This is a genomic window from Anaerocolumna xylanovorans DSM 12503 (genome assembly GCF_900143645.1).
In the GTDB taxonomy this organism is placed as follows: domain Bacteria; phylum Bacillota; class Clostridia; order Lachnospirales; family Lachnospiraceae; genus Anaerocolumna; species Anaerocolumna xylanovorans.
In genome coordinates, this window is the sequence record NZ_FRFD01000008.1 from 174,938 (window position 1) to 290,280 (window position 115,343).

At 40.6% G+C, this 115,343-nt stretch carries 91 protein-coding genes (2 of these 91 running past the window's edge); 73 read left to right on the forward strand and 18 right to left on the reverse strand.

Going from position 1 to position 115,343, the window contains the following annotated elements; genetic code table 11:
• Positions 1–65: the final stretch of an MFS transporter gene (locus tag BUF11_RS14415; protein WP_073589548.1), read on the forward strand. It extends 1,102 nt beyond the left edge of the window; the window shows 65 of its 1,167 coding nt (coding positions 1,103–1,167); the start codon falls outside the window, past its left edge; it ends in the stop codon at positions 63–65.
• A 198-nt stretch (positions 66–263) separates the two neighbouring features.
• Here the strand turns inward: BUF11_RS14415 and BUF11_RS14420 are convergent, their stop codons facing one another.
• Entirely contained in the window at positions 264–1,661 is a 1,398-nt protein-coding gene (locus tag BUF11_RS14420; RefSeq protein WP_073589549.1) for an MATE family efflux transporter, read from the reverse strand.
• 229 nt (positions 1,662–1,890) lie between these two features.
• Between BUF11_RS14420 and BUF11_RS14425 the strand changes: the two genes are divergently transcribed.
• The 13 genes from BUF11_RS14425 (at position 1,891) to BUF11_RS14485 (ending at position 21,229) form a co-directional block, all read left to right on the forward strand.
• The gene (locus BUF11_RS14425) at positions 1,891–3,330 is read left to right on the forward strand and encodes an amino acid permease (protein WP_073589550.1); all 1,440 of its coding nucleotides are present in this window, start codon (positions 1,891–1,893) and stop codon (positions 3,328–3,330) included.
• A gap of 169 nt (positions 3,331–3,499) precedes the next feature.
• Entirely contained in the window at positions 3,500–4,048 is a 549-nt protein-coding gene (locus BUF11_RS14430; protein WP_073589551.1) for a DUF5662 family protein, read from the forward strand.
• 226 nt (positions 4,049–4,274) lie between these two features.
• A complete protein-coding gene (locus BUF11_RS14435) occupies positions 4,275–5,201 on the forward strand; it encodes a Ppx/GppA phosphatase family protein (protein WP_084558671.1) in 927 nt (308 codons plus the stop codon).
• Positions 5,182–7,308: a polyphosphate kinase 1 gene (gene ppk1, locus BUF11_RS14440; RefSeq protein ID WP_073589552.1), complete on the forward strand. Its 2,127-nt coding sequence runs from the start codon at positions 5,182–5,184 to the stop codon at positions 7,306–7,308. Before BUF11_RS14435 ends, ppk1 begins: the two co-directional genes overlap by 20 nt.
• 180 nt (positions 7,309–7,488) lie before the next feature.
• On the forward strand, positions 7,489–8,466 hold the full coding sequence (locus BUF11_RS14445; protein WP_073589553.1) for a peptidyl-prolyl cis-trans isomerase: 978 nt from the start codon (positions 7,489–7,491) through the stop codon (positions 8,464–8,466).
• A gap of 19 nt (positions 8,467–8,485) precedes the next feature.
• Positions 8,486–9,439, forward strand: a complete 954-nt coding sequence (locus BUF11_RS14450) for an ABC transporter permease (protein ID WP_073589554.1) — start codon at positions 8,486–8,488, stop codon at positions 9,437–9,439.
• Between the two features lie 62 nt (positions 9,440–9,501).
• The gene (locus BUF11_RS14455) at positions 9,502–10,404 is read left to right on the forward strand and encodes a carbohydrate ABC transporter permease (RefSeq protein WP_073589676.1); all 903 of its coding nucleotides are present in this window, start codon (positions 9,502–9,504) and stop codon (positions 10,402–10,404) included.
• Between the two features lie 21 nt (positions 10,405–10,425).
• The gene (locus BUF11_RS14460; RefSeq protein ID WP_073589555.1) at positions 10,426–12,117 is read left to right on the forward strand and encodes a type 2 periplasmic-binding domain-containing protein; all 1,692 of its coding nucleotides are present in this window, start codon (positions 10,426–10,428) and stop codon (positions 12,115–12,117) included.
• Between the two features lie 170 nt (positions 12,118–12,287).
• Positions 12,288–14,072: a sensor histidine kinase gene (locus BUF11_RS14465; RefSeq protein ID WP_242952379.1), complete on the forward strand. Its 1,785-nt coding sequence runs from the start codon at positions 12,288–12,290 to the stop codon at positions 14,070–14,072.
• 115 nt (positions 14,073–14,187) lie between these two features.
• Entirely contained in the window at positions 14,188–15,636 is a 1,449-nt protein-coding gene (locus BUF11_RS14470; RefSeq protein WP_073589556.1) for a response regulator transcription factor, read from the forward strand.
• 65 nt (positions 15,637–15,701) lie between these two features.
• A complete protein-coding gene (locus BUF11_RS14475) occupies positions 15,702–17,804 on the forward strand; it encodes a methyl-accepting chemotaxis protein (protein ID WP_207665487.1) in 2,103 nt (700 codons plus the stop codon).
• 260 nt (positions 17,805–18,064) lie between these two features.
• Positions 18,065–20,770, forward strand: coding sequence for a GH36-type glycosyl hydrolase domain-containing protein (locus tag BUF11_RS14480; RefSeq protein ID WP_073589558.1), 2,706 nt, complete (start codon positions 18,065–18,067; stop codon positions 20,768–20,770).
• Positions 20,771–20,800: 30 nt separating this feature from the next.
• Positions 20,801–21,229: a hypothetical protein gene (locus tag BUF11_RS14485; RefSeq protein WP_073589678.1), complete on the forward strand. Its 429-nt coding sequence runs from the start codon at positions 20,801–20,803 to the stop codon at positions 21,227–21,229.
• Positions 21,230–21,383: 154 nt separating this feature from the next.
• On the opposite strand, the gene BUF11_RS14490 is transcribed toward BUF11_RS14485, so the two are convergent.
• Complete coding sequence (locus BUF11_RS14490; protein WP_242952380.1) at positions 21,384–21,932, reverse strand: hypothetical protein; 549 nt, start codon at positions 21,930–21,932, stop codon at positions 21,384–21,386.
• 344 nt (positions 21,933–22,276) lie between these two features.
• Here BUF11_RS14490 and BUF11_RS14495 point away from each other — a divergent pair, with 344 nt between their 5' ends.
• From BUF11_RS14495 to thpR, 12 genes are all read left to right on the forward strand, one after another.
• Positions 22,277–23,092 (forward strand): AraC family transcriptional regulator, encoded by an 816-nt coding sequence (locus BUF11_RS14495; protein ID WP_073589559.1) that lies wholly within the window; start codon positions 22,277–22,279, stop codon positions 23,090–23,092.
• A 129-nt stretch (positions 23,093–23,221) separates the two neighbouring features.
• Positions 23,222–24,190: a sugar phosphate isomerase/epimerase family protein gene (locus BUF11_RS14500; RefSeq protein ID WP_073589560.1), complete on the forward strand. Its 969-nt coding sequence runs from the start codon at positions 23,222–23,224 to the stop codon at positions 24,188–24,190.
• Positions 24,191–24,269: 79 nt separating this feature from the next.
• Positions 24,270–25,325, forward strand: a complete 1,056-nt coding sequence (locus BUF11_RS14505) for a Gfo/Idh/MocA family protein (RefSeq protein ID WP_073589561.1) — start codon at positions 24,270–24,272, stop codon at positions 25,323–25,325.
• Positions 25,326–25,407: 82 nt separating this feature from the next.
• On the forward strand, positions 25,408–26,487 hold the full coding sequence (locus BUF11_RS14510; protein ID WP_175562072.1) for a Gfo/Idh/MocA family protein: 1,080 nt from the start codon (positions 25,408–25,410) through the stop codon (positions 26,485–26,487).
• A 176-nt stretch (positions 26,488–26,663) separates the two neighbouring features.
• Positions 26,664–27,884, forward strand: a complete 1,221-nt coding sequence (locus tag BUF11_RS14515; protein WP_073589563.1) for a tetratricopeptide repeat protein — start codon at positions 26,664–26,666, stop codon at positions 27,882–27,884.
• Positions 27,885–27,900: 16 nt separating this feature from the next.
• Positions 27,901–29,145 (forward strand): GTPase HflX, encoded by a 1,245-nt coding sequence (gene hflX, locus BUF11_RS14520; RefSeq protein WP_073589564.1) that lies wholly within the window; start codon positions 27,901–27,903, stop codon positions 29,143–29,145.
• Between the two features lie 406 nt (positions 29,146–29,551).
• A complete protein-coding gene (locus tag BUF11_RS14525) occupies positions 29,552–31,930 on the forward strand; it encodes a ribonucleoside triphosphate reductase (RefSeq protein ID WP_073589565.1) in 2,379 nt (792 codons plus the stop codon).
• Positions 31,931–32,067: 137 nt separating this feature from the next.
• Positions 32,068–32,559, forward strand: a complete 492-nt coding sequence (locus BUF11_RS14530; RefSeq protein WP_073589566.1) for a dihydrofolate reductase — start codon at positions 32,068–32,070, stop codon at positions 32,557–32,559.
• Positions 32,560–32,671: 112 nt separating this feature from the next.
• Entirely contained in the window at positions 32,672–33,565 is an 894-nt protein-coding gene (locus tag BUF11_RS14535) for a DegV family protein (RefSeq protein WP_073589567.1), read from the forward strand.
• Between the two features lie 87 nt (positions 33,566–33,652).
• A complete protein-coding gene (locus BUF11_RS14540) occupies positions 33,653–34,720 on the forward strand; it encodes a branched-chain amino acid aminotransferase (RefSeq protein WP_073589568.1) in 1,068 nt (355 codons plus the stop codon).
• A 154-nt stretch (positions 34,721–34,874) separates the two neighbouring features.
• A complete protein-coding gene (locus BUF11_RS14545) occupies positions 34,875–35,564 on the forward strand; it encodes an MgtC/SapB family protein (RefSeq protein WP_073589679.1) in 690 nt (229 codons plus the stop codon).
• 95 nt (positions 35,565–35,659) lie between these two features.
• A complete protein-coding gene (gene thpR / locus BUF11_RS14550; protein WP_073589569.1) occupies positions 35,660–36,214 on the forward strand; it encodes an RNA 2',3'-cyclic phosphodiesterase in 555 nt (184 codons plus the stop codon).
• Here thpR and BUF11_RS14555 read toward each other — a convergent pair.
• Positions 36,211–36,771, reverse strand: a complete 561-nt coding sequence (locus BUF11_RS14555; protein ID WP_073589570.1) for a DUF3877 family protein — start codon at positions 36,769–36,771, stop codon at positions 36,211–36,213. The two genes, thpR and BUF11_RS14555, sit on opposite strands and share 4 nt — an antisense overlap.
• Before the next feature lie 89 nt (positions 36,772–36,860).
• The gene (locus BUF11_RS14560; RefSeq protein WP_073589571.1) at positions 36,861–39,389 is read right to left on the reverse strand and encodes a GH39 family glycosyl hydrolase; all 2,529 of its coding nucleotides are present in this window, start codon (positions 39,387–39,389) and stop codon (positions 36,861–36,863) included.
• A gap of 378 nt (positions 39,390–39,767) precedes the next feature.
• Here BUF11_RS14560 and BUF11_RS14565 point away from each other — a divergent pair, with 378 nt between their 5' ends.
• From BUF11_RS14565 to carB, 22 genes are all read left to right on the forward strand, one after another.
• On the forward strand, positions 39,768–41,663 hold the full coding sequence (locus tag BUF11_RS14565) for an ABC transporter substrate-binding protein (RefSeq protein ID WP_073589572.1): 1,896 nt from the start codon (positions 39,768–39,770) through the stop codon (positions 41,661–41,663).
• A gap of 72 nt (positions 41,664–41,735) precedes the next feature.
• Positions 41,736–42,740 (forward strand): ABC transporter permease, encoded by a 1,005-nt coding sequence (locus tag BUF11_RS14570; protein WP_073589573.1) that lies wholly within the window; start codon positions 41,736–41,738, stop codon positions 42,738–42,740.
• A 14-nt stretch (positions 42,741–42,754) separates the two neighbouring features.
• Positions 42,755–44,005 (forward strand): ABC transporter permease, encoded by a 1,251-nt coding sequence (locus BUF11_RS14575; protein WP_073589574.1) that lies wholly within the window; start codon positions 42,755–42,757, stop codon positions 44,003–44,005.
• A gap of 10 nt (positions 44,006–44,015) precedes the next feature.
• Positions 44,016–45,023 (forward strand): ABC transporter ATP-binding protein, encoded by a 1,008-nt coding sequence (locus BUF11_RS14580; RefSeq protein ID WP_073589575.1) that lies wholly within the window; start codon positions 44,016–44,018, stop codon positions 45,021–45,023.
• Positions 45,016–45,840, forward strand: a complete 825-nt coding sequence (locus tag BUF11_RS14585; protein WP_073589576.1) for an ABC transporter ATP-binding protein — start codon at positions 45,016–45,018, stop codon at positions 45,838–45,840. Before BUF11_RS14580 ends, BUF11_RS14585 begins: the two co-directional genes overlap by 8 nt.
• Positions 45,841–46,047: 207 nt before the next feature.
• On the forward strand, positions 46,048–47,322 hold the full coding sequence (locus tag BUF11_RS14590; RefSeq protein WP_073589577.1) for a peptidoglycan-binding protein: 1,275 nt from the start codon (positions 46,048–46,050) through the stop codon (positions 47,320–47,322).
• Between the two features lie 277 nt (positions 47,323–47,599).
• The gene (locus BUF11_RS14595; protein WP_073589578.1) at positions 47,600–49,036 is read left to right on the forward strand and encodes a radical SAM protein; all 1,437 of its coding nucleotides are present in this window, start codon (positions 47,600–47,602) and stop codon (positions 49,034–49,036) included.
• Between the two features lie 21 nt (positions 49,037–49,057).
• On the forward strand, positions 49,058–50,173 hold the full coding sequence (locus BUF11_RS14600) for a TIGR04066 family peptide maturation system protein (RefSeq protein WP_073589579.1): 1,116 nt from the start codon (positions 49,058–49,060) through the stop codon (positions 50,171–50,173).
• A gap of 25 nt (positions 50,174–50,198) precedes the next feature.
• The gene (locus tag BUF11_RS14605) at positions 50,199–50,468 is read left to right on the forward strand and encodes a hypothetical protein (RefSeq protein ID WP_073589580.1); all 270 of its coding nucleotides are present in this window, start codon (positions 50,199–50,201) and stop codon (positions 50,466–50,468) included.
• 88 nt (positions 50,469–50,556) lie between these two features.
• Positions 50,557–50,718, forward strand: a complete 162-nt coding sequence (locus BUF11_RS24410) for a hypothetical protein (RefSeq protein WP_175562073.1) — start codon at positions 50,557–50,559, stop codon at positions 50,716–50,718.
• Positions 50,719–50,798: 80 nt separating this feature from the next.
• On the forward strand, positions 50,799–52,124 hold the full coding sequence (locus BUF11_RS14610; RefSeq protein ID WP_073589581.1) for an ABC transporter substrate-binding protein: 1,326 nt from the start codon (positions 50,799–50,801) through the stop codon (positions 52,122–52,124).
• 111 nt (positions 52,125–52,235) lie between these two features.
• Positions 52,236–52,559 (forward strand): hypothetical protein, encoded by a 324-nt coding sequence (locus tag BUF11_RS24070; protein WP_175562074.1) that lies wholly within the window; start codon positions 52,236–52,238, stop codon positions 52,557–52,559.
• On the forward strand, positions 52,486–53,808 hold the full coding sequence (locus BUF11_RS14620) for an ABC transporter substrate-binding protein (RefSeq protein ID WP_073589583.1): 1,323 nt from the start codon (positions 52,486–52,488) through the stop codon (positions 53,806–53,808). The genes BUF11_RS24070 and BUF11_RS14620 overlap by 74 nt, the downstream gene beginning before the upstream one ends.
• Before the next feature lie 523 nt (positions 53,809–54,331).
• Positions 54,332–55,663: an ABC transporter substrate-binding protein gene (locus BUF11_RS14630; RefSeq protein ID WP_073589585.1), complete on the forward strand. Its 1,332-nt coding sequence runs from the start codon at positions 54,332–54,334 to the stop codon at positions 55,661–55,663.
• 58 nt (positions 55,664–55,721) lie between these two features.
• Positions 55,722–56,255, forward strand: coding sequence for a type 2 periplasmic-binding domain-containing protein (locus BUF11_RS14635; RefSeq protein ID WP_073589586.1), 534 nt, complete (start codon positions 55,722–55,724; stop codon positions 56,253–56,255).
• A 27-nt stretch (positions 56,256–56,282) separates the two neighbouring features.
• Positions 56,283–58,094 carry an ABC transporter ATP-binding protein gene (locus tag BUF11_RS14640; RefSeq protein ID WP_073589587.1) on the forward strand — a complete coding sequence of 604 codons (1,812 nt, stop codon included), beginning with the start codon at positions 56,283–56,285 and terminating at the stop codon, positions 58,092–58,094.
• Positions 58,095–58,096: 2 nt separating this feature from the next.
• Complete coding sequence (locus BUF11_RS14645; protein WP_073589588.1) at positions 58,097–58,960, forward strand: carbohydrate ABC transporter permease; 864 nt, start codon at positions 58,097–58,099, stop codon at positions 58,958–58,960.
• 45 nt (positions 58,961–59,005) lie between these two features.
• Positions 59,006–59,797: a carbohydrate ABC transporter permease gene (locus tag BUF11_RS14650; RefSeq protein ID WP_073589589.1), complete on the forward strand. Its 792-nt coding sequence runs from the start codon at positions 59,006–59,008 to the stop codon at positions 59,795–59,797.
• 53 nt (positions 59,798–59,850) lie between these two features.
• Positions 59,851–60,285 (forward strand): hypothetical protein, encoded by a 435-nt coding sequence (locus BUF11_RS14655; protein WP_073589590.1) that lies wholly within the window; start codon positions 59,851–59,853, stop codon positions 60,283–60,285.
• On the forward strand, positions 60,263–61,693 hold the full coding sequence (locus BUF11_RS14660) for a S8 family serine peptidase (RefSeq protein WP_073589591.1): 1,431 nt from the start codon (positions 60,263–60,265) through the stop codon (positions 61,691–61,693). Before BUF11_RS14655 ends, BUF11_RS14660 begins: the two co-directional genes overlap by 23 nt.
• A 329-nt stretch (positions 61,694–62,022) precedes the next feature.
• Positions 62,023–63,171 carry a carbamoyl phosphate synthase small subunit gene (locus BUF11_RS14665; RefSeq protein ID WP_073589592.1) on the forward strand — a complete coding sequence of 383 codons (1,149 nt, stop codon included), beginning with the start codon at positions 62,023–62,025 and terminating at the stop codon, positions 63,169–63,171.
• Positions 63,159–66,359, forward strand: a complete 3,201-nt coding sequence (carB, locus tag BUF11_RS14670) for a carbamoyl-phosphate synthase large subunit (RefSeq protein ID WP_073589593.1) — start codon at positions 63,159–63,161, stop codon at positions 66,357–66,359. Before BUF11_RS14665 ends, carB begins: the two co-directional genes overlap by 13 nt.
• 96 nt (positions 66,360–66,455) lie before the next feature.
• Here the strand turns inward: carB and BUF11_RS14675 are convergent, their stop codons facing one another.
• Complete coding sequence (locus BUF11_RS14675) at positions 66,456–68,177, reverse strand: S8 family peptidase (RefSeq protein ID WP_084558675.1); 1,722 nt, start codon at positions 68,175–68,177, stop codon at positions 66,456–66,458.
• Between the two features lie 189 nt (positions 68,178–68,366).
• Between BUF11_RS14675 and BUF11_RS14680 the strand changes: the two genes are divergently transcribed.
• Both BUF11_RS14680 and BUF11_RS14685 read left to right on the forward strand, forming a co-directional pair.
• Positions 68,367–70,985, forward strand: a complete 2,619-nt coding sequence (locus tag BUF11_RS14680) for a bifunctional diguanylate cyclase/phosphodiesterase (RefSeq protein WP_073589595.1) — start codon at positions 68,367–68,369, stop codon at positions 70,983–70,985.
• A gap of 216 nt (positions 70,986–71,201) precedes the next feature.
• A complete protein-coding gene (locus tag BUF11_RS14685; protein WP_073589596.1) occupies positions 71,202–75,671 on the forward strand; it encodes a family 16 glycosylhydrolase in 4,470 nt (1,489 codons plus the stop codon).
• A 79-nt stretch (positions 75,672–75,750) separates the two neighbouring features.
• Here the strand turns inward: BUF11_RS14685 and BUF11_RS14690 are convergent, their stop codons facing one another.
• From BUF11_RS14690 to BUF11_RS14700, 3 genes are all read right to left on the reverse strand, one after another.
• Positions 75,751–76,860, reverse strand: coding sequence for a peptidylprolyl isomerase (locus BUF11_RS14690; RefSeq protein ID WP_073589597.1), 1,110 nt, complete (start codon positions 76,858–76,860; stop codon positions 75,751–75,753).
• 120 nt (positions 76,861–76,980) lie between these two features.
• On the reverse strand, positions 76,981–77,916 hold the full coding sequence (locus tag BUF11_RS14695) for a M14 family metallopeptidase (RefSeq protein WP_073589598.1): 936 nt from the start codon (positions 77,914–77,916) through the stop codon (positions 76,981–76,983).
• Entirely contained in the window at positions 77,913–78,857 is a 945-nt protein-coding gene (locus BUF11_RS14700; protein ID WP_073589599.1) for a M14 family metallopeptidase, read from the reverse strand. The genes BUF11_RS14695 and BUF11_RS14700 overlap by 4 nt, the downstream gene beginning before the upstream one ends.
• A gap of 172 nt (positions 78,858–79,029) precedes the next feature.
• Between BUF11_RS14700 and BUF11_RS24075 the strand changes: the two genes are divergently transcribed.
• The gene (locus BUF11_RS24075) at positions 79,030–79,242 is read left to right on the forward strand and encodes a hypothetical protein (protein ID WP_139243419.1); all 213 of its coding nucleotides are present in this window, start codon (positions 79,030–79,032) and stop codon (positions 79,240–79,242) included.
• A 108-nt stretch (positions 79,243–79,350) separates the two neighbouring features.
• Here BUF11_RS24075 and BUF11_RS14710 read toward each other — a convergent pair whose 3' ends face one another.
• Genes BUF11_RS14710 through BUF11_RS14720 form a run of 3 tightly spaced genes read right to left on the reverse strand, consistent with a single transcriptional unit; the run spans position 79,351 to position 81,379 of the window.
• Positions 79,351–80,253 (reverse strand): LysR family transcriptional regulator, encoded by a 903-nt coding sequence (locus BUF11_RS14710; protein ID WP_073589601.1) that lies wholly within the window; start codon positions 80,251–80,253, stop codon positions 79,351–79,353.
• 17 nt (positions 80,254–80,270) lie between these two features.
• Complete coding sequence (locus BUF11_RS14715; RefSeq protein WP_073589602.1) at positions 80,271–80,639, reverse strand: VOC family protein; 369 nt, start codon at positions 80,637–80,639, stop codon at positions 80,271–80,273.
• Positions 80,636–81,379: an MBL fold metallo-hydrolase gene (locus BUF11_RS14720; RefSeq protein ID WP_073589603.1), complete on the reverse strand. Its 744-nt coding sequence runs from the start codon at positions 81,377–81,379 to the stop codon at positions 80,636–80,638. The genes BUF11_RS14715 and BUF11_RS14720 overlap by 4 nt, the downstream gene beginning before the upstream one ends.
• A 299-nt stretch (positions 81,380–81,678) precedes the next feature.
• On the opposite strand from BUF11_RS14720, the gene BUF11_RS14725 reads away from it, so the two are divergent.
• Positions 81,679–81,894, forward strand: coding sequence for a hypothetical protein (locus tag BUF11_RS14725; protein ID WP_073589604.1), 216 nt, complete (start codon positions 81,679–81,681; stop codon positions 81,892–81,894).
• A gap of 39 nt (positions 81,895–81,933) precedes the next feature.
• Here BUF11_RS14725 and BUF11_RS14730 read toward each other — a convergent pair whose 3' ends face one another.
• Positions 81,934–82,308: a helix-turn-helix domain-containing protein gene (locus tag BUF11_RS14730; RefSeq protein WP_073589605.1), complete on the reverse strand. Its 375-nt coding sequence runs from the start codon at positions 82,306–82,308 to the stop codon at positions 81,934–81,936.
• A gap of 157 nt (positions 82,309–82,465) precedes the next feature.
• Positions 82,466–82,840, reverse strand: coding sequence for a helix-turn-helix domain-containing protein (locus BUF11_RS14735; RefSeq protein WP_073589606.1), 375 nt, complete (start codon positions 82,838–82,840; stop codon positions 82,466–82,468).
• 396 nt (positions 82,841–83,236) lie between these two features.
• Here BUF11_RS14735 and BUF11_RS14740 point away from each other — a divergent pair, with 396 nt between their 5' ends.
• The 4 genes from BUF11_RS14740 to BUF11_RS14755 all read left to right on the forward strand — a co-directional run bounded on the left by BUF11_RS14740 (position 83,237) and on the right by BUF11_RS14755 (position 87,554).
• The gene (locus tag BUF11_RS14740; RefSeq protein ID WP_073589607.1) at positions 83,237–83,752 is read left to right on the forward strand and encodes a ferritin; all 516 of its coding nucleotides are present in this window, start codon (positions 83,237–83,239) and stop codon (positions 83,750–83,752) included.
• 464 nt (positions 83,753–84,216) lie between these two features.
• Positions 84,217–85,539: a discoidin domain-containing protein gene (locus tag BUF11_RS14745; RefSeq protein WP_073589608.1), complete on the forward strand. Its 1,323-nt coding sequence runs from the start codon at positions 84,217–84,219 to the stop codon at positions 85,537–85,539.
• 225 nt (positions 85,540–85,764) lie between these two features.
• Entirely contained in the window at positions 85,765–86,787 is a 1,023-nt protein-coding gene (locus BUF11_RS14750; protein WP_073589609.1) for a nucleotidyltransferase domain-containing protein, read from the forward strand.
• Positions 86,784–87,554 (forward strand): nucleotidyltransferase domain-containing protein, encoded by a 771-nt coding sequence (locus tag BUF11_RS14755; RefSeq protein ID WP_073589610.1) that lies wholly within the window; start codon positions 86,784–86,786, stop codon positions 87,552–87,554. The genes BUF11_RS14750 and BUF11_RS14755 overlap by 4 nt, the downstream gene beginning before the upstream one ends.
• A 50-nt stretch (positions 87,555–87,604) precedes the next feature.
• Here BUF11_RS14755 and BUF11_RS14760 read toward each other — a convergent pair whose 3' ends face one another.
• Entirely contained in the window at positions 87,605–88,963 is a 1,359-nt protein-coding gene (locus BUF11_RS14760; protein WP_073589611.1) for an MATE family efflux transporter, read from the reverse strand.
• A 735-nt stretch (positions 88,964–89,698) separates the two neighbouring features.
• Here BUF11_RS14760 and BUF11_RS14765 point away from each other — a divergent pair.
• The gene (locus tag BUF11_RS14765) at positions 89,699–91,912 is read left to right on the forward strand and encodes a glycosyl hydrolase family 18 protein (RefSeq protein WP_084558676.1); all 2,214 of its coding nucleotides are present in this window, start codon (positions 89,699–89,701) and stop codon (positions 91,910–91,912) included.
• Between the two features lie 133 nt (positions 91,913–92,045).
• Positions 92,046–93,701 carry a chitinase gene (locus BUF11_RS14780; RefSeq protein WP_073589612.1) on the forward strand — a complete coding sequence of 552 codons (1,656 nt, stop codon included), beginning with the start codon at positions 92,046–92,048 and terminating at the stop codon, positions 93,699–93,701.
• A 107-nt stretch (positions 93,702–93,808) separates the two neighbouring features.
• Here the strand turns inward: BUF11_RS14780 and BUF11_RS14785 are convergent, their stop codons facing one another.
• The 4 genes from BUF11_RS14785 to BUF11_RS14800 all read right to left on the reverse strand — a co-directional run bounded on the left by BUF11_RS14785 (position 93,809) and on the right by BUF11_RS14800 (position 98,933).
• Complete coding sequence (locus BUF11_RS14785) at positions 93,809–95,416, reverse strand: trypsin-like peptidase domain-containing protein (RefSeq protein WP_073589613.1); 1,608 nt, start codon at positions 95,414–95,416, stop codon at positions 93,809–93,811.
• A 40-nt stretch (positions 95,417–95,456) separates the two neighbouring features.
• Complete coding sequence (locus tag BUF11_RS14790) at positions 95,457–95,774, reverse strand: hypothetical protein (RefSeq protein ID WP_073589614.1); 318 nt, start codon at positions 95,772–95,774, stop codon at positions 95,457–95,459.
• 35 nt (positions 95,775–95,809) lie between these two features.
• Entirely contained in the window at positions 95,810–96,856 is a 1,047-nt protein-coding gene (gene cax / locus BUF11_RS14795) for a calcium/proton exchanger (protein WP_073589615.1), read from the reverse strand.
• Positions 96,857–97,100: 244 nt separating this feature from the next.
• Complete coding sequence (locus BUF11_RS14800) at positions 97,101–98,933, reverse strand: amino acid permease (protein WP_073589616.1); 1,833 nt, start codon at positions 98,931–98,933, stop codon at positions 97,101–97,103.
• A gap of 424 nt (positions 98,934–99,357) precedes the next feature.
• On the opposite strand from BUF11_RS14800, the gene BUF11_RS14805 reads away from it, so the two are divergent.
• From BUF11_RS14805 to gatB, 15 genes are all read left to right on the forward strand, one after another.
• The gene (locus BUF11_RS14805; protein ID WP_073589617.1) at positions 99,358–100,140 is read left to right on the forward strand and encodes a flagellar motor protein; all 783 of its coding nucleotides are present in this window, start codon (positions 99,358–99,360) and stop codon (positions 100,138–100,140) included.
• Entirely contained in the window at positions 100,103–100,927 is an 825-nt protein-coding gene (locus BUF11_RS14810; RefSeq protein ID WP_073589618.1) for an OmpA family protein, read from the forward strand. The genes BUF11_RS14805 and BUF11_RS14810 overlap by 38 nt, the downstream gene beginning before the upstream one ends.
• 189 nt (positions 100,928–101,116) lie before the next feature.
• Entirely contained in the window at positions 101,117–102,115 is a 999-nt protein-coding gene (locus BUF11_RS14815) for an ABC transporter substrate-binding protein (RefSeq protein WP_073589619.1), read from the forward strand.
• A gap of 106 nt (positions 102,116–102,221) precedes the next feature.
• Entirely contained in the window at positions 102,222–103,163 is a 942-nt protein-coding gene (locus BUF11_RS14820) for an ABC transporter permease (RefSeq protein ID WP_073589620.1), read from the forward strand.
• Entirely contained in the window at positions 103,163–103,957 is a 795-nt protein-coding gene (locus BUF11_RS14825; RefSeq protein ID WP_073589621.1) for an ABC transporter ATP-binding protein, read from the forward strand. The genes BUF11_RS14820 and BUF11_RS14825 overlap by 1 nt, the downstream gene beginning before the upstream one ends.
• A gap of 168 nt (positions 103,958–104,125) precedes the next feature.
• Positions 104,126–105,157, forward strand: coding sequence for an HD-GYP domain-containing protein (locus BUF11_RS14830; RefSeq protein WP_073589622.1), 1,032 nt, complete (start codon positions 104,126–104,128; stop codon positions 105,155–105,157).
• Between the two features lie 266 nt (positions 105,158–105,423).
• The gene (gene glnA, locus BUF11_RS14835) at positions 105,424–106,755 is read left to right on the forward strand and encodes a type I glutamate--ammonia ligase (RefSeq protein ID WP_073589623.1); all 1,332 of its coding nucleotides are present in this window, start codon (positions 105,424–105,426) and stop codon (positions 106,753–106,755) included.
• Between the two features lie 41 nt (positions 106,756–106,796).
• The gene (locus tag BUF11_RS14840; protein ID WP_073589624.1) at positions 106,797–107,339 is read left to right on the forward strand and encodes an ANTAR domain-containing response regulator; all 543 of its coding nucleotides are present in this window, start codon (positions 106,797–106,799) and stop codon (positions 107,337–107,339) included.
• A gap of 346 nt (positions 107,340–107,685) precedes the next feature.
• Positions 107,686–108,516: a diaminopimelate epimerase gene (gene dapF, locus BUF11_RS14845; protein ID WP_073589625.1), complete on the forward strand. Its 831-nt coding sequence runs from the start codon at positions 107,686–107,688 to the stop codon at positions 108,514–108,516.
• Between the two features lie 289 nt (positions 108,517–108,805).
• The gene (locus BUF11_RS14850; protein WP_073589626.1) at positions 108,806–110,020 is read left to right on the forward strand and encodes an LL-diaminopimelate aminotransferase; all 1,215 of its coding nucleotides are present in this window, start codon (positions 108,806–108,808) and stop codon (positions 110,018–110,020) included.
• Positions 110,017–111,078, forward strand: a complete 1,062-nt coding sequence (locus tag BUF11_RS14855) for a S66 family peptidase (protein ID WP_073589627.1) — start codon at positions 110,017–110,019, stop codon at positions 111,076–111,078. Before BUF11_RS14850 ends, BUF11_RS14855 begins: the two co-directional genes overlap by 4 nt.
• A gap of 502 nt (positions 111,079–111,580) precedes the next feature.
• Positions 111,581–112,921, forward strand: coding sequence for an aspartate--tRNA(Asn) ligase (gene aspS, locus BUF11_RS14860; RefSeq protein ID WP_073589628.1), 1,341 nt, complete (start codon positions 111,581–111,583; stop codon positions 112,919–112,921).
• Positions 112,922–113,018: 97 nt separating this feature from the next.
• On the forward strand, positions 113,019–113,306 hold the full coding sequence (gene gatC, locus BUF11_RS14865) for an Asp-tRNA(Asn)/Glu-tRNA(Gln) amidotransferase subunit GatC (RefSeq protein WP_073589629.1): 288 nt from the start codon (positions 113,019–113,021) through the stop codon (positions 113,304–113,306).
• 35 nt (positions 113,307–113,341) lie between these two features.
• Positions 113,342–114,793 carry an Asp-tRNA(Asn)/Glu-tRNA(Gln) amidotransferase subunit GatA gene (gatA, locus tag BUF11_RS14870; RefSeq protein ID WP_073589630.1) on the forward strand — a complete coding sequence of 484 codons (1,452 nt, stop codon included), beginning with the start codon at positions 113,342–113,344 and terminating at the stop codon, positions 114,791–114,793.
• Positions 114,790–115,343: the beginning of an Asp-tRNA(Asn)/Glu-tRNA(Gln) amidotransferase subunit GatB gene (gene gatB, locus BUF11_RS14875; protein WP_073589631.1), read on the forward strand. 877 nt of this gene lie beyond the right edge of the window; the window shows 554 of its 1,431 coding nt (coding positions 1–554); its start codon is at positions 114,790–114,792; the stop codon falls past the right edge of the window. Before gatA ends, gatB begins: the two co-directional genes overlap by 4 nt.

Sequence of the window (115,343 nt, forward strand, 5' to 3'; positions counted from 1 at the left end):
TTTTATTTCTTTGCATGATGGTCATTCTGTCTGAAAGAAGCACACATGCCGTTACAGAGGGTTGATTATGTTGTAGGCAGAAGATTTATTTGAAATATGGAGTGATTATGAGGTTATCAAATATACTTATTTGACTCAAATTCAGAATCTTGATGAATGCAACAAAAGAATAGAAATGCTGTTAAGCCATACGGATACTAATTTTATCAATAACTTTATCGTCCCTCTCTTTTTTAATTGTAAGATCAGCAGGAATTGCCTATTTAGGATAGGGTCTTTTCCTTCTCTTTTAATTCTTTTAATACAACGCTTAACATGGTAAGAAAGCAGGCACTTCCTCCGATAAAATTGGAAACAGGCTCTGCCCAAAATACGCCGCTGGTGCCGGAATGAAAAAGGTACGGCAGTAAAAGGGTAAGCGGAACAACAATTACAATCTTTCTTAAGATGGAGAAAAATACCGCATATTTGGCTTTCCCCAAAGCTACAAAAACAGACTGCCCGGCAAATTGCAGGGACATCATAAAGAAGCCGAAGAAGTAAATTCTTACGGCAGGCATGGCAGCCTGAACCAAAGCAGCATTGTGGTTGAATATACGGATAAAGAAGTGCGGAAACAGATGCAGTATCCCCCAGGCAGCAAGAGTATAGGAAATACAGGTAATGGATATGAATTTAATTGCTTTTCGGACTCTGTTATAGGAACCGGCACCGTAATTATATCCTATAACAGGCTGTGAGCCGTTGGTTAAGCCGGATACTGGCATAGATATAATCTCCCGGATAGAATTCAATACGGTCATAACACCTACATATAAGTCTCCGCCATAGAACTGAAGGCTTTTATTGCACACTATCTGGACGATACTGTTTGTGATTGCCATCATAAAGCCGGAAAGACCCAGGGCGGAAATCTTTTTCACCATCAAAAACTGCAGACGTATATTGCAAGGCCTTAATCGGATTAAGGCTTTTTTGCTGATTAAAAAATAAAATACCCAAAGAGCAGAGAGAAGTTGGGAGATTACGGAGGAAAGTGCCGCACCCCTAACGCCCATATGAAATACAAAAATAAATATAGGGTCAAGTATAATGTTGGTAATGGCACCAAGCAAAACCGTAGCCATACCGATACCGGAAAAACCCTGGGAATTGATAAAGCTGTTCATGCCAAGGCTTACCATAACAAAAAGGTTTCCCAGAAGATAGATGCTGATGAAAGCATTTGCATAGGGAAAGGTTTCATCACTTGCACCAAAGAGGTATAACAGGGGCTTTTTAAATAGGAGCCCCAGGATGGTAAGAATTACGGAAAATAGTAGAAGCAGGGCAAAGGAATTGCCCATTATTTTTTCTGCTTCTTCCTTTTCTCCTCTGCCTCTGGCGATAGAGCAAAGAGGAGCACCTCCCATGCCAAAGAGATTAGCAAAAGCTATTACAATTGTGGTGATGGGAAGAGTAAGACCGATTCCGGTCATGGAGAGAGTAGCATTTCTTGGAATAAGTCCGATATATATCCGGTCTATTACACTATATAAGACATTGATTAACTGTGCGAGGGTCATGGGAAGTGCAAGTCTTAAGATGGTTTCAATTATGCTTCCCTTTGTAAAATCATTTTGCGGTTGTTCTTTTTTCCTTCTGCCTATAAGATTTTTCAAACTACCCCTCCTGCATATCGCAAGTTTACTTGCGATGCTGCTTAAATAAAAATTTGAAAAATGTCTTCTATTTTTCAAATTTTTATTTCTTTTTTTCACTGACTTTTATAATATTTGTTCATTGTAACATACGGATAAAAAAACTTAAAGTAGAGACACTATATTAAGTGATAAAAAGCATTTCGTACCCTGATTTGAGGCAGTTTAAAATTTATACATGGAGGTTGGTATGGAAGAAAAACATGAAAAAGGATTATCGGCCTGGCAGCTGACAATGATGGCGGTAGGATCAGTAATTGGAGGGTCCTTCTTTTTAGGTTCCGCGGTTGCTATCCATTCAGCCGGGCCGTCCATCATCATTTCTTATATATTAGGAGGAATTTTAGTTTATTTTATTCTATTTGCCCTGTCCGAGATGACAGTCAATAATCCGGGAGTAGGGTCTTTTAGAGGCTTTGCTGCGGAAGCTTACGGTCCGGGTGCAGGGTTTATTACCGGATGGGTTTATTGGACAGGAATGGTACTTGCTATGTCCAGTGAGGCAACGGCAATCTCCATTCTGGTCAAAAGTTGGTTTCCGGGCGTTTCTACAACGATTCTTGGAAGTTCTATTATTGTTGGTGTTACACTTATAAATCTGCTGGGAGCCAGTAAGCTTAGCAAGCTGGAAAGCAGCCTTGCAGCGGTTAAAATGATTACGATAGTTGCCTTCATTGTAGCAGGAGTGCTATTAATACTTGGCGTAATAAGAGGAGTCGGCGGAAATGGAAATATAGTTTATGGAAGACCGGCCTTTTTTACGGAGCCCTTTTTTGCAGAAGGTTTTAGAGGCCTGGCGGGCAGCATGCTGATTATTATGTTTGCCTATGCGGGATTTGAGATTATCGGTCTGGCCGCATCGGAGGCAAGACAGCCAAGAGTAACTGTTCCCAAAGCAATTCATAAAACAGTTGTGTTGCTGCTAAGTCTTTATATCTTATCCGTTGGAGTTCTGCTTTTCCTTATTCCGACAAGTGATATTAGCGGGAATGCAAGCCCTATGGTGACTGCTCTGAACCACTTTGGCTTTGGCTGGGCTGGTACTGTATTAAATATTGTATTAATTACTGCCATACTTTCTACCATGTTAGCCGCTATGTTTGGACTGGGCAGAATGATACGTTCCCTTGCCGATGAAGGACATGCTCCGAGTTTTTTAAAGGAAAAGAGGGAAGTGCCTTATAAAGGCATAGTATTTTCCGGTGCTGCAATGCTGTTAGGGCTTTTTGTCGGTCTGCTTTTCCCGCAGATTTATTTATTCTTAATCAGTGCAGGCGGCTTTTCTTCCCTTTTCACTTATGCCATGATAATGGCATCCCACATACGGTTTCGAAACACACATGGCAAGCCGGGGGATAGATTGAGACTTAGGGGCTTTCCTTATTCGTCTCTGTTTGTACTCGTTTGTCTGATTGCAGCAATTGCTTTTATGCCCTTTATCAAGGGACAGGGAACAGGATTGATAGCAGGAATTGCCATTGTGGCCTTTTATGGTATTTCCTATTTTCTTATGACGCTTTATCAGAAAAATCGAGGAAATAAAAAAGATGCTTATAAAACTAACAAAGAGTTAGGGTTTGAGATATCCAAGGAATTGACAGCAGAAGAGCCCGACCGGGAAAAAAAGTAATTTTCCCGTATAATATGTTGCATTAAGAAGATTGAAAGAATATAATTAACCCAAACCGAAGCGTTAAAGGCTGTAAAATTTTTATATTTCAGCCTTTCATGCAGGCTTTTGTGTAAGGATTGGCACGAACCTGCTAAAGAGGAATTGGCGCAGGAATGGAGTAAAGTATATGAAATGGTTACAGCATTTAAGGACGATTAATCATCATAAGCGTCTGGTTATGAAATATTGTTTTAAAGCAGGTCTTTATAAGCAGGGGTTATTGCATGATATGTCCAAATACAGTCCTGTGGAATTTTTTGTAGGAGCAAAATATTTTCAGGGAAACAGAAGTCCGAATAATGCAGAAAGGGAGGATAAGGGTTACAGTCAGGCATGGCTTCATCATAAGGGGCGGAACAAGCATCATCTGGAATATTGGATTGATTATAGTTTAAACGAAGGTGCACCGATGGCCGGCATGAGGATGCCTGTTAAGTATGTTGTGGAAATGTTTTGTGACAGAGTAGCTGCCTGCAGAATATATAATAAAGAAGCGTATACGGATGGAGATGCCCTTGCCTATTTTAATATTTCCAGAAAGCATTACCTGATCCATCCTGATACGGAAAAACTCTTGGAAAGGCTCCTTACAATGTTAAAGGAAAAGGGCGAAGAAGCAACCTTTCAATATATCAGGGAAGAAGTTCTACAGGAAGGATATAATACCCTGATTTGAGGCGGTAAACCATCTGTAAGGAGATGATTTATGCACGGGAGCCAGCACTTTATAAACGATTTTACATTACCTTAATAATTACTTTACATAATCAAAACAATGCCGGGCTACAATAGTTCTTAGATTGTGGACCGGCAGACAGAAGGTATAAGTTGAAAAACAAATTTTTCAACTACGTATTCAGGGATATCAAAGCAAAGATATGATATCCACGAAAGGAGTTAGTATGCTGCATGCGATTGTCGATTTAGGTTCCAATACCATGAGGTTATGTATCTATGAAAAGAATGACAATGGTCTAAAGTCAATCTATGAAAAGAAAACCATGGCAGGTCTTGTAAATTACATCAAAAATGAAAGACTTAGTACCGCAGGTATCAATAGAACCTGTGCGATTTTGGAGGAATATAAGCTTTATACCGCAAACTTTGGAATTAGTGAGAAGGAACTGAATGTTTTTGCTACGGCTTCCCTAAGAAATATTGTAAACACCAAGGAAGTTATTGATAAAATCAAGGAAGCGACCGGACTTACGGTTGAGCTTTTATCCGGTGAGGAAGAGGCTACTCTTGATTTTATGGGAGCTATTAAAGTGTTTCAGGGGGATTCCGGAATATTGGTGGATATCGGCGGCGGCAGTACGGAGCTTGTCTCCTTTAAAGACAGGCAAATCCAGTATGCAACAAGTATGCCCGTGGGGTCTCTTAATCTGTATGTGAATTATGTAAAAAAAATCATACCCAAGGAAGACGAAAGAGAACTTATAAAAGAACATGTAACAGAGGCACTTAAATCCTTAGAGCTTAAAAAAGAAACCTTGCTTTGTATCTGCGGCGTAGGAGGAACCATGCGTGCAGCTGCTAAATTAAGCAATCAGATATTTGGCTATTCCAAAGAGAATATTACGGTAAAAACCTCCGATATCAAGGAAATTCTTCATATGATACACAACAGTAAAAAGCAGACCATTGCACCGGTACTGCAAGTGATACCTGATAGAATCCATACAATAATTCCTGGTCTGATAGCAGTAGATACTATTGCGGATTTTTACGAGGCAGAACAGATTGTTGTCAGCAAATATGGTGTGAGGGAAGGGTATCTGTACGAAAGAATCACAAAGGAGAATGTCTATGCCCCATCTGGAAAATGATTTCCATAATTCCTTTATGCAAAACAGGGAACTGTCATGGCTTTGTTTTAACCGCAGAGTTTTAGAGGAAGCAGAGGAGGAGTCTGTGCCTCTTTATGAACGCCTGAAATTCATATCCATATTTACAAGTAATATGGATGAATTCTTTATGATAAGAGTAGGAAGCCTTACCGACCTTATGTATATGGAGAATAATGTGGATGATAAGACCGGACTGACTGCCAAAGAACAGCTGGAGCTTATCTTTCAGGCAGCAGGGCCTTTGTATAGGGAAAGAGACCGGATTTTCCACATGGTGGAAGAAAAACTCCGGGAATTTGGAATACGTAATCTGGATAGTAAAGAATTAAAAAAGAATGAAAAAAAGCAATTGGATAAAATCTTTGAGGAAGAGATAATGCCCATTTTGTCTGCGCAGGTAATTGACTCCAGGCATCCTTTTCCTCATCTGGCAAATAAGAATATCTATATTATCTGTGAATTTGCAGGAGAGACAACAAAATTTGGCTTAGTGCACATTTCACAGTCCCTTCCTGACTTTTTTATGTTATCCGGTATGGAAAATGGTTATATTTTAACGGAAAAGATTGTGCTGGAGCATATCAGTGATGTTTTTGGTATGTATAAAATAGAGTGTGCGGCAATTATATCCGTAACCAGAAATGCGGATATCAGTCCGGAGGATGAAATCTTTGAGGTGGATGATGACTTCAGAGAACAAATGAAGAAGGTCATTAAGAAACGGTCCAGATTATCACCTGTCAGGCTGGAGGTCCAGGGGCATTTAAGCAAGAATTTGAGCAATTTTCTTCTTTCTAAGCTTCATCTGACGAAGGAACAGGTGTTTACAAGTGAAGCTCCCCTGGTAATGGGTTATGTTTTTGAATTACATGGGCGCATAGCAGCACCGTTAATCAAGCAGTTAAGCTATCAGGAATTCAAATCCCGGTATCCTTCCAATTTAAACAGCCACGAGAGCATTACGGCACAATGTAAGAAAAAAGATATCCTGCTTTTCTTTCCCTATGACCAGATGGAACCCTTTCTTCAGCTGTTAAGGGAAAGTGCAGAGGATCCGGCTGTTATTTCCATTAAGATTACGATTTACCGTTTGTCCAGAAACTCGAGAATTATAGATTATCTCTGCGATGCAGCGGAAAATAATAAAGAAGTAACGGTTCTTATGGAACTTAAGGCAAGATTTGATGAGAAGAATAATATCGAATGGGCAGAGAGGTTAGAGGAGGCCGGCTGTACGGTAATCTATGGGTTTGAAGGTTTTAAGGTACACAGTAAAATCTGTCTGATAACAAGAAGAGACAGAAATAAGGTATTCTATATAACACAGGTTGGGACAGGCAATTACAATGAAAGGACTGCCAAACTGTATTCAGACCTTTCGCTTATAACGGCCAACCAGGAGCTCGGACAGGAAGCCAGCGAATTCTTTAAGAATATGTCCATAGCAAATTTGCAGGGGAATTATAACAACCTTTTTGTGGCACCTTATTTTTTTAAAGACAATATCATAGCCCTCATTGACTATGAAATAGACAAGGCAAGAAGAGGCGAAGAGACTTGTATCATTATGAAGTCCAATTCCCTAACGGATAGGGATATTATGAACAAGCTCTCACAAGCCTCCCAGGCAGGAGTTGAAGTTAAGCTTATAATCAGAGGCATCTGCTGCCTGCTTCCGGGGATTAAGGGAAAGACAGAAAATATAACAGTATACAGTATAGTAGGACGCTTTCTTGAACATTCCAGAATATACAGTTTTGGCCGGGGAAAGGATGCCAGGCTTTATATATCTTCTGCCGATATGATGACGAGAAATACCAGAAGAAGAGTAGAAATTGCCTGCCCTATTGTGGATGAGGATATCAGGGAAAGACTTTATCATATACTTGATGTAATGCTTTCCGATACGGTAAAGGCAAGAAAGCTGGATGAATCAGGAAATTACTTCAAATTGGATGGAGACAGCACTCCTCTGGATGCCCAGCAGAGTTTCATTGGAGAGGCTATGAGGGAGGAAGGCAGGAAAACCGCCTCAAGGGAATACATCGTTAATTTTCTGAAAAGAATTATAAAGACAACTAAATAGAGCGGTCAGCTAAACAAATATATACTCCTTTCGGAGGGAACATTTTAGATATAAAATGCCCCTTTGCAGAGGAGTTTTTTTGCGTCTAAAAAAATGACACCTTTTTAAAAATCACGTATCTTTTTCATTTGTGTATCTTTGCTATACTGAAAGAGATGAAACAAATGAAAAGGAGAACATATGCCAGTACGCAGAGCAATCTATACAGCGGTGATTATAATGACCCTTGTTATTATGACTGGCTGTGAGAAAAATATTTCTTACAGGAATACGGTTGCATTTACCATGGATGACTCCAAGGTATACATAAATGAGATGATGTACCATGTCCTGCTGGCCAGAATGCAGGATGAGATGTATGTCTCCTATATGGGAAATAAGAGCGGCACTGACGAAGAGAGTGCGGCCGTAACGGAAAGCGGAACGGATAATAAGGAATTAAAGAAAGCCCTGAAAGAAGCAGCCATTGAAAATGCGGTCAGGTACCAGCTCTTTTACGAGCTTTCAAAGCAGAAAGGTTATCTTCTGACGGAGGAAGAAAAGGAACAGTGCCAGGAAAGAGTGAAAAGCATTTTACTTAACTTCGGTGAAGAAAAATTGGACAGCTACGGTCTTGATAAAGAAAGTCTGACAGCTATCCAGGAGAAAATCACCCTGGCCTCCAGATATTATGCGGATTATCTGGACGGACTTGATATCAGCAAAGAGAAAATCAGTAAAGGAATGGACAAAGACAGCTTCAGACAGTATGAAATCTCTTATCTTTACGGAGGGAAGGCAGAAAAGGAGAAAATCTCTGCCCTCTTAACAAGAGCGCAAACAGAGGATTTTGAGGATATTTCAAAGGATACCGGCATCAAAGCCGGAAAGCTTACTTTTCTTGCGGGAAAAGGGACCTTCGGCGAAGAGGAGATATTGGAAGAAAAAATAACTGCTATGAAAGAAGGAGAAGTACAGGGAGTAATAGAGACAGTAAACGGCTATTACATCATAAAGCTTCAGAAGGATTCTTCCGAGGAGGCTTTTGAAAATGCAGTGGACGAGGAATTTAAGAAACAGAGGGATGCTGAGGCACAGAAAGGATATGAAACCCTGAAAGCTGAACATAGTATTGAATTCAATAAAAATTTGAAAAAATTTATCACTATAGAGAAGTAATGACAGAATGGAGGAAATTATGAGTAAAACAGTAACAGGGGTCAGGAAAAACAGGAAGACCAGTTTTTCCGATACCTTGAAGAAATGGTGGGGGCAGCGATATCTGCAGCTTATGGTTCTGCCGGGTATCTTGTGGATGCTGGTATTTAACTATCTTCCCATGGGCGGCATTATCATAGCCTTTAAGAAATTCAAGATTACCAAGAGCATCTCGGAAGCTCCCTGGGTGGGCTTTAGATATTTCAAGGAATTCTTTCAGGATTCCAACTTTAAGGATGTTATGGTAAATACACTGGGAATCAGCTTATTGAAGCTCTGCATCGGTTTTGCTCTTCCGATTATATTCGCCCTGTTACTCAATGAGCTCCGGGGAATGAGATTTAAGAAGGTTACACAGACCATATCTTATCTGCCCCACTTTCTTTCCTGGGTTGTGCTTGGCGGGATAATGACCACCTGGTTATCCAAGGAAGGAGTTATCAATGATTTCCTGATGATGGTACATATTTTGAAAGAGCCGGTTTCCTTTTTAGGAGAGCCGAAATATTTCTGGGGCGTTGCGTTGATTTCGGATATTTGGAAGGAACTTGGATGGTCAGCTATTATCTATCTGGCAGCCATAACCGGTGTGGACCAGCAGATTTATGAAGCGGCAACAGTGGATGGTGCCGGCAAGCTGCAGAAGATTTTTTATGTCACTTTGCCCTCTATTACGGGAACCATAGCCATTATGCTCATTCTTCAGGTATCAGGCTTATTAAATTCTAATTTTGACCAGATATTGATATTAAAGAACCAGGTAAATGTGGCAAGAAGTCAGGTAATAGATACTTATGTTTATCAGGTTGGTATGACTCTTGGAAAGTATTCTTACGCAACGGCCGTAGGGTTGTTCAAATCAGTAATTGCTTTAATGTTACTGCTCATTGCTAATAAGACCTGTAAGAAACTTCTCGGAAGGTCCTTGTATTAACAAGGGCTGCGAAGAAACAGGATTATTGATTGATAGTAAAAGAAAGGATGCAAGATACTGATATGAAAATAAATAAACATAAACATATAAAACGTTCCAGAGGGGCTGTTATTTTTGACACGTTAAACGCCATATTCATGGTTCTGTTATGCTTCCTCTGCGTTTATCCCATTTGGTATGTTATTGTAAACTCTTTTAATGATGCCAAGGATGCCATGATGGGAGGGATATACTGGTGGCCCAGAAAATTATCCCTGGAGAATTACAGGACCGTGTTTGCAGACAGCAGTGTTGCACAGGCTTTTAAGGTAACAATCGGAAAGACCCTCCTTGGTACCGCCCTCAATGTATTTTTTACTGCTATGGTAGCATATCCGCTGTCCAAGGAGAAGCTGGTGGGAAGAAAGTTTTACATGGCCATGGGAACGATTACAATGTTCTTTGCAGGCGGTATGATACCCACCTTTATCCTGTTTAAACAGCTGCATTTACTTAATAATTTCTTGGTATATATCATACCGGCAGCTTTTAATTTCTTCAACCTGCTGATTTTTATCAATTTCTTCCGCGAAATACCCGCCTCTCTGGAGGAATCCGCCGAAATAGACGGCGCAAGCGTATGGAAGATCTTTATGAGAATCATACTCCCTCTTTCCAAACCGGTTCTTGCAACCATTGCTTTATTTGCCGGCGTCGGTCAATGGAATGATTATTGGGGAGGACTTATGTATATGACAAACCGGGTGGACTTAGAACCCATCCAGACCTTTCTTTACCGAATGGTGGCACAGGTACAGTCAAGCCAGATGGCGAACTCAGCTACTAATATTATAGCTGCGGATACCACTTCCACATCAATTAAACTGGCTGCCATGGTAATCACAACGTTGCCTATATGCTGCGTATACCCCTTCCTTCAGAAGTATTTCGTGAAGGGAATGATGGTAGGCGCAGTGAAGGAATAAATTATTTATGGAGGATGTAAAATGAGAAAGAGTTACAAGAAACTGCTATCCCTTGTACTGGCTTTTGTACTGGTGTTTGGAATAACAGGATGCGGTAAAAAAGATTCAAAAGAGACCGCAGGAAATAATGATACTCCTGCTACAACAAAAGCGGCAGAGACCCCTGCTGCCGATGCAGAGTCAAATGACGGGGAAACGAAAGAGACAGTACCCGGCTGGCAGCAGCATGCAGATGAAAAGGTTGATTTAACCTGGTATATCAATTTCGCTTGGTTTACAACACCCTGGGGAGAGAATCTGATATCCAAGACAATTACGGAAGAAACCGGTGTAAATATTAAATTCGTAGTACCTGCCGGCAATGAAGCGGAAAAATTAAACTCCCTTATTGCTTCCGATTCACTTCCTGACCTGGTAACATTGGGCTGGTGGGAACCCCAGGTTGGTGATATGATTGAAGACGGCATGGTTTATGCTTTGGATGAGCTGGCGAAAGAATATGACCCTTATTGGTTTGACGTGGCAGATTCCGGACGTGTTGGCTGGTTTACCCAGGAAGACGGACATATCTATGGATATCCTAACTCCTCTTTCTCTCCTGCTGACTATGAGAAATATGACAATATTCCCTCCAACCAGACTTTCCTTGTAAGAAAGGATATGTATGAAGCAATCGGAAGTCCTGATATGACAACACCGGAAGGCTTTAAAGATGCTGTAAAAGCTGCTAAGGAAAAATATCCGGAAGTAAACGGGCAGCCTTTGATTCCTATCGGAGCACATGAGTTCGCTTCCAACGGAAATAATTCTTTTGACCTGTTTTTAAGCAACTTCCTTGCTATTCCTTATGAAAAAGATGGTAAAATCTACGATAGGTACTCAGACCCCGAGCTTACAAGATGGTTAAAAACTTTCAGAGAGTTGGGTTCGGAAGGTTATCTGGCAGATGATATTTTTATCGACAAGAGATCACAAATGGAAGAAAAAATGGCACAGGGACGTTACTTCTGTATGTTATATCAGAGAACAGACCTGGCGAATCAGGAAAAAATACTTTATGAGAATGATCCTAACAGCATCTACATTGCAGTGGACGGACCTAAGAACAGCAAGGGTGATGCTTATACTTTACCCGGTACAGGTATCAATGGCTGGACACTTACTTTAATCTCCAAGAATTGTGAGCATCCTGACCGTGCTATCCAGTTATTCTCCTACCTTATGAGTGAGCATGGACAGTTGATGACCTGGTTAGGTGTAGAGGGTGTAACCTGGGATAATGTTGATGGGAAACCTACTATGAAGCCGGAAATCAGACAGCTGGCGAATACTGACAGAGCTACTTATGATAAGCAGTACGGCTCTGATTCCTGCTTCTGGATGTTCCAGGATAATGCTATGGCATTAAAATGGGCTGAAAAGACTCCCGAGCCCTTAGGACAGATGGAGCGCTGGACATATCCTTATGTTATGACCACTTCCCAGTATGATGTAACCCTTCTTTCTGGCTCCGATGAGGCAGATATCCAGTCCAAGGTAGACAATGAATGGGGTGTCGTTCTTCCTAAGCTGCTTTTGGCTGATTCTGACGAGAAGTTTGATTCCATCATGAATGACTTCAATAAGAAGAAGCAGGAGTGGGGATATGACAAGGTTCTTGCAGCTAAGACCGAGTTAATGAATCAGGCTAAGAAGAAATTAGGTATTCAGTAACATTCTAATATAGTATGACAACGGGAAAACAGCCTGATGTAGAATCAGGTTGTTTTTTCCCGTAATATTATCTATGACAATCTATGGAATAAAAACATTTTATGGTATAAAATTAACTTAATGAAAACATACAGCTGAACAAATTATCAGAAAAGGTTGGGTAGAGCCTGGTGAAGCGGATAAAGCAATACTTTTCCTCCTTAAAACTGAATTATAAAATAGCGCTGCTTACCCTGGCAATCCTCGTTCTTCCGCTGGCAGTACTTTCTTCCCTGTTCTTTGAGAATTACAAGGAATCCAGAATCAGGGAAAAGGTAAAAAACGCAGAGATTAATTTTACCCAAAATTACGAGCAGATACAAAAGAACGTGGAAATGTGCCAGATGTCAACCCAGGTAATGATGAACAGCCAGAATTTCTGGGCTTATGTACAGCGTTTTGCAAATGGTGAAAAGTTTAAGACCGAAGAGCTTCTGGCCTTCTATCATACGGAAATAAAGGCCCTTGAGAAAATTGTAAATTCTAACCCCTACCTTTATCAGGTAAGGGTATATGTACCTTATAAGAACATTCCGGAAATGATGCCGGTATTGTACCGGATGAGCAGAATGAAAAGGTTAAGCTGGGGAGATGGGATGCCGGTAAGCGGGACCTGGCAGTTTGATTACGAAGACGATATCTTTCCCAACTATTCTTCTACCGGCAAGCTTCATCTGGTTGCCCTGGTAACGGAGAAATCCATGGATAACGGAGAAAAAGCCATGATAGAGGTATCCACCAAAATGGATCTTTTATTTCCACAGATGTATTCTCCGACGGAAAATGAATGGACTTGCTTTGTGGACGGAAACGGAAACTTTCATTATGATTTTAATTATAAAAGCAGGTGGAGCAGTTGCCTGGATGAGATTCTTAAGAAAAAGCCCAAGGACCTTGATACCATTTACTATAAGGAAATGCTCCTTCAGGGAGAGCCGGTATTGGTATGCTTCAAGCCCGTAAAGGAGCTGTCCGGCACAATCTTTCGAGTGGTCAGCTTAAAAAAAGAATATGCTTCTGTCAGAATATTCCGAAATGTATTCTGGAGCAGCTTTTGTGTGTTGACACTGCTCCTTCTGCTTTTGTCTGACCGGATGATCCGATTGGTACTAAAACGGTTTTACGACATAATGGATGCAGTTCACCTGGTGCAGAAGGGAGAGCTGGAAGTAAGGATTGAGGAAGCCGGTTCCGATGAATTCGGGGAGTTGGGCATACAAATCAATAAAATGCTGGACCGGATCAGCCTTTTAATGGAGGATAATTTAAAACGGGAGCTCTTGGTAAAAGATTCGGAAATCAGGGCCCTTCAGAACCAGATTAATGCACATTTTATCTATAATGTTCTGGAATCCGTAAAGATGATGGCAGAGGTGGAGGAAAAATATGCGATAGCAGATGCAGTTACTGCTCTTGGCAAGCTTTTGCGCTACAGTATGAAATGGGTGTCCAAAAACGTAACCGTAAGCGAGGAAATTGATTACATTAAGAATTACCTGACCTTAATCAATTTACGTTTTGATTATGAAATCTACTTAAGTCTCAATATACCGGATATTATCTACAAGCAGGAGATTCCGAAAATGTCTCTCCAGCCGATTATCGAAAATGCCATATACCATGGGATTGAAGAAATCGCAGAGGATACCAGTATCTATATGAAGGGTATTCTCTGTAATGGTTACTGCATCATAGAAATTACGGATTCCGGCAAGGGAATGACAGAGGAAGAGATAGCAAATCTCCAAAAGAAAATACAAGGAGAAGTTGAGACAGCAGGGAGCTCCGGTAATGGCATCGGGCTTAAGAATGTGCAGGACCGCATTAAAATCAGTTTTGGGGATGAGTATGGTATCAGCATTGCTTCCAGGAAGGATTGCTATACGAAGGTTTGTGTGAAGATTCCTCTTGGTTAAACTCTGTCAAGGGGGAGCATACATAAAAGAAAGAGGTCAGGTTGAAAAATGAAATTTTCAACTACTTATTCAGGAATATCCAATCAAAGATTTGATATTCACGAGAGAGGTTATCATGCAAAAACTGTTAATTGTGGAAGATGAGAAGATGATCCGCCAGGGAATTGCGGCCATCGCGGAACGTTCACCGGTGGATATAGAAGAAATTATACAATGCAAAAATGGAGAAGAAGCACTGGAGATTCTAACAAATACAAAAATCGACGTGATGATAACGGATATCCGTATGCCGAAAAAGGACGGTATTACATTGGTAAAGGAAATGAATGACCTGTCCCATGTGCCAAAGGTCATAGTAATCAGCGGATATGACGACTTTTCTTATGTGGTGGAGCTATTGCGCCACGGGGCCAGGGAATATCTGCTAAAGCCCATAGAAAGGGAAAAGATTGTGTCTGTCCTGCAAAAGTTGGACGAAGAAATAAAAGCAGAATCTCAAAGGCAGAATGATGTGGTGAAAGTCGGGCTCCAGCAGCTAAAATATATGCTGATGAATGAAAATATCAGTGAGGCGGAAATCATCACCATCGAAAAACAGTATACAGAATACTTTCTTAAGGGCGACTATTGTATTATTTGCACAAACTATAAGGCCAGCCAGAGCTTTTTCATGGAGGGAGTTATTCTGCTGGAGGATGTATGCGGGCAGAGTGTCTTTATTGTGCCAACTTCCTTAAAAGAACCTCTTCTCTGCCAGAAATTAAAGGATTATTATGTGGGAGTCAGCAGGGGATATACATATTTAGGCCAATTAAGAGAAGCTTATAAGGAGGCCCTGCAGGCCAGAAAGAATGCTTTTGCCATGGGTAACAGCATTACGGAATATGAAAGACAGGAAGAAGAGCAGGATGCTGTTTCGGAGGAAATGATCCGCCAGTTTATTCAGCTTGTGGGAACGGATAAGATTGCAGAAGCTTTGAAGATGCTGGGGAAGATTCTTTACCAGACCAGGCAGGGAATTACCTCACCGGACTGCTTTAAGGATATTATGAACCGGATTGTGGAGGGAATCTGCGAAAATTATAAGAATCTTCTAGGGGATATGGAGGAAGAGATATCGCTTCTTAAGAAGGTCTATGATTATGACAATGCAGGTGCCTATTATGAAGCCCTGACTATGTGGGTGGAAAAAATTTTAATAGAATTTGATAACTATAAGAATAAACAAAAAATAAACAAAGCGTTGGCATTTATACAGGAGAATTATAACAGGGATCTTAACATGGCAGTGGTGTCAAATCACATTTCCATGAATTACTCTCTTTTTTCCTATTGCTTTAAGGAGTTTATAGGAATGAATTTCATAAACTACTTAAAAAATATCAGAATTAATGAGGCGAAAAGGCTCCTGGAAGAGACGGACGAGAAAATTCTTGATATCAGCAGTATGATCGGATATGAGAACGAAAAACACTTTACGAAACTATTCAGGTCTGTGACGGGAGTGACCCCATCGGAATATCGAAAGAATGCCCAGGTGGGTAAGAGAAATACGCACCCTTAACAGTCAGGAAGTTCTTCCGCATTACAGTTTATCTGTAACGGGAGAGGTAGAATGGGAGAGATATGTTGCGAAAGAATCAAATAGCCTTTAAACTTAACGGAATTATATTGATTCCTGTTATATTTATCATTGCCCTGGGGGTGGTATCCTTCTTAAAGTCCTCGGGAGAACTTAAGAAAAGTTATGAAGAATCCGGTATGGCATCTCTGACCATGCTGGAAAGCTATTTTGACATGGGGTTTGAATCCGTAAGCAGTATGGCAAACCAGATCATTACCAATGAAAGTATCAAGAAATACTATTCCGGAAACTATCAGGAGGAACCGGCGAAGGAACTGGAAGAGTACAAAACTATTCAAAATATTGTCGGTTCCAATGCAGTAAACAGCTCCGTAGTGGAGGATATTTTCCTTTTTGGAAATTATGGCAAGGGGATATCTACAAGAGGTGCTCTTTCGGATAATTTATACGACAGTTTCCAAGCTTCAGAAGAGGGAAAAGCCTTTATAAGCGCGAAAGCACGTTTTTTGTGGAGTGGGTATCACAAATATTTCGATGAACTGGTAAAGATTGACGGAAAGCATTACGGCACCTCCTTAAGCTACTATTTATATAGTACCTCCAACAAGAAAATAGGCCTTGTAGTGATTGATGTCAAAGAGGATTTCTTCCGAAATGCCATGAAAAATACCAGTTTTGGCGAGGGTACCATTGTGGGATATCTGACAAAAGACGGAAAAGAAATCATTAACGGTAAGGTAAAGGAGGATTTCCGGTTTTCAGATACGAAGATGTATGCAGACAGCTTTATGGCTAAGGGAACAGGTACTGCGGTAAAAAAGCAGGAAATGTCTGGTGAGAGCAGGTACGTAGAATATGGAGGGGAAAAATACCTGTATCTTTCCCTGCCGATGCAAAAGGGAAATATGATGCTTTTTGCAATGATACCGGAAAAAGACATAACGGGAAGTTCGAGGGAACAGCTGCTTCTTACGGTATTTTTTGTTATAGCGGCAAGTTTTATCGCGCTTCTTGTAGGCAGCAGGGTGGCAGCCGGTATTGGAAGGGCTATTAAGAGAACCAATGAAGTGCTGATAAAGACAGCGCAGGGAAATCTCACCGTTCATCTGAATATGAAAAGAAAAGATGAATTCAGCCAGCTGGCAGTGGGAATAAATACCATGATACAAGGGGTGAAGGTACTGATAAGTCAGGTTCTTGGAGGAAGCGGCGAGGTCTCACAAATAGCCTTTGAGATAAGCGGGAATGCAGAACTTCTTATCACCTCTGCCGGTAAAATTGAAAAGACGGTGGAAGAATTGGAAGCAGGAGCAGAGAGCCAGGCGGAGGACACAAGGGTCTGCTTTAACAAAATGGAAGAATTGTCAGGACAGATTGAACTTGTAAAAGAAAAGACCGATACCATTACAAAGCTTACATCCGAAGCAAAGCTGATTTCCGGAAAAGGTACGGAAATCGTAAATGATTTGTCGAAGAAGGCTTCCGATACTCAGGAAATTACAGAAAGAATTATTGGTGATATCGGGAAATTAGAAGAAAAGTCTCTGGCAGTGAGCAAAATAATCGGTACGATGAATGAAATTGCCGAGCAGACCGGCCTTTTGTCTTTGAATGCTTCCATTGAAGCGGCCAGGGCAGGGGAGGAAGGCAAGGGCTTTGCCGTCGTAGCGGATGAAATCCGAAAGCTTGCTGCGAAATCGAAAGAAGCGGCGGACCAGATAAGCGGCATTATTGCCGAAATGGCAGGCCAGACAAGGAATACGGTAATTACTGCCAAGGCTGCCCAGGATACCCTTCATAACCAGAGGCTGGCGCTGGATGGCACAGTGGATGTATTTTACGGAGTCAGCCAAAATGTAGAAAATCTGGCAGTCAATATGTCTGATATTATCGCAAGCTTTGAGATAATCAGACATTCCAAGGAGGAAGCACTAAGAGCCGTGGAAGGAATTGCTTCTGCTGCCAGGCAGACTGCAGAGGAAGCGGAAGAGCTGGGAGCGACCGCTGCCGGTCAGCTGCTTTATGCCCAGGATTTAAAGCAGACAGCTTTGCGGCTCACAGGTACGGTAAGAGAGCTGGAGGAGTCAGCAGGGGTGTTTGTGGTGGAGGACAAAGATGCCGCAGAACAGCTTCATGAGGGAGTGTAATAGAATAAATAAGATGAAATCCTAAATCGGGGAATTTTATTAACAGAAAGAAAACAGCCTGATTAAAATTAGGTTGTTTTTTTTATTCGCATTGTATATAATTTCAATTATAACAAGAAAAAACATGTAAAATTAGGTGACAATGGACAATGAAAAACAAACTGTAAGTGCTATGATGCGGGAATTCATCGAAACGATTTTATTTCACTTTTTAAACAAAAGCTTGCCTGGCAATAACTTGAGGGCGGATTGGAGAGGACATGAAAGGATATCAATACTTGGATGAGAATGGAACATTCTGCCTGGAGAATCCTGAATTAACAGGATATCTGTATTTTCCCATTGCGAATGAAAAGGGAGTAATGGCAAGTGTCACACCAAGCCTTGGCGGAGACAACAAAATGGGACAGAATACATTTTTGCTGGCACCTGTAAGCAGCGAGGATCTCCATGATAAAAAAGGTACCAGAAATTTCTGGGTGAAGATTGAAGATAAAGGATTATGGTCGGCAACAGGAGCCTCTGCCTGGCAGGAAGCGGGGCTCTTTACAAAAGAAAAGGACAAGTCCCTTCTTAAGGCAGGGATGATGTGGCATAGTGTTAAGAGAACTTCAGAAGAATTCGGCATTGAGGCAGAAATCACCTCTTTTGTTCCTTTAGATAACACGGTTGAGATTATGACGGTAACCTTAAGAGCTCTATCGGATGACCTTACCATAACTCCTACTGCTGCAATTCCACTATACGGCCGTTCAGCGGATAATATCAGGGATCACAGGCATGTGACTTCTCTCCTTCACCGGATGGAAACGGTAAAAGAGGGTATTCTTTTAAATCCTACCCTTACCTTTGATGAAAGAGGACATAGAAAAAATGAAGTGGTATATGGGGTGGCAGGTGCCGCTGTGGGGGAAGGGGCAGAATACAGGCTGCCGGCAGGCTTCTATCCGGTAATAGAAGATTTTATTGGAGAGGGAGGCTCGCTTATTAACCCCAGAGCATTGCTGGAAGGCGCAGAGCCTGTAAAAGCAGGCTTTCACAAAGACGGCTATGAAACCTTAGGAGGCATAGCCTATGAGACCTGCACGCTGAAAAAAGGCGAGGAAAAGACCTATATTATAGTACTTGGTTATGGAAAGAATAAAGAGGATTTTCTTGCCCAGACCAGACCTTATCTCTCAAAGACGTATTGTGATACGGCTCTTGAAGAAGTAAAGAAATCCTGGCTTGAAAAGTTAAATATCAAGTACCATACCTCCTCAGCGGATTTTGATGCGTGGATGCAGTGGGTGGACTTCCAGCCAATACTTCGAAGAATCTACGGCTGTTCTTTTCTTCCCCACCATGACTATGGAAAGGGCGGAAGAGGCTGGAGGGATTTATGGCAGGACTGCCTGGCGCTGCTTATCATGAACCCCGACGGTGTCAGGGATATGCTGTGGTCTAACTATGCAGGTGTCCGTGCAGACGGAAGCAATGCTACCATAATCGGAACAAAGCAGGGTGAATTTATAGCGGACAGGAATAACATCACCAGGGTATGGATGGATCACGGAGTATGGCCTTTCCTTACTACCAGACTTTATATCATGCAGACAGGAGATACCGGGCTTTTATTTCAGGAGAATACATATTTTAAAGACCCGCAGGCAGTAAGAGGGGAAGAAAAAGATCTTTTGTGGAAAGCAGAAGACGGTAACATCCTAAGGACAAAGGACAATGAGGAATACAGGGGTACGGTACTGGAGCATGTACTGATTGAACTTCTGACTGCTTTTTATGATGTGGGAGAACATAATCATATGAGGCTTCGCGGGGCAGACTGGAATGATGCCCTTGACATGGCAAAAGAACGTGGGGAAAGTGTTGCCTTTAGTGCCCTTTTTGGTCAGAATCTGGTGCAGTTGGGTGAAATGCTTTTGCATCTGAAGGAAGAGGGAATGGATAAGGTATCCCTTCTTGAGGAATTATTCCTGCTTCTTAAGGATAATGATAAGTTGTATGAGGATGTGAAGTCAAAAACAGAGTTGTTGCATGATTATTGCGATAAAGTAAGACATACCGTAAGCGGAGAGAAAAAAGAAATATCTTTAACAGAGCTTTCTGATAATCTTATAAAGAAGGGTAACTGGATAAAGGAGCATATCAGAAAAACCGAATGGATCAGTGACCGTGCGGGCTATTCCTGGTATAACAGCTATTACGATAATAATGGAAGAAGAGTTGAGGGGGATAACAAAGAAGGCGTCCGTATGATGTTAACAGGGCAGGTGTTTACCATTATGTCCGGTATCGCATTAGAAGAGCAGGTGAAGAAAATTACGGCAGCTGCGGATAATTACCTGTATGCGAAGGAGCTGGGGGGATACAGGCTTAATACGGATTTTCATGAATTAAAGACAGACCTTGGAAGAATGTTCGGCTTTGCCTACGGCAGTAAGGAAAATGGAGCGGTCTTTGCACATATGGCTGTTATGTATGCCAATGCCCTGTACCAGAGAAACTTTATAAAGGAAGGGTATGAAGTGATTAACAGCCTCTATTCCCACTTAAGTGACTTTGAAAAGAGCAGGATATACCCCGGAATCCCGGAATATATCGGAGATAACGGCAGGGGATTATACCATTACCTGACAGGTTCGGCAAGCTGGCTGCTGCTGACGGTATTGACAGAGATGTTTGGTGTGAAGGGTGAATACGGCAGCCTTCTTCTGGAGCCAAAATTATTAAAGGAGCAGTTTGACGGGGAAGGAAAGACAAGGGTATCCTTTGTATTCGGAGGAAAGAATTTTGAGCTGACCTATGTAAATAGGGAAGGAAAAGAAGTTACCGGTTACCGCATAGGAAATACTCTTCTTAACGATGAGCCGGTGATTACAGATTCCGGTAAATTTGTAATTTCAAAAGAAATAATTGATAAGCTGGATGATAATTTGGTGCATAAAATATCCGTCGAACTGGTTTAGCAGATGCAGAAAGGGAAAGGTGCGGCATCCATGGATAAACAATATATTGATATTACCTCCTATGAAGGGGAAGGATATAAGCCGGTTATTGATTATATGGGCTGGCGGGTGGCAATTCTTCGATACTGCGAGGAATTAGAGGTTCAAAATTTAAAGACCATGCAAAAGCACAATGAGTCCGATGAAGTATTTGTATTGCTTGAAGGAAACTGCATTCTTTTTTCAGGAGGAACGGGAGAGTCCATTCATTCCATGGATGCAGTGGCAATGGAACCTATGAAGCTTTATAATGTAAAAAAAGGAGTGTGGCATACCCATACCCTTGATAAAGAAGGCACTGTACTTATAGTGGAAAACAGGGACACGTCAGACCTTAATTCTCCTACTCTTAAGCTGGAAGATGTCCAGATAGAAAAAATCAGGGAGTTGTATAATAGCACAAAGCTGATAGCAGAGTAGAGAGTTTATGAACTTATGGGGAGGGGCCGTTCTGCAACCAGTGTTATTTCAATCTCTCCAAATGTGTCAGTACGAAAAAAGCATAGGTTCACGGACTAACCATAGTCCAGAACCTACGCTTTTTTCATTGAAACCGATTAATATTGAAAATCATCTAATTACTTAATTGAACAATAGTTAAAGAGCGGTTCATATAACCTAAAACAGGAAAATCCGTACTAATACTTGTTCCTACTTCATCTCCTGCTGTTAAGGCGGCTTGAACGACAAACGTTGAACTGCTTCTATTGGATATCTTAAAAAAAGTAGTAGTATCGCCAAAAATCGCTGTACCATTGACAGTAATAATAGCATTTAGATAGGGTTGATCCGGGTCTGGATTAACAGTGGCTTCAGCGTTAATAGATATTGTTATTTGATAAATTCCGCTTTGTCCTGCCACTAATTCATTGCCTGATAGGCTAACTGTAATAGTATCTGATAAAGGACCAGCCACACTAAATGGTACGGGTGTGAATGCTGCCCCGGGCGTCTCTACACTACCTCCTCTTAAAGATCCAAAAGCCAAAACGACTTCTCCAGTGGCACCTGGAGGACCGGGAGGCCCCGGTGGGCAAGGCGGCGGACATGGCGGTAGAAATGGATTACAGCCCTGATTCCATGCATTATTAAAATTAGCTGCTGATATTTTATCTATACTCATGCAAAAACTCCTTTCTGTTAAACAGGATTTTACAATCCATATTCTATATTTATGACATCATTCTAGTTTGTGCAAATAAGCTGTTTTATGCTATTATTTTGTCTTTATTTGTCTGATAATGGAGTGAAATTTGCTGACTATGACGCGAGAAGGAGTTTATAAAGGCATTAATTTTAGAGCTTATACTTTGCTTTTTTCGCATGATTCTGAAAGTGGTCCACTTGCTTTGTATCAGAACAGCCCCTTCTTATCCTATTGCCTTTAGGGAATAATGTTATATAATAAAAGAAAGAAATTAAGAAGATAAGGCAAAGTTGTGAAAATGTAAGGAAAGGAGGCAGGCCATGCGTGACTTAAGCTTATATGAAAAGAAAATTATAAAAGACGAAGAATTCCCGGTACAGATGTTTGAGAGCCAGGTGCGAAAGCCGGGAGTTTATTTTCAGCCCCACTGGCATGAGCATCTGGAGCTTAATTATGTATTAAAGGGGAAAGGCGCCTTTATCTGTGACAGAAAAACGATTCCAGTCAGAGAGGGAAGCCTTGTAATATTTAACAGCAATGTTCTTCATGAAGGTATCAGTGAGGGAAATGTATTTAATACTCTTGTTATAATTTTTGAAATGAACTCTTTTTCCAAGGAAATAGCAGATTATAATGTACTGTTTGAAAGCCTTATTGAAGACGACGAAAAAATCAGGGAAATCCTTTTATCCATCTATAAAGAAGATGTGGAAAGAAAGCATGGTTACAGGCTTGCAATAAAAGGAATGCTCTATGACCTGATTACCTATTTGTTCCGCAATTATGTTACTGAGAGTCTGTCTCCCAGAGAAAACACGCTGCGCCTTCATAATCTTGGACGTTTGAATACGGTTGTTCAGTATATTCAGGAAAATTACAGCGAACCAATAACCAATAAAGAGCTGGCGGATTTAATTCATTTAAGTGAATACCGCTTTTGTCATTTATTTAAGGAAAGCGTGGGAAAGAGCCCTATTAACTATATCAATGAGGTGAGGCTTAAGAAGGCCTATGAGCTGATAAAGGAAAAAGATAACACCATATCGGAGGTAGCGGTTAAGGTGGGATTTTCCGATTATAATAATTTTGGCAGGCTGTTTCGCAGATACTATGGTTTTCCTCCTTCAAGAGCATGAAACAGCAAAATAATATGACTAATCAGCAATACATCTATAGCAATTTTTAAGAAGAAATTATATCATGGTATAAGAAACAGTAAGAAGGCAGAAAATTGTAATATAGTAGATTGTTGAAGGAGGTAACATATGAAGTTAGGAATATTTTCAGTAGTATTGGGAGATTTGCCGTTAGAAAAGGCTTGCGAATTCCTGCAGAAAAATGGAGTTCAGATGATTGAAATCGGATGCGGCGGGCATCCCGGTAAAGCACACTGCGACCCGGAGATTCTTTTAAAGGACGAAGAGAAGTTAAAAGAATTCAAAGATACCATAGCAAAATATGAGTTGCAGATAAGTGCTCTTAGTGCTCACGGCAATATGGTGCACCCGGTGAAAGAGATTGCGGACAAGTTTGAGAAGGATCTTACCAATGCTATTCTTTTGGCTGAAAAGTTAGGAGTTCCTGTTGTGAATACTTTTTCCGGCTGTCCGGGAGGAAGTAAAGAGGATAAGACACCGAACTGGGTAACCTGTTCGTGGCCTGAAGATTATTACCATGCACTGGAATATCAGTGGAATGAAGTATTAATTCCTTACTGGAAGAAGAAAGCTGCTTTTGCAAGGGAGCACGGAATTAAGATTGCTTTAGAGCTTCATCCGGGATTTTGCGTATATAATACCAAGACACTTCTTCGCTTAAGAGAAGCAGCAGGACCCGAAATCGGAGCTAACTTCGATCCCAGCCATTTGATCTGGCAGGGTATGGATCCTTGTGCCTGCATCAGAGAGCTTGGCAAGCAGGGAGCAATCTTCCATTTCCATGCGAAGGATACCAAGATTGACGGACTTAACTGCGGTGTAAACGGTGTTCTGGATACCACCCATTATGGTGACGAGATCAACCGTTCCTGGATATTCCGTTCCGTAGGTTATGGCCATGGAGAAGAATACTGGAAGGCAATGATTTCTGAATTGAGACTGGCAGGCTACGATTATGCTATCAGCATCGAGCATGAAGACAGCCTTATGACAGGAAGTGAAGGTTTAAATAAGGCTATTAAATTTCTTCAGAATGTTTTGATATATGAAGAGCGCGGAGAGATGTTCTGGGCTTAAGAAAGAAAATTAAAAGAAGTAGGAAAAGATAAGGGCTGTAGAGGCGAAAACATCAGCCCTTCTACAGAAAGAGGCAAATATGTCACAGAAAGATATGCGAATTGCCATTGTAGGTCTTGGCGGAATGGGAGACTGGCACAGACAGTTAATTGAATCCATTGACGGGCTTACACTGGCAGGTACTTATGATATCAGGGAAGAAAGACAGGAATATGCAAGAGAAAAGAAGGTCAATGTTTATGATAGCTTTGAGGAGCTGTTAGCAGATAAATCCGTGGATTTATGTCTTATTGCAACCCCCAACGACCTTCATAAGCCTCTTGCTATAGCAGCAATGAAGGCAGGTAAGAACGTAGTAAGCGAGAAGCCTGTAACCCTAAGCTCTGCAGATTTACAGGAGATGATAGATGCGTCCAAAGAGACGGGAATGCTTTTTACCGTTCACCAGAACAGACGCTGGGATGAAGATTATCTTACCATGAAGAAGATTTATGAGGAGAATATGTTAGGAGAAGTATTCCGCATTGAATCCAGAGTGCATGGTTCCAGAGGAATACCGGGAGACTGGCGGCAGGAAAAGGAGCATGGCGGCGGCATGGTGCTTGACTGGGGCGTTCATTTACTCGACCAGATTCTGCTTATGATGGAAGGCGTTAAGCTCAAAAAGGTCTATGCAACGATGACTTATGTAACCAATCAGCTGGTGGATGACGGCTTTACAGCAAGCCTTCTCTTTGCAAATGGTACCGAGGTTATTGTGGAGGTAGGAACCAGTAACTTTGTAAATCTTCCAAGATGGTATATGCTTGGCTCTAACGGTACAGCCGTTATAGAAGATTGGAATCTTAAGGGCGAAATTGTAAGTGCAAAAGGACAGAATGAAAAAGACGTCGTTCCGGTAATCACAGCAGCAGGCCTTACCAAGACCATGGCACCCAGAAGAGAAGATACCATTGCAAAGGCAGAGCTTCCTGCTGTAAAGAGTGATATCAGGGATTTCTACCGCAATGTAATGAAAGCCATCCGCGGGGAGGAAGAGATTATCGTGAAACTTCCCGAAGTGGCAAGAGTTATGAGGCTGATGGAGGCAATCTTTGAATCCGCCGAGAAGAAGCAGGCGATAGATTTTGAATAAGTTGAAAAACAAAAGGCTGTTTTTTAACTATAGATTATGGAATGTCCAATTAGAGATTGGATATTAAGGAAAGAGGTTTATCATGGAGAAAGTAAGGATTGGCATTATAGGCTGCGGTGGAATTGCCAACGGAAAGCATTTGCCCGCCATTAAAAGAAACGGCAATTTCGAGATTGTAGCTTTCTGTGATTTAATCAAGGAAAGAGCAGAAAAAGCAAAAAAAGAGTATGGTACGGAAAGTTCCAAGGTATTTACAGATTATAAGGAACTACTTGCAGAAAAGGATATTACAGCAGTATATGTATTAACACCAAACAAATCCCATGCTTCTATTTCTATCGATGCAATGGAAGCAGATAAGCATGTAATGTGTGAAAAGCCCATGGCAAAGACTTACACCGATGCAAAAAAAATGGTCGAAACGGCAAAAAAGACCGGAAAGATCCTTACCATTGGCTATCAGAACAGATACCGTGCAGATTCTACTTATCTTAAGAGAGCCTGCACAAACGATGATTTGGGCGAAATCTACTATGCAAGGGCTCATGCAGTCAGAAGAAGAGCAGTACCTACCTGGGGTGTTTTCTTAAACGAAGAAGAACAGGGCGGAGGACCTTTAATTGATATCGGAACCCATGCACTGGATTTAACTCTCTGGATGATGAATAATTATGAGGTGGAATCCGTAACCGGTTCCGTATACCGTAAGTTAGCAGACCAGAAGGAACAGGGCAATGCCTTTGGCGAATGGGATCCTTCCGTATTTACCGTTGAAGATTCTGCTTTTGGTTTTGTTAAGATGAAAAATGGTGCCACCATCCACCTGGAAGCTTCCTGGGCATTAAATACCCTGGATGTGGATGAAGCCAAGGTAAGCCTTTGCGGAACAAAAGCCGGCGCTGATATGAAAGATGGCTTAAGAATCAACAGAGTGCAGTACAATAAGCAATGCGTGGAGAAACCGGATTTAGCTTCCGGCGGAGTTGCTTTCTTTGACGGAAAATCCGAAAAGGACTCTGATATTGAGCAGAAGGTTTTCTATAATGCCATCACAAAGGGTGAAGAACTGGTAGTAAAACCGGAGCAGGCTCTTGTTGTAACACAGGTATTGGAAGCTATTTATGAAGCAGGAAGAACAGGAAAGACAGTATATTTTGATTAATAGTTAAGCTGATAAAAGAGCTGTCTGAAGTAGCCAGGAGTATTTGGCATATTTCAGACAGCTCTTTATTATTTTTATTGTCTGTTATTTACTTGACAAATCAGGGTACTTTTTGGATAATTTGAATAGGTTATGGAATGGAAGGTTGATATCCACGAAAGGGATTAGGTTGAAAAATGCATAATAAGATAAATACCAGATGGTTGGCACGTGGAATTATAGTTTTGACGGCTTCACTCTTACTTACCGGGTGCGGAGCAAAGTCTGCCGGAGACTATTACAGGGAAGGAATGGAGTATTTTAACAGCGGCAATTATGAAAAGGCAGATAAAAGCTTAAAAAAGGCAATAGAAGAAAATGGAGAACGGGCAGATTATTATATCAGCTATGCCATGAATCTGATACAGCAGAAAAAATACGATGATGCAATTGCCTATTTCGAACGCAGCCTTTTGGATAAGGATAATGCTATTGTGCGAAAGAATAATAAGCAGGCTTACCGGGGCGAAGGAATTGCTTATTACAGACTGCATGACTATAAAACAGCCATTGAAAAATTCGATAAAGCCCTTGCCATCAAAGAACAAAAGGATATTGATCAGGATATTTTATCCTATAAAGGCATGGCACAGGCAAAATCAGGACAGTATAAAGAAGCGGCAGCTACGTATACTAAAATAATTGAAGCAGACAAGGGAAGCGCAGAGGCTTATAAAACCAGAGGAGATATTTACTGTAAGATGGGAGAATATAAGAAAAGCCTTTCAGATTACGATAAAGCCATCAAGCTTGAGCCGCGTAATTATGATTTTTACTTTGAGAAGTATTTTCTGATGCTTAATATGAAGGATGAAGAGGGAGCTAAGGAAGTACTAAGTAAAGCAGCTGCCATTAATGGTACCACGGAAAAAGATAAATTTAATGTGGCAAAGGTGACATACTATAAGGGAGATTATGAAACAGCCCTGCAAATGTTTGGAGAAGCTTTTGGGAATGGGTTTACAGAAAGCTATTATTATTTGGGGCTTATTTATGAAAAGAAAAAAGATTATGAAAATGCAGCCGAAAATTACAGTAAGTATCTGGAATCCGAGGAAGGCAGAGATAATGCAAATGCCTGCTACCGGGCGGCAGAGTGTCTGATAAAGCGTAATAATTATGAGGAGGCACTTGGACTTATTGAAGACGGTATCAAGATAAATGATGTGGACGTCAACCAGGATTTAAAGCGAAGCCAGATAATTGTTTATGAACATCTGACCAGATATGAAGAAGCCTATAAGCTGGTAAAAGAATATATAAAGGAATACCCGGAGGATGAGGCAGCAAAGAAAGAGGAAACATTCTTAAGCACCAGAGCAGCTGATGCGGTGACTATCCCTAAGGCCGGGAATTAAGGAGAACTAATAAAACATGGGTGAATTGTATGAAATAAAGGAACAGGAAGAACGCCTGATATTAGTCAGTGTGGAGACCGGTCCGGGAGACGATACCGAGGATTCCTTAGAGGAGCTAAAAGAGCTTGCCAAAACAGCGGGTGCCGTTACCCTGGATATGATTATACAAAACAGGGAGAGTATCCATCCCGGAACCTATATTGGAAAGGGCAAGATAGAAGAAGTGAGGGAACTGGCAGAAAGCCTTGGGGCTACCGGTGTGGTCTGTGATGATGAGCTTTCGCCGGCACAGCTTAAGAACTTAGAGGATGCCCTTAAGATGAAGGTAATGGACCGTACCATGCTAATACTTGATATCTTTGCCCAGCATGCAGTAACCAGGGAAGGTAAGATTCAGGTGGAACTGGCACAATTAAAATACCGTTCCACCCGTCTTGTGGGAATGAGAAATTCCCTTTCACGTCTTGGCGGCGGTATTGGAACCAGAGGGCCCGGTGAGAAAAAATTGGAGACAGACAGGCGGTTAATAAGAGACAGAATTTCGCAGCTTAACAGAGAGCTCGCTGAAGTGAAACAGGTCAGGGAGACTACAAGAGAATTAAGGAGCAAGAACCCAATACCCGTAGTTGCAATTGTAGGCTATACCAATGCCGGAAAATCCACTTTGTTAAACCATTTGACAGGGGCAGGAGTGTTAGAGGAGGACAAACTCTTTGCAACCCTGGATCCCACTACCAGGAATATTGTGCTTCCCGGCGGTGAGCAGGTACTCTTAACGGATACGGTAGGCTTTATAAGAAAGCTTCCCCATCATCTGATAGAAGCTTTCCGCAGTACTTTAGAGGAAGCAAAATATGCGGATATGATACTTCACGTAGTGGACAGTTCCAACCCTTCTGCCTATAAGCACATGCATGTGGTGTACGAGACTTTAAAAAATCTTGGCATCAAGGATAAAACGGTCATAACCCTTTTTAATAAACAGGATTTACTTCCTACACAAACCATCATAAAGGATTTTAAGGCAGACCGGACCTTAAAGATTTCTGCCAAAGAAAACAAAGGATTAGAAGAGCTTTTAAATATATTAGAAGAACTTCTTCGGGAACGAAAGGTATTGATAGAGAGGGTATTTTCTTATCAGGATGCCGGGCGGATACAGTTAATCCGCAAATATGGGCAGCTTCTTTGCGAAGACTACAGAGAGGATGGCATTTTTATAAAGGCTTACGTGCCAAAAGATATCTGCGGGATGATATAAGCAGCTTTGATTTAATTGTTTAAACAGCTAAAACAGTATAAGAAATTCCGGTAACAGAGGCAATTGAATAAGAAATTATAAAATAAAAATCCAATTGAAAAAGGTGTCTGATATCATAAAAATAAATAGGCAATAGGCACTATATAAAAATACTATATATAGTTTAGTTGTTATAATTAAATAATATATATAGTATTTTTTTATTGACTAGAAATGAAAATTTTGCTATTATTTTAATAAGCGGTTAGTGGCTAGATAGATAATAAAACAATTTAAAAAGTCAGCTTATTAAGAATCAGACTACGTGATACTGTGTTGACAGCCGGGCAAAGGGGCCAGGAACTGTTACTATGGTATCACGTTGTAGTCTATATTGGCGGCTTGTCAAAATTAAAGGGGGATTGTCATGATTCAGGTAGTAAAACGAGATGGTGAAATTGCAGATTTTAATCTTTCTAAAATCTCTGCGGCAATTGAGAAAGCATTTAAGGCAACAGAGAAGTTCTATACGGGGGATGTCATAAATCTGCTGACACTAAGGGTAACAGCGGATTTTCAGCAAAAAGTGAAGAATGAAAAGATTACGGTGGAGGATGTTCAGGACAGTGTAGAGCATGTGCTGGAACAGACAGGCTATACGGATGTAGCCAAGGCATATATTCTATACCGCAAGAACCGTGAAAAGATCCGTAATATGAAATCCACTATCCTGGATTATAAGGAAATTGTCAACAGCTATGTAAAGGAAGAGGACTGGCGTGTAAAGGAGAATTCTACCGTGACCTATTCCGTAGGCGGTCTGATATTACATAATTCCGGTTCTGTAACGGCAAATTACTGGTTGTCTGAGATTTATGATGAGGAGATTGCAGCAGCTCACAGAAATGCAGATATCCATCTTCACGACTTGTCCATGTTAACAGGCTACTGTGCAGGCTGGTCTCTGAAACAGCTGATAAAGGAAGGCTTAGGAGGAATCCCCGGAAAGATTACTTCCTCTCCCGCAAGCCATCTCTCCACCCTTTGCAATCAGATGGTAAACTTTTTAGGTATTATGCAGAATGAATGGGCAGGTGCGCAGGCCTTTTCCTCCTTTGACACTTACCTTGCCCCTTTTGTTAAGATAGATGACCTTTCCTACAGAGAAGTAAAGCAATGCATCCAATCCTTTATATACGGTGTAAATACTCCCAGCCGCTGGGGTACCCAGGCACCCTTTTCCAACATTACCTTAGACTGGACGGTACCTGCTGACTTAGCAGAGCTTCCCTGCATCGTAGGCGGAAAGGAAATGGACTTCTTCTACAAGGACTGTAAGAAGGAAATGGACATGGTAAACAAAGCATTTATCGAGATTATGATTGAAGGTGATGCCAACGGAAGAGGATTCCAGTATCCTATCCCTACCTATTCCATCACCAGTGATTTTGATTGGTCCGATACGGAGAACAACCGTCTTTTATTTGAAATGACAGCAAAATACGGTACTCCCTATTTCTCAAACTATATTAACAGTGATATGGAACCCAGTGATGTACGTTCCATGTGCTGCAGGCTCCGTCTTGACCTTAGAGAACTTAGAAAGAAGACCGGCGGTTTCTTTGGCTCCGGTGAAAGTACCGGTTCCATTGGTGTTGTTACCATTAATATGCCCCGCATTGCTTACCTGGCAGATACAGAGGAAGATTTCTTTGTACGCCTTGACAGAATGATGGATATATCTGCCCGTTCCCTGCATGTAAAACGTCAGGTAATTACCAAGCTGTTAAATGAAGGACTTTACCCTTATACCAGGAGATATCTTGGTACCTTCGACAATCATTTCTCCACCATCGGACTGCTGGGAATGAATGAAGTGGGACTTAATGCCAAGTGGCTTGGCAAGGATATGACCGACAGGGAAACGCAGGAATTCAGTATAAAAGTATTAAATCATATGAGAGACCGTTTATCAGATTACCAGGAGGAGTACGGCAATCTCTTTAATCTGGAGGCAACTCCTGCAGAATCCACCAGTTACCGTCTGGCGAAGCATGACAGGAAGCATTATCCGGGTATTAAGGCAGCAGGAAAAGAAGGGGATACCCCTTATTACACCAACAGCTCCCACCTTCCTGTAGGTTACACGGAGGATGTCTTTGAGGCACTGGATATTCAGGATGAGCTTCAGACCCTTTACACCTCCGGTACCGTATTCCATGCATTTTTAGGAGAGAAACTCCCTGACTGGCAGGCAGCAGCAAAGTTGGTTAAAACTATTGCAGAGAATTATAAGCTGCCCTATTATACACTTTCTCCTACCTATTCTATCTGCAAGGATCACGGTTACTTAAGCGGAGAGCAGTATACCTGCCCGCATTGCGGACAGAATGCAGAGGTCTATTCCCGTATTACAGGCTATTACAGACCTGTTCAGAACTGGAATGAAGGAAAGGCACAGGAATATAAGAACCGTAGAGTATATGAAATGAAAAAATCCAGTAAAATTCCGGGTATTCGTGCAGTTGTCAGAAACAGTGAGCTGACAAGAGAAGAAGTAGCAGCCTCATCAGAACAAAAGGCCCTGCTCTTTACCACCAAAACCTGCCCGAATTGTAAGATAGCAAAAGAATACCTGGGAGATTATCCATACAGAATAGTGGATGCAGAGGAAAATGCAGAGCTTGCAAGAAAATATGGAATTATGCAGGCACCTACCCTGGTGGTATTAGAGGAGGGTAAGGTAAATAAATACATCAATGCCTCTAATATTAAGAGATTTACAGATGAGCTTGTAATACAGTAAAGAGTATAAGATAAGCCTGGTGTGTTAATTATTAGAAAAGATAGGCATGGAGCTAATAATTGATATTACCGGGCTGTTTTTAATTGCACAGTATGGAATGGAAAATTTAAGATTGGATATTCAGGAAAGAGGTTAGTATGAATTTAATTGTTGCGGTAGACAGAAACTGGGCAATAGGCTATCAGAATAAAATGTTAATCAGCATCCCGGAGGATATGCGTTTTTTTCGTGACGAAACCATAGGAAAAGCCGTTATTATGGGAAGAAAGACTATGGAAACATTTCAAGGAGGAAAGCCTTTAAAAAACCGGTTAAATGTCGTAATAACCTCAAAAGATATTGAGATAAACGATGCGGTTGTAGTGCATAGCATCGAGGAAGCATTAGAAGCTGTGAAGGATTACAAGTCAGAAGCTGTCTATGTAGTCGGCGGAGAAAGCATTTACAGGCAAATGATTGACTACTGTGATGTTGCCCATGTTACCAAAATAGACTATGCTTACCATGCAGATACCTATTTTCCGAATCTGGATGAAAAGAAAGAATGGAAGATAGCGGAAGAATCCGAAGAAAGAACCTACTATGATATCGAATATGCCTTTTATAAATATGTGAAAGCTAAAAAATAGGCTATTTTATAAAACAACAGCGTATTGCAATCTACTTTAAAAGTGATATAATTTATATGACGTGGTAATAATAACCATGTGATATTAAATTGTAGAAAGAAGTCTGATTGTTATGTTAAAATTGATTGTAGACAGCACCTGCGACCTGCCGGAAGAATATATCAAAGAAAATGATATTTTGGTGCTGCCACTTAAGGTACTTTTAGAGGATAAGGAATATTTAGACGGTGAGACAATCAATGTAGATGAGGTTTATGAGGCTATGAAAAAAGGAAATATGCCAGTGACCTCCCAACCGGCACCCGAAACCATATATAGTACTTTTTTAAACTATGCCAAAAAGGGTCAGGATTTTATCTATCTTGCATTTTCTTCTGCGATGTCCGGGACTTTTCAGTTAGCATCTTCCATCCTTTCAGAGCTGAAAGAAGAATATCCGGAGGTTAACATGGAGGTTGTGGATTCTATGGGCGGCTCCACTGCTACCGGGTTAATAGTGATGCAGACCATGGAATACATTAAAAGCAGTGTACTGGAATTTAAAAAAGCATTGGATTATATGAAAGAGCTGACACATCATATAGAGCATATTTTTACGATTTCTGATTTGAACTGGCTTATAAAGGGAGGCAGAATCGGCAAAGCCCAGGGAATGATAGGAAGTATCCTTGGGATTAACCCAATCCTTGATGTCAATGACGGACGAATGGAAGTTATCAGAAAGACAAGAGGGAGAAAAAAAGCTTTTGCGGCAGTGGTTGATATGCTGGAGGAAAGAGCAGGTAAGCTTAAAAATCAGATAATCGGTATCAGCCACGCAGATGATGAAGAAGCGGCAAGGGAATTGGTCTTAATGATAAAGGAAAGACTCGGCTGTACACAGTTTATTGTTAATAAAATAGGCGGAGTTCTAGGAAGCCATTTGGGTATTGGCGGCGTAGGGGTATTTTTCTTTAATCAGGAAGCAAATTTACAGGCTGATGTCAAAAGTTGTAATGAAAGTTAAAAATTTCTCAAAAAGACTTGAAAAACCCTTTCTGAAAGGCTAATATTATTGCTATACAAATTTTTGAAAAGGAAAGAGGTACGTATCATGTTAAATATCAGATATGAAAAAACTGCAACACCAAAGGAACTGCCGGCAAAAAATGATCCTTTAAAATTCGGAACCATATTTACGGATCATATGTTTGTGATGGATTATGAGACCGTCAAAGGATGGCATGATGCGCGAATTATACCTTACCAACCTATCAGTTTAGATCCTTCTGCTATGGTATTTCACTATGGACAGGAAATGTTTGAAGGTTTAAAGGCATATAAAACAGAGGATGGAAGAGTGTTATTGTTCCGTCCTAACAAGAATATCGAAAGAGCCAATAACACCAATAGAAGAATCTGTATACCTGAAATTCCGGAAGAGGATTTCCTGCAGGCAATTAAAGAAGTGGTTAAGACGGATGAAGCCTGGATTCCAACAAAGCCCGGAACTTCTCTTTATATCAGACCTTTCATTATTGCAACAGATCCCTTTTTAGGAGTAAGGCCTTCCGATACCTATAAATTTATCATTATACTTAGCCCTGTTGGTGCTTACTATCCGGAAGGGTTAGACCCTGTAAAGATTTGGATTGAAGATGAATATGTAAGAGCCGTTAAAGGCGGAATTGGAGAAGCAAAGACAGGTGCTAATTATGTTGCTTCCCTGAAATCACAGGTGAAGGCCCATGAGGAGGGATACTCCCAGGTACTTTGGCTGGACGGCGTTAACAGAAAATATATTGAAGAAGTCGGAGCTATGAATATTTTCTTTAAAATAGACGGCAAGATTGTAACGCCTGTCCTTAATGGAAGCATTCTTCCCGGCGTTACGAGGGATTCTGTAATCTGCTTATGCAAAGAATGGGGCCTTCCGGTGGAAGAAAGAAAAATAGATATAGCAGAGATCAAAAAAGCCTATGAAGACGGCACCTTAGAAGAGGTATTTGGAAGCGGTACTGCTGCTGTAATATCTCCGGTAGGCCAGTTAAGATGGGAAGACACTATTATGCAGGTGAGGGATGGAGGAATCGGCGAGTATAGCCAGAAGCTCTATGATACCATCACAGGAATCCAGCTGGGAAAAGAAAAGGATATTTTGGGCTGGACAGTAGAGGTTTAGTCATCATAAAGGAACAGGATAGGGGCTGTTGTAATTCAACAGCCCTATTTTTTTAAGGAAGGTAAGTTGTTTGAAAAATGCATTGCATTTTTTAAACGCAATTTTGTGCCTGCGGCCCAAAGTTTGCAGGTACAGGAAAGGGCATGGTTATTTTATGGGTGAATTATCAGTAACATTACAGGAGATAAATACTCTTTCCATTATTACCAGGCTGACGCTTGCAATACTTTTCGGAGGAGTAATCGGATATGAGAGGGGAAGAAAAAGAAGACCTGCGGGGCTTAGAACCCATATTCTTGTCTGCATTGGAGCCGCGCTTGTAATGATAACCAGTCAGTATATGCTGGAAGTCAAGCATTACACGACAGATCCTTCAAGGCTTGGAGCACAGGTAATCAGCGGAATCGGCTTTCTGGGGGCAGGAACTATACTAATAACCGTAAAGCAGCAGGTAAAAGGACTGACAACAGCAGCGGGACTATGGGCTTCCGCCTGCATGGGCCTTGCTCTTGGAATCGGCTTTTACGAAGGGGCCATCATAGCCTGTGTATTTATCTATATCTGCAATACCGTATTGCACCGCTTTGATACGTATACCATGTCAAGGACAAAGCTTATAGAAGTATATGTGCAGGTAACAACAGTAAATGCCATAAGCAAAGTATTTGAAACAATACGCAATAATAACATGGACATATCCGATGTGGAAATCAGTAAGACAAGAAACAGCGAGGATACGGTAGGATTGTTTATTATGATAAAGCAACAGGAAAAACATGATCATGAGAAGATTTTACTGCTGCTTGGAAGCCTGGATGATGTACTTACGGTGGATGAGATATAGATGATAAATGTTCACCGCTTATTTGGGCGGTAACGCAAGCAGGCTTACAGTATGTATGGGGGCAGCAAGCCAGAAAGGATAAAGGTGATTTTGATATGGAAAAGTTCTACCGTCTTTTTGTTGCAATTGATTTTGGAGAAGAAGAGAAAGAAAAGCTTTATAATTATGGAATGACTGTCAGGGAGAATTCTGTAAAGGGGAATTTTACCCATAAGGAGAACCTTCATTTAACATTGGCTTTTATAGGAGAGACGAGAAGAAGGAAGGAAGCAGAAGAAGCACTTAAGGACGGGGTAATAAAGAGCAGAATAACACCCTTTGCCATAGAGACAGAAAAGCTTGGACGTTTTAAAAGCAGGGGAGGGGATATCCTGTGGGTAGGACTGAAGGAATCCCCCGAATTAATCTGCCTGCATGAAAAAATTACTGAAAGCTTAAGGAGAAAGGACTTTAACATAGAAGAGCAGCAATTGAAGGCGCACCTTACGGTAGGAAGAGGAGTGGTTTTAAATAAGACTGCCGTAGTAGAAGAGCTTTCTGCCGCTGTGCCAGGTATGCGTATTCCGGTTAATACCATTCACCTTATGAATTCTTTGAGAATTGACGGAAAGCTTACTTATAGCAGTCTGTACAAGGTGAGCCTGTGTTAGATTTCCTCAAACAGCTTTTTGTAGCTGTATTCTAACAGGCGGTGGTAATGACCGTGTCCCTGCCAAAAATGAAAGCAGTAAAGGTAAGGATCAAAATCCTTGTCCTGAAAAGAAATAACATACTCAAACTCTGCGTCTTCGACCTCTCTTAAGGTATATTCCTGACCTGAATTCTTAAAAGCAGCAAGCACCTGCTCTAAGGTAAAAGTATGGCTGCCGGCAAGGGAAATCAGTTCCTTTAAAAAATCAGAGGAAGAGCAGTATTCATTGATATATGCTACCCCATCAGGGGCAACAAGAAAGCGGAAACGGCTTCCTTCATGACTTATTAAGAGCGGTATATGACTGTCTTTTGCAAAAGCCTGAAATGTGCCTAATTCGTGTTCCATATCCTTATTGCTCTCAAAATCAGTTCCTAATAAGTAATTAAGAAGGTCCAGTTCATAATAGATGCCAAAGCTTTCCCCCTTTGTAAGGCCAAGCTTTAAAAGACCTTCATATACAGTAGTTTTCACATTATCAAGCAAAGCTTTGTATTTGCTTTCTATTTCAATCATAATTACCTCTTTATTCTGTTATATAGTCTCAAATCACCTAAGTATTCTATAATACCTCATATGAAATGTCAACGCCCCGGGCTATCTTTCTATGGACGGTAACAGGAAGGGGTGTATTCCATCTTTTTAATAGATATCAGGCGTATCTCATGGGGATGCAGAAGGGCAAACTGTGCCATTGTATTGTTTGTTACTGTTACCAGCTCTTTGGAAATTTTGGGCATGGAACGGCCTTTCAAAGTGGAAATTTCCTCCTCGGTGGTAAGAGGAATCGCACCCATGCGCACCCATTCATCAAAGGCACTTCCGCTTTCTCTGTTTACCTGGTGATGAGTGATAACATAATCTGCATTTTCTACATGAGTTAAGGTCAGGTGTATATCCAGTGATGAGGGATTAACAAAAGCATTATAACGCTCTGTAAAGGTTACGTTAAATAACACTCCCTGTGCATAAAGAGGTGAAACATGATGGTAGTTATAAAGAAGGATGACGTAATCTCCCTTGCCATTTGTTGTTACGAAATACCCCTCTCCCCTATCTACCAGAATATCCATCAGCTTGTTTAAGAAGGTAAATGCATAGTATGCGGGCTTCTTAATACCGTGACAGGTGAACAAACCAAGTTCTCCGTGAAATTCTTCATTGTCCATAGGGAGCTCCTCTAAGATATCGGTAAGACACCAATTTCCAAAGCTCTCGACCGCATCGTAATTCTCCAGGATATTCTTTACGATGTATGCGGCGCGGTAACAGGTGTCGTTAAGCCAGTCGCAGTGGGAGGAAGTTGAAGCCCATTCCGTAATATATATAGGAAGTTTCGGGTATGATAAAATGCGGTTCTTAAAATCTTCTATGCTATGAGCCATATAGTCAGGATCATCAGATAGTATGATAGTATCTTTTTCGCTGTCCTTCTTGTTATTCCTTCCGAGTATGACAAAGGTGCCGATAGAAGAGGTTTTAACAGGATAGCAGTGTATATTATAAAAGTCGGGATAACAGTCATGCTGCTTGCAGTAATCCAGGAAATCATAAAATTCAGAGCTGCAAAAATCCAGAGAACCATAGGAAGGATTCCCAAAGGATAGTAAGGGATCACATTCCTTTACGCAATTTCTGGTTATCCGGTAAAGTTCATAGGTGATTTCATTGCTTTCGAATGAAAATATATAGGATAAAAAAGGTACATTCCAAAAGGAGAACATCCAGGTTCTGACTTCCTGGGCTCCATAACGCTTCAAAAGATGCTTGGTAAATTCCGTTATAAGATATACCCATTTCTTATAGTCCTTTGGTTTACTTAAAATAACAGGGTTAAAGAACAGGGTTTTTTCCGGGTCTTCCGCCAGAAGCCTTGGCATAAAGGAAAACTGGATCAAAGGCTTTAAGCCAACGGATAAGATAAAGTCAAGTGCTTCATCTACGTAAGTAAAAACAAGATAAGGGATTCCGTCTTTGTCTTCATTATAAAGCATCATACTGTCATCTAAAATACCATGGAATTTTATATACCGAAAGCCGACTTCCCTTTGCAGTTCCTTAAGATTCTCTCTGACATTTTTATATAGAAGTTCTTTCGCTCTTCCCACGCTGGTGAAGGTCTTAAAAGAATGATGAAGGAACTGCTTCTTCATAGTAGTATTAATACTCTGTACAATCAACCTGGTCGGATATTTAGCTTCCGGAAATTCCTTTTGAGACTCTTTATCCAGATATTCTCCCAACTTATTTAAAAAATCCTGTTGCTTTAAAAACAGCATGGAAGACTGCAGGGATTTTGAGCCATTTTCGGAACCGGCAGCTTCTTTTTGCTCTTTTTTATATTGTTTTGGCAGGAGGCCATATTCCTTTTTAAAAGTGCTTACAAAGTAACGGCTGTTGGAAAAACCGTTATTTGCAGCAATTTGCTCTATCGTCAGATCCGTGTGCAGCAAATCGGAAACAGCGTGGCGGAGTCTGATACCGGTCAGGTAATTAAACAAACTCACCCCCATATTTTTTTCAAAAAAATGAGACAGATAGGAGGCAGAAAGGTATTCTCTTTTAGCAATCGTTTCAAGAGTAAGGTTTTCTGTGTAATTTTCGTTCAGATATTGGATGATACCTTTAAGGCGTTTTAGATTCTTGAAATTTTTTTCGGGAGTGTCTGCTTTAAAACTTCGGAAATTATATATCAGTTCATATAGGATATTATAGGCCAGAGGTATAACAAGCAGGTCTTTATGCTCTGTTACATTATAGCTTGCATGTACAAACTTTGCGATGAGCTTTTTTAATTTCAGGTATTTACTCCTGTCATTATAAAGTACGGAATTACATTCAAAGTAAGTATTGTCATCCACCCATTTCTGAAAGAAGCTTTGTTTTATCTGTAATACGGCGGCAACTGTATTATTGCTCTTTACTTCATGGAACTGATTACTGTTTATCAGAATAATATCGTCCTCGGACAGTTTGAAAGTATCTGCTTCAAACATAATAGTAAGGCTTCCGCTTAATATCAGATAAATTTCCATACTGCTGTGCCAGTGTCTTGGCATATCTTCAATGTTCTGAATGCTAATTTTAAGCGGCATCTCGTTTCCGTATTCAATAATTTCGTGTTTTGATACCATAGCATACCCCTTTCAAAATTATAAAAATTACATTAATAAATGCACTGTATATGCGCGGTAATAGCACAATCAATGCAATAAGCGTATATATAATGATATAAATTCGACAATGGAATCTTTTTTATATAAAATGTATAAAAATATGCTTAATATTGCTTATACATATAATAATATATAAAAATAGATTCCAAACAGAGCTAAATCATGTATAAAATATATACAAATAAATAGAAATTGGCATGGTTTTATTCTACAACATATATTATCATATGTAAATAGAAAGGTTATTTTACATAAACAAAGCAGTAAAGATATGGAAAAATAGTTCGTTTTTAACCAAAGTGGTTATTACGATAAAAAAAACAGGAGGGAAGCATTATGAAAAAGAATGTAAAAAGATTTTTGTCACTGCTCCTTACATTGGTTATGGTATTGAGCATGCTGACGGCTTGTAAATCCAATAAAACAGATGATACAAGCACAAAAGATACAGCAACACCTACAGTAGAAGCAACTGACACGCCTACGGCGGAACCGACAGAAGAGGCTGTATCACCGGGGGGTGAATTGCCTAGAAATGAAACATTATATTACGGCGGTCTGCAATGGGGAGCAGTTAACGGTTGGAATCCTCTTTCCGATGATATGAACAATGCTCTTGCAATTACCCAGGCAGGAGGCGGTTCACGTACTCCTATGTTTGAAACACTTTATATGTACAACATGCTGGATGATTCCATGACACCATTATTAGCTGATGGCGACTATCAGTGGAATGCTGACAGAACAGAAATAACTGTTAAGATTAAAAGTGCTGCAAAGTGGAGTGACGGTACAGCTGTTACAGCTGATGATGTTGCTTATACCTTTGACACTGACGTTAAAGTTAAGAACGGGCAGGGTGTTGCGCTGGCACCTTATATTGAAAGCGTAACAGCAGTTGATCCTTCCACAGTATTAATCAAAGCAAAACTTGATGATAATGGTAAAGCAGTTAATCCCCTTTTGGTTGTAGCATATCTGGGGCAGACTTATGTTATTCAGAAAGCATGGATTCAGAAGGTAGAAGCACGCTGCAATAATGATCCTGCCGCTATTAAGAAGGATGCCGGCGAAGATGTTGTATATTCCGGTCCTTACCACAACTTCTATAATGATGACCAGAAAGTTGTTTTGATTCGTGATGATAACTACTGGGGCCAGGATGCTTCCATGTGGGGAAAACTTCCGGCACCTAAGTACTTATGCCATACTATTTATGCCGACAACCCTGCTACCGAAGTAGCATTTAAAGCCGGTGAAGTCGATGTTGACCAGCAGTTTATTCCTAATATTCAGGATCTGTGGGAGAAAGAGGGCCTTCCTATTTCTACATATCTTCAGGATGCACCTTACGGTATCTGCGTAAATATGCCTACCGCTTGGTATAACATGGATAACCCTCTGCTTCAGAATGTTTCAATCAGAAAAGCAATTGCTATGGCAGTTGACTATGATGCTATCAATGCAAACGCTATGACAGGCCAGTCACCTACCTTTAAGGATGTTCCCCGTTCCGTTATGAATCCTACCGATGGTGAGCAGGCTAAATATGACAAAGATGCAGTAAAAGATCTTCAGTGGACCGGAAGTGATGTTGAAGGCGCTAAGAAATTACTCGATGATGCCGGTATCGTAGACAAAGACGGTGACGGAATCCGTGAATTAGACGGAAAGAAACTTTCCTTTGTTGCAGCTTGCCCGGATGGATGGACTGACTGGCAGGCAGCTATTGAAATCGTAGCAGCAGCAGGTAAGAACATTGGTATTGACATTACAACACAGTATCCGCAGGCTGACGTATTCCAGTCAACCGTTACTTCCAAGAAACAGACAGAATACGATATCTTTATGATGTGGACGGATTCAGCAGGTCCTACACAGCCTTGGGGACGTTTAAGAATGTTAACAAGTTCCGAATACAATGGTGTTGATAATAACTGGGCAGGTAACTGGGGACATTACAGCAACAAACGTATGGATGAAATTATTAAGGCAATCCCTGGTGAATCAGATCCCGCTAAGCAGAAGGAATACTATACAGAAGCTGTTAAGATTTATTTAACAGATGTTCCTTCCTTCTCCTTAATGTACAGACCTGACCAGTTCCACGCTGTAAATGAATCCGTATGGACCAACTATCCTGAAAATGGAGATGGCAATAATATCCCTCCGTTAGTACTTTTAAATGGTTACAGCATTGCCGGTCTTTATAAAATTGATCTGGTTAAGTAGTACCTGAATACAAACGGTCAGCCATGTTTCGGGATAATCCGGAACATGGCTGATAGATTATGGAGGTAATCAATGAAAGGCTATCGTAAATATTTCGGCAAAAAGATTGTATGGTTCCTCATTACGTTCGCTGCTGCTATCCTGCTTAATTTCATTCTTCCAAGACTGATGCCGGGAGATCCTGTTGCAGCCATCACGGCAAAGTCGGCTCAGGGTATATCAGACGCATCTGCGGCACAGGAAATATATAACCATTACGCAGAGCAGTTTGGTACCAACGAGCCTATGTATGTTCAATTTTTCACTTATTGTAAAAATGCTGCGAAAGGAGATTTTGGACTTTCCTTTAGCCAGTATCCTCGCAAGGTATCCAATATTATCGGATCGGCTCTTCCCTGGACCCTTGCGTTGCAATTTCCGGCAATTATTGTCGGTTGGATTATCGGAAATGTTTTAGGGGCATTGGCGGCCTATATCCGTAAAGGATTCGATAAGGTCTTAATGCCTGTTACATTATTTTTCAGCAGTCTTCCTGCTTTTGGACTTGCAGTAATTCTTATGATCGTATTTGCAATAAACTTAAAAGTCGCGCCTATTTCCGGCGGATATGGATATGATTTGATTCCCCAGCTTAGCTGGAAATTTGTAAGATCTGTTTTTACCCATTATCAGTTGCCTTTCTGGTCCATTGTACTCATTTCAATCGGTGGCCAGGCCATTGGTATGAGGTCTATGTCAATTTATGAATTAAATGCCGATTATGTAAAATACAGCCGTTTCCTTGGTATAAAGGACAGGAAAATTGTAGGCTATGTATTCCGCAATGCGATGCTTCCACAGATTACGGGACTTGCACTCTCTATCGGTACCATGGTAGGTGGAGCTTTGGTTTCAGAAGTAATCTTTAGTTATCCGGGCCTTGGTTCCACTATACTGCAGGCCGTATCAAACTCTGATTATCCGCTTTTATCAGCAACAACACTGATTATTACGATTATGGTATTGCTGGCAAGCTTTATAGTTGATATTATTTATGGTTTTATTGATCCCCGTGTAAAAGCGGCACAATTTGATTAAGGGAGGCGGACAGGATGAAAAATACAATTAGACAGGTGTTTCACTCTCCCAAATTTGTTGTTGGATTTGTTATATTTGCATTAATGTTATTGATGGTAATTATATATCCTATCATTAGCCCGGGAGATCCTTTGCAGATGATAAGCAAGGGAAGCTTTTTAAAGCCGGGTGTTTATTTCTCTGTATATGACAGCATCAATACAAATTCAAAAACGATTGATTTGCCCGAAGCTAATCAAAAGCGCCTTGCCAATAAATTAAGTGATACGGATAAAGTATCCATGGTGCAGTGGCTTACGGCTGCCGGAGTTCCGGCGGAAGATATCGATATGGAAGATACCACGAGCTTAATAAAGCTCTGGAATGAAAAATATGACCCTACGGTTAAACCGGAGGGGATGACTATGGCGCAGCGTAATTTTTATAAAAGACTTGATAAAAGTCTGGATAATATCCTGAATGAACAGCCTTTGGTAGTTTCTGCCCAAAACCAGGAGACCCAGACACTGGATGAAATCAAAAGGATATCAGATACAGATTATGTAAATCTTAAGGATGTTCCCAATGTAAAGGTTCTTCCTCTGGGTACAGATAACTTTGGTGATGATGTATTGAAAAAGTTAGTATCCGCAACGAAGACTTCTCTGCTAATCGGACTGATAGCCGGAAGCATAGCAACTTTAATCGGACTGACACTTGGGTTACTGGCCGGATATCTTGGCGGATTTATCGATGACTTTATAATGTTTATCACAAACCTTTTTACAGTAATTCCTTCCTTTGTGCTTTTGATACTGATATCCTACAGTATAGGACAGGATAAGCGAGGTGCATCTACCGTAGCCATTGTAATCGGAATAACTTCCTGGGTATGGACGACCAGGTCGGTCAGATCACAGGTTATTTCCCTGCGTAACAGAGATCATGTAAATTTAAGCAAGCTTTCAGGACACAGTCTTACGAGCATTATTATTAAGGATATTCTGCCTTACATAGCTTCGTATGTAGTAATGGCCTTCATATTACAAATATCAACAGCAATCCTGGCGGAAGCGTCACTTTCTATGATAGGGTTAGGACCTAAGACAGCCGATGTTTCAACACTGGGGCTTATGATGGATTGGGCTATGTCATATTCCGCTCACTTAAACGGTGCGTGGTGGGCATATTTCCCGGTTATACTCGTTATTGCGTTGATATCATTCTCACTGAATTTAATGAATACTGGTCTCGATCAGGTGTTCAACCCCACTTTAAGAGATTAGGAGGTCTGCTATGGGAAAGACAATTCTGGAGGTTAGAGACCTCAAGACAAAATATATCACAAGATTCAGGGAAGATGTTTATGCCGTTGACGGAGTATCCTTAAAAATAGAAGAAGGGAAATCCCTTGGTATTGCAGGAGAATCCGGCTGCGGAAAATCTACACTGGCCTTAAGCCTTATGGGATATTATTTTCCTCCTCTTCATTACATCAGCGGAGATATTATCGTAGACGGTGACAATATTTCAAAAATGAATCCCGACGATATAAGAAGAAACATACTGGGTACAGAAATTGCTTATATACCGCAGGCAGCTATGAATGCTTTAAATCCTACCCAGAAGATTATCCGTTTCATTGAAGACGTTATACATGTTCATGAACCGGGGAAAACAAAAAAAGAAATTTATGAGATGGCAAGGGCCAGATTTGAAGAACTGGGACTTCCTTCCTCCGTATTGGAGAAACATGCAGTGGAGTTATCAGGAGGTATGAAGCAAAGAACCGTAATTGCTATTTCAACCATTCTTTCACCAAAGGTTCTGATAGCAGATGAGCCTTCCAGCGCTCTTGATGTAACGAGTCAGAAGATGGTTATTAAGATGCTAAAAAATCTTATGGAGAAAGGCTATATCAAATCCATGATATTTATAACCCATGAGCTGCCTTTACTATATAATGTTACAGATGACATTATGGTAATGTATGCGGGGCAGATTGTAGAAAAAGGAACAGCAAAAGAAATGGTATTTGACCCTATCCACCCTTATTCCAAAGGACTTATGGGCTCTATTATCGTACCGGAAGCCGGAAGCCGTGATGTGAAGCTTACGGCAATTCCCGGAACGCCGCCCAATCTAAAAAAACCTCCTGCAGGATGCCGTTTTGCAGAAAGGTGTAAGTACGCCACTGCTGAATGTCGTGCAAACCTCATTGATTCTAAGGAATTTGCAGATGGACGCAGCTACCGCTGTATTTATGAGGCAGAGAAGCTAAGGGAGGTGTATGGTAATGAGTGATACGGTAAAGGACAAGAGACCCTTATGTTTAAGCGGAAAAGGTGTTACCAAAGTGTTTGGATTTGGGGAGAAAAAAACCGTTGCAGTAGACCATGTAGACTTTGAATTCCATGAAGGAGAGCTGATATCTATTGTAGGAGAATCCGGCAGCGGTAAAACTACACTTAGCAAAATGCTTTTAGGCCTTAGCAGTACAACGGAAGGGGAAATTTTCTTTCAGGGAAAGCCCCGTGACATAAAAACCAGAAAAAAGAAAAAGGAATACTGGAAGGATATTCAGGCAATTTTCCAGGACCCCTTTTCCTCCTACAATATCTTTTCCAAGATAGATACGGTACTTCTTGACTGCATTAATATGCGCGGAGGAAGAAGCCTTCCCATGGAGAAGAAAGTGGAAATGATAACAGAAGCCTGTAGTTTTGTAAATCTGAAGTTTGCAGAGCTTACGAACAAATACCCCTTTGAGCTCTCCGGAGGCCAAATGCAGCGGCTCATGATTGCACGAATCTTCCTGCTTAAGCCAAAGATATTATTGGCAGATGAGCCTACTTCAATGATTGATGCCTGCTCCCGTGCAACTATCCTTGACATGCTTTTACATCTTAGGGATGAAACCGGTATGACAATCATTTTTATTACCCATGATATTGGTCTTGCCTATTATATATCAGACAGTGTTTATATCATGGAGCATGGCAAATTTGTTGAAAGAGGCACGGCAGATGAAGTTATCCTTCATTCGAAAGCTGCTTATACAAAAAGACTTATCAGCGATGTTCCAAAGATTTATGAGGAATGGGATTTGTCTACTGTATAGGTAGTAATAAAAGAAAGCTGTTTCAATACAACTGGAAGAAGAGTATTGGAACAGCTTATTTTTTAGGAAGCAATCATTATCAGGGACTCCTTTGCATATATTGAAGTAAATCTTCTAAATATAAGTTTGCAGTGTGAAAAATAAATTTTTCAGCTGTGTATGCAGGAATATCAAACCGAAGATTTGATATTCACAAAAGGAGTTAGAATGAGCGATGATAACTATAAAAAGATAAAGATTTATCCGGCACAGATGGGAACACAGAACTTCGGAAAACTTCAGGTGGATGTAACTACCGAACAGGGATTTCGTCCTATTCCAAATGCCAGAATAACAATTACCTATACCGGTAATCCTGATACCCCCGTAGAAGAAGCTACGACGGATAGTTTGGGACGGACATCACAGATTGAATTACCGGCACCGTCTCTTGATTATAGTCTTGATCCTGCTTCTGATGCACAGCCGTATTCAGAATATAATATCAATGTTTCCGCAGAAGGATTTGACAGTGTAGATATAGACGGGTCGCAAATTTTGCCGGATGTCACGGCAATTCAGCCAATCACCTTAAGAGAGCAGCCGGGTACACAGCTCTTTGTTATACCACCCCATACTCTGTTTGGCGATTACCCTCCCAAGATTGCAGAATCAGAGGTTAAACCCACCAGTGAAAGCGGCGAGATTGTTTTGTCGTCTGTTGTTATCCCGGAATTTGTAATTGTGCATGACGGGCCGCCTTCTGATACCAGTGCCCAGAATCATTATGTGCGTTACAGGGATTATATTAAAAATGTCGCTTCCAGTGAAATTTATGCTACGTGGCCGGCATCAACTATAACAGCCAATGTGCTTGCGATCATGTCATTTACCTTAAACCGTGTTTATACAGAATGGTATAGAAACAGAGGATATGATTTTACGATAACCTCCTCCACTGCTTTTGACCATAAATGGATGAATGGAAGAAATGTATATGATACCATATCTCAGGCGGTGGATGAGGTATTTAACAATTACCTGTCAAGGCCAAATATAAGGCAGCCGATACTGACACAATACTGTGACGGCAGAAACGTTACCTGTCCCGGCTGGATGACCCAATGGGGTTCAAAAGCTCTTGGAGACCAGGGATTGACAGCAATTCAAATATTAAGGAATTTTTATGGCGCCAATATGTATATTAATTCTGCAAATCAGGTGTCGGGAGTTCCTTCCTCCTGGCCCGGAGCCAATCTTACCATTGGGTCTCGGGGAGACAGCGTAAGACAAATGCAGGAGCAGTTAAATGCCATTGCGGCGGTGTACACGGCTGTTCCCGTAATAGCAGTGGATGGAGTATATGGACCGCAGACACAGGCGGCAGTAACGGCCTTTCAGCAAACCTTTGGGCTTCCTGCCACGGGAATCGTTGATTTACCTACCTGGTACAGAATATCAGGAATTTATGTTGCGGTAACAAGGATTGGAGAACTTAGTTAAGGAGATAAAAAGTCCCATTGTTTTTCTTCGTATATCGAAGGCAAACAATGGGACTTTTTTGTCTATAATTACAAAAGTCCCCAATGTAAGGAAAATGTAAGATGTTCGTTATGTAAACTTAAGGGAATAATTCCCTGTTATTATTTAGCAGAGATTGACATAATATTCATTTTGAGCTATCATGCAATATAGGTAAAAAAATAGGAAATAAGGAAAAATATTGAAAAAATACAATGAATAAACAATATAATCAATTACTTCTGGAGAGGAAAACTATATGGAGCAAAAACCATTTATTAAGCTGTTCAGTACAATCAATTCAAATTATTTTTATGATGTAAACAAAAATGAAGTTATAGCCGTAAAGGATGATACATGGCTGATTCTTAATAATGTGATGGAAAATGGGGAGAGCCTTAAGGATTATAAGCTGAATGAGCGGGGGTATTCAGAAATCAACAGTTTAATCCAAAAGGGATATTTATCCGGCAACAGGGTTAAAGAAATTGAACACTCAAACTGCGGGAATATTGAGACCACTCTGGAAAGAAGGATGCAGAAGATAACGCTGCAATTAACGCAGAACTGTAATTTCCGCTGCAGTTATTGCCATTATACTTCCAATGACGGTTCCCAGAGGAAGCATTCCAATAAAAAAATGAACATTGAGACAGCGAAGGATGCCATTCTGTTTTTGAAGGAGCATTCCATGGACAGCCCCGAGGTATACATAGGATTTTATGGTGGTGAGCCATTATTGGAATTTGAAATGATGAAGGAAATAGTCCGTTTTGCCGGAGATACTTTTTTCGGTAAGAAAATCAATTATACCATTACGACAAACTCAGTGCTGCTAAGTGATGAAGTAATTGAGTTTTTTATAAAATATCAGATCAGTGTTGTAATCAGCCTTGACGGGCCGAAAGAAATTAATGACTGCAATCGGGTATTTGCCGGAAGCGGACAGGGAACCTTTGATGCCATTATTAAAAAGGTAAAATACATTTATGACAATTATCCCAAGTTCTATAAAGAACTGTCCATTAATATGGTTATGAATCCGGAACACGACTTTGAAGTGATTCACAGCATTTTTAAGGATTATCCGTTTTTGAAGAAGATAAATATTATGTCAACTGTTATAGATGATGTGGGAGCTTTGAAAAAGAACAGTTATTCAGAAAATTATAGTAAGGAAGTAGCTTACCAGGAGTTTCTGGCATATTTAAGCGTTATGCACAGGCTTCCGGCCTCTAAATTATATCCGACCACAGCCAGGAAAGTGGTGGGAATACAGGAGATAGGAAAGCATTTTACGGAAAGGGAAAGATTACCGGAAAAAGCAGCTCCGGGAGGGCAGTGCAATCCGGGAGAAGTAAGGTTAATGGTTACGGCTGAAGGAGATTTCATTGTCTGTGAGAGGGTAAATGAGATATCCGACTGTATGGTTATAGGTAATTTAAAGAGCGGGGTTGACGTTAATAAGGTAAAAGCTTTACTGAACGTAGCAAAGGTAACAGAAGAAAAATGTATCGACTGCTGGGCTTTCAGCGGCTGCAATCTGTGCGCAAAATATGCAGACCAGAACGGCAGACTGGCCAAGGAAGAAAGGTTAAAGCATTGTAACCGTTCCCGGAATAATTTTCTTAATATACTGAAGGAAAAAGCACTCTTAATGGAAGCGGCAGAATGTTATGGGCAGGCATCCATGTAAGAAAGAGAAGAGGGAGAACAAATGAAAAACGTTGTTTTGTATCCATTTACGCCAGATGACATGGCAATTGTCAGATTTCATTCAAGATGGAATAAAAAGTACAGGATTAATGCCGTAGTATCACCAAGGGGCCTTAGCTACGGAGGAAAGGATATCTCGGTTGCAGACAACCGGAAAGAAGCCGGTCTGATAGTACAGGATGATTTAGATAAGGTATTGGATGAAAATGAAGGTTTGTTTATTCCATCCGGGGATAGCAGGGAGACTGTCTATTCCGGCATATGGAATATTATGTGTGAGACGGCTAAGAAAGGTAAGGATATTGTATGCAGTATTAATCTTACCCAAAGACAGTTTAGTGAAATAAAGAATCTATGTAAGGAGAATAGAAGTACATTTATTTACTGCCCTATGGAGAAGAGCCGTTGGACTACAAGTACTATAACAGGCAGATACCATCCGTCGGTTCCCGTTATATTTGTAGGGAATCTTGTTGCGGAAGCAAATACCTTTGAAGTGACACTAGAAATAGCAAACAGGTTTATGCAGGATGGTTACAAAGTCTCGGTAATTGGAGACAGACCGGAACTGAACCTGTATGGTTTTCACGGTTCCTCCCTTCTGGCAGATTTATCCCATGGAAAAATAATTGGAAATGATATTGCAATGGCAATTACACTGCTGAACCATTACATCCATTATGTGGAGTCTAATGATAATCCGGATGTGATATTAATACAGGTACCCGGGGGAATGCTGGATACGCCGGATTTTCCAAATGAATGCGGGGTATATGCGTATATCTTATCCAGAGTATTACAGCCGGATTATTTTATAGGGTGTTCGCTTTTGGGAAAAGCGCGAAGAAAAGAAATTCAATTTATAAATGAGGAAATTGAACGGAGATTTGGATACCCGGTTGACTGTATTCATCTGTCGAATAAGTCGGTGAGCACAGAGTCTTCTTTACAAAAGCATAAGATGGAATTTATCTATTATCCTGTAGAGAAAGCCTATGAAGAAATAACAAAGATGCAGGGAGAAATTCCGGTATATCATTTATTGGAAAAAGAGCACTTGGAACATATGTATCAAAATATGCTGGAAAAGCTCTCCGGTCAGAAGAATATAGACTAATGCATAGTGAAATACAGGAGGAAAAATGAAAAACGAAGATATGAAGGACAGAATATATACGGTAATATCAAAGTTTAAAAGCAATATGACTCCGGCAATGTGGGAAGATGGAAAACAGGAAGCATTAACAGGCAGCTACTGGGGTCTATCTGCAATTGATATGACCTATTTGTTTCTGGAAATAGAAAAAGAATTTGAAGTAACATTCCAGGCAGATAAACTTGTAAATTATGAGTTTGGCACGTTGACAGGTATTGAAAAAATACTTAGGAAAGAACTCGGTCTTAGGCAGTAATGCTTTAAGATAAACTTTAAGGATAAGAATGGAGGAAATGTTATGAAGAAGCTGGTTAGAAGAGCAACAAATGAAAGGGAAAGTATGATTGAGTTTTCTGTATGCCTATGTGGGTGCCCTTGCTCAGGAAATTGTAGCTGCCCGCCTATTCCGACTCATCAAATTGGTATTGGTGTCAGAGAACAGACTAAGGACAGCTCTGGTGGAAGTACAGCTGGTTCTGCGGGAACATACCAACATTAATGAGTGACAGATAATTATACTTAGAAATTGATAACTCCGATATCAATTTGTTTGATATGGGAGTTATCAGTCATAAGGAGAGAAAAGATGTTGAATAAGAAGGTATTAATATTTTCTTTGGGGATTTTGTTGGTAATTCCATACCTGTCAGGTTGTTCTAGTGAAGTAAAGCAAACAGATAAAGAACTTACTGTCTACATAGGCCACAGAGAAACTGAAATGAAAAATGCAGTTGCAGCATATGAACAGAAGTATCCTGAAGTAAAAGTAAATGTAATCGAATCAAAATTAACGGATGGTTCAGATGAACAGGCTAAATTAGATGAAGAATCTTCTTTTCTATCGGAACTGATGAATGGCAAAGGAGCAGATGTATTTCTAATTCGTGATTTTTGGGATATGGATAAAATTAAGGAATCGGGAATGCTTGCTGATATAAATAAGTTTTATAAGAAAGATAATTCCCTTGAAAAAGAAAATTATCAACAGGTAGTGATGGATTCTGGGTTATACAAAGGCAAAAGGCTCTATATACCTGTTAATTACAGTATACCATTATTATTAAGTACGAAGTCTACCTTGGAAAAGGAAGACTTTCATGTCGAAAGCTGCAAAGACTTTGTATCTTTTTGTAAAGAGACAGACAGGTGGAGAAAGCACAAAAGCTCGGGGCGAAGATTGTTTCGTATGGATGTTACAGCTACGAAAAGTATAATATGGTCTGGTTATGAACCAGTAGACTTTAATAAGAGGAAAATTAATCTGGAATCTGAGGAGATAAAGGAATATTTTGAATGGTGTAAGTTGGCAAGGGAACAGAAGGAAGCAATGGATATTTATGGCGGATTAGAAGGAGCGGCTTCTTTGCGGGACGGAAAAATCTTATTTGAAAACGAAGGCTATTATCTCCCGTATGATGAGATAGTGATGAATAGTAGGGCAATAAGCAGTTTTGATGAACCTGTACTGCTTCCGGTACGAAATTTAACTGGCGGAATAACAGCAATTATACAAACTGCAGTTGGAGTAAGGGGAAATAGTGTCAATAAACAAAATGCTTATAACTTTATTAAAGTCTTGCTAAGCGATGAAGTTCAGAAGGCACCGGGAACTCAGGTTAAAGGAGCAATACCTGTATCTTATAAAGTAATGGAGGATATTGTATATCCACCTACAAGTAAGAGTACCTTTGGTGAAGAAATTAATGGTTTCCCTAAAATATGTCCTGAGTTTACCAAAGAACAGCAGGAAGAATATATGAAGTATACAAAGGAAATTAACAAAGCATGTTTTAATCCAAAATGGAGAGGAAAATTAATGGAGGCAATGCAGCCTTATTTAAAGGGTGAAATGTCCTATGAAAAATGTATAAAACAGGCCAAAGAGCAGGTTGAGCTTTATTTGTCGGAATAACATGCACAGCGGGTATGAGGTGTAGCCTAAATACCGTTTGCAGGAGAAAGTTAAAATGATAAAGAAAAGAACTGTTTATTTCTGGAAGTGGAAAAAAAATTTGGAATAACATTGCGAGCAGATAAACTTGTAAATTATGAGTATGGCGCGTTAACAGGTACTTGCAATTGTCCGCCTATTCCGACCCATCAGATTGGCATTGGAGTTAGGGAACAGGCTAAGGACAGCTCAGCAGCAAGTGTAATTCAATCCGTTGAGAATATCCGCTTAAAGAATGGCTGGCAATTATATTTAGAGCTTGATAACTCCTGTAGCAGCCTGTTTGGTATGGGAGTTAATGGCCATAAGAAGAGGAATTATAATGAAAAAAAATATAATAATACTTTCTTTAATAAGTTCATTGGCAATCTTATATTTGTCGGGCTGTTCTGGTGAAGTTAAACAGACCAATAAGGAACTAACAGTATACATAGGGCACAGAGAATCCGAGATGAAAAATGCAGTTGCAGCATATGAACAGAAGTATCCTGAAGTAAAAGTAAATGTTATCGAATCTAAATTAACGGATAAATTGAATGAACAGGCTACATTAGATGAAGAATCTTCTTTTTTGTCGGAATTGATGAATGGTAAAGGAGCAGATGTTTTCCTGATTCGTGATTTTTGGGATATGGATAAAATCAAGAAAACTGGAATGCTTGCCGATTTAAGTGAGTTTTATGATAAGGATACTGAACTTGACAAAGAAAATTATCAGCAGACAGTGATGGATTCTGCGTTATATGAAGGGAAAAGGCTATATATACCGATTAACTATAGTATGCCCTTATTATTAAGTACCAAGTCTGCTTTGGAAAAAGAGGACTTTAATGTTCAAAACTGTAAGGATTTTGTAAGCTTTCTGAAAGAAACAGAAAAATGGAGAGAGCATAAAAGTCCAGAGCGAAGATTATTTAGAATGGATATTACAGCTACTAATAGTATAATATGGGCTGGTTATGATTTGGTAGATTTTAATACAAAAAAAATTAATTTGGATTCAGAAGATATAAAAGAATATTTTGAGTGGTGCAAGAAGGTCAGGGCAGAGGATAAGGCGAATTATATTTTTGGTAATTTGGAAGGAGCCGCCGCATTAAAGAACGGGGAAATTCTATTTGAGAATGAAACTATGTATAATCCTTATGATGACATGGTAATGAATATAAGAGCAATCAATACCTTTGATGAACCGGTACTGCTTCCGGTACGAAATTTAACTGGTGGAATAACGGCAAATATACAAACTGCAGTTGGAGTAAGAGGAAACAGTGCTAATAAACAAAATGCTTATAATTTTATTAAAGTTTTGTTAAGTGATGAAGTCCAGAAAGCACCGGGGACACAGTTTAAAGGAGCAATACCGGTATCTTATAAAGTAATGGAGGATATTGTATATCCGCCTGGAAGTAACAGTACCTTTGGGGAAGAAATCCATGGTTTTCCTATAGTATGTCCTGAGTTTACCAAAGAGCAGCAGGATGAGTACATGAAGTATACAAAAGAAATTAACATGGCATGTTTCCGGCCAAAGTGGAGAGACAAATTAATGGAAGCAATGCAGCCTTATTTAAAGGGTGAAATGTCTTATGATGAATGTATAAAGCAGGCCAAAGAACAAGTTGAGCTTTATTTGTCTGAATAACACGCACAGTGGATATGATGTGGTAATCCAAATACCGTTTGCAGGAGAAAGTTAAATTGAAAAAGAAAAAAAGTTTATTTCTGGAAATAGAAAAAGAATTTGAAGCAACATTGTGAACAGATAAATTTGTAAATTATGAGTTTATCACACTAACAGGTATTGAAAAAATACTTAGAAAAGAACTTGGTCTTAGGCAGTAATACATTAAGATAAATTTAAGAATGGAGGAAATATTATGAAGAAACTGGTTAGACGAGCAACAAATGAAAGGGAAAGCATGCTTGAGTTTTCCATATGTACATGTGGGTGTTATTGCACAGGCACTTGCAATTGCCCTCCTATTCCAAGCCATCAGATTGGTATTGGTGTCAGGGATCAGGCTAAGGATAGCTCAGCTGCAAGTGCAATTCAATCTGTAAGAACATCCGCTTAAAGAATGGCAGGCAATTATATCTAGAACTTGATAACTCCTGTATCAGATTGTTTGGTATGGGAGTTAATGGTCATAAGGAGAGGAATTATAATGAAAAAAAAGATAATAATACTTTCTTTAATAAGTTCACTGGCAATTCTATGTTTGTCAGGTTGTTCAAGTGAAGTAAAGCAGACGAATAAGGAACTTACAGTATACATAGGGTTTAAAGAAGCCGATATGAAAAGTGCAGTTGCGGTATATAAGCAAAAGTATCCGGAAGTAAACGTAAATGTAATTGAATCAAAGTTAGGCGATAAATGGGATGAGGAGGCTGCATTAAATGAAGAATCTTCCTTTTTATCGGAACTTATGAGTGGTAAAGGAGTAGATGTATTCCAAATGCAGTGGTATTGGGATATGGATAAAGTCAAGGAATCGGGGATGCTTGCTGACTTAAGTGAGTTTTATGAGAAGGACACCACTTTTGATAAAGAAAATTATAATCAGGCAGTGATGGATTCTGCGTTATATGAAGGGAAAAGGCTTTATATACCCCTTAGTTATAGCATACCTTTATTGTTAAGTACCGAGTCCATCTTAAAAAAGGAAGACTTTCACGTTGAAAATTGTAAGGATTTTGTATCCTTTCGTAAAGAGACAGAAAAGTGGAGGGAACATAAAAGTTTGGGACGAAAGTTATTTCGACTGGGAAAGACAACTACATTTAACTTATCAGCAACAGGATATGGACTAGTAGATTTTCATACAAAAAGGATTAATTTGGATTCAGAGGAAATAAAGGATTATTTTAGGTGGTGTAAAGCTGCTCTTGCGGAAGATGAAAAGGACGGTTCAAATTATATATATGGTGGTTTAGAAGGAGCTGCTGCTTTGCGGGATGGAAAAATTATATTTGAAAATTCACTTCAAGCTTATGGATATGGTGATATTGTTAGGAATTGTAGGGCAATTAACACGTTTGATAAATCAGTTATGCTTCCGATACGAAATTTAGAAGGGGGAGTAACGGCAATGATTGAAAGTGCAGTTGGAGTAAGAGGAAACAGTGTAAATAAACAAAATGCCTATAACTTTATTAAAGTTTTGTTAAGTGATGACGTTCAGAGAACACCGGGGGCCCAGGTAAAAGGAGCAATACCAGTATCCTATAAAGTAATGGAGGATATTGTATACCCACCTACCAGTAATACTACTTTTGGCGAAGAAATTAACGGTTTTCCCAAGGATTGTCCTGTATTTGCAAAAGAACAACAGGAAGAATTTATGAGGTATACAAAAGAAGTAAATAAAGCATGCTTTCTTCCAAAGTGGAGAAACAAATTGATGGAGGCAATGCAGCCTTATTTCAATGGTGAAATGTCTTACGAAGAATGCATTAAGCAGGCAAAAGAGCAGGTTGAGCTTTATTTGTCAGAATAGCATGCACAATGGATATAAGGCGGGTGGTCAAATACCGTTTGCGAGGAGAAAAGTTATAGTGAATAAGAAAAAAGTTATACCTTTTTTAATAAACTTGTTAATAATCCTATGTTTGTCAGGCTGTTCAAGCGAAGTAAAACAGACGAATAAGGAGCTTACGGTATATATAGGATTTAATGAAATCGATATGAAAAATGCAGTTGGAGTAAGGGGAAATAGTGCAAACAAGCAGAATGCTTATAATTTTATTAAAATCCTGTTAAGTGACGAAGTTCAGAGGACTCCGGGAACGCAGGTAAAAGGAGCTATACCGGTGTCTTATAAAGTAATGAATGAGATTGTATATCCGGATCATAAGAACAATACTTTTGGAGAAATACTCAATGACTTTCCAAAGGATTGCCCTGAATTTACAGAAGAGCAGCAGGAAGAATATATGGGATATACAAAAGAAGTAAATAAAGCATGCTTTCTTCCGAAGTGGAGAGACAAATTAATGGAGGCAATGCAGCCTTATTTAAATGGTGAAATGTCCTATGAAGAATGTATAAAACAGGCGAAAGAACAGGTTGAGCTTTATTTGTCTGAATAGAAAATATGGCAGATGAGGGGGATTTCATTGAAGAATATCAAATCTTTATGGGGGGCAATTAAATATTGTTTGTCCTTGTCTTATAAATCATCCGCTTTTTATACGATTACGCGCCTTGCGGGTAATCTTATATATCCGGCAGGGACAATTGGATCAGCCTACCTTTTAAAGCTTATTTTAGATACATTGGCAGGTGGTGGTTCTTCTGCAGCTAAATTTCAGAAGATAGTATTCTTTCTGCTTCTGTTTTTAGGAATCAGGCTTCTTACTTCAATAACGGAAAAGCTGGTAGCCTATGCTACGACAATTCATGAAGAGATTGTCCAGAATATGGTTTCCCTGTCCTTACTGGAAAAAGCCATTGATGCGGATTTGGAATTATATGATACACCAAAGTATTATAATTGGTTTACGGCAATGCAGAATGATTCACAGTCCGTTTCGGCCATTCTTTGGAGTGCACTGGAATGTGTCAGTTCTTTTGTTTCTTTTTTATGCATATTTGCAGTATTGGGGCAAAAACAGATATTATATGCAATTCTGATTACAATAGCCTCCATTCCGGCCGCCATTTTTAATCAGCGCTATACAAAGCTGTTATATCAGAATGATTTGGAGCAGATTAAAAATATAAGACAGAAAAGTTATATTTTTAGTGTTGCTTCTTCGAAAGAATTTGCCCAGGAAATCCGGCTCTTGCATTTGGGAGATATGCTAAAGCAAAAATATAATTTGCTATGGAAAGCTGTATTGGATTCAAGAAAGGGGTTACTGAAAAAAAGGTCGGTCATAACCAGCTTCTTTTGTATAACCTCTGAAATCATGGTAGTAATACTGTCTCTTCATATTGCCTGGCAAGTTACCGAGGCTAAGATGACCATCGGAGATTATTCTCTTTATACGGGATTATTAAGCCAGATTGCATTTACTCTCACAGCCTTGATTTCTTATACAACGAGAGTCTATGAAAATAAAATTAAAATAGAGCATATGAGGGACTTTGATAAATTTTCTTATCATAGGATTGTATCAGGTGCATGTTCTATTAATCATATAGATAAAATCGAATATAAGGGTGTGTCTTTTTCCTATCCGGGAACCGAAAGACCGGTATTAAACAATATAAACTTTGCCATTGAAAAGAAAGAAAAGGTAGCAATTGTAGGGACAAATGGTGCCGGAAAATCGACAATGATAAAATTGCTGCTTCGGCTTTATGATGTAAACAGCGGTGAAATACAGATTAATGGAAAAAATATTAAAGAATATAAATTAGAAGACCTGCACCAGTGCTTTGGTGTATATTTTCAGAATGGCGTAAACTTTGGATTTACATTAAGGGAGAATATCACTTTAAAAGATACGAAAGAGGAAGACGAAAAAATCAGGGAAATAATTAGGGTTTGCCAGGGGGAAGACATCTTAATAAGTACGAAGGATAATATGTCAGCCTATTTCGGAAGAATCTTTTCAGATGACGGAGTGGAGTTTTCTGTCGGACAGCAGCAAAAAATTGCTCTTGCACGTGCTCTTTACAATAAAAAATCAGTCTATATATTAGATGAACCCTCTTCCTCTCTTGATCCGGAAGCGGAAAATGGAATTTTTGAAAACCTGATAAAAATTTGTAATCAAAGTATAGCATTATATACGTCTCACAGACTATCTACGGTACATCTGGCAGATAGGATTATAGTGATGGAAAAAGGGCGAATTATTGAAGAGGGGACACACGAAGAATTAATAAAAAAGGAAAACCGCTATGCAAAGCTTTATTATTATCAGGCTAAAAAGTTTCGAAAGGACTCTTTTAGTGAAACGGCGGTTGAAAGGAGCTAGAAGTGAAAAGAAAGAGGAAAAACACTTTAAAAGGATTTCTGTTTGTATTGCCATTTTTAATCGGATTCTTTTTATTCTTTATTATCCCGTTTTTCTGGTCGGTTCAGTTATCTTTTACAAAGGGAGCCGGAGGGACTATATTTGCAGGTATGGAAAATTATATCAGCGTTTTTCAGAGCAAGGCTTTCCGTTTGTCAGCCTATAATACATTCCGGTTTATGCTGATTGGGGTGCCTTTACTGATGGCATTTGCTTTTTTTATCGCATTGGTATTGTACCGTAAGTTTTATGGAGTATCTCTGTTCCGCTCGGTGTTCTTATACCCGTTAGTAGTCCCAATCGCTGCACTGGTGCTGGTCGTAAATGCTTTTTTTTCGAAAGACGGTATCATAAATCAGCTGTATTCCTTCATGGGAATTCCGGTAAAGGATTGGCTTAACTCGGAAGCTGCATTTGGAATTTTAATATTTTTATACATATGGAAATATTGCGGGTACAATATTGTACTGTTTTTAGCGGGTTTAAATTCTATACCGGAGGACTTTTTTCAGGCAGCGCAGCTGGAAGGAGCCAGAAGAGGGCAGATGATAAGGCGGATTATAATGCCATTGCTGGTTCCCAATTTCTTTTTTGTGTTTGTTATCTCGGTTGTCAATTCCTTTAAATGTTTTAGAGAGGCATATTTGATTGGAGGAAACAATCCTCATAAAAGTATTTATATGCTGCAGCATTTTATGAATAATAATTTTCAGAACCTGAATTATCAGAGATTGTCCGTGGCGGCTATTTTTGTCTTTTTTATTATAAGTCTTCTGGTACTTCTGCTTTTCTTACTGAAAAACAGACAGGGAAGAATAGAAATGTAACAGGAATATCAAATCAAGGATTTGATATTCACGAAAGGGGCTACCGTGAAAAAGAAAACAAATATCATTGCCATTATAGTGTTGTCCATACTTGCAATCATAACTATATTTCCTCTTGTTTATACCTTCTTAAATGCTTTTAACACAGGCAGTGCATATGGATTGATTCCAAAAGAGTGGGGAATAAGAGGCTTTTATGAGACGTTTGTCAGAAGGCCGGATTACCTGATTAAGTTCTGGAATTCCCTGTTTATAGCTATATGTATTATTACAGGCCAGTTATTGGTATCCTGCCTGGCAGGATACGGCTTTTCGAGGTTTAAGTTTCCGGGGAAAAATATATTGTTTTATCTGATCATCATCTTGATGATGATGCCTTATCAGGTGACGCTGGTATCCAATTATGCCATACTGGAACGGTTAAACCTGATTGGAAAAGAAGCAGCGGTTATTCTGCCTGCAATCTTCTCTCCTTTTGGAGTATTTTTATTAAAACAGGCATTTGATATGTGTCCGACAGAATTTTGTGAGGCTGCGAAGTTAGATGGTGCAGGAGAAGTACGTACCTTATTTTCTGTTATGATACCAAGAGCCAAAGCGGCAGTTGCCTCCCTGGTTATATTAAGCTTTGTGGATGCATGGAATATGGTAGAGCAGCCGCTGGTATTTTTAAGAAGCCAATACCAGTACCCGCTTTCGGTTTTTCTGTCACAGATGAACGAAAGGATTATTGGCATGGTGTGTGTATGCGGAATTTTGGCAGCACTTCCCGTATTATTGTTATTCCTGTTTTTTGATGAAGATTTGGTAGAAGGAATCTCTTTTACTAAGATTTAAGGCAGTTTTCGGGAAAACCGGCTGAAAATAAAGGAGAAAGATTTGGTGACTATATGACGAGAAAAAGAATTGTAATTTTAATAATATCAGGTATTCTGTTAATAAGCTTTGTCATATTAACCGTTGTATCTGAAAAAGTATACATAGCCCTGCTGCCGGAAGTAACTACCCATACCTTAAGAACCTCAACTTCGAAAGATGGGGTGAATGAAAGATGGCTCCCGGGGGAGTGTGTGCGAAAGAATAGTAAAGGAGAAGATGCAGTTTACGTTGTCCGTGAAAGAGAAGGACGGTTTAGGAAAGAATTTTATGCGGAAGAGGTGGCTGTGGATGTAGAGGATACAAGGGATGACGGATATGTATTAGTTCTTGCCATGGTGCTTGGACATATGGATCCCATAGTAATAGAAAGTAATCTTCCGGTATCGGATCAGGAAGCGGTTAAGTGGATGAATAAGGCAGAATATGATAGGGAACCAATCAGGTAATAAGGTTATTGCCGGCATCTTGGAGGAAAAAATAGTGATTGTTGCCGTGTTAGATGATGGAATTAAGGAAAAAGGATATTCTTGTATTGGGCAGCTTGCATGGAATGTGGAAGTGAATGATGATTTAGAAGTGGTTGACAGGAATAAGCGAAAAACAAACATTGTTACCACTTATAAAAGCGGGCTGCAAAAAGAAGCAAATAACCATGGAACAATTTGCGGGGCCATTATAAAGAAATATGAACCGGATGCCAGATTAGCAAGCGTCAAAGTTATGAATGAAGAAAACGGCAGGGGAGATACTGCAAAAGTGATAAAGGCACTGGAATGGTGTGAAAAGCAGCAGATTTCTATATGTCATATGAGTATTGGGAGCCAGGAGATTGCGGATTACCAAAAGTTTAAAGAAATTCTAAACCGGCTCTTAAAGGCAGGAACGATTATTATTGCAGCAATGTCCAATGACGGAATGTTTTCGGTGCCTTCGGATTTTCCGGGCATAATCCGGGTAAAGGCAGATGATTCACTTAAGGAAAAAGAGTACCTCATAGGAAAGAAAGACTGCTTTGATGCAGACTTCTATGCCCCCGGAATGCATATTTTACCAACAGGTACCGGAAAAGAAGAAGCTATTACTGGGGAAAACAGCTTTGCTGCTCCTGTGATTACAGCATTGGTATGCAGCATACGAAAACATCATCGGGAATACTCCTTAGGGCAGATTATAGAGGAATTAAATCAAGGAGCCCGTAATAAGGAGGAATGTAAGAAAAATTCTCTTTATGTTAACCGGTTTCCTGATTTTAAGGGAAACATGGCATGGCTGGAATTCAATCCCATATCCGGCAGTATCGGAAAAATAAGGGAAAAAAGTGATAAACATATAGGTGTGGTGGTGAAAAAAAGGGTACCTGACTGGTTCTATGAAAAATGCAGGGAAGAAAATCTGTTGTATTTTGCAAAACAAGAATATTGTGAGTCCCTTAAAAGTCCAGACGGTGAAAGAAGAGAACTGCAGATTCCGGTTATAGAGATTGGAGGCAGGCAGACCGAAGTCCTTGAGATGAAAGATTTATTTTCAAATTATCTTAGCAAAAATGGATATCCTAATATTGTTCTTTCGGATATGGAAGAGGCGTCTTCTTTTTCTATGCTTTGGATTCCTGATCTTTTGCAATTTTGGGATACCGCACCGTGGATAATATCCCATTTTAATGCGGCTGCAGCTATTGTCTGCAGAAAAGAAAATACCGATAAAAAAGAAAACTCTTTAGCAGATGTAATGATAGAAATAAAGGAATCACAAATAAGGTGCCGGTATGATAAGAAATATGAAATCTTTGATTTACACAATATGTCCTATTTAAAGGTTATTCAATCAATTGTTGAGTTAATGGAGAGGGAATGAAGAAGCTGGGGGTTGTTGCAAAAGTAATTAAAAATGCGGCAGCCTCCTTTTATGACATAGATAAACGAAGATAGAAGGAAATCTCTTGATTATTTTGAAATAGTAATGTATAATTATATAAAATTATGAATAAAAATAAATAACCACTCCTTATAAATCATACATGAAATTCTAATAAAAAAGTCCTTGTTTTTTTAAAGCGGATGTGTTAGAATTTTAGCAATTTGGGTATCTATAGGCTTAAGGGGGAGAGTAGCATGGCAAAAAGTAAGTATTCTGCTCTTTTTTTTCGGGCAAAAACAGCACATTGAAAGGAACAGGTGGAAGTTATGCAAGCTTTCTTAATACTGGAAGACGGCAATGTATTTGCAGGAACAAGTATTGGTTCAACAAGGGATGTTATCAGTGAAATCGTATTTAATACCTCTATGACAGGCTATCTGGAAATTCTGACGGACCCTTCCTACGCAGGACAGGCAGTAGTTATGACATATCCTTTGATAGGAAATTACGGAGTATGCTATGAGGATATGGAATCGAGAAAACCCTGGGTAGACGGTTATATTGTAAGAGAAATTGCAAGAAGACCAAGCAACTTCCGCAGTGAGGATACTATCGAATATTTTCTGAAGAAAAATGATATTCCGGGAATTGCAGGAATAGATACCAGAGCACTTACCAAGATATTAAGGGAAAAGGGTACCATGAACGGTATGATTACCTGCAAAGAAGATGTGGATATAGAGAAAGCGGTAAAAGAGCTAAAAGCCCATAAGGTAACAGGTGTGGTAAAGAAGGTAACCTGTAAGGAGAAGAAAAGCTATCTGGCTAAGGAGTTTGTTCCTACCAGTGCGGACCTGGCAAGAAGCGGTTTAAAGGTACGTCCCTACAAGACAGGCCACTATAAAGTAGCTTTGCTGGATTATGGTTCCAAGGATAATATTAAAGACTGTCTGCTAAAGAGAGGCTGTGATGTAACCGTTTATCCTGCCCTTACGAAAGCAGAGGAAATCTTTGCGGATAACCCCGATGGTATTATGCTCTCTAACGGCCCCGGAGATCCCAAGGAATGTGTAGAGGTTATTGAAGAAATAAAGAAAATGTACCAGAGGGATGTTCCCATCTTTGCAATTTGTTTAGGACACCAGCTTATGGCATTAGCCTGCGGCGGAGATACCAGAAAGTTAAAATACGGTCACAGAGGTGCAAACCATCCGGTAAAAGATTTAAAGACCGGCAGAGTCTATATCTCTTCCCAGAACCATGGTTATGTGGTAGAAGATGGGACGCTGAAAAAGGAAGTTGCAGAGAAATACTTTATCAATGCAAATGACGGTACCATCGAAGGATATCATTATCTGGGCAAGAATGTTTTCACAGTGCAGTTTCATCCGGAAGCATGCGCGGGTCCGCAGGATTCCGAGTTCCTATTTGACGAATTTATTAATATGATGGAGGTGCAGGTATGCCAAAAATAAAGGATATAAAGAAAGTCCTGGTGATTGGGTCCGGTCCTATTATAATTGGGCAGGCAGCAGAATTTGATTACGCCGGTACACAGGCCTGCCGTTCCTTAAAAGAGGAAGGCGTTGAGGTAGTATTGGTAAATTCCAATCCCGCAACCATCATGACGGATAAGGATATTGCAGATAAAGTATATATTGAGCCATTAACGCCGGATATGGTAAAGAAGATTCTTCTCCTTGAGACGCCGGACAGTGTGCTTCCGACCCTTGGCGGCCAGGCGGCTCTTAATATAGCCATGGAGCTGGAGGAATCCGGTTTCTTAAAAGAAAATGGCATCCGCTTAATCGGAACAACTTCGGAAACTATTAAGAAAGCGGAAGACCGTCAGGAATTTAAGTCCACTATGGAAAAGATCGGTGAGCCCTGTGCTCCCAGTACGGTAGTCACAGAGGTAGAGGATGCGTTAAAGTTTGCAGAAAGCATTGGTTACCCTGTTGTTGTAAGACCTGCTTATACACTTGGAGGAAGCGGCGGAGGTATTGCTGCGGATGCTGAAAACCTTAAGGAAATCTGCTCTAACGGACTAAGATTAAGCCGTGTGGGACAGTGCCTTATTGAAAGAAGTATTGCCGGCTGGAAAGAAATTGAATATGAAGTTATGAGGGATAAGCAAGGGAATTGCATTACTGTCTGCAACATGGAAAATATTGATCCTGTGGGTGTGCATACCGGAGACAGTATTGTTGTGGCTCCTTCCCAGACCCTATCTGATAAAGAATACCAAATGCTTCGCTCCTCGGCTCTTAATATCATAACAGAGCTAAATATTACAGGCGGCTGTAATGTACAGTATGCCTTAAATCCTGATACATTTGAATATTGTGTAATCGAAGTAAATCCAAGGGTAAGCCGTTCTTCTGCGTTAGCCTCCAAGGCAACCGGATACCCCATTGCCAAGGTGGCAGCTAAAATCGCCTTAGGCTACAATCTGGATGAGATCCCCAATGCTATTACCGGCAAGACTTATGCCAGCTTTGAACCTGCACTGGACTATGTAGTAGTAAAGATTCCAAAGTGGCCTTTTGATAAATTCATTATGGCAAAGAGAACCCTGACCACTCAAATGAAGGCAACAGGAGAGGTTATGAGTATCTGCACCAATTTCGAGGGTGCTCTGATGAAAGCCCTGCGCTCTCTGGAACAGAATATTTACAGTTTGAATTACGGCAATTACAGCCAGTATTCCACAGAGGATATCAAAGAATTTCTCCAGCGCATTGATGACCGCCGCTTGTTTGTTATCGCAGAAGCCATCAGAAGAGGAATATCCTATGATGAAATTTTTGAAATAACGAAGATAGACAGATGGTTCTTAGATAAGATTGCCATACTGGTTGAAATGGAAGAAGAGTTAAAGAATAAACCTCTTACCAAAGAGCTTTTAGAGGAAGCCAAAAAGCTGGAATATCCTGACCGTGTAATTGCAGAACTTACGGGAAAGAGCTTGGAAGAAGTCAAGAAACTTCGCAAAGAGGAATATAAGATACTTCCTGCTTTTAAGATGGTAGATACCTGTGCGGCGGAATTCGAAGCCAGTACTCCGTATTACTATTCCTGCTATAAGAGCGTCAACGAAGTGGAGGAGACAAAGGACAGAAAGAAGGTTATGGTTCTGGGCTCCGGTCCCATCCGTATTGGCCAGGGTATTGAATTCGATTATTGTTCTGTGCACAGTGTATGGGCTCTTTCAAAGGCAGGCTATGAAACAATTATTGTAAACAATAACCCGGAAACAGTAAGTACAGATTTTGATATAGCGGATAAGCTGTATTTTGAGCCTCTTACACCGGAAGATGTAGAGTCGATCGTAGACTTAGAGAAACCCGACGGCGCAGTAGTTCAGTTTGGCGGGCAGACTGCCATCAAGTTGACAGAAGCACTTCTTAAGATGGGTGTGCCCATACTTGGAACCAGTGCGGAAAATGTAGATGCAGCAGAAGACAGAGAATTGTTCGATGCCATCCTGGAGGAGTGCTCCATTCCAAGACCGGCCGGAAAGACTGTATTTACAACGGAGGAAGCTATTACGGTAGCAAATGAATTAGGGTATCCGGTATTAGTAAGACCCTCCTATGTATTAGGCGGACAGGGTATGCAGATTGCCATTTGCGATGAAGATATCCGTGAATTCATGGACATTATCAACTTAAATGTTCAGGAGCATCCTATTCTGGTAGACAAATATCTGATGGGAAAAGAAGTGGAAGTAGATGCGGTTTGTGACGGAGAAGATATCTTAATACCCGGCATTATGGAGCATGTAGAGCGTGCTGGTATTCATTCCGGAGACAGTATATCCGTATATCCTGCCCAGAATGTATCGGAGAAATTACAAAAGGTTATCGTTGAATATACCAGAAGACTTGCAAAGTCCCTGCATGTTATCGGACTAATCAATATACAGTTTATTGTTTATCATGATGAGGTATATGTAATCGAAGTAAATCCCCGTTCCAGCCGGACAGTGCCCTATATCAGCAAAGTAACCGGTATTCCTATCGTAGAGCTTGCATCACAGGTGATTTTAGGTGCTAAATTAAAAGAATTGGGCTATGGAACAGACCTGGCTCCAAAAGCCGGCTACATTGCTATCAAGATGCCGGTGTTCTCCTTTGAAAAGCTGTATGGTGCGGATATCAGCCTGGGACCGGAAATGAAATCTACCGGAGAGTGCTTAGGAATTGCAAAGACCTTTAATGAAGCACTTTACAAGGCATTCTTAGGAGCAGGCATTAATCTTCCAAAGCATAAAAAGATGATAATTACGGTGAAGGATGCAGATAAGCTGGAGGCTGTGGAAGTAGCAAGAAGATTTCGGAACTTAGGTTATGAAATCTATGCAACCAGGAGCACAGCAAAGTGTCTGAATGATAATGGCGTGAAGGCAATACCCGTAAATAAGCTGGATAAGGAATCCCCTACTATTATAGACCTGATTATGGGGCATGAAATCGACCTGGTAATTGATACACCCACTCAGGGAAGAGATAAATCCAGAGATGGTTTCTTAATAAGAAGAACCTCCATTGAAAACGGTGTAACCTGTCTTACTTCCCTTGATACGGCGGGGGCTCTGGTAACAAGTCTTGAGAACGCAGATATAAAAAACATCTCACTCGTAAATATAGCAAATCTGTAAAAGTATAGAAAAAAGCTATATGAAAAAGCTGTTAACAGTCTGTATATAGAGGAATATATCCTTTGTAAGATAGCGTGTTAACAGCTTTTGACTTTATCACTGCTGATAGGAGCCGGGAACCGTTTCGCCGCGCAGGCTGTTAAAGGAATTGTATATGTCCAGAATGCCATAACCCCAGTCTCGGTTAGGGTAAGTCAGATTCGGATCTCTTCTTGCACCGCGCAGCATCAGATTTTTAATCTCGACACTGTCAAGCTGAGTATAATACCCCTCTGTAATGCCCCATTGTAAAACCATAGCTGCAACTCCCGCAGTATGGGCAGCTGCAACGCTGGTACCTGACATCGTGGTATATTGGTTCCCGGGAGCCGGACCAGTTAGATTTACTCCGGGAGCCGCAAGATCCGGGTTAATGGCATTTGTTCTGGTAAACCCCCTGCTGGCATTAAGATAAAGGGCGTTGTTGGTATAGTTGTAGGCAGTAACGATAATCGGTATTATGGTGTTGCCGGGGGAAGTAAGCGTAGTGTAAGGAGTGGGTTCCACAAAGGCGGTATTTTGATCCAGGAACTGTGATATGGGAAGCCATATATGAAAGTTTGACTGCAGATCACTGCTGGAATACACCCGGAAACGCCAGATTCCCTCCGTTGGTGATGTAAAGCGCATTAATATCAGCTGGTCTCCTGTTTGGGATTCTACCAATTGGTAATCTATATAAATAACAGTTTTTTCAAAAATGAAACGGATTACTCTGGTTTCACCGATTCTTGCCGGGATACGGGGTATATACTCACCGGTAGGCGAGAGTATATCAATGGAAAAAGTACTTGGAGCTTCCCCCCAAAGCTCCATGGAAAAACCAGCTACATTGGTGCCTACATGGAGGTCTACCGTTATAAAATCGGTGGAGCTTTGAATATTTCCCTGAAAATGGTGACCTGTGTTTCCTTCATTTCCACCGGCAATTGTTATGGACACACCGTTGTAGTCAGCTAATAGGGATAAATAGCTGCTTAACACGCCTCTTTCATCGTGGGCACCCTGTGAGGTGCCAAAGCCAATACAGATGGATACAGGCAAGGACAGATTTCTGGCAACAGCCATTAAATAATTGACACCAAATATGATATCTGTTTCCGAATAACAAATAGCATTTGCGGGAATCCGGAAGAAATCCCGGATAAAAGGTTTAGCCTGTTTCAATTTTACTACTACGATAGCAGCATCAGGAACAACGCCGGAAAAATTATGTATTTCGCTGGTATTGCCGGCTGCAATACCGGCAAGGAAAGTACCATGCCCGATTTCGTCCGTGCTTGGAACCACAGACAGGGGATCAGGACTTGTCAGTGCCTGGTTAATTTGTTCTCTGGTGTATTCACTGCCATATAAAAATCCAGTGGGGGGAGGGCCCGTCTGAATAGTTTGGTCCCATATAGAAACAATTCTGGAAGTTCCGTCAGCATTACGGAAAGCTTCATGAGTATAATCAATTCCGGTATCTATGATGCCGATTATAATCCCATTTCCTCTTAGATTAAAAGCAGGGATATTGCGGACTCTGGTTACTCCTGAACTTTCAAGACTGCCGGTATCCATAAGGCCGAAACAGCTGGGAAAGACGCCGTAACCGTAAGATTGGATCATATTGTCGGGTACATTTGCAATTGGTACAAACACAGCAGTATGATTATTGGTAAGAGGAGTTTGGCAAGTGTTTTCTATTGCTAGAAACCGACTTAGCGGGGAACCATTTTCCACAATAAAGTCAGCGTATTCATTACTAGTGATGTATTGTCTGCAATCCTGGTCCACGGCCTCATCTCCCAAAATAGTTTTACTAACTAAATATATGAGGGAATATCATTATTATTCGCTGAAACACAAAAATCACAGCTAAATAGCGGTTGTGGAATAGAAAAAAGCATGTTATAATATCAATGATTGTACGTGTAAATACTCAAGGATGGCAGGAATTTACAACATGGATGGTAAAAATTAGATATGTCTGACATAAGAAAAAACACCTTTCCTAAAAGGTATATATATACAGAGGAGCAACTTATAGATTTCTTTACCGGAATCTTTCTTCCAGAGGGAGTTATCAGCGATTATGTGCAAAAGGATAATTGCATTGAATTTATCTGCAATGATACGGTTTATTGCGTTCTTATGGATGGAAGCAATTGGAATGAAATCAAACAGGAGCTAAGACACCGGAAAGAGTTAAAAATAATGGAGAAAAACAGAATAATGGAACAGGAAAAGTTAGATACACTGACCGGATTGTATCATAAGGAGTACAGCCGGACAGTGATAGAAGAATTCCTTAAGGTTTCTGGGCCGGAACAATGTCATGCACTTATGCTGGTAGATATTGATAATTTTGATGCGGTAAATGAAAATTTAGGCTATCTATTTGGAGATACCGTATTGGTTAATATTGCAGAAGCCCTGCGTAAGAATTTCTACGATACAGATATTGCAAGCCGTATCGGCGGAGATGAATTCCTTATCTTTATTAAGAATGTTACCAATACAGAACTTTTAAAGGAAAAAGCAAGAATTATCTATTCTGTTTTTGCCAATACCTACACAGGAGAAAATAAAAATTATAAATTATCCTGTAGTATTGGAATTTCAACTTATCCCAATGACGGAACGAATTTTGACGAATTATTTTTAAAGGCTGATGCAGCACTTCTTTATGACCGGGAGAATAAGACCGGTAATGAGAAGTTTGACTATGGGTGTTTCTTTCATGAGATTGTTAATCCTGTACTGTATTTGGACAAGGATTGCTTTGAAAAGTATCATATAAACCGTACCAAGGGCTTTGGTAGCAATAATTTCGATAAGGAAATAACAGCATTTGCCTTTGATATCATGTCGAGGACCAAGGATGTTAACAGTGCTATTAACCTGTTGTTAAATAAAGTAAGAGTACAGTTTGGCTGCACGCAGATTTGCATATTTGAGTATGCTTCGGATTCTCCTGATTTTAAACTGACCTATATTTGCTCTAATGACAGAATGGAGGCAAACGAGAAGGAAAAAGAGGAATTTGCCGGTTATTTAGATGGACATGCCTTTACTTTCAGTGAATCAGGAGTGTATTCACTGGCTGAAATACAAGATAAAGACAGAAAAGAAGAAACCTTAAGAAAACTGGGAGTAAAGGCTTTACTCCAATGTGGCATATTTGAAAATGACAGCTTAAAGGGATGCATTAGTGTTCATGATTATGAAAGGCTTAGAAATTGGAGTGATTATGAGGTGGATTCCTTCCTTACCATAACGAAGGTAATCTCTTCCTATTTGTTAAAACTAAGAGCTTCCGAACGTGCCAGCAAGCAATTATATAAAATGAGGAATTTCGATGTTCTTACAGGGCTGCCTACTTTGCATAAATTTAAGAAGGATGCCAGAAGTATAAAGAACAATTCGGAAAATAAATGTGCGATAATCTATTCGGATATTACGAAATTCAAATACATAAATAACACACTGGGGTACGAAATCGGTGATAGGATCCTATGTGATTTCGCCTCAATTATAGCGAAAGAAAATGGCAGCAAAGAAGGAATTGCCAGGATTTCTGATGATAATTTTGCAGTATGTCTTTCTTATCGGAAAGAGGATGAGATAATTCAATATATCCAGAATGTGTATGATAAGTTTAGTATGGTGCAGAAATCGAAGTATCCCGGCACCAGATTCATTGTGGCAAGCGGTATTGCCTTGGTTGATCCGGGGGAGGATATTACGGTTGCCATCGATAATGCAAATGTTGCCCGCAAGACAATCAAAAATACATCAAAGTCTACCTATTGCTTTTTTGATATTAATATGCAGTTAAACCTTAAAAAGGAAGCAGAGATTAATAATACCATGGAACAGGCTTTAAAGGACAGGGAATTTGTAGTATATCTGCAGCCCAAGGTCAGCCTTCAGGATAACAGTCTTGTAGGAGCAGAAGCCTTAGTACGCTGGATAAAAGATGGAATTATAATTCTGCCGGGAGATTTTATTCCCATATTTGAGAATAACGGTTTTGTGGTAAACCTGGACTTCTATATTTACGAAGAAGTATGTAAGATTATCCGTGGATGGTTAGAACAGGGGAAGAAGCCGATACCCATATCTGTAAATGTTTCGAGAGTGCACTTGCATGATGAAAGATTCGTAGATGAGATTAAAAAACTGGCCGATTCTTATGAAATACCTTATAATTTGCTGGAATTAGAGCTTACTGAAAGCATCTTTTTAAATAATACGGAAGCTGCTATCTCTGCTATGAAGAGGCTTCGAAGCCTTGGATTTGGAGTATCCATTGATGACTTCGGAGCAGGATATTCCTCCCTTAACCTGTTAAAGGATATGGCAACCGATGTTATTAAGCTGGATAAAGAATTTTTTGGACATGACAATATGCAAAGAGAAGAACAGATTATTGTTTCCAGTATTATCAGCATGGCAAAACAGCTTAACATGAAGGTATTATCAGAAGGTGTTGAAACGCAAAACCAGTCGGACTTTTTGAAAAGCGTACTGTGTGATATGGCGCAGGGATATTTGTATTCCAGACCCATACCGGTTGCGGAATTCGAAAAATTAATATAAAGCCGAAGAGGCATTATTATAAAGAAATAAGGACCCGTTATAAAAGAGAGATCAAGCTCCTTTTATAACGGGTCTTTTATAAAAAAAAGATACTTTTTTAAAATTTTGACCCTTTTCCAAAAATAGCTAATCCTTTAGTATTTATAGTAGTATTTGTTTACAGAAAATACATATTCTCTGAACAAATCTTGTGCAAAATTTCTTAAGGAGGTATTTATGGGAAAGGGGAAAAGAAAAAAGCGAATTGCTCTGTATTTCAAAAGAGCGGCAGTGGCAATGCTTGTAATGGTCATGTTGTTACAACCGATTCCGGGAACCGCAGGAAGCTCTGTAAAGAGTGTTGAAGCGGCGGTTACAACAGGGGATTACATTGATTTACAGAACACGGCGACAGAGCTGTGGGTAGGCGGAGATAACGGTTGGGGCGGCTCACACGCTGCTGTGAGCGAAAACGGTACGAAAGCAACGATTGATATTTCTAATTTTGGAGTTGGAGAAAATGAATGGACACTTCAGTACATGGTAAAAGACCTGGGACTGAAAAGCAGCACCAAATATCAGGTAGAATTTGACATCACCTCAACGATTGACAAGGAGGTGTTCATTAAGCTGGATGATACTGGTCTGATTGAAGATTCAATCAACCTGACAGAAGGGACGAAGTATCATTACAGCAAAGAGTCTGCAGCAGGTACTCTTTCAGCCGATAAACAATTTTTATACTTTGCCCTCGGCAGGAAAGGGAGCGAGGCGAATGACCTAAACGGTACGGTTACCATCGAGAACGTAAAGGTTGAAGAGGTTAATGATACGGAAACGGCAGCCGATATCACGGTAAACAAAAAGGGAACAAGCGTAAAGTTCCAGTTAGAAAAGGATGCGGCCGCTGCGACAGCAAAGGTATATTATGCCGTCTGCGCTTCAGAAGCTTTAGCGGATACGTTGAGTGTCGGAGATGCAGCCTTTAAAGAGTGCATAATGTCAAAGAAGGCAAATGGTATCTGGGAAGTATCGGACACCGTTGCTTTGGCAGACGGCCAGGTTATCCGCTATTACTTTGATAAAGACGGCGTGGCAGCAACACCGGTAAATTATACTTTTTCCGGCTTTACGGCAGTGGACTATACATATGACAATCAGGCAGACCTTGCTGCCGAAGGCTTTTCTCTGGCTTGGGCCGATGAATTTAACGGCACGGAGCTGGACCCTAATAAGTGGTCCTTCCAGATAGGAACAAAAGACCCCAACGGCGGACCTGATTATTGGGGGAATCAGGAGAAGGAATATTATACCGATTCAAACCATGCGGTAAAGGACGGTAAGCTGGTCATTACAGCAAAACAGGAGTCAAAGGAAGGTATGCCATATACTTCTACCCGTATACGCACCAAGACGGATGCCGGCGATACGCTCTATGCTGCAAGATACGGACGTATCGAGGCAAGAATGAAGCTGCCTGCAGAAGAAGGACTCTGGCCGGCATTCTGGATGCTTCCGGCTGACACTTCTACTTATGGAACCTGGGCGGCCTCCGGAGAATTGGACATCATGGAAGCGAGAGGCCGTGTTCCGGATAAGGTTGGCGGAACGATTCACTTTGGTTCACAGTGGCCGAACAATACCTACTATGGAAAAGAGAAGACCCTTGATTCTTCAACGGATATTGGTGCCTATCACTTGTACAGCGTGGAGTGGGAACCGGGTAAGATTACATGGCTGGTGGATGATGTACCGTATTTCTCTACAGGAAACTTCTGGAGCAAGGATTCCGGGAGTGCAGAAAACTATGCTTATGGAGCGCCCTTTGATGTGCCCTTCTATCTTATTTTGAACCTGGCAGTCGGCGGAACCTTTGATGGAGCGGCTAATCTGGGAAATGCCGAGTTCCCGGCAGATATGGAGGTTGATTATGTCCGCGTATACAAGAAATCAGATGCTTACTATCAAAACCTTGAGGACAATCTGACAACTCCGGAGACGGACAGGGACAAGACGAGCTTTGAAAGCCCGGCATACCAGCCGGCAGGCGTTGATGGCGACTATGTTAAGGATACTGCATTTGATACCTTAAAGACTGTTACTGAGGTAAAGCCGGACGACACTGACTGGCAGTTCTTTGTAGGTGCTTTTGGCGGTGAGGCAACGGTTACTAAGGATACCATTGATGGTACGGCCTATGCAAAGGCCAGTATTACGAAAGGCGGAGACCAAAATTATGCGATTCAGCTGATAAAGCATTTTCCGTTTGCAAGCGGCTATACTTATGAAATCAGCTTTGATGGGTTGGCTTCTGTTAACAGGGAATTTCTGCTTAAGCCATGCGGCGATGCTGATAACGGCTGGGCAGGTTATGGCACATCAAAGACATTTGGTCTGACAACTACCATGACACATTATACACATCAGTTTACGATGGATAAGGATTCGGACCCCACTGCCCGCCTGGAGTTTGATCTGGGTCGTGAGGCGGGTGATGTCTGGATTGGAAATGTTGTCGTAAAACAGGTAGAACCGGAAAAGGCCGATACCACAGATATCTTTAAGAACCCGGATCAGAATGGAGGAAACCACATTTACAACGGTTCTTTTGACCAGGGAGCCGGACGGCTTGCTTTCTGGCGCACCGAGAATGTGGCTGTGAATGTACCGGGTGTAATTAATCAGGAATATGACGCAGTTACAGGAGATAAAGGAGATTTCAGCCGCAGGGCACTTGTGACAGCAAATGATAGCAATGCAAGGATTTATCAGAATGGTATTTGGCTGCAGCAGTCAGATATCTATCAATTGAGCCTGAACCTGTCATCCCAGGCAGCAACCAAGGTTTCCGCCGTGCTTACGAACAAAGACGGATCCAGGGTTTATATGAAGAAGAACCTTGACGTTACGGGAACCGGCACCGAAGGATTTACGGTGAACTTTGCAATGCCTAAGGGAGTAACAGATAAAGAGGCTGTATTTTCACTGGTATTTGAAAAGGGAAGCACCGTATCGGCAGACAACATCCGTTTGGTACGTACCACCAATAATAATGTAACAATAGATTACAGTGGTGTTGTTTTAGAGCCGGTCAAGACTGATTCAACAGGATGGATAAATAATTTGAATAATGGCGGCTCCGTTACCCCTGCGGCAAATCAGGATGGGGAGATTACCAGCCAGACGGTAACCAATCAGCTGAATTATATGAGCATGCTGTATGTTCCTGTTTCTGTTAAGAAGGGAATTACCTATCACTTAAGCTTTCAGGCAAAGTCACAGTATAATAATTCTGTCATGTTAAATATTCAGGAGGATAATAGCTGGGCGGTGACATTGGAAGGGAATTTGAATATGAAGGCCGAAGAGTGGCAGGAGTTCAACTATACCCTTAATTCAACGCTCACAAATGGCAGCAATCCGATTTTCTTGAAGTTCTTACTGTCCGGTCCCGATGTGATAGCGGGTACCTTTAAGGTAAAGAATGTATCCATGACCGCAGAAGTTTTAGAAGGTGCCAAGGATGCACCGGCAGATACTATCTTAAGCAGCAACCCGCCGGTCGAGGGCAGCGATTATGTAATTGCCTTAAAGGACGGCGACTATAAAACCAAGTTCTTTAACTGCGTGGAAAAACCTGACCGAAAAGCTCTGGTTATGGTAAACGGCTCTGCTTTGCCCGATGGGTCTGTTAAAGACGGAACGATTGTCATTCCTGCTTCCATCCTTGGAAGAGGGGCTTATACGATTGAACTGGCACTGGATGGTTTCAACAGCATCACACTTTTGGGAACTGTAAAGGATGCTGTAAATCCGGGAAGTAATCCAGGGAATAATACGGCAGATAATAACAAAAAGGTAACGGATGCGGCTGCTCCGGTCATCGTAACACAGCCTGCAGGCGGAAAATATGTATACAATGAGGCAGCAGCCAGCCTGTCCGTAAGAGCAACTGGCGACGGAACATTAAGCTACCAGTGGTATAAGAACAATGCTGATACCGCATCAGGGGCATCCGCCATCAGCGGAGCAACCGGGGCAAGCTATACACCTTCCACGGCAAAAGTCGGAAAAGCATATTATTATTGTGTGGTAACGAACACCAATAAGGAGGCAACCGGTGTCAAAGATGCAACTGCCACAACCAATCTTGTAACCGTAGAGGTGACAAAGGCGGCAAATACGATTACCGGTGTTGGTAATGTATCAACGGTATATGGCAGTGCGGCATTTACGTTAACGGCAAAGGCAAAAGGAACGATTACTTATAAGTCCTCCAATCCGAAGGTTGTAGCCGTAGATTCTAAGAGCGGCAGGGTAGTCATCAAGGGAACCGGTAAAGCGACGATTACCGTTACTGCGGACGGGAGTGGCAATTACAAGGCCGGGGTAAAGAAAATTACTGTTACTGTGACTCCGAAGAAAGCAACTGTAACCAGCTTAAAATCCGGCAGGGCGAACAGCCTGACGGTGGCATGGGCGAAGGATACGAGGGCAGCAGGATATGAAATCCAGTATTCCACAGGCCGTGATTTTAGCAATGCCAAGACGGTAACAGTCAGCAAAAACGTGGCAACTACCAAGACTATCAGCAAGTTAAAAGGCGGAAAGACCTATTATGTACGTGTACGTGCATATACCAAATCCGGTACAGCAATCTTAACCGGAAGCTGGAGCGCTGCAAAGAAAGTTGTTGTCAAAAAATAATCAGAAAAATACCCTGATAGTTAAACACGATCTCTTTTTCTGTGTTCAACCATCAGGGTATAGTTTGTTGCTTTTTGTATTATTTTGTCGTGCTTTCCGTAGGTGTAGGAGTATCGGTTGCAGCAGGGGTAGGTGTTGAGGTTATTCTCTCTGCTTTGGGAACCGTTGTTTCACCCATTACTATCTTAGACCATACTTTATCATTTACTGTGATCTTGTAATCCTTTTTGATCTCATCTTCATATTTCTTTGTAAAAGCATCATTCTCTGCCTTTGTTACAGCTTCTTTGACTGCGGCATCGTAGCTTTCAGAGTTGTTGTTATCCTTCATTTTTATGATGTAATAACCGGCGGTTGTTTCGATAACGCTATCGGCTACAGCATCATTCTTAAGCTTTAAGGCAGCGGTCTGATAAGCTTCATCTGCTTTGCCATCATCCTTTACAAAGTTAAGAGTGCTTGTAGTCAGGCTGTCGTCCTCTTTTACGATATCGGCAAATTCTTTACCTGCTTTTACTTCTGTTAAAGCCTTGTCAATAGAAGCCTTAGCAGCAGCTTTTTCCTTATCGGAAAGTTCAACTGTTTTAGAATCCTCATATTTTGTAGTGGCAGCAAACAGATATTCCGTATTGTACTGTCTGTATTTATCGCGGTCAACGGTAGACTTTACATCATCTTCCTTAATATTTAAACCGTCAACAACAAACTCGTAATACTTATTTGCAATCTGCAGCTTTTCCTGTGCCTTTGTAAGATTTTCCGTAGTGAATCCCGTTAAATCTAACTGCTCTTTCTTATCCTTTAAAGAAGTCATTACAGATTCTACATTGGTTTTAATCGTTGCCTTTTCATCATCAGTAAGGCTGTACTTTGCATCTTTTGCCTTAAGGTAAAGGATTTCCCACATAACGGCGGCATCCATTGCGCTCTGCTTCATCTGCTCTCTCATGGTAACGCCTTCGATATCCATATCCCAATAACCAGGATAATACTGGGCATACATCTGTCCCTGAGCTTCCATGGCGTATATGAAATACATCATATCCTGCATGTAAAGTTTCTCGTCGTTAATGGTTACTACCAGATCACCGGTAGAGCTTGTCTTTTTGCTGCAGCCGGCAGCCAACATCATTCCTGCTATTAATGTAACAATTAACAGACGGGATATGATTCTTTTTGATTTTTTCACGGTGTTTCCTCCATTATATGTGATTCATGCACAATTATAGATAGCGGCACATATATCCATTTTAATACTTTTTCTATATAAGTCAAGTTATATCCGCCGTTTTAAGATAAACTTAAGCCTTTATTCATGAAGTCTGCGAATAAGTTTATATACCGTACAGTTTTCAATTACCAGAGGTTTTCTGTGGGCGAAAAAAATAATGCCGTCACTGGGAGCAATGATTTGTGATATTACCTCCCCTTCAATAGGATCCACGACCTCCGCTAAAAGATCTCCGAAGTAGACCTCTTCGCCCGGTTCTTTAAAACGCCTGTAGATACCGGATACGTCAGCACGGATGGACATTAAGCTTTCCTCTTCCAGAGTAGTTGCAATAAAACCGTTGTGACAGTTATACCTGATAATACCCATTCTTGTAAGAAAACGAAGCACGGAAGAGACAGCCTGGTTAGCGGATCTTTCGTCAATATGGTCGGTAGCAGAAGTATATACGCTAAAAGCATTGGTTCCGTTCATCTGCCAGTTATAGTTTAAGGTTGCCGTATCGATAGGGCGGGGCTTTCTGGTAACTACGTAAGGCAGGCCGAAGAGATTGGCAAGGCTGGTATTTTGATAGCCTGTCTCCATCATTCTGACATGGGGAATAAAATCCCCGGGCGTATGAAAGCTTGCAAACTGAATACCATAATTATAACCCTTCACTGCCTGGAAAATACCGTCAGCAATTCTTTTTGTGGTCTCTCCCTCTGCCTCTCCCGGAAACATACGGTTAATATCCGTATTGTCCATAGCCCAGAAGCGTTTTTCCACATTGATAGAGGAATGATTGATAGAAGGAATTACCATAATCTCATTATTGGCTATAATATTTCCTGTCTTCTCAAGCCTTCCAAGAGTCTTTACAATCTGAGAGCAGATATAGAGCTGCTGAACCTCATTACCTCTGGTAGGACCTACAATGCAGGCGGATTTTTCGCCTTTTCCGAAATGGTATGCAGAAATTTTCATATCTCCGCGAAAAGGAGATGTAAGTGAATATACCGTATCCTTTATCATGAAAAATCACCTCCCAGAATCCGGACGATTAAAGAGCCTTCATTAACCACAGGATATTCTCTTAAGGTAAATACCATGCCGCCGCAGGGAGCCAGAATATGCTGGTTGATTTCTCCGGTCAGGCTGTTTACAATATCACCGATTACCTCACCCTCTTTTATTCCCATCCAATGTTCTACCGCCGGAAGAAAGATACCGGAAGCATTGGCATGGACCATAGTAACCTCACTCTGTCCTTCGGAGGATATAATAGGAGTTTTGGGTGTGATAACTTCACCGTCCCACATGCCAAGCTCCTTTAACAGACAGAAGATACCCTCTGTAATCTGGTCTCCGAACTGATTGGTAATACGCATGCCGGTACCCATTTCCACTGCTATGGTAGGAACGCCGCTGGAATTAAGTGCATGGGTAAGAGTCGCATTCTGTACAGTAGCAGAAGGATGCACCCATACAAAGTCAAGGTTTAACAGCTTGGCATAGGGCAGGAGCATCTTAGCATTTTCTTCAATCATACGAACCTGCGGGATTTCGCGCAGGAATATATTGGAGGAGTGAAGGTCTACACAAAGTTCGGCTCCCAGTATATCTTCTACTATTGCCTGTGCGGCATTTTCAGCCATATCACCGTTTTTATTTCCCGGAAAGCATCTGTTTAAATCAAGGTCAAAGGCTGGGATACCTCTGGTGAGAGATTCAATTCCTAAAGGGTTAAGACAGGGATATATATCAATAATTCCATGGAGGAGATGCAGATTTGTCTGAATCCGGCGAATTATTTCGTAGCAGATATATTGACCCTCCAGCTCATCGCCGTGGATACCTGATACGATGCAGATACGCTTTTCATTGCCGGTTTTATTAAGGGGTTCAAGACGGTTTTTCCATATATGCATGCTCTCTAATACCGGAAGGTCAATAGAAAATACCGATTTAATCAAAGAACCACATCCTTTCAGTATTTTTCAATTATGTTTTTATTTTTCACCTTATGATACCATTTTTCGCGGTGAAAAACAAGAAAGCAAATGTTTTTCCGTGATATATCGTAGAATTTTCGGAGATACTAAGTTTGCGGCAAGCAGACAAAGCGAAACAGAAAGGAAGTATCCTATGGAAAAAAATACTGCGAAGAAAAACAATGTAAAGGTGACTTCATGGGAAGAACCAAAAGGAACGGAAGATAAAGATAATCAGACCAGGGACATTAAGGTAGGCTCTGCCATGGTGCATAAGGCAGCTTATGAGCCGCAGTCAGAGTGTAATCCGGATAACGGTGCCTTCTTTGAAGAGCGAAGCAATCCCTTAAGCAGCAAAGGAAATTGAACGAGGAAAATATAGAGCAGGTCTTAAGTAATATGCTCCTCTTGCGGCAAAATATTAAAAAAGTTGCTGCAAGGGGAGCATGTTTTAGTGATAAATATCCCATAGCATCTATGAAAGGCTATCTGATTGGCAGGTAAGCTGTTCGATAAGATACCTGGCTGCATTTGAAAGCGGAATGTTTTCATTATAGGCAGCTACCAGTCTTCTGCCCGGCAGAGTTTCGATTAATTCAATCGGTTCCAGATGGTTTAAAGCATCCTTTTTATAACAAAAATCCGGAATAAAGGCAATACCGAGACCAATTTTCGCAAGATCAATCAGCAAATCATTGCTGCTTAGCTCTACGGCAGGAACCAAATCCAAAGAATGCTGCTGGAACAGGTTATGGAGAAATTCACTGGTAGTAGAGTGTTTCGTAAGCATAAGAATAGGATATGCAAGCAGCTCTTCTAAAGAAAGAGGTTCCTCTTTTACGGCAAAGAATTCTTTGTTTACGATAAAAATATCGTTAAATTCCAGAACAGTTTCAATGTGCATACTGTTTATAAGAGAAGAATTCGGAGAATTGGTGACAACAATATCTACTTCGTTGTTTTCTAACATCTTGGCACACTGAAAGGAAGTACCATTCGTTACCTTAATGTGTATTTTGGGATATTTCCGGTGAAAATCCTCCAAAAACGGAACCAGATAATAGCGGCATATGGTATCACTGGCACCTAAACGAAGTTGGCTCTCACCCTGGGAGGAAGCTTCTAAAAGCTGGTTTTCACCTCTGCTGATGAGATTAATAGCCGGCTCTATATGCTTAAATAACAGCTCGCCTTCCTTGGTGAGAGAAACCTTTTTGGTACTTCTAAGAAAAAGAGTCTGGTTTAAGTTGCCCTCCAGGACTTTAATGGACTGGCTTACGGCAGACTGGGATATATAGAGGGAAGCGGCAGCTTCGGAGAAGCTTAATGTCTTTGCTACATAATAAAATACCTTATACAGCTCATAATTGATATCCATGAAATACCTCCTGAAAACTATTTTGCCGGAATTACCTCCAGCCAGTAACCGTCCGGGTCATTAATAAAATAAATGCCCATGGCAGGGTTTTCATAACAAATACAGCCCATTTCCTTGTGCTTTTTATAGGCAGCATTATAATCATCCGTAACAAAAGCTAAGTGAAATTCATTGTCTCCCAAATCATAAGGGTGGTCCCAGTCACTAAGCCAGGTAAGCTCCAGTAAATGTGAGGTCTCCTTATCTCCGAGATAAACGATGATAAAACTGCCGTCCTCCGGCTCGATACGGCGGGTTTCTGTTAAACCTAAAGCTTTCTCATAAAACTGAATGGATTTATTAAGATCAAGTACATTAATATTATTGTGAGCAAATTTGAATTTCATAGCAAAGTCCTTTCTGCTTCCGTAATATGGAAGGTCTGGCCCTCCTCTGTAATCTCTATAATCTTATCTTTATAAGAAAGAGCTTCATCGGAAGTCTTAAATTTTTCTATTACACTGTAGTCTTTCCAAAAGTGCATCGGAAAAGCATAAGAAGTATTGGTATTTTTCATAAAGAAATCAAAGCCAAGAGAATAAAGCTCCTCCTGCCTTGGGTCCAGTACAAGGAAAGCAATCTCTATATTTCTGCCGTTAAGCTTTAAAATCTCTTCTTTGAAATTTTTAGTCATATTCTGGTAATCGGCGTTTGTATCTTCTTTCCATACCCACCAATTCAAATCACCGGCATGATAGAGAGTATGTCCGGCTTCATTTATAAAAAATGCTACACCCTTATCTGTTGAACGAAAGGTTTCAAGAGTAAGGGAGGAGGATAAAGTAAGGGATTCGTTTTTACCGATAGTAATTATATGATTTTTGGCATTTTCATAAGCATCAGGGTCAGAAAAAAAAGATTTTCTTACGTGGATATCTTTGGATAAAATATATGTTATTTGTGGATAGTCATTTAATAATTTAAAAATATCGTGGTTAAAATGATCCTGGTGGGAATGGCTGGATAATACAAAAAGGTGTTTTTCTTTCGGAAAACTGGGGATATTACCTTTATAATAGTCAAAGAGAAACACAGATTGTTCCGTTTCCACGCTAAAACAACTGTGGTGAATATATGTGATAAGCATAAACACCTCCTGTTTTTATTACAATAATAAGTACATTCTAACTCAAATAAAAACATTTGTACAGACTTAGGAAATAAATTAAAAGCTGCATCACGGTGCTGCTGTAAATTTGTGTAGATATTTAGTGAAAACACTTGAAAAAAAAGAAAAATATGTATATTATATAATATATAAGACTTGCTTGGGAAGCAAATTAAAAATAACGGATTTTACTAATTTAATATCGTTGTTCGACAGTATTTACAGGGGTTTTGGGGATGTAAGGGGGACATAAAATACGGTTGGAGGAGGATAAGACAATGGAAGCGAAAGGTAACAAGCTTTACAAGAGTAGGTATAGTAATCCGGTTAATGTAGGTGAGTGCTCAAAACTAAGGTATTTTTATATTGAAAAGAAGCGGCAAGAGCTTCATAAGCTGTTGAATTTTTATGGAGGTTCGGTAAATCATACAGAAATACTTGAGCTGGCAAGGGAATTTGATGATGCATTTATAGAATTATATCAAAGCAAATAAATAAAAAATCAGGTGCTTTCCTGCCGGGAGGCACCTGATTTAATTCTTATTGGCAGAAGAACTTTTTTGATACAGCTGTATCATCTGGCCCTTTATAAAATCCCTCTGCTCATCATTTAAACGTCTATAGTAGCTGATAGCATTCCATTCATCCTTACTTAAAGCTTTATCAGAATGATAGGCACCACCTTCTTTAATAGTATCCTTAGATACATCCAGGTTGTCGTTCATAAGGTAATCAACCGTAACGTCAAAATAAGAAGCCAGATTTATAAAGATATCGGGACTGGGGGTACTGATATTGCGTTCATAATTGGACATAGTAGATTTGCTGACTCCAAGCATTTCGGCTAATTGGCTCTGAGTCAGGGATTTTGCAAGTCGCAGACTTTTAATTTTTTTGCCAATATCCATGTAATCACCTCTGGTATAAATAGTAGCATAAATATGATTTTTTAAAATAGTATTCTATTAATACTGGAAATAATCCTAGAATATTTGACAAAGTAATAGAAAAAAACGATACAAATAAATAAAACCAGGTATTTTCCGGTAAAGGAGGATACCTGATTTAATTCTTGTTTGCGGATGTACTTTTTTGATACAGTTGTATCATCTGACCCTTTACAAAATCCTTCTGCTCATCGCTTAGACGCCTGTAATAACTGACAGCGTTCCACTCATCTTTACTTAAAGCTTTATTAACGTGATAGGCAGCCTCTTCTTTAATAATATCTCTGGGAATATCCGGTTTATCATTAAGAAAATAATCAACCGAAACATCAAAGTAAGAAGCGAGGCTTATAAAGATATCAGGGCTGGGGGTGGTGATATTTCTCTCATAATTAGACATGGTGGACTTGCTGACCCCAAGCATTTTAGCTAACTCACGTTGGGTAAGGAGTTTCCCAAGGCGCAGATTTTTAATTTTTTTGCCGATATCCATATAATCACCTCTTCCATAAATAGTAGCATAAATAAAGAATTTGAAAATGGTATTCCATGATTACTGGAAATAGTTTAAAAATAATTGACAAAGTAGTAAATAATTGTTATAATTTAGCTACAGCAAGTCGAAATGCTGCTAACATATATTTTTAATAAAGCATAAGGCAGATGAAACTCTGCAACCCCTCTGTAGGGTTGATACTGTTTTATGCTTTATTAAAAGGATATGGCAGATAACATATATAAGAGGTATAAATAAATTTTAAAAGTCCTTCTTTATTGCATTTTCAATTGAAGAAAAATATGGTATAATCAGATTGTGTACAACCTTTGAAATATTTCATAAGAAGTTTGTATATAATTTAAAAGAATACAATAGAGAGGATGAAAGCATATGTTAAACCCGGAAGTATCAAAGCTATTAAACGAACAGGTGAACAAAGAATTTTACTCTGCTTATCTTTATATGGATATGGCAAATTACTATGCGGACCAGAGCCTGAACGGTTTTGAGCATTGGTTTATCGTTCAGATGCAGGAAGAAAGGGATCATGCCCTGTTATTCCGTCAGTACTTATTGAATAACGGTGAACAGGTTGTTTTGACGCAAATTGCAGGTCCGGAGAGTGGTTACAAGAACTTTAAGGAGCCTTTAACAAAGGCATTGGAACATGAGCAATTTGTAACTGCATCTATTAATACTATATATGAAGCGGCTTATAAGAATAAGGATTTCCGCACCATGCAGTTCCTTGACTGGTTTATTAAGGAGCAGGGCGAGGAAGAAAAGAATGCCGATGATAATATCAAAAGATATGATTTATTCGCCGGAGACCCGAAAGGGCTCTATATGCTGGATAATGAATTCAAAGCAAGAGTGTATACCGCACCTTCCCTGGTTCTGGATTAATTATTTGATTTAAGTTGGGAAGAATAAAAATAATATGGACCGGTCTTTCACTGAATAATTGTGGAAGACCGGTTTTTTTGCGTTATATGGATACTGAATCGTATAAATTTATAGCCGTTTCTAGAATTTATACATTATTTCTATGATTATTCAAGTTTCCAATTTATTACCAACATGTTATTGTCTTATTATGGAAATAAGGTTCGTGCATATTAAGTCAAATTTATTTTTTCTTTTGGGACATGTATTAAGAGTATGATCGGTGTAATTTATTTGAAATAGGCAGACTGTGTCAAGATTATCACAGGGCTGCAGAAGAAGCTGAAACATTGGGGTAAGAAACGGAAGCTTTGAAAATGGAGGTGGTGGGGTTATGAGGGTAAAGAAATGATTTAAAACTTTTTTGAACAGGAGTCTGAAAGCTCCAAAAATTCTTTCAAAATTAAGGATGGAGGTATTTGTTTATGAGAAGAAAGATACTAAGTGCATTCATTTCTTTATGCATGGTTTTTAGCATGGTTACTTTATTTGGCGTATCACCTGTTATAGCTGCTGACGAACCGGTTTCGGCCATTTTTGGCGGGGGACCCTTCTACCAGGGCGGACAGTCGGTTATGAATGATCTGAAAGCTTCAGGCTTCAATACCGTAATGATATGGGCCGTACATGTCAATGCCAATGGGGATCTGGTATTGAACGACTCTTTAGTTTGCTCCGGCGGCGCATATGTGGGCAAGGCAGAATGGAAGACACAGTGGGCTACGCTAAAGCAGGCTCCAACTTCCGTAAAACGCATTGAGGTTAGTATAGGAGCCTGGGGCTGTAAAGATTTCGAAAATATCAGAGACCTGATAAAAGCTCAAGGTACCGGTTCCGACTCAATTCTTTATAAGAATTTTAAAGCACTGAAAGAGGCAACCGGTGCAGATGCTGTAAACTATGATGATGAATCCTGCTATGACGTGGCATCAGCCGTAAGCTTTGGCCAAATGTGTAATCAAATAGGGTATAAGAATGTTACGCTGTGCCCGTATACAAACAGCAGTTTCTGGAGCAGCGTTAAGACAAAACTCGGAAGCCTGGTTGACAGGGTATACCTTCAGTGCTATGCCGGAGGTTCAGGAAATGACCCGGCATCATGGAGCAGAACCATGGGAATAAAGGTTATTCCGGGATTATGGTGCCTGAACAGTTCCTCAGGAGGTGACTCGGCAAGTACAGTTAAGAGCAGGCTGACAAACTGGAAGGATTCATCGGCTGGAGGCTTCATGTGGCTGTATGATGATATGATGAAACTGTCAAGTCCCAATTCAACTGCAGATTATGCAAACGCTATAAACTCTGCTTTTGGTACAGTGACACCCCCGCCTACAGGAACAAATATTGCTCTTAACAAAACAGCTGCTGCAAACCAGTATGTAACAGGAGAAACGCCTGCTAAGGCAGTGGATGGTTCTGTAAGCAATAACAGCAAATGGTGCTCTACTTCCACAGGAGATAAATGGCTTAAAGTAGACCTGGGACAAAATTATAACATAAGCAGGTGGGTTGTAAAGCATGCCGGTGCAGGCGGTGAAACCTCTTCCTGGAATACGAAGAATTTTAAACTGCAAAAAAGTACGGATGGTACGAACTGGGTAGATGTAGATACTGTTACCAATAATACCGCCAATATAACCGACCGTACTGTAACTGCCTTTAATACCAGATATGTAAGGCTTTATATTACCACACCTACCCAAAACACCGATAATGCTGCAAGAATTTATGAGCTTGAGCTTTATTAATAAGCCAAAAGGCACTATGTAATAGGATTTACCAGGCTGGAAGTATTGCTAATAAATTGGCCCCTTAAAGCAGAATGGAATTACACTCCATTCTGCCTTAAAGGGGCTTTTTACTTTTAATCACAAATTTCAATACAAGCCTGTTATTAATTTTTTTATATGCTATGATTATAACATTACCAGGGAGAATGGAATAATAAAACAGACTATGGAGGAGAAGCATATATGGATTTCAAGCAAATATTAAAGAAAGAAGAATATAACTTCATTCATACCAATCCTCATCTGGGGCAAAATGTAATTCTGCTTGGATTAGGCGGCAGCTATTCCTATGGAACCAATAATGATAGCAGTGATTTGGACATCAGAGGGATAACCATGAATAGAAAATCGGATTTTCTGGGATTAACTGAATTTGAGCAGTATGTGGATGATAAAACCGATACCGTAATATATTCCTTTAATAAGATGGTAAAGCTTCTTCTGGAATGTAATCCAAATACCTGTGAAATTCTTGGTATGAGACCGGAATATTATTTGTATTTATCGGATATTGGGCAGGAATTGCTGAATAACAGAAGTATATTTTTATCGAAACGTGCGGCGCGTTCTTTCGGGGGATATGCCGATGCACAGCTGCGAAGACTGCAGAATGCCCTGGCAAGGGATTCATTTCCCCAAAGTGAAAAAGAGAAACATATTTTTAACTCGGTAAGGAATGCTCTGGAAGATTTTGAAAGGCAGCGCGGGAACTTTGATAACGGTTCCATCCGGCTTTACATTGATAAATCTGGAAATCCGGAGTTTGAAACAGAAATTTTTGTTGATGCCAATTACACCCACTATCCATTAAGAGATTATGAGAATATGTGGTCAGTTATGCATAATGTCGTGCGTGACTATGATAAAATCGGCAAGAGGAATCATAAAAAAGATGATACTCATCTTAATAAACACGCAATGCATCTGATACGGCTATTTATGATGGCAATTGACATTCTGGAAAAAGGGGAAATAATCACTTACCGTGAAAAAGAACATGATCTTTTGCTTGCCATTCGTGGCGGAGAGTACCAGCAGGAAGACGGGACGTTTAGCGATGAATTTTATAAGTTATTAGCAGATTATGAGAAAAAGCTGGATTACGCCACCACCCATACGTCTTTACCAGATAATCCGGATATGGAAAAGGTTGAGGCATTTGTAGAAAGAATAAATGAAAGGGTAATAACGGGTGATATACGATGACGGAGATAACGAAGATAATTGATGAGAAGTTAAATGAAATTGAAGAGAAAGAAAAAGTAAAAATTCTGCATGCGGTAGAATCCGGAAGCCGGGCATGGGGATTTGCTTCACCGGACAGTGACTATGATGTCCGCTTTATTTATGTCCGCAAGATGGAAGATTATCTTAGATTGAAGGAAGAGAGGGATGTAATTGAATGGCAATTGGATGAAACCCTTGATATCAATGGCTGGGATTTAAAGAAAGCATTGCAGCACTTTCATAAATCCAATGCTACCTTATTTGAATGGAGTAACTCTCCAATCGTATACCGCACAACAAAAGAGTGGCAGGATATCTATAGGACAGCAAGTGATTATTTCTCCATAAAATCAGCCATGTATCATTATTATGGTACAGCAAATGGAAATTTTCTGGAATATTTACAGGAGGATGAAGTGAAGTATAAAAAGTATTTTTATGTAATACGTCCTCTTCTTGCCTGCAGGTATATCAAAGAAAAGGCAGCTCCGCCGCCGGTGTTGTTTGAGGAATTAATGAAACTGGAACTGCCGGATGAAATTAGGTGTGAGATTCAAAAATTACTGGCAGTAAAGGTAAATACACCGGAAGCAGGTAAAGGTCAAAGAATTGATATATTGAATCATTATATTGAAAAGGAACTTTCTACCTATAAGGAAAACGTAAATCTGATGGCGGACGACAGAAAAGCAGAATGGGATGTACTAAACGAACTGTTTCTTAGAATGTTACGTTTAGAAGCATAATGCAGGACTTATCACTGCCGCTTCGTCCAATAAAATATTCAGTCCCATTCTTAGTGAATATCCGATTTCCATTTTACCCTTAGAATCAGCAGAGTTATAAGTAATGCCGCCATGTAATTGGAGAAAAGGTTTCCCCAGAATACAGAGTAGTAGCTTAGATAGCGCTCTGTTGCAAGGATGAAGAGATAACGCAGAAGCCATACACGGAGCAAACTTATGACTAAAGTTATCTTTGTCTTACCAAGGCCGATAAAGGCACCCTGTTCGACCATACATACGCCAAAGCCTACTACGGAATAGGTATAGATATGGAGGGCTCTGTTGGCAATGGAAAGTACCTCCGGCTCTCTTGTAAACAGCACAGTTATATAAGAGGAAAGGGGGACAATTACCGCAATCAGAATAATAGCTGTGATTGCGCTGGTAATGCAGCCAACCAGACAGGAAAACTTTGCTCTTTTACTCTGACCTGCTCCAACGTTCATACTCACCATGGTAGTAACCGCAGAACCAAAGGAGGAAGGAAGGATAAAGCAGACCGAGGTTATATTGTTGGCAATACCCTGGCCGTTAAGTACAATTGCACCATACTTCTCCACTTCATTATTGATTAAGAAGAATCCAAGGTTTAACATCAGGCTCGAGAGCATTGAGGGAAAGCCGATATGTAAAAGCTGCTTTATGATATCACGGTCAAAATGAAAGCCTTTAAATTCCAGTCTGTCTCCGGTCTTTTTTAAGAACAGCTCATAGAACATCCAGAAAGTAATAAGGATATTGGATGCCAGGGAAGCCATAACGGAGCCGACAAGTCCCATAGAGAGAAAGCCAACAAAGACGGTGTTAAACATTATCTTAAGAACCAGCATAATAATCATTCGGATAAAGGAATCCTCAGGCTTACCGCTTGCGTTTTTAATTGCATTATAGATGGATTCCAGAAAAGAGAAAGGTATTACGAGCGCATTTAGTGAAATATATAAGAACACATTATGTGCAATGTCACCATCTACATGAGCCGATATGGGAAAAGCAAGACCGACCAGGAGCGGAGCTAAGATAAAACCTAATATGAAAGCAAATACAACCAATTGAATTGTGATACGCCTGCTGCCTTTGAAATCACCGCGGCCATTGGATTGTCCGATGATAGCCATTCCTGCAACGCTTAGTCCCTGAGACAGGGCGGAAGTCATATTTACTATTGGGGTACAATAAGTAACTGCGCTGGCGGCATTAGTGCCTGCTAAGTTATTCAGGAATAATCCGTCAATAACAGGTATCATAGACTGCACAATACCCATCATCAGTGCCGGAACGGATAGCATAAGAATGGTTGGAAGGACATTGCCGTGTAATATAAGCTCCCGGCGCTGTTCCATATTTTGACTAAGAAACTTGAACTTCATTATAGATCACCTGCAATTTATTCTCACGGAAATGATAGTGACCGTGCAAAGCATCATTATACGCCTTTTATATTGACAGGTCAAGGGCATTACTATACCAATTGCTTTTAAATAAATTTGATTTTGATTTTTACTATTTATAGGAATAGGTGTAAAAAATTATAAAATGACAATAAATAGACAAAAACAACAAAAATATACAAATACAATTTGACAAAATTATACTATAATGTAAATAATTCAGAGATATTTTTTATAATACTTTCTTGGACCGGCAGCAATTATTATATTTCTTAACCTTGTTGATAAGACAGATCCTTAAGAGAGAACAGTGCGTGTATAGAGGGACTCTCATTAAACGGATATATGGTTAATTATTATAGGATACTTGGCTGCAGGTTATCTTTGTTTCCTGCTTGTAAAGATTCTATTTGTATTCAGATTCTACCCAAAGGCAAACTACTGGCAAACCTGTGATATGCATGGGGAGTAGTATATTCGTATCGGCTTACCTGACATTTAATAACAGCCAATACCTGATTAAGAAAGGGGGGAGAGTAACCTGGAATAAAAACCAGGTCTTATCAGGATGTTATTATCTGCCATGATGAGTATATATTATAGGAACAGAATGCGTTCCTGTAATAGGGATGTACGGCGGTAAAAGCACCGCCTTTTATCAGAAATTTGAGAAGCGGTTTCTGATAAGTATATTACAAGAAGGGGGTTTATTTTATGAAGCGTATTAAAAAAATAATAGGGGTACTATTGTCACTTGCCTTACTGGTAACAATGATACCTGCAGGAACAGGGGCTGTAAAGGCTGCCACGGGAAAGAACATTATTGTTTATTTTCCAAATTGGGGAATTTATAACAGTGCCCACCGCACTATGACCGTTGGCATGATTCCATGGAACAAAGTCACGGTTATTAACCATGCCTTTTTTGAGGTCGATTCTTCCTTTAAGCTGGCATCCATAGATACCTTTGCTGATTTTGATAAAATGATGGACCATTCGGAAGGATGGGACGCCAATCAGCTAAGAGGACATTTCGGAGAGTATAAATATTATAAAAATCTCTATCCGAATGTAAAAGTAATCTTATCTGTCGGAGGTTGGACAAGGGGTCAGAATTTCCACGCAATGGCAGCCACTGCTTCCAACAGAGCAGTATTTATCCAGAGTGTCATTGATTTCTTAAAAAAATATCCGTTTATTGACGGTGTTGACCTGGATTGGGAATATCCCGGCATTAACAGGGCAGCAGATCCGAATGACCAGTATGACAGGGGATGCCCTGGAGGACCGGAGGATAAGCAGAATTTCACTTCCCTGTTACGTGAAATCCGCCAGGCATATAATAACAATGGTTTAAGCAATAAAATATTGACAATAGCGGCTCCTTCCGGCTATGACAAGCTTGAATTGCAGGAACCGGATGTATATGCCCAGTATCTGGACTGGTTAAATGTTATGACTTATGATATGCATGGAGCATGGGAAAACACAACGAACCATCAGTCTCCTCTTTATGCAAATCCTAATGATCCTTCCGGTACATCACCTGTTGATATTAAGAACAGGTATAACACGGATTCTGCTATGAAGACATTGCAGAATGTTTATAAAATACCTGCCGAGAAGCTTTTAGTAGGTTCACCTTATTATTCCAGAGGCTGGAAAGGTGTTACGGGCGGAGTAAACGGTATGTATGCAACAGCAACCGGAGCAGCAACCGGCAGCTGGGACAATCCGCAGTCCCCGGGCGGCCAATATCCTTATTTCACCTTAAAGACCATGGAAAACCAGGGTGGTTATGTGAAATACAGGGATGATACCTATGCCAAGACACCCTGGTTATATAATGCATCCCAGGGAATTGTTTTAAGCTATGAGGATTCTACTTCCTTAACAGCAAGATGTGATTATATTAACAGCAATGGCTATGGCGGCCTGATTGTATGGGAAATCTCCGGAGATACCACTGATTTTGAATTGACCACCCTGGCTTATCAAAAGCTGGTTGGTAACACCCAGACAGTGGCAACACCGGTATTTAACCCGGCATCAGGTACTTATACCAGTACACAGACTGTAAGTATCAGCTGTGCAACAGCCGGAGCAGAAGTCCGCTATACAGTGGATGGTACAGAGCCTACCGCCTCTTCTGCTCTGTATGCATCACCTCTTACGGTAAGTGCAACAACTACTGTAAAGGCAAGGGCATTTAAGGCTGGTATGAATAATTCAACAACAGCAACGGCCGTTTATACGATAGGTTCCAGCCCTGTTATGACACCGGTATTCAGTCCGGCAGCAGGTACTTATACCAGTACACAGACCGTAAGTATCAGTTCTGCAACCGCGGGAGCAGAAATCCGCTATACATTGGATGGTTCAGAACCTACGGCTGCTTCTGCGCTGTATTCATCACCTCTTACGATAAGTGCCACAACAACCGTAAAGGCAAAAGCTTTCAAGACTGGTATGAGCAGTTCATCAACCGTGACAGCTGTCTATACGATAAATCCTAATCCTATACAGACAGTGGCAGATCCGGTATTCAGTCCGGCGGAAGGTACTTATACAAGTGCACAGACAGTAACAATTAACTGTGCAACAGCCGGAGCAGAAATCCGCTATACATTGAATGGTACAGAGCCTACGGCTTCTTCAGCTCTTTATTCAGCACCTTTAACCGTAAGTGCAACAACTACGATAAAGGCAAAAGCATTTAAGAGCGGTTATACCAGCTCAGCTACTATTTCCAAGACTTATACGATCAAAGACTCCAACCAGCCGGCAGCATGGGCACCGGGAACAGCTTATAAAACCGGAGATCTGGTAACATATGAGGGAAAGACCTATAAATGTGTACAGGGTCATACAGCATTAGCAGGATGGACCCCTGCTGCCGTACCGGCATTATGGAGTTTAGTACAATAGATAAAGCCAGGAATATTAAATCAAAGTTTGATATTCACGAAAGGAGTTAAGTTGAAAAAACAAAAAAATATTTTTTCAACTACCAATTATCGAATATTCAATCTCTGATTGAATATTCAGGAAAGAGGTTAATATGAATAAAAAGAAGCTGACAAAGGCAACAGCATTTATTATCATGTTTGTAATGGTATTTTCCATGTCATTCCATGCAAGCGTGAAGGCCGCTTATCCGGCATGGCAGGCAGGAACTGCTTATAAAACCGGTGATATTGTTTCCTATGGAGACAGCAACTACAAATGTGTTCAGGGGCATACGGCACTTACAGGCTGGGAGCCGCCGGTAGTTCCTGCTCTCTGGTCATTATACAGCGGCGGAAGTACCCAGACAGTGGCTACACCGGTAATCAGCCCTGCAGGAGGTACCTACAGCGCCTCACAGACTGTGACAATTGCCTGCTCCACTGCCGGGAGTACTATCCGCTACACCTTAAACGGTGATGAACCTTCAGCTTCCTCTACGGAATATAAAGGTGCTATTACAATAGCAGCAACTACCACAGTGAAAGCGAAGGCGTTCCTTTCCGGTATGAATGATTCTCAAACAGCTACAGCCGTTTATACCATAATTAAAGATGATACGGTTGCATCTCCTGTATTTACACCGGCAGAAGGAACCTACTATGGAAATGTGGATGTAACACTTAAGTGTGTAACAAGTAACGCAACGATTTATTATACCACAGACGGTTCTGCGCCTACAGCAAGCTCTAAGGTATATTCCGGAGTAATAACCTTAACAGCTACCACTACAATCAAAGCATTTGCAAAAGCACCTAATTTGAAGGATTCAGCAGTTGTAACAGCATCCTATACAATATCGAAGGATAATACAAATCTTCCGACTCATATTCTGACGGGTTACTGGCAGAACTTTGATAATGGTGCGAAGTGCTTAAAAATCAGTGATGTTCCGCAGACTTATAATATTATAGCAATAGCCTTTGCAGAGGCAACCGCCAATCAGGGAGAAGTTACCTTTAAACTGGATTCCAGTTTGGCTTCCAAGCTGGGCGGTTACACGGAACAGCAGTTTATCAGTGATATTGCAGCAGCTAAAGCAAAGAAACAGAAGGTAATAATTTCAGTAGGCGGTGAGACCGGTTCTGTTAGTGTAAGCAACGCGACTGCAGCTACGAATTTTGCCAACAGTGTATATGCACTCATGGTAAAATACGGATTTGATGGCGTGGATATTGACTTAGAGAACGGTATTAATGCAACCTATATGACCTCTGCTCTGCGTCAGCTTTCTCAAAAGGCAGGTTCCGGATTGATAATTACAATGGCTCCCCAGACCCTTGATATGCAGTCTGTTAATTCAGGATATTTCCAGGTTGCTTTAAATATCAAGGATATCCTGACCGTTGTAAACACCCAGTATTATAATTCCGGCAGTATGTTAGGACAGGATGGAAAGGTATATTCCCAGGGTTCTGTGGACTTTATAACTGCTTTGGCAGCTATTCAGCTGGAAAATGGCCTTCGTCCTGATCAGGTTGGTCTTGGACTGCCTGCTTCTACAAGGGGAGCAGGAAGCGGTTATGTTTCTCCAAGCGTTGTTAATGCAGCTCTTGATTGTCTCACAACCGGTACAGGCGGTGGTTCCTATAAACCGCCCAGAACATATCCTTCACTGCGTGGTGCAATGACCTGGTCAATTAATTGGGATGCCAGCAATAATTATGATTTTGCCAATACTGTCAGTGCAAAATTAAAAACTCTTCCGTAAATAAAAATAAGCCAGGTTATTGCTTATAAACTAAGAAGCTGTTGCAGCACAGTCCTTATAGAATCAGATATTCCTATAGGGGCTGTGCACAACAGCTTCTTTAAATATTAATATACGTTGTAATAGATAAAATAGGGCAGAGGAGCGTAGACTTTACCCTCAACGGCGGATACCTGTATGTAATAGGTACCGGCTGGTAAATCAGCAAATACATTTAAGAATCCGTCATCGTCATCATCTGTATACTCATACAGGATAGGTTTATTGTTGGAATCTGCTATACTTAGATGCAAACCACTTAAATCTGAGGAATAGGAAGTTGCCGTAGCTGCCAGGACACTGATACGGGAATACTTATCAAGGGTAATCCGGTAAGAATCAAGTCCGGTGGGATTTACACCGGGATTTGCAGAAGGATCAACGCTTCCCGTAATATAATATCCGGCAGGTACATCCTGTGCTGTGGAAATATTCCCACTTTTTGCGGTGTCTTCCTTTATTGTAATCTTAGAGTAGTCCGTGTCGGTATTTTCGTTGTTATTGCTGCTGCTGACAGGAATCGGTTCCAAAGTACTTATGCTGTATACTTGCGTAATATTAAGTGCAAAATTAAGGTTTTGTCCTTCCGAATATTGCATGGTATTAATACCAATAACCTCACCATAAATATTTAAGAGAGGGCCGCCGCTGTTGCCGGAGGAAAGGGCGGTATCGGTTTGTATGTATTCTACGTTATCGGATATTCTGGAAGCATTTGATATAATGCCTTTGCTGAAAGTATTGCCAAGGCCTAAAGGACTTCCGATAGCGTAAGCGGTGTCACCTGTTTTGGGAGCAAATTTACTAATGGTAAGAGGTGTGCCGACACCGGGAAGGCTTAGAAGAGCCAAATCCAAATCTTCATCGTATCCAAGAATTGTGTCAATCTTATATTCTTTTCCGTTGTTAAGAGCTACTGCTATAGAGGTAGCATCTTTTATAACGTGGTAGTTTGTGGCGATAACGCCCTTTTCAATAAAGAAACCGGTACCAAGTCCGATATCTGTGGTTATCTGTACAACGGAAGGAGAGCATTTTTCGGCAATCTTGGAAGTTTCCGGCGCTACACTACGGGCATCAGTTCCAACGGTGACTTTAATTGTTGCCTTATCCGTACCGGTTTTGGTTTTTACGGTTATAGTTGTGGAACCTTTCTTCTTGGGGAGGAGGTAGAGCTTTAAGTTGTCTTCCTTTTCTGCCCATTCACCCCATCTGCAGGAAACTATTCCGTTATCGGCGATGGTGTAAAGGACAGTATCTTCTTTGGTAGAGTTTTTCAATGTTATTGTTACATAGCTTTCCTGATTCAAGGTTATAGCAGAGATATTGGATGAAAGTCTTGATACTTTATTCTTTACAGTTATTTTACAGGTGTATTTTTTCTTATTAACAGTGGCCGTTATGGTAGCACTTCCTGCTTTTATACCGGTAACAACACCCTTACCTGACACACTGGCGATTTTGGGGGAACTGGAAGTCCAACTAACTTTTGAGGAAGTTCCGGTAATTTTTAGTGCGACGGTCTTTCCTGTATATACCGTTGCTTTTGTAGTATTTAATTTTACTGTGGCTGCCGTGGCATAGCTGACGGCGGGTACAATAGGGATTGCAACCGGTGACAGGGCAAGAGTGGCCGCTGTTATCAGCGCAAGCGCTGCTTTTTTTATCTGCTTCATAGTTTGTCTCCTTCAGTAAGTGTAGGATTTTAGAATGGTTTTATTTATTTTGCTGAATGTATTCCAAAATATGATGAAAGCTTTGCAGCATGGAATTAAAATCCGGCTCCTCCAGAATTTGGCGGGTACCTGCATATTCACAAAGGAAGCTCGTAAAAGCCACAAAGTGTATATACTGCTTTAGCAGTTCGAATTGTGCTGAATCCAGATAACCCCTTACGATATTATAATTAAAGTTAGTAATTGTAAAAAGTGTATCAGGAGAAGTCTTGTCTAAGAGCTTTATCAGTTCGTTAAGCTTGTTTTCTGCAAAGAGTTCTTTAAAATCCGTATTAAGATTGTGCATTTCTTCTGTCATAAATAGAAATCCTTTCATGGAATATAGGTTTTGTTTTATCCGATGATAAAAAATCCGGCTGCTGCTATACCGTAGATAGAGATTAGCTTAAGACCTTCCATCCAGTTAGACCTTCCGGATTTTACCACCTGATTGGCAATAAGCACGCTGGAAAATAATAAGAAGAGTTCAACAGGCTTTAAAACAATACTCATTGGTGAAAAGAATAAGCTTACGAGAACGGATATCGGAATTACAAAAAGGGCAATCTGAAGACTGGAACCTACAGCAATTTCAATTGCGATATCCATCTTATTTTTCAGTGCCATGATAATGGCTGTGCTGTGTTCCGCTGCATTTCCCACAATAGGAATAAGTATAATTCCCACAAACATCTGTGACATTCCGGCAGAGGAGGTCATTGGTTTAATAGTGTCAACTAAAAGCTCTGATTCGTAAGCAATAAAAACAGTGCAGACTGCAAGGATGACAGTACTTAATTTTAAACTCCATTTGGAATCAATATCCTCTGCATGTTCTACTCCGTAAAGATCATTCTGGGTTCTAAAGGAATAAATCATACCAAGGATATAAATACACAGCATAACAACACTGGCTATGATGCTTAAATTTTCATATTTGGAAGAAACCAGATCTTCTGCAACATGATATGTAAAAACGGCAGGTACGGAAAGTCCAATTACAGCAAAGAGCAGCATGGTAGCTGTAAAACTTCCCAGCTGTGAATCATACTTTAATTCCTTGTACTTTAATCCGCCGGCAAAAATGCTGCAGCCAAGCACCAGAAGAATATTACCCAGAATAGAGCCTACGAGGGAAGCCTTTACCACATCATATAAGCCGGCTTTTATTGCAAAAAAACTGATAATCAGCTCTGTGGCATTACCGAAAGTTGCATTGAGAAAGCCTCCGAGTTTGGGTCCTGTATAAGCGGCAATTTCTTCTGTAGCACTACCCAAGTAGCCTGCCAAGGGTATAATAGCAAAACATACCAGAAAAAAAGTAATTGTTGAATTCCATTTCAAATAATAGCCAGCAATGGAAAGAGGAATACAAAGTAAGAGAAATCTTAAGTATTTCATGTTTTTATTCCCATCTTACTGCAAATTACTGCAGCGTTGCCATAAAATTAAGAGCGAAAGAGTTATGTGGCGTTCCTTCCTGTTTTTTATTTCTTTGCTCTAAGTACTAATTTAAACTGATTATACTCCAGTACTTTTAGAAAATCAATGAGGCAATGGGAATTATACACAGCAAAATGACTGATTCATTTCAAGCTAATAAAAGAAGCCCTAAGGCTATCTCCTTTAGGGCTTCTTTTATTGTTTAATCGTTTAATTGAAGGGGCATAACTGCTACAACAATATGCTTGTGTTTTAATAATTTACGTTCAATGAATTTTCCTGTCTGGTTGTGCAGAAGTCTCTGCCACCAGCGCTTCACAACAAATTGGGGAAGAATAACGGTAATGATATCGCCCTTTTTGTATTCATATTCGGCAGACTCTATAAATTCCAGCAGAGGTTCAACGACCTTACGGTAAGGGTTGTATTTAATAATCAACGGGATATCGGTACCAAGTTCTTTGTATTTATCCTTTACCTTAGAAGCGCTTTCTTCATCCGTTGCAACGCAGAAAGCAGTTACATTTTCTGAAATGGTTTTTCCATATTTTAGTGCACGGATACTGGATTTATTTACGCTGGAAAGAGGAACGATAACACGGTTGGTATACTTCTGGGTACAAATATCTGCCTGCTCTAAGGTTTTATTGGTTACCTTTAACTGTTTACGTATAGTTTCATAATGCTTCTTAACATGGAACATCAATACAATTAGTACCGGAATAAGTACAATTACAATCCAGGCACCCTGTTCGAATTTTGTAAAACCAATAATAACTACAGCAACAGAGGTTACCAATGCACCCAAACCATTGACAAATGCTTTGGGAATCCAATTTTTACCCTTGGTTCTAAGCCACAGCCTTAACATACCGGTCTGGGACAGGGTAAAGGATATGAATACTCCGATAGCATAGAGGCCGATAAGTGAAGTGACATCAGCCCTGAATAGTATAATCAAAGCACTTGCTACACCGGAAAGAAGTAAGATACCGTTGGAATAGCTTAATCTGTCCCCTTTCATACTTAGCTGTCTGGGAACATATCCTTCCCTTGCCATAACTGCAAGAAGAAGAGGGAAACCGGAATAGGCAGTATTAGCAGCCATAATTAAAATTACAAAGGTGGTAATAGTTACATAATAAAACATAAAACTATGACCGAATACCTCCTCTGCAATGAGTACAAGCATGGCTCTTTCACCGGGAACAACATGGTACATATTAGCAAGAAAGGATGTTCCGCCAAAAAGTACCAGTATAATAATAGATAATAACAGTAATACGGTTTTGGCGTATTTTGTTGCAGGCGATTTGAAATTTGGCACCGCATTGCTGACAGCTTCCACACCGGTTAAAGCAGTACATCCGCTTGAAAATGCACGCAGTAAAAGGATAAGGGTTATCGGTTTGCCAAGAGATTGAACTGTGGGTTCGGGAGCTACATATCCGCCTTTTATTTTGGCAAAGCCGCAAATAAGCAGCAGTAAAAGTGCAAGCATAAAGGCATAAGCAGGAAGGCCGAATATCTTGGAAGCTTCTCTGATACCTCTTAGGTTTCCTATCATAAGAAAGAGAACCATTGCAATACAGATTATTACAGTATATGGTTCAAAGGCAGTAAAAGCAGAAGTAATCTGTTCAACACCGGAAGAAACACTAACAGCGACAGTCAGAATATAGTCGATACAAAGGGCTGCACCGGCCGTTACACCGGCCTTGGTTCCAAGGTTCTCCTTAGCAACGATATATGCACCACCGCCATTAGGATAATGCTCAATGGTTTGACGATAGGATAGTGTCAAAATCATCAAAAGTAATATAATGGCCCCGGAGATTAAGGACAGCTGGTCATAAGCTAATATACCCACTATCGGAAGCATTACAATAAGCATTTCCTGGCCAGCATAGGCTACGGATGATATCGCATCACTGGCTAAAATAGGAAGACCCCACAGTATACCATATTTCTGAGCATCGGATTCTTCGTTTCTAAGGGGCTTACCTATCAGCACCCTTTTTAAATTGTCATACATCAATCTCACCTTTTCTTACACGCATAATTTTTTGATTTTTCCCGTTATCTATCATGAAAGACTTCCGGAGAAAATCTCAATCAGCATATACCTTTTCCTAATATTTATCAAGCGGAAAATTTTATTTTAATGTATTTTTAATTTAAACTTGATAAAAGTCAGAAATGCTTTAAAAACGCATATAGTCAATTAATCCTAATAAATCCTGAAATGCGGCAGAAATCAAGGAAATGGCTGATATTTCAAGGACTTGTGATTAAAAATTAGCTTGACAAAGAGACTCGATTTACGGTATATTTTGTATAAAAAAGGTGGTGCAATAACCTTTTATTTTATCGGTGAAAGAGTCCGTTGGAATGGTGAAGGATAAGTAAGGTCTTGGACAAAAGAAATACATCAAAAGGATAGAGAAGGAGTCGAAACAATGGATTTAGGTATGATAATTAGTATGATTTTTGCTTTTGCCATGTTGATAATGGCATTTATTCTGGATAAGGGGCATCTGGGTGCATTACTTGAACCCACTGCCGCAATGATTGTTATCGGAGGTACCGTTGGTGTTGTGGGTATGTCTTTTCCTATGTCAGTGCTAAAGAATCTGCCGAAGGTTTTGGGCATAGCTTTCCGTAATCATAAGGAGGACAGGCAGGAAATCATACAGGTCTTTTATAAAATAGCAAATCTTGCCAGAACCAATGGATTGTTATCCTTGGAGACCGAATTACAGGGTAATGATTATGATCCTTTTATTAAGGACGGGCTTCAGCTCGTTATGGATGGAACCGATCCGGAGATTATTAAGAAGATTCTGGAAACGAAGCTTGATAATATGGAGTACCGCCACTCCAAGGGAATAGCAGTGTTTGAAGCTGCCGGCGGTTATGCTCCTACTCTGGGTATTATCGGTACTGTTATGGGTCTTGTACATGTACTTGGTAATCTAAGCGGCGGTGATACGGGAGCTCTTGCAGGGTCTATTGCTGTAGCTTTCATCGCTACGCTTTATGGTATTGGTACCGCGAATTTATTATGGCTTCCCATTGCTAATAAATTGAAGGAATTGGATACAGATGAATTGGTAACAAAAAACATGATGATGGACGGTATACTGATGATACAGGAAGGCGGAAATCCGGCATTAATTGTAGAAAGGCTTAAGGGATACTTGGATGATGAAAAAAAAGGAGAAGAAATCAGAGAACAGTGAAAGATGGCTTTTTACATATTCCGACATGATAACGCTGTTAATGATTTTCTTCATTATGCTATACTCAATCAGTAATGTGAATCAGCAAAAATATGATGAATTAGCAGCATCTCTTAGCAGTGCTTTCGGAGCTGGTGATAATGCACAGGGAGGTTCTATCATTCCCAAAGGAAGCGGTATTTTAAACGGCGGAAAAGAAGCTTTGAATCAGGGAAATTATAATGGAAAGGGTAACGCTTCAGGCCAGGGAGACGGTACCGGTGAGGATATAGAAAACATTACTGAGGTCAGCAAGGAGGAATTCATTCAGTTGAAAGACTGGCTCTATGATGCCATCGGAAACGGGGAATTTAAAGACAATCTGGATATCAGTGTCCAGGAGAGCGGTATTGTCATAACATTATCTAATGATATTCTATTTGACAGTGGTCAGGCAGAGATCAAGGATGACATGAAAAAAAATCTGGATGTTATTGCAAAGCTTTTAAAGCAGGTGGACAATAAGATAGAGATAGCCGGACATACGGATAATGTACCGATAAACAGAGGAGTATTTACTTCTAACTGGCAGCTTTCGGTGCAAAGAGCCGCTAATGTTGTAGAGTATCTGGCAGATGAATATGGTATTGCACCTAAAAGACTTAAGGCAAGCGGATATGGTGAATATGATCCTGTTGCTTCCAACAGTACGGAAAAAGGAAAAGAAAAGAACAGGCGTATCAGCATAACGATATTATTTAATAATAGCGGCGTAAGTGATGATGACAACGCAGGTGACAGCAATTAAATTGGAAAAATAGAATAGTAAAATAATGAAATAAATGGGACTGGTGCTTTATTGTACCAGTCCTTTGCTGTATTAAAACATATTGACAAAATCCGCTTTTCATTGTACACTTTAACAAGTAAAAGTGTTAAACTACATAACTTTAAAGTAAAAGAGGAAATAAGGTTAGGGAAAAAGCAGGAGGAGAATATGAAGAAAAGAATATTAGCTGGCATATTAACAGCTTCATTGGTTGTGTTATCACTTACCGGCTGCGGCACCAAAGAAACCAGTACTTCCGGCAGCGGTGGAAAAGACGGAAAGGTATATCACATCGGCATCAATCAGTATGTGGAACATGCTGCTTTGGATGCTTCCTACAAAGGCTTTGTGGATGCGCTTGCGGAAGCTGGCTATGAGGAAGGAAAGAACCTTAAGCTTGACTATCAGGTAGCACAGGGAGATATGTCCACAGCCCAGACCATAGCCACGAAGTTAGTAAATGATGCTCCGGATCTTATACTTTCCATAGCTACACCTTCAGCACAGGCTGTTGCAAATGCTACGAAAGACATTCCTGTTCTGGTTACTGCGGTTACAGATCCTGCAGGTTCTCAGTTGGTAGCTTCCAATGAGGCACCGGGAGGAAATGTATCGGGTACTTCGGACCTTACACCGGTTAAGAAGCAGATAGAATTGTTAAAGCAGCTGATACCGGGAGCGAAGAAGGTTGCAATTCTTTATTCTTCTGCTGAAAGTAATTCGGTAATTCAGGCAGACATTGCCAAGCAGGCGATAAAAGATGCAGGAATGGAAAGCATGGACGCTACGGTTTCCAATACGAATGAGATCCAGCAGGTGGTGCAGTCTTTAGTTGGCAAAGTGGACGTAATTTATGCCCCTACCGATAATATGATAGCAGAATCAATGCCTACGGTAGCGCAGGTTGCAAATGCAAGCAAATTGCCTGTAATATGCGGAGAAGGCGGCATGGTAGATAACGGCGGTCTTGCAACTTATGGAATTGATTATTATGAACTTGGAAAATTAACAGGAGAGCAGGCTGTCAAAATCCTTGAAGGTACTGCAAAAATTGCTGATATGCCTATTGAATATCTGCCTGATGAAAAGTGTACCCTAAAGGTAAACGAAGATGTGGCAAAGCAACTGGGAATCACAATTCCGGAGGAATTACAGCAGAGCAAGTAATTTTGCCAAAGCAAGCAATTTTATTATAGGCCTGTCCCATCTCTGTAAGTGTTACAGGGAATGGGACAGTCTTTTGTTAATTCATAGGGAAGGTTAGGAAATTTATATGGTGACATTTGTACATTATTTACTTTCGGCACTGGGAGCTACTTCTCAGGGCTTTGCCTGGGCCATATTGGCAATTGGTGTTTACGTCTCCTTCCGTATTCTGGATTTTCCGGATATGACAAGTGAAGGAAGCTTTGCGTTAGGAGGAAGTGTCAGCGCTTTCTGTATAGCCGGATTTGGAATAAATCCAATCCTCTGTCTTTTGATATCAACCCTGGCGGGAATGGCAGCAGGTGCAGTTACCGGATTTCTTCATACGAAACTTAGAATTCCTCCTATTTTGGCAGGTATTCTTACCATGATAGCACTCTATTCGGTAAACTTAAGTATCATGGGTAAATCCAATACACCTCTTTTGGCGCAGAAGACAATATTATCAATGGCTAAGAGTTTGTTTCCATCCGGAGCAGAGTTAGGAATCAGTGATAATCTTCTCCAGATTATGATTACTATGGGCTTAGGTATTATATTTACAGTGCTGGTTATTCTATTGCTTTACTGGTTCTTAGGCACGGAAATCGGTTGTGCCATCAGAGCGACAGGCAACAATGAAGCCATGGTCCGTGCACAGGGGGCGAATACAGATGCCATGAAAATTATAGGACTAATGGTGGGCAACGGGCTTATTGCGCTTTCCGGCGGTCTTGTTGCACAGACACAGGGCTATGCGGATGTATCCATGGGTGTTGGAGCTATCGTAATCGGTCTGGCTTCTATCGTAATCGGAGAAGTAATATTCAGACGTGTGCTATCCTTTGCCAGCAGACTTATTTCCATTGTTGTCGGATCGATCATTTACCGTATAATAATAGCCTCCGTCCTGTTTATGGGCTTTAATTCAAATAATCTGAAACTGTTAACGGCCGTAATGGTAGCTGCAGCTTTATCCATACCTGTGTTTAAGAAGGATAAGGTAAGAATTGAAAAGGAGGCAGAATAATGCTTGATATTGGGGAATTATATAAGACCTTTAATGCATATACCATTAATGAAAAGAAAGTACTAAAGGGGTTGAACCTAACTTTAAACGAATCGGACTTTGTTACGGTTATCGGTGGAAATGGAGCTGGAAAATCCACCATGCTTAATATGATTGCAGGGGTACATTATCCGGACAGCGGCAATATCAGACTGGATGGAATTGATATTACCAGAATGCCTGAATATAAAAGAGCAAGCTATCTGGGCAGAGTATTTCAGGACCCTATGATGGGGACAGCTGCCGGTATGGAAATCGAAGAAAACCTGGCACTTGCCTACAGGAGAGGGAAAAGGAGAAGCTTTGGCTGGGGTATTACAAAAGCAGAAAAAGAATTATATGTAGAGCAGCTTAAAAAACTGGACTTGGGCCTTGAAAACAGGCTTACGACTAAGGTTGGTCTTCTTTCCGGGGGGCAGAGGCAGGCACTTACTCTTTTAATGTCAGCCTTAAAAAATCCTAAATTACTTCTGCTGGATGAGCATACGGCTGCCTTGGATCCAAAAACAGCGCAGAAGGTTTTAGAGCTGACTGAAAAGATCGTGAAGGAAAATTCCCTGACAGCACTGATGATAACCCATAATATGAAGCATGCAATTCAATACGGCAACCGGTTGATTATGATGCATGAGGGGAAAATCATCTATGATATTTCAGGAGAAGAAAAGAAACACCTCCATGTAAAGGACTTGCTGGATAAATTTGAAAGTGTAAGCGGAAGTGAGTTTGCTAATGACAGGATGCTGCTATCTTAACCATAAAATTGCAGAAATTGTAAGAAAAATTTAACTATATTTATAAAATTTAACATACTCATATTCGACAAATTATGTTATAATTATAACTTGGTAGTTTATTTTAGGAGAGGGGTTTTCTTTCGAAAAACTCTCCTGACAGAGTTACGTAATTGGAGGATATGGAGTATGAGATTTCTTTCCATAAATAAGGTTGAACCTGGTGCGATACTTGCAAAACCGCTTTATGGTAATCAGGGGGTTATTTTATTAAGGGAAAATGTTGTCTTGACTGAAAATATTGTGTCAAGACTGAAAGCAATGGGATATACAGGGTTATATATTGAGGATGAGATTTCAAAGGGTATCGTAATTGAAGATGTAGTAGATGAAGGACTTAAGCTTCGTACTGCTACAAGGTTAGAAGAAATTGTTAACGACAATGGAAATATAGCGGAAATGTTTCCTATGATTCAGGATATCGTCACAAGTGTTATCAATAATAAGGATGTTGAGCTTAATATGAGAAGCTTATGGGGGCATCATGAATACACTTACCTGCATTGTGTGAATGTAGCCATATTGGCTGCCAGCGTAGGGATTAAGATGAATCTTACGATAGAGGAGCTTATTTACCTGGGGACGGCAGGTATCCTTCATGATATCGGTAAAAATAAGATTCCGGCTGAGCTTTTAGACAAAAAGGGAAAGCTGACAGAGGAAGAATTCGGTATACTGAAAAAGCATCCTGAATTCGGTTATGATATGTTGAATGGTGCCAGAGAGTTAAGCAGTGTAACAAAGGCGGGAGTACTTCAGCATCATGAAAGATATGACGGTTCAGGATATCCAAAAGGTTTAAAAGGAAATGAGATAACCTTGTATGCCAGAATACTTGCGGTGGCAGATACCTATGATGCCATGACTTCGGACAGAGCCTACAGAGAGGCTTTTGCTCCTTCGGAAGCAGTGGAATATTTAATGGGAAACGGTGACCAGCTCTATGATAATCTTGTGATAGATGCATTCGTTAAATGCGTGACCATTTATCCGATTGGTTCCTGCGTTGAACTTAATAACGGTGTCAAGGCAGTTGTTGTTAAGAATTATCATGACTGTGTTCTGCGCCCCTTGATCAGAGTGATTGAAACCAAAGAAATGATTGATTTAAAAAATGATTCTGGTTACCTAAACATATGTATTACAAAGTTAATTATCTAATACAGGGCATTTTCCTGTTATAAGTATAATTTTATTGTATTGACAAACAATAATAGGACTGATATCATGATAAAAGCAAAAGGCGAAGATGTTCTTTTATAGACATTTTCGCTTATTTTTCATATACACCCATTGCATATCGCTAGTTTGCCGGTAGATTGCTTGCAATCTACACGATACTGCATAAATAAAGGGGTGCGAAAAATACATCATATTTTTCACACGTTAACTTTTGAAAATTAATCTTATTAAGGGAGAGGATTTTTATGAAGCATTTTTCTAAGCAGGATATTATCAGGATGGTGAAAGAGGAAGATGTTGAATTTATCCGGCTGCAGTTTACGGATATTTTCGGCAATTTAAAGAATGTAGCGGTTACCACCAGTCAGTTGGATAGGGTATTAGATAATAAATGCATGTTTGACGGCTCTTCGATCGAGGGTTTTGTAAGAATTGAAGAGTCTGATATGTACCTGTATCCGGACCTTGATACCTTTGAGATATTCCCGTGGAGGCCGCAGCAGGGAAAGGTAGCCAGATTTATCTGTGATGTTTACAGGCCTGACGGTACCCCATTTGAAGGTGATCCCAGATTTATTCTAAAGAAAGTGGTAGAGGAAGCAAAGGAAATGGGATATACCTTTCAGGTAGGCCCTGAATGTGAGTTTTTCCTGTTTAATACTCTGGATAATGGGGAACCCAGTATCGACACCATGGAAAAAGGTGGCTACTTTGATGTCGGACCCCTTGATAATGGAGAAAATGCCAGGCGTGAGATGGTTCTTACACTGGAAGATATGGGTTTTATTATAGAGGCATCCCATCATGAGGTTGCTCCGGCCCAGCATGAGATTGATCTTAAATATGACCATGCCTTAAAGACGGCTGATAACATTATGACCTTTAAGTTGGTAGTAAGGACGGTTGCCAAACGGCATGGACTCCATGCTACTTTTATGCCAAAGCCAAAATTCGGTGTAAATGGTTCCGGCATGCACATTAATATGTCCCTTAATAAGGATGGTAAGAATATTTTTGATAATTCAGACGGTAAGCTTGGTCTTAGCGAAGAAGCCTATCATTTCATCGCCGGAATTTTAAAGCATATGGAGGGGATGGTAGCTATCACCAATCCCCTTGTGAATTCTTATAAGAGGCTGACTCCGGGCTATGAGGCACCGGTTTATGTCGCATGGAGTGCTACGAACAGAAGTTCCTTAATCCGAATACCTGCTGCAAGGGGAACTAACGCAAGAATAGAGCTTAGATGTCCCGATTCTGCTGCTAATCCTTATCTTGCACTGGCTGTATGCCTGGCTGCTGGTCTGGATGGTATTAAGAATAAGCTGACTCCTCCGGATAGCGTGGATCAGAATATCCTTGAGATGAGCGAAGAGACGAAAGCCGCCCAAAATATCAGGAGCCTCCCTTCAAGCCTGAAAGAGGCACTGGATGCTCTTGAAAAGGATGAATTAATCAAAGGAGTTTTAGGAGAACACACAACCAATAAGTACCTTGAAGCAAAGTATCAGGAATGGAACCAGTATGTTATTCAGGTATCAGATTGGGAAATTGATCAATACTTGCACCGCATATAGTTGATACTCGTTATGCTAGATAAGTGTGGAGGTGGTCAAATGTGCCCAGTATAATAATAGCTTTTCCTAAAATCGAGGATGCAGTAAACATAAAGAATGTTCTGGTAAGAAACGGATACGGAGTAAACGCAACCTGCACCACAGGGGCACAGGTTGTAACCATTGCAAATGAGCTGGATGACGGTATTATAATATGCGGTTACCGTTTTTCAGATATGCATTACAGCCAATTAAACGGATACCTTCCCAAAGGATTTGAGATGCTGCTCATTGCTTCAGCCAATAAGCTGGAGGAATGTACGGATAATAATATTGTCTGTCTAAGCATGCCCATTAAAATGGCGGATTTAATCAGTACTCTGGAAATGATGCATTATAATATATCGCGCCGCAGAAAGAGAGAAAAGGATAAGCCCAAAGCCAGAACGGAAGAAGAAAAAGCAATTATCAGCAAAGCAAAACTGGTACTCATGGAACGTAATAATATGACAGAAGAAGAAGCGCACCGGTATATACAAAAAAACAGCATGGACAGCGGTACAAATATGGTAGAAATGGCAGAAATGATTCTTCGCTTGATGTAGGTTAGGGGCTAGTGTGAAAAATAGAAAGCATTTTTCACTTTCTATTTGGGCAGTATCGCAAGTAAACTTGCGGTATGCAGGGGGGCTAGTGTGAAAATCAGAAAAGCATTTTCACTTTCTATTTATGGCAGTACCGCAAGCAGGCTTGCGGTATGCAGGGGGCTATGGTAAAATGGGTATGGATTCTTTGTCCTGGGCTATTTTTCCATGGCCCTTTTGACAGCACTATTTGCAATACATAAAGCATTTTTGAAGTATTTTCGCTTAAAAATGTTATTTACAATATTGATAAACAGTAGAAGAAATTTATTGGGAAAATTATATATGTTGATAAGCGGAGGTATCTATGAAGTTTACGAAAATGCATGGCTGTGGGAATGATTATGTTTATGTGAATTGTTTAAGAGAAAGAGTAACGAATCCATCGGAACTGGCTATTGCTGTCAGTGACAGGCATTTTGGAATCGGTTCTGACGGATTGATTCTTATAAAGGCTTCTGATGAGGCGGATTTTATGATGGATATGTATAATGCAGACGGCTCTTCCTCCGCTATGTGCGGAAATGGAATCCGCTGTGTTGCCAAATACGTCTATGATTATGGCCTTACCAAAGAGAAGAATATCACGATTGAGACAGGCGCAGGTATTAAATACCTGACACTTACAGCAGAGGATGATAAAGTCACCTCGGTAACTGTTGACATGGGGCATCCTATAACAAAGCCTTCCATGATCCCTGTGAAAGGGGAAGAGGAAAGAATTGTTGCAAAGCCTATTATGGCAGGCGAAGAAGAATACAAGGTTACCTGTGTTTCTATGGGCAATCCTCATGCGGTAGTGTTTGTAGAGGATACAAAGAAAGTTGAAATAGAGAAAGTAGGTCCGCTCTTTGAGCATCATGAGTGGTTCCCGGAAAGAACCAACACAGAATTTATCCATATAGTTGACAGAAAGAATATAGAGATGCGGGTGTGGGAGAGAGGTTCCGGAGAGACCCTGGCCTGTGGTACCGGTGCCTGTGCCAGTGTTTATGCCTGTATATTAAACGGGTTTACAGAGGATGAGGTAAAAGTCCAGCTTCTCGGTGGAGAGCTTACCATACGTTATGACAGAGAGAAGGACGTTATCCTTATGACCGGACCTGCTGTTACCGTATTTGATGGCGAATTGTTATAGAAAGCTATGGACCGGGCCGGGGGCTTAGTGTGAATTATTGAAAAGCATAATTCACACAAATGCCTGCGAAATCCCCGGCACAAACTTGAGGTGTACAGAGGAAGGCATGGGAGCTAGGAATAGCAGATGCTGGTAAGATAAGCCTCTGACCGGTAAATATAATATAAAACAGAGTGAAAGAAAATTTAGTTACGAAAGGATGCCACATACAGCTTCTTTCACTCAATTTTTGTGGCGGTATTGCAGACTGGTCTGCGGGCAAGCCTGCGATATGCAATGGGTGTAAAATATGTTTAAAATCAATGAGAATTATCTGAAACTGCCGGGAAGCTACCTTTTTTCCGATATTGCAAAGAAAGTAAAAGCTTTCGGGGAAGCCAATCCGGATAAGAAAATCATTCGTTTAGGTATTGGCGATGTAACCCTTCCCCTTGCACCAGCCGTTATTTCTGCCCTTCACAAAGCAACGGATGAAATGGCTGTGAAGGACACATTTAAGGGCTATTCACCGGATCTTGGATATGAGTTTTTAAGAAGCCTGATTGCAGAACATGATTATAAGGCAAGGGGAGTAGAGCTTGCCCTTGATGAAATCTTTATCAGTGACGGTGCCAAGAGTGATTCTGCCAATATTCAGGAAATCTTCGGACAGGATAACAAAATTGCCGTATGCGACCCTGTTTATCCTGTTTATGTGGACTCCAATGTTATGGCAGGAAGAACAGGAGATTACCTTTCTGAAACAGGAAAATGGACAAAGGTAATTTATATGCCTTGTACCAAGGAAACGAATTTTGCACCGGAATTCCCGAAGGAAGAGCCGGATATTATTTATCTGTGCTTCCCTAATAACCCCACCGGCTCCACGGTCAATAAGAAACAGCTTCAGGAATGGGTGGATTATGCGAATAAGGTTGGTGCGGTGATTATTTATGATGCTGCTTATGAGGCCTATATCTCCGAAGAGGATGTTCCTCATACCATCTATGAATGTGAAGGTGCAAAGACCTGTGCCATAGAGCTTAGAAGTTTTTCTAAAAATGCCGGATTTACCGGTACAAGACTTGGATTTACGGTAATACCCAAGGAATTAAAGGCAGGAGAGGTTTCACTTAACAGTCTGTGGGCAAGACGTCACGGCACTAAGTTCAATGGAGCACCCTATATCATTCAGGCAGCAGGAGCAGCCGTATACAGCGAAGAAGGAAAGAAGCAGACCAGGGAACAGATTGCTTATTACATGAACAATGCCCGTGTTATCAAAGAAGGGCTGGAGAGTTCCGGCTATACCGTATCCGGCGGTGTGAATGCACCTTATATCTGGTTAAAGACACCGGATAAGATGACCTCCTGGGAATACTTTGATTACCTGTTAAAAGAGGCAAATGTTGTAGGCACACCCGGTTCCGGCTTTGGCCCCAGCGGAGAAGGCTACTTCAGACTGACAGCTTTTGGAACCTATGAAAATACTGTAGAAGCTATTGAACGTATAAAGAAATTATGATTTATCCGAATTTTATAACCGGGAATGACCTCATAGCCGTTGCCGCACCTTCTGACGGAAACCAGGAAAAAACAGATTTTAACAGACTTGATAATGCTGTATTAAACTTTAAAAACAGAGGTTTTCAGGTGATTGAAGGCCCGCTGGTACGTAAGAGTGAGAAAGGGCGAAGCGGCAGCGGAAAAGATAGAGGCAAAGAATTAAATGATCTTTTGAAAAACAAGGAAATTAAGTGGATTATAGGAACAAAGGGCGGAGACTTTCTGGTGGAGATGCTCCCATACTTTGATTATGAAGCTATAAAAAGGCGTCCTGTCTGGTATCAGGGCTTTTCGGACAATACAGGGCTGACCTTTACCATTACTACTAGGTGTGATATTGCAACCATATATGGCAGTAATTTTAACAGCTTTGGAATGAGCGAATGGCATCCTGCCTTGGAAAATAACTTAAAGGTACTTATGGGAAAAAATACTTTGTCAGGAGAAGCAGCCCTTACGGGAGAATCTCTCCTTGCAGGAAGTGCCGTTCTGCAAGAGAGCTTTGATTTGTATGAAGACGGTTATTATGACAGAATTACCGGTCTTGAAGGCTATGTACTGACAAAGCCTGTTGTACTAAAGCAAATTGCCGGAAAGGAAGGAGAACCCGTAAAGGGACGGCTTCTTGGAGGCTGTCTTGATGTCCTGTTAAACCTTTGCGGGACCCGGTTTGATAATACACTTTCTTTTATCGAAGGGTATAAGGAAGATGGAATCCTTTGGTACCTGGAAAGCTTTGCCTTAAACAGCGACAGCTTAATCAGGGGTCTGTGGCAGCTTAAGGAAGCCGGATGGTTTCAGTATGCGAAAGGCTTTGTATTTGGAAGATCTGCCTTCTGCGAAGAGAGCTACGGCATCTCCTATGAAGAAGCGGTAACCTCGGTGGTAAAGGATGTTCCCATTATAATAAATGCAGATATCGGACATAAGGCGCCCAGTCTGACTATTATAAACGGCAGTATGGGAAGCTTTGTGTGCAGGGACGGTAAGGGAAGTCTTACAATGGAATACCGGTAAGCATAGAATGCAGCAGCTTTCTGCACTGTTTTAGAAGTTTAGTGTGAAAAAGTAAATTACCCCTTGCCAGATAATATTTAATGTGATATTATAGCTTACAAATAAAATTTTGTAATTGAATATTTATAAAGGCTAAGAAAGAGACTGACCTTTGGGGATTTCACTTATTAACAGGAATGGCACGCCACCGACTGAGAGCATGCCTTTGGTGATAGCTATTGGAAGGAACACTCTGGAGCCCATAAGCTGAAAAAATTATAGTAGGTTTATGCGCGGCACGCGTTAAGTGCTATGAGAGGAAAGTTTACTTTCAACGCGGGTGGTACCGCGGGTTATTCTCTTAACGTAAGACGATTGCCTTTTGCAGTTGCTGTTGAATTCCCGTCCCGGATATTTATGTGTTTTTTCGCATGAATATCCGGGACTTATTTTTTTAGCCAAAACCCTGAAACACAATGCCAGGCAGCTGCCTGATGAATGAATGGACTTAAGGAGGAGCACAATGGAGTTTGTAAAAGGAATTAAGGAAAAAGAAACAGTAGAGATCAGTGATATACTCACCGGTGGCTGGTTTGACAGGGAAGTATCTGTAAGAGGAGCTGTCCACACGGTAAGGGATATGGGGGAATTCTCCTTTGTGGTTCTTCGCAAGTATGAAGGCCTGGTGCAGTGTGTTTTTGAGGACGGCAAGGTAGAAGGCATGGAAGCTAAGACCGTCAGGGAAGGAATGACCATTGAAGTAAAAGGAGCAGTATCCAGGGAAGAGAGGGCACCGGGTGGTTTTGAATTAAGGGTTTCAGAAGTCAAGGTACTTTCAGAGCCTGCAAAGGATTCCGTAATGCCCATTCCCATCAGTAAATGGAAAATGAGTACCTCATTGGAAACCAAGCTTTCCTTACGTCCCATAGCATTAAGGAATATAAGAGAGAGAGCCATTTTTAAGATACAGGAAGGAATTGTAAGAGGATTCCGTGATTTCTTATTCCGGAATCATTTTACCGAAATACGGACACCTAAGATTGTGGCCGGAAATGCAGAAGGCGGTGCCAATGTATTTAAGTTAGAGTACTTTGGGAAGAAAGCTTTCTTAGCCCAGAGTCCCCAGGTATATAAGCAGACCATGGTCGGGGTATATGACAGGGTATTCGAGGCAGCACCGGTATTCCGTGCAGAAAAGCATAACACTACAAGACATTTGAATGAGTACACCAGTCTTGACTTTGAGATGGGGTATATCGATGGCTTTGAAGATATCATGGATATGGAGGCAGCAATTCTTACCTATATTTTTGAATTGCTGAAAAAAGAATACCAGAAGGAGCTTAAGCTGTTGAATATAGAACTGCCTTCCACAGAGAACATACCGGCAGTAAGATTTGACGAAGCAAAACAGCTGGTATCTGAAAAATATAACCGTAAGATAAAAAACCCCTATGATTTAGAGCCGGAGGAAGAGATTCTGATCGGAAGGTATTTTAAAGAGGAATATGGCAGTGATTTTGTGTTTGTAACCCATTATCCTTCCAAGAAAAGACCCTTCTATGCAATGGATGACCCGGCAGACAATAAATTCACCTTAAGCTTTGACCTGTTATTTAAGGGGATGGAAGTAACCACCGGCGGACAGAGAATTCACAGTTACGAAGCACAGGTGGAAAAGATGCTAAAGAGAGGAATGGACCCGGCGGATTTTACCGATTATCTGATGATATTCAAGCATGGTATGCCTCCTCACGGCGGTCTTGGAATCGGACTGGAACGTCTGACTATGAAGATATTAGATGAACAGAATGTAAGGGAAACCACTCTGTTTCCAAGGGACGTATCAAGACTGGAGCCTTAATAATAAAGCTGGATTAGGTTCAAAGTAATTAAATTGAGGCACAGATAAAAATATAAAAAGTCCCTGTAAATGTGAGAGGGACGGACAGGAGGCAATAGTGGAAATTACGGATAAAACCATAGAATATGTTGCAGCCCTTGCAAAACTTGAGCTGACACAGGAGGAAAAAGAAAAGGCAAAGACGGACCTCGGAAGCATAATAGGATATATGGCAACGATGAATGAACTGGATACCGAAGGGATAAAACCCATGTCCCATGTGTTCCCTATCCATAATGTATTCCGGGAAGACGTTGTAGAAAACGGACCTGACAGGGATGCTCTTCTTGAAAATGCACCGGCTAAGAAGGACGGATGCTTTATGGTACCTAAGACAGTTGAGTAGCAGATAAGTTTAGCAAGTAAGAAAAGAGGTCAAGCATGGATATTACCAAATTATCAGCCCTGGAATTGGGAAAGAAAATCAAAGAAAAAGAAATATCAGCAGCAGAGGCAGTCAGTCTTCAGATAGACAGGATAAAAGAAAAGGATTCAGAATATAACTGCTATATATCAGTTCTGGAGGAAAGGGCTTTATCAGAAGCGAAGGAAGTACAAAAAAGAATCGATGGCGGTGAATTGGCAGATGCTCCTTTAGCGGGAGTACCTATTGCAGTAAAGGACAATATCTGCACCAAAGGGATAAAGACCACTTGCGGTTCTAAAATATTATATAACTTTATACCGCCCTATAACGCTACTGTAGTAGAGAAATTAAAGGCCCAGGGAGCGGTTATCATAGGTAAGACCAATATGGACGAGTTCGCCATGGGAAGCACCACAGAGACTTCTTATTTCGGGATTACCAAAAATCCCAGGAACACGGAGCATGTACCCGGAGGTTCCAGCGGCGGTTCTGCGGCGGCAGTTGCGGCAGATGAAGCTTTTTATGCGTTAGGCTCTGACACCGGCGGTTCTATCAGGCAGCCCAGTGCTTTCTGCGGTGTAACAGGTATTAAGCCCACCTATGGTACCGTATCCCGTTATGGACTTGTAGCCTATGCCTCTTCCTTAGACCAGATAGGACCTATCGGAAAGAATGTGGCGGACTGTGCGGCAGCACTTGACATTATATCCGGTCATGATAAGAAGGATTCCACCAGCGTTCCTACAGAAAGCTATGGTTATTTAAAAGTGCTGGGTGAGGACATTAAGGGAATGAAGATAGGAATTCCGAAAGGGTATCTTGGAAGCGGGCTTTCGGAAGAAATCAAGAGAAGTATCTTAGCAGCAGCAAAGGAACTGGAAAAGCAGGGCGCTTCTATTGAAGAATTCGACCTGGAGGCTGTGGAATATGCCATTCCTGCCTATTATGTAATTGCATCCGCAGAAGCCAGCTCAAACCTTTCCCGTTATGACGGTATCAAATACGGATTCCGCACAGAGGATTTTGAAGGACTTCAGGAGGTCTATAAGAAGACCAGAAGCGAAGGCTTTGGCAATGAGGTAAAGCGCAGAATGATGATTGGTGCTTTTGTGCTAAGCTCCGGTTATTATGATGCTTACTATAACAAGGCATTAAGGGTAAAAGCCCTGATTAAGGAAGGTTTTGACAGAGCTTTTGATAAATATGATATTATACTTGGTCCCACAGCACCGGCTACAGCACCGAGAATCGGAGAGAGCTTATCCGATCCCTTACAGATGTATCTTGGAGATATCTATACCGTATCTGTTAACCTTACAGGGCTTCCGGCTATCAGTCTTCCCTGCGGAACAGATAAGATGGGGCTTCCTATCGGACTTCAGCTGATCGGAAAGCATTTTGGCGAAAGAGATATCTTAAAAGCGGCTTACCTCTTTGAACAAACAAGAAAGGAAGTGGTGCTATGAAAACATACGAAACCGTCATAGGTCTGGAAGTCCATGTAGAGCTGGCAACGAAGACGAAAATCTTCTGCGGCTGCACCACTTTGTTCGGCGGAGAACCTAACACCCATTGCTGTCCGGTGTGTACCGGTATGCCGGGAACTCTTCCCGTATTAAACGGAAAGGTTGTGGAATTTGCCATTGCGGCAGGACTTGCCACGGGCTGCGAGATAAACCAGAACTGCAAATTCGACCGTAAGAATTACTTCTATCCCGACCTTCCAAAGGCTTATCAGGTATCGCAGTTATATCTTCCTATCTGCCACGACGGAGGAATTGAGATTGAAACTTCCGCAGGAAAGAAAGTGGTTGGAATTCATGAAATCCATATGGAAGAGGATGCCGGTAAGCTGATACATGACCCGTGGGAAGATTGTACTTTAGTGGATTACAACCGCTGCGGCGTTCCTTTAATTGAGATTGTAAGTGATCCGGATATGAGAAGTGCCGAAGAGGTTATTGCCTATCTGGAGAAACTTAAGCTTATATTGCAATATCTTGGAGTATCCGACTG

Bases quoted from the DNA above. Each gene is read 5' to 3' on its own strand.
- BUF11_RS14800 (WP_073589616.1), bottom strand. From the start codon at position 98,933: ATGTATGACAATTTAAAAAGGGTGCTGATAGGTAAGCCCCTTAGAAAC.
- BUF11_RS14595 (WP_073589578.1), top strand. From the start codon at position 47,600: ATGGAGCAAAAACCATTTATTAAGCTGTTCAGTACAATCAATTCAAAT.
- BUF11_RS14685 (WP_073589596.1), top strand. From the start codon at position 71,202: ATGGGAAAGGGGAAAAGAAAAAAGCGAATTGCTCTGTATTTCAAAAGA.
- BUF11_RS14815 (WP_073589619.1), top strand. From the start codon at position 101,117: ATGAAGAAAAGAATATTAGCTGGCATATTAACAGCTTCATTGGTTGTG.
- BUF11_RS14655 (WP_073589590.1), top strand. From the start codon at position 59,851: ATGACGAGAAAAAGAATTGTAATTTTAATAATATCAGGTATTCTGTTA.
- BUF11_RS14725 (WP_073589604.1), top strand. From the start codon at position 81,679: ATGGAAGCGAAAGGTAACAAGCTTTACAAGAGTAGGTATAGTAATCCG.
- BUF11_RS14585 (WP_073589576.1), top strand. From the start codon at position 45,016: ATGAGTGATACGGTAAAGGACAAGAGACCCTTATGTTTAAGCGGAAAA.
- BUF11_RS14580 (WP_073589575.1), top strand. From the start codon at position 44,016: ATGGGAAAGACAATTCTGGAGGTTAGAGACCTCAAGACAAAATATATC.
- BUF11_RS14525 (WP_073589565.1), top strand. From the start codon at position 29,552: ATGATTCAGGTAGTAAAACGAGATGGTGAAATTGCAGATTTTAATCTT.
- cax (WP_073589615.1), bottom strand. From the start codon at position 96,856: ATGAAATACTTAAGATTTCTCTTACTTTGTATTCCTCTTTCCATTGCT.
- BUF11_RS14820 (WP_073589620.1), top strand. From the start codon at position 102,222: ATGGTGACATTTGTACATTATTTACTTTCGGCACTGGGAGCTACTTCT.
- BUF11_RS14425 (WP_073589550.1), top strand. From the start codon at position 1,891: ATGGAAGAAAAACATGAAAAAGGATTATCGGCCTGGCAGCTGACAATG.
- BUF11_RS14490 (WP_242952380.1), bottom strand. From the start codon at position 21,932: ATGAGTATAGATAAAATATCAGCAGCTAATTTTAATAATGCATGGAAT.
- BUF11_RS14755 (WP_073589610.1), top strand. From the start codon at position 86,784: ATGACGGAGATAACGAAGATAATTGATGAGAAGTTAAATGAAATTGAA.
- BUF11_RS14850 (WP_073589626.1), top strand. From the start codon at position 108,806: ATGTTTAAAATCAATGAGAATTATCTGAAACTGCCGGGAAGCTACCTT.
- BUF11_RS14485 (WP_073589678.1), top strand. From the start codon at position 20,801: ATGGATAAACAATATATTGATATTACCTCCTATGAAGGGGAAGGATAT.
- BUF11_RS14610 (WP_073589581.1), top strand. From the start codon at position 50,799: ATGTTGAATAAGAAGGTATTAATATTTTCTTTGGGGATTTTGTTGGTA.
- BUF11_RS14710 (WP_073589601.1), bottom strand. From the start codon at position 80,253: ATGGATATCAATTATGAGCTGTATAAGGTATTTTATTATGTAGCAAAG.
- BUF11_RS14555 (WP_073589570.1), bottom strand. From the start codon at position 36,771: ATGATTGAAATAGAAAGCAAATACAAAGCTTTGCTTGATAATGTGAAA.
- BUF11_RS14600 (WP_073589579.1), top strand. From the start codon at position 49,058: ATGAAAAACGTTGTTTTGTATCCATTTACGCCAGATGACATGGCAATT.
- BUF11_RS14495 (WP_073589559.1), top strand. From the start codon at position 22,277: ATGCGTGACTTAAGCTTATATGAAAAGAAAATTATAAAAGACGAAGAA.
- glnA (WP_073589623.1), top strand. From the start codon at position 105,424: ATGAAGCATTTTTCTAAGCAGGATATTATCAGGATGGTGAAAGAGGAA.
- BUF11_RS14780 (WP_073589612.1), top strand. From the start codon at position 92,046: ATGAATAAAAAGAAGCTGACAAAGGCAACAGCATTTATTATCATGTTT.
- BUF11_RS14505 (WP_073589561.1), top strand. From the start codon at position 24,270: ATGTCACAGAAAGATATGCGAATTGCCATTGTAGGTCTTGGCGGAATG.
- gatA (WP_073589630.1), top strand. From the start codon at position 113,342: ATGGATATTACCAAATTATCAGCCCTGGAATTGGGAAAGAAAATCAAA.
- BUF11_RS14665 (WP_073589592.1), top strand. From the start codon at position 62,023: ATGCAAGCTTTCTTAATACTGGAAGACGGCAATGTATTTGCAGGAACA.
- BUF11_RS14830 (WP_073589622.1), top strand. From the start codon at position 104,126: ATGAGATTTCTTTCCATAAATAAGGTTGAACCTGGTGCGATACTTGCA.
- hflX (WP_073589564.1), top strand. From the start codon at position 27,901: ATGGGTGAATTGTATGAAATAAAGGAACAGGAAGAACGCCTGATATTA.
- BUF11_RS14745 (WP_073589608.1), top strand. From the start codon at position 84,217: ATGAGAAGAAAGATACTAAGTGCATTCATTTCTTTATGCATGGTTTTT.
- BUF11_RS14855 (WP_073589627.1), top strand. From the start codon at position 110,017: ATGATTTATCCGAATTTTATAACCGGGAATGACCTCATAGCCGTTGCC.
- dapF (WP_073589625.1), top strand. From the start codon at position 107,686: ATGAAGTTTACGAAAATGCATGGCTGTGGGAATGATTATGTTTATGTG.
- BUF11_RS14430 (WP_073589551.1), top strand. From the start codon at position 3,500: ATGAAATGGTTACAGCATTTAAGGACGATTAATCATCATAAGCGTCTG.
- BUF11_RS24075 (WP_139243419.1), top strand. From the start codon at position 79,030: ATGGAAAAAAATACTGCGAAGAAAAACAATGTAAAGGTGACTTCATGG.
- BUF11_RS14765 (WP_084558676.1), top strand. From the start codon at position 89,699: ATGAAGCGTATTAAAAAAATAATAGGGGTACTATTGTCACTTGCCTTA.
- BUF11_RS14660 (WP_073589591.1), top strand. From the start codon at position 60,263: ATGATAGGGAACCAATCAGGTAATAAGGTTATTGCCGGCATCTTGGAG.
- BUF11_RS14750 (WP_073589609.1), top strand. From the start codon at position 85,765: ATGGATTTCAAGCAAATATTAAAGAAAGAAGAATATAACTTCATTCAT.
- BUF11_RS14630 (WP_073589585.1), top strand. From the start codon at position 54,332: ATGAAAAAAAAGATAATAATACTTTCTTTAATAAGTTCACTGGCAATT.
- BUF11_RS14805 (WP_073589617.1), top strand. From the start codon at position 99,358: ATGGATTTAGGTATGATAATTAGTATGATTTTTGCTTTTGCCATGTTG.
- BUF11_RS14560 (WP_073589571.1), bottom strand. From the start codon at position 39,389: ATGGTATCAAAACACGAAATTATTGAATACGGAAACGAGATGCCGCTT.
- BUF11_RS14445 (WP_073589553.1), top strand. From the start codon at position 7,489: ATGCCAGTACGCAGAGCAATCTATACAGCGGTGATTATAATGACCCTT.
- BUF11_RS14730 (WP_073589605.1), bottom strand. From the start codon at position 82,308: ATGGATATTGGCAAAAAAATTAAAAGTCTGCGACTTGCAAAATCCCTG.
- BUF11_RS14535 (WP_073589567.1), top strand. From the start codon at position 32,672: ATGTTAAAATTGATTGTAGACAGCACCTGCGACCTGCCGGAAGAATAT.
- BUF11_RS14460 (WP_073589555.1), top strand. From the start codon at position 10,426: ATGAGAAAGAGTTACAAGAAACTGCTATCCCTTGTACTGGCTTTTGTA.
- BUF11_RS14540 (WP_073589568.1), top strand. From the start codon at position 33,653: ATGTTAAATATCAGATATGAAAAAACTGCAACACCAAAGGAACTGCCG.
- BUF11_RS14605 (WP_073589580.1), top strand. From the start codon at position 50,199: ATGAAAAACGAAGATATGAAGGACAGAATATATACGGTAATATCAAAG.
- BUF11_RS14620 (WP_073589583.1), top strand. From the start codon at position 52,486: ATGAAAAAAAATATAATAATACTTTCTTTAATAAGTTCATTGGCAATC.
- BUF11_RS14435 (WP_084558671.1), top strand. From the start codon at position 4,275: ATGCTGCATGCGATTGTCGATTTAGGTTCCAATACCATGAGGTTATGT.
- BUF11_RS14570 (WP_073589573.1), top strand. From the start codon at position 41,736: ATGAAAGGCTATCGTAAATATTTCGGCAAAAAGATTGTATGGTTCCTC.
- BUF11_RS14470 (WP_073589556.1), top strand. From the start codon at position 14,188: ATGCAAAAACTGTTAATTGTGGAAGATGAGAAGATGATCCGCCAGGGA.
- BUF11_RS14500 (WP_073589560.1), top strand. From the start codon at position 23,222: ATGAAGTTAGGAATATTTTCAGTAGTATTGGGAGATTTGCCGTTAGAA.
- BUF11_RS14565 (WP_073589572.1), top strand. From the start codon at position 39,768: ATGAAAAAGAATGTAAAAAGATTTTTGTCACTGCTCCTTACATTGGTT.
- BUF11_RS14545 (WP_073589679.1), top strand. From the start codon at position 34,875: ATGGGTGAATTATCAGTAACATTACAGGAGATAAATACTCTTTCCATT.
- BUF11_RS14760 (WP_073589611.1), bottom strand. From the start codon at position 88,963: ATGAAGTTCAAGTTTCTTAGTCAAAATATGGAACAGCGCCGGGAGCTT.
- BUF11_RS14680 (WP_073589595.1), top strand. From the start codon at position 68,367: ATGTCTGACATAAGAAAAAACACCTTTCCTAAAAGGTATATATATACA.
- BUF11_RS14715 (WP_073589602.1), bottom strand. From the start codon at position 80,639: ATGAAATTCAAATTTGCTCACAATAATATTAATGTACTTGATCTTAAT.
- BUF11_RS14810 (WP_073589618.1), top strand. From the start codon at position 100,103: ATGATGAAAAAAAAGGAGAAGAAATCAGAGAACAGTGAAAGATGGCTT.
- BUF11_RS14480 (WP_073589558.1), top strand. From the start codon at position 18,065: ATGAAAGGATATCAATACTTGGATGAGAATGGAACATTCTGCCTGGAG.
- BUF11_RS14510 (WP_175562072.1), top strand. From the start codon at position 25,408: ATGGAGAAAGTAAGGATTGGCATTATAGGCTGCGGTGGAATTGCCAAC.
- BUF11_RS14530 (WP_073589566.1), top strand. From the start codon at position 32,068: ATGAATTTAATTGTTGCGGTAGACAGAAACTGGGCAATAGGCTATCAG.
- BUF11_RS14455 (WP_073589676.1), top strand. From the start codon at position 9,502: ATGAAAATAAATAAACATAAACATATAAAACGTTCCAGAGGGGCTGTT.
- BUF11_RS14590 (WP_073589577.1), top strand. From the start codon at position 46,048: ATGAGCGATGATAACTATAAAAAGATAAAGATTTATCCGGCACAGATG.
- aspS (WP_073589628.1), top strand. From the start codon at position 111,581: ATGGAGTTTGTAAAAGGAATTAAGGAAAAAGAAACAGTAGAGATCAGT.
- carB (WP_073589593.1), top strand. From the start codon at position 63,159: ATGCCAAAAATAAAGGATATAAAGAAAGTCCTGGTGATTGGGTCCGGT.
- BUF11_RS14720 (WP_073589603.1), bottom strand. From the start codon at position 81,379: ATGCTTATCACATATATTCACCACAGTTGTTTTAGCGTGGAAACGGAA.
- BUF11_RS14450 (WP_073589554.1), top strand. From the start codon at position 8,486: ATGAGTAAAACAGTAACAGGGGTCAGGAAAAACAGGAAGACCAGTTTT.
- BUF11_RS14825 (WP_073589621.1), top strand. From the start codon at position 103,163: ATGCTTGATATTGGGGAATTATATAAGACCTTTAATGCATATACCATT.
- BUF11_RS14515 (WP_073589563.1), top strand. From the start codon at position 26,664: ATGCATAATAAGATAAATACCAGATGGTTGGCACGTGGAATTATAGTT.
- BUF11_RS14740 (WP_073589607.1), top strand. From the start codon at position 83,237: ATGTTAAACCCGGAAGTATCAAAGCTATTAAACGAACAGGTGAACAAA.
- BUF11_RS14695 (WP_073589598.1), bottom strand. From the start codon at position 77,916: ATGATAAAGGATACGGTATATTCACTTACATCTCCTTTTCGCGGAGAT.
- BUF11_RS14575 (WP_073589574.1), top strand. From the start codon at position 42,755: ATGAAAAATACAATTAGACAGGTGTTTCACTCTCCCAAATTTGTTGTT.
- thpR (WP_073589569.1), top strand. From the start codon at position 35,660: ATGGAAAAGTTCTACCGTCTTTTTGTTGCAATTGATTTTGGAGAAGAA.
- ppk1 (WP_073589552.1), top strand. From the start codon at position 5,182: ATGCCCCATCTGGAAAATGATTTCCATAATTCCTTTATGCAAAACAGG.
- BUF11_RS14790 (WP_073589614.1), bottom strand. From the start codon at position 95,774: ATGACAGAAGAAATGCACAATCTTAATACGGATTTTAAAGAACTCTTT.
- BUF11_RS14785 (WP_073589613.1), bottom strand. From the start codon at position 95,416: ATGAAGCAGATAAAAAAAGCAGCGCTTGCGCTGATAACAGCGGCCACT.
- BUF11_RS14735 (WP_073589606.1), bottom strand. From the start codon at position 82,840: ATGGATATCGGCAAAAAAATTAAAAATCTGCGCCTTGGGAAACTCCTT.